Annotated in this window: 82 protein-coding genes and 3 pseudogenes; 65 read left to right on the top strand and 20 right to left on the bottom strand. The window is 65.8% G+C overall.

Going from position 1 to position 88,436, the window contains the following annotated elements; all coding sequences use genetic code 11:
- From FOZ70_RS04770 to FOZ70_RS04805, 8 genes and pseudogenes are all read left to right on the top strand, one after another.
- Positions 1 to 233, top strand: a pseudogene (locus FOZ70_RS04770) (type VI secretion system tube protein Hcp); the annotation flags it as partial.
- Positions 230 to 712 (top strand): GPW/gp25 family protein, encoded by a 483-nt coding sequence (locus tag FOZ70_RS04775; RefSeq protein ID WP_346656387.1) that lies wholly within the window; start codon positions 230 to 232, stop codon positions 710 to 712. The pseudogene FOZ70_RS04770 and the gene FOZ70_RS04775, both read left to right, overlap by 4 nt.
- 4 nt (positions 713 to 716) lie before the next feature.
- Positions 717 to 2,588, top strand: a complete 1,872-nt coding sequence (gene tssF / locus FOZ70_RS04780) for a type VI secretion system baseplate subunit TssF (RefSeq protein ID WP_219705025.1) — start codon at positions 717 to 719, stop codon at positions 2,586 to 2,588.
- Positions 2,585 to 3,679, top strand: a complete 1,095-nt coding sequence (tssG, locus tag FOZ70_RS04785) for a type VI secretion system baseplate subunit TssG (RefSeq protein WP_060052970.1) — start codon at positions 2,585 to 2,587, stop codon at positions 3,677 to 3,679. Before tssF ends, tssG begins: the two co-directional genes overlap by 4 nt.
- Positions 3,680 to 3,691: 12 nt before the next feature.
- On the top strand, positions 3,692 to 6,352 hold the full coding sequence (tssH, locus tag FOZ70_RS04790) for a type VI secretion system ATPase TssH (RefSeq protein WP_219705026.1): 2,661 nt from the start codon (positions 3,692 to 3,694) through the stop codon (positions 6,350 to 6,352).
- Positions 6,349 to 8,553 (top strand): type VI secretion system tip protein VgrG, encoded by a 2,205-nt coding sequence (tssI, locus tag FOZ70_RS04795; RefSeq protein WP_219705027.1) that lies wholly within the window; start codon positions 6,349 to 6,351, stop codon positions 8,551 to 8,553. The genes tssH and tssI overlap by 4 nt, the downstream gene beginning before the upstream one ends.
- Before the next feature lie 15 nt (positions 8,554 to 8,568).
- Positions 8,569 to 9,834, top strand: a complete 1,266-nt coding sequence (locus tag FOZ70_RS04800) for a hypothetical protein (protein WP_175888748.1) — start codon at positions 8,569 to 8,571, stop codon at positions 9,832 to 9,834.
- Between the two features lie 12 nt (positions 9,835 to 9,846).
- Positions 9,847 to 14,487 (top strand): RHS repeat-associated core domain-containing protein, encoded by a 4,641-nt coding sequence (locus FOZ70_RS04805; protein ID WP_219705028.1) that lies wholly within the window; start codon positions 9,847 to 9,849, stop codon positions 14,485 to 14,487.
- 107 nt (positions 14,488 to 14,594) lie between these two features.
- Here FOZ70_RS04805 and FOZ70_RS04810 read toward each other — a convergent pair whose 3' ends face one another.
- Entirely contained in the window at positions 14,595 to 14,933 is a 339-nt protein-coding gene (locus FOZ70_RS04810; protein WP_219705029.1) for a DUF3693 domain-containing protein, read from the bottom strand.
- Positions 14,934 to 15,173: 240 nt separating this feature from the next.
- Between FOZ70_RS04810 and FOZ70_RS04815 the strand changes: the two genes are divergently transcribed.
- The 13 genes from FOZ70_RS04815 to FOZ70_RS04875 all read left to right on the top strand — a co-directional run bounded on the left by FOZ70_RS04815 (position 15,174) and on the right by FOZ70_RS04875 (position 22,556).
- Positions 15,174 to 15,335 carry a hypothetical protein gene (locus FOZ70_RS04815; RefSeq protein ID WP_219705030.1) on the top strand — a complete coding sequence of 54 codons (162 nt, stop codon included), beginning with the start codon at positions 15,174 to 15,176 and terminating at the stop codon, positions 15,333 to 15,335.
- Positions 15,332 to 16,432 (top strand): hypothetical protein, encoded by a 1,101-nt coding sequence (locus FOZ70_RS04820; RefSeq protein WP_219705097.1) that lies wholly within the window; start codon positions 15,332 to 15,334, stop codon positions 16,430 to 16,432. Before FOZ70_RS04815 ends, FOZ70_RS04820 begins: the two co-directional genes overlap by 4 nt.
- A gap of 207 nt (positions 16,433 to 16,639) precedes the next feature.
- A complete protein-coding gene (locus tag FOZ70_RS04825; RefSeq protein ID WP_219705031.1) occupies positions 16,640 to 16,891 on the top strand; it encodes a hypothetical protein in 252 nt (83 codons plus the stop codon).
- The gene (locus FOZ70_RS04830; protein WP_059454201.1) at positions 16,888 to 17,106 is read left to right on the top strand and encodes a hypothetical protein; all 219 of its coding nucleotides are present in this window, start codon (positions 16,888 to 16,890) and stop codon (positions 17,104 to 17,106) included. The genes FOZ70_RS04825 and FOZ70_RS04830 overlap by 4 nt, the downstream gene beginning before the upstream one ends.
- Positions 17,107 to 17,117: 11 nt before the next feature.
- Entirely contained in the window at positions 17,118 to 17,264 is a 147-nt protein-coding gene (locus FOZ70_RS04835) for a hypothetical protein (protein ID WP_219705032.1), read from the top strand.
- Positions 17,265 to 17,285: 21 nt separating this feature from the next.
- On the top strand, positions 17,286 to 19,088 hold the full coding sequence (locus FOZ70_RS04840) for a replication endonuclease (protein WP_219705033.1): 1,803 nt from the start codon (positions 17,286 to 17,288) through the stop codon (positions 19,086 to 19,088).
- Positions 19,089 to 19,101: 13 nt separating this feature from the next.
- Positions 19,102 to 19,368, top strand: a complete 267-nt coding sequence (locus FOZ70_RS04845) for an ogr/Delta-like zinc finger family protein (protein WP_219705034.1) — start codon at positions 19,102 to 19,104, stop codon at positions 19,366 to 19,368.
- Positions 19,365 to 19,571, top strand: a complete 207-nt coding sequence (locus FOZ70_RS04850) for an ogr/Delta-like zinc finger family protein (RefSeq protein ID WP_219705035.1) — start codon at positions 19,365 to 19,367, stop codon at positions 19,569 to 19,571. The genes FOZ70_RS04845 and FOZ70_RS04850 overlap by 4 nt, the downstream gene beginning before the upstream one ends.
- Positions 19,572 to 19,659: 88 nt before the next feature.
- Complete coding sequence (locus FOZ70_RS04855; protein WP_219705036.1) at positions 19,660 to 20,313, top strand: AAA family ATPase; 654 nt, start codon at positions 19,660 to 19,662, stop codon at positions 20,311 to 20,313.
- Positions 20,314 to 20,383: 70 nt separating this feature from the next.
- Positions 20,384 to 20,665, top strand: coding sequence for a ribbon-helix-helix protein, CopG family (locus tag FOZ70_RS37965; RefSeq protein WP_241011482.1), 282 nt, complete (start codon positions 20,384 to 20,386; stop codon positions 20,663 to 20,665).
- Between the two features lie 419 nt (positions 20,666 to 21,084).
- On the top strand, positions 21,085 to 21,339 hold the full coding sequence (locus tag FOZ70_RS04865; RefSeq protein WP_219705037.1) for a type II toxin-antitoxin system HicA family toxin: 255 nt from the start codon (positions 21,085 to 21,087) through the stop codon (positions 21,337 to 21,339).
- Positions 21,336 to 21,695, top strand: a complete 360-nt coding sequence (locus tag FOZ70_RS04870) for a type II toxin-antitoxin system HicB family antitoxin (protein WP_219705038.1) — start codon at positions 21,336 to 21,338, stop codon at positions 21,693 to 21,695. Before FOZ70_RS04865 ends, FOZ70_RS04870 begins: the two co-directional genes overlap by 4 nt.
- An 18-nt stretch (positions 21,696 to 21,713) precedes the next feature.
- The gene (locus FOZ70_RS04875; RefSeq protein WP_219705040.1) at positions 21,714 to 22,556 is read left to right on the top strand and encodes a hypothetical protein; all 843 of its coding nucleotides are present in this window, start codon (positions 21,714 to 21,716) and stop codon (positions 22,554 to 22,556) included.
- Between the two features lie 13 nt (positions 22,557 to 22,569).
- Here FOZ70_RS04875 and FOZ70_RS04880 read toward each other — a convergent pair whose 3' ends face one another.
- Entirely contained in the window at positions 22,570 to 23,607 is a 1,038-nt protein-coding gene (locus FOZ70_RS04880; RefSeq protein WP_219705042.1) for a phage portal protein, read from the bottom strand.
- Positions 23,604 to 25,376: a terminase ATPase subunit family protein gene (locus tag FOZ70_RS04885; protein ID WP_219705044.1), complete on the bottom strand. Its 1,773-nt coding sequence runs from the start codon at positions 25,374 to 25,376 to the stop codon at positions 23,604 to 23,606. The genes FOZ70_RS04880 and FOZ70_RS04885 overlap by 4 nt, the downstream gene beginning before the upstream one ends.
- Before the next feature lie 151 nt (positions 25,377 to 25,527).
- On the opposite strand from FOZ70_RS04885, the gene FOZ70_RS04890 reads away from it, so the two are divergent.
- The 26 genes and pseudogenes from FOZ70_RS04890 to FOZ70_RS05010 all read left to right on the top strand — a co-directional run bounded on the left by FOZ70_RS04890 (position 25,528) and on the right by FOZ70_RS05010 (position 45,733).
- Entirely contained in the window at positions 25,528 to 26,574 is a 1,047-nt protein-coding gene (locus FOZ70_RS04890) for a GPO family capsid scaffolding protein (protein WP_258025548.1), read from the top strand.
- A 55-nt stretch (positions 26,575 to 26,629) separates the two neighbouring features.
- Positions 26,630 to 27,649, top strand: a complete 1,020-nt coding sequence (locus tag FOZ70_RS04895) for a phage major capsid protein, P2 family (protein WP_091919560.1) — start codon at positions 26,630 to 26,632, stop codon at positions 27,647 to 27,649.
- The gene (gene gpM / locus FOZ70_RS04900; RefSeq protein ID WP_219705092.1) at positions 27,646 to 28,371 is read left to right on the top strand and encodes a phage terminase small subunit; all 726 of its coding nucleotides are present in this window, start codon (positions 27,646 to 27,648) and stop codon (positions 28,369 to 28,371) included. The genes FOZ70_RS04895 and gpM overlap by 4 nt, the downstream gene beginning before the upstream one ends.
- Before the next feature lie 102 nt (positions 28,372 to 28,473).
- On the top strand, positions 28,474 to 28,956 hold the full coding sequence (locus FOZ70_RS04905) for a head completion/stabilization protein (protein ID WP_219705046.1): 483 nt from the start codon (positions 28,474 to 28,476) through the stop codon (positions 28,954 to 28,956).
- Between the two features lie 17 nt (positions 28,957 to 28,973).
- Entirely contained in the window at positions 28,974 to 29,297 is a 324-nt protein-coding gene (locus tag FOZ70_RS04910) for a hypothetical protein (RefSeq protein WP_206121825.1), read from the top strand.
- Entirely contained in the window at positions 29,294 to 29,500 is a 207-nt protein-coding gene (locus FOZ70_RS04915; protein ID WP_206121826.1) for a tail protein X, read from the top strand. The genes FOZ70_RS04910 and FOZ70_RS04915 overlap by 4 nt, the downstream gene beginning before the upstream one ends.
- 19 nt (positions 29,501 to 29,519) lie before the next feature.
- Positions 29,520 to 29,864 carry a putative holin gene (locus FOZ70_RS04920; RefSeq protein WP_206121827.1) on the top strand — a complete coding sequence of 115 codons (345 nt, stop codon included), beginning with the start codon at positions 29,520 to 29,522 and terminating at the stop codon, positions 29,862 to 29,864.
- Positions 29,865 to 29,869: 5 nt separating this feature from the next.
- A complete protein-coding gene (locus FOZ70_RS04925; protein ID WP_206121849.1) occupies positions 29,870 to 30,142 on the top strand; it encodes a phage holin family protein in 273 nt (90 codons plus the stop codon).
- The gene (locus tag FOZ70_RS04930; protein ID WP_219705048.1) at positions 30,139 to 30,945 is read left to right on the top strand and encodes an N-acetylmuramidase family protein; all 807 of its coding nucleotides are present in this window, start codon (positions 30,139 to 30,141) and stop codon (positions 30,943 to 30,945) included. The genes FOZ70_RS04925 and FOZ70_RS04930 overlap by 4 nt, the downstream gene beginning before the upstream one ends.
- A complete protein-coding gene (locus FOZ70_RS37970) occupies positions 30,942 to 31,376 on the top strand; it encodes a protein lysB (protein ID WP_346656388.1) in 435 nt (144 codons plus the stop codon). Before FOZ70_RS04930 ends, FOZ70_RS37970 begins: the two co-directional genes overlap by 4 nt.
- On the top strand, positions 31,270 to 31,515 hold the full coding sequence (gene lysC, locus FOZ70_RS04935) for an Rz1-like lysis system protein LysC (protein ID WP_258025549.1): 246 nt from the start codon (positions 31,270 to 31,272) through the stop codon (positions 31,513 to 31,515). Before FOZ70_RS37970 ends, lysC begins: the two co-directional genes overlap by 107 nt.
- A complete protein-coding gene (locus FOZ70_RS04940) occupies positions 31,508 to 31,951 on the top strand; it encodes a phage tail protein (protein ID WP_219705052.1) in 444 nt (147 codons plus the stop codon). The genes lysC and FOZ70_RS04940 overlap by 8 nt, the downstream gene beginning before the upstream one ends.
- Complete coding sequence (locus FOZ70_RS04945; protein WP_219705054.1) at positions 31,939 to 32,406, top strand: phage virion morphogenesis protein; 468 nt, start codon at positions 31,939 to 31,941, stop codon at positions 32,404 to 32,406. Before FOZ70_RS04940 ends, FOZ70_RS04945 begins: the two co-directional genes overlap by 13 nt.
- Before the next feature lie 87 nt (positions 32,407 to 32,493).
- Entirely contained in the window at positions 32,494 to 33,177 is a 684-nt protein-coding gene (locus FOZ70_RS04950; protein ID WP_219705094.1) for a phage baseplate assembly protein V, read from the top strand.
- Entirely contained in the window at positions 33,174 to 33,545 is a 372-nt protein-coding gene (locus tag FOZ70_RS04955; RefSeq protein WP_091919536.1) for a GPW/gp25 family protein, read from the top strand. The genes FOZ70_RS04950 and FOZ70_RS04955 overlap by 4 nt, the downstream gene beginning before the upstream one ends.
- On the top strand, positions 33,542 to 34,453 hold the full coding sequence (locus tag FOZ70_RS04960; RefSeq protein ID WP_219705056.1) for a baseplate J/gp47 family protein: 912 nt from the start codon (positions 33,542 to 33,544) through the stop codon (positions 34,451 to 34,453). The genes FOZ70_RS04955 and FOZ70_RS04960 overlap by 4 nt, the downstream gene beginning before the upstream one ends.
- Positions 34,446 to 35,009 carry a phage tail protein I gene (locus FOZ70_RS04965; protein ID WP_219705058.1) on the top strand — a complete coding sequence of 188 codons (564 nt, stop codon included), beginning with the start codon at positions 34,446 to 34,448 and terminating at the stop codon, positions 35,007 to 35,009. Before FOZ70_RS04960 ends, FOZ70_RS04965 begins: the two co-directional genes overlap by 8 nt.
- Positions 35,009 to 37,948, top strand: coding sequence for a hypothetical protein (locus FOZ70_RS04970; protein ID WP_219705099.1), 2,940 nt, complete (start codon positions 35,009 to 35,011; stop codon positions 37,946 to 37,948). The genes FOZ70_RS04965 and FOZ70_RS04970 overlap by 1 nt, the downstream gene beginning before the upstream one ends.
- Positions 37,949 to 37,972: 24 nt before the next feature.
- A complete protein-coding gene (locus tag FOZ70_RS04975; protein ID WP_219705060.1) occupies positions 37,973 to 38,416 on the top strand; it encodes a phage tail assembly chaperone in 444 nt (147 codons plus the stop codon).
- A gap of 37 nt (positions 38,417 to 38,453) precedes the next feature.
- A complete protein-coding gene (locus FOZ70_RS04980; RefSeq protein ID WP_219705062.1) occupies positions 38,454 to 39,629 on the top strand; it encodes a phage tail sheath protein in 1,176 nt (391 codons plus the stop codon).
- 37 nt (positions 39,630 to 39,666) lie between these two features.
- Positions 39,667 to 40,176, top strand: coding sequence for a phage major tail tube protein (locus FOZ70_RS04985; protein WP_091919524.1), 510 nt, complete (start codon positions 39,667 to 39,669; stop codon positions 40,174 to 40,176).
- Positions 40,177 to 40,239: 63 nt separating this feature from the next.
- Positions 40,240 to 40,593 carry a phage tail assembly protein gene (locus FOZ70_RS04990; RefSeq protein ID WP_219705063.1) on the top strand — a complete coding sequence of 118 codons (354 nt, stop codon included), beginning with the start codon at positions 40,240 to 40,242 and terminating at the stop codon, positions 40,591 to 40,593.
- Positions 40,594 to 40,601: 8 nt separating this feature from the next.
- Positions 40,602 to 40,718 carry a GpE family phage tail protein gene (locus tag FOZ70_RS04995; protein WP_219705065.1) on the top strand — a complete coding sequence of 39 codons (117 nt, stop codon included), beginning with the start codon at positions 40,602 to 40,604 and terminating at the stop codon, positions 40,716 to 40,718.
- A 2-nt stretch (positions 40,719 to 40,720) separates the two neighbouring features.
- The gene (locus FOZ70_RS05000) at positions 40,721 to 43,942 is read left to right on the top strand and encodes a hypothetical protein (RefSeq protein ID WP_219705067.1); all 3,222 of its coding nucleotides are present in this window, start codon (positions 40,721 to 40,723) and stop codon (positions 43,940 to 43,942) included.
- Positions 43,943 to 43,958: 16 nt separating this feature from the next.
- Positions 43,959 to 44,345 (top strand): annotated as a pseudogene (locus FOZ70_RS38500) (phage tail protein); the annotation flags it as partial.
- 320 nt (positions 44,346 to 44,665) lie between these two features.
- Complete coding sequence (locus FOZ70_RS05010) at positions 44,666 to 45,733, top strand: phage late control D family protein (RefSeq protein WP_219705070.1); 1,068 nt, start codon at positions 44,666 to 44,668, stop codon at positions 45,731 to 45,733.
- Here the strand turns inward: FOZ70_RS05010 and FOZ70_RS05015 are convergent, their stop codons facing one another.
- From FOZ70_RS05015 to FOZ70_RS05065, 11 genes are all read right to left on the bottom strand, one after another.
- Positions 45,734 to 46,069: a hypothetical protein gene (locus tag FOZ70_RS05015; protein ID WP_219705072.1), complete on the bottom strand. Its 336-nt coding sequence runs from the start codon at positions 46,067 to 46,069 to the stop codon at positions 45,734 to 45,736. It lies immediately after the preceding gene.
- A 132-nt stretch (positions 46,070 to 46,201) separates the two neighbouring features.
- Entirely contained in the window at positions 46,202 to 46,552 is a 351-nt protein-coding gene (locus tag FOZ70_RS05020) for a hypothetical protein (protein WP_206121842.1), read from the bottom strand.
- Positions 46,553 to 46,602: 50 nt separating this feature from the next.
- Positions 46,603 to 47,136 carry an IS21 family transposase gene (locus tag FOZ70_RS05025; RefSeq protein ID WP_219705074.1) on the bottom strand — a complete coding sequence of 178 codons (534 nt, stop codon included), beginning with the start codon at positions 47,134 to 47,136 and terminating at the stop codon, positions 46,603 to 46,605.
- Positions 47,137 to 47,490: 354 nt separating this feature from the next.
- Positions 47,491 to 48,549, bottom strand: coding sequence for a hypothetical protein (locus FOZ70_RS05030; RefSeq protein ID WP_258025550.1), 1,059 nt, complete (start codon positions 48,547 to 48,549; stop codon positions 47,491 to 47,493).
- A gap of 77 nt (positions 48,550 to 48,626) precedes the next feature.
- Positions 48,627 to 49,373 carry a lysozyme inhibitor LprI family protein gene (locus FOZ70_RS37975; protein ID WP_226165410.1) on the bottom strand — a complete coding sequence of 249 codons (747 nt, stop codon included), beginning with the start codon at positions 49,371 to 49,373 and terminating at the stop codon, positions 48,627 to 48,629.
- Between the two features lie 42 nt (positions 49,374 to 49,415).
- Complete coding sequence (locus tag FOZ70_RS05040) at positions 49,416 to 53,690, bottom strand: DUF4132 domain-containing protein (RefSeq protein ID WP_219705076.1); 4,275 nt, start codon at positions 53,688 to 53,690, stop codon at positions 49,416 to 49,418.
- Positions 53,691 to 53,858: 168 nt separating this feature from the next.
- The gene (locus FOZ70_RS05045) at positions 53,859 to 56,096 is read right to left on the bottom strand and encodes a hypothetical protein (RefSeq protein ID WP_219705078.1); all 2,238 of its coding nucleotides are present in this window, start codon (positions 56,094 to 56,096) and stop codon (positions 53,859 to 53,861) included.
- Positions 56,093 to 57,217 carry a VWA domain-containing protein gene (locus tag FOZ70_RS05050; protein WP_059650649.1) on the bottom strand — a complete coding sequence of 375 codons (1,125 nt, stop codon included), beginning with the start codon at positions 57,215 to 57,217 and terminating at the stop codon, positions 56,093 to 56,095. Before FOZ70_RS05050 ends, FOZ70_RS05045 begins: the two co-directional genes overlap by 4 nt.
- A 100-nt stretch (positions 57,218 to 57,317) precedes the next feature.
- Positions 57,318 to 59,804 carry a DUF5682 family protein gene (locus tag FOZ70_RS05055; RefSeq protein WP_219705080.1) on the bottom strand — a complete coding sequence of 829 codons (2,487 nt, stop codon included), beginning with the start codon at positions 59,802 to 59,804 and terminating at the stop codon, positions 57,318 to 57,320.
- 186 nt (positions 59,805 to 59,990) lie between these two features.
- Complete coding sequence (locus FOZ70_RS05060; RefSeq protein ID WP_021158777.1) at positions 59,991 to 61,097, bottom strand: AAA family ATPase; 1,107 nt, start codon at positions 61,095 to 61,097, stop codon at positions 59,991 to 59,993.
- Positions 61,098 to 61,658: 561 nt separating this feature from the next.
- Positions 61,659 to 62,633, bottom strand: a complete 975-nt coding sequence (locus FOZ70_RS05065; protein ID WP_059484897.1) for a nitronate monooxygenase family protein — start codon at positions 62,631 to 62,633, stop codon at positions 61,659 to 61,661.
- 334 nt (positions 62,634 to 62,967) lie between these two features.
- On the opposite strand from FOZ70_RS05065, the gene FOZ70_RS05070 reads away from it, so the two are divergent.
- From FOZ70_RS05070 to pal, 4 genes are all read left to right on the top strand, one after another.
- A complete protein-coding gene (locus FOZ70_RS05070; RefSeq protein WP_048024642.1) occupies positions 62,968 to 63,960 on the top strand; it encodes a helix-turn-helix domain-containing protein in 993 nt (330 codons plus the stop codon).
- Positions 63,961 to 64,146: 186 nt separating this feature from the next.
- Complete coding sequence (locus tag FOZ70_RS05075; protein WP_059651062.1) at positions 64,147 to 64,725, top strand: hypothetical protein; 579 nt, start codon at positions 64,147 to 64,149, stop codon at positions 64,723 to 64,725.
- Positions 64,726 to 65,004: 279 nt separating this feature from the next.
- Positions 65,005 to 66,201 (top strand): porin, encoded by a 1,197-nt coding sequence (locus FOZ70_RS05080; RefSeq protein WP_042974289.1) that lies wholly within the window; start codon positions 65,005 to 65,007, stop codon positions 66,199 to 66,201.
- Positions 66,202 to 66,585: 384 nt separating this feature from the next.
- A complete protein-coding gene (gene pal, locus FOZ70_RS05085) occupies positions 66,586 to 67,077 on the top strand; it encodes a peptidoglycan-associated lipoprotein Pal (RefSeq protein ID WP_042974287.1) in 492 nt (163 codons plus the stop codon).
- A gap of 150 nt (positions 67,078 to 67,227) precedes the next feature.
- Here the strand turns inward: pal and FOZ70_RS05090 are convergent, their stop codons facing one another.
- Positions 67,228 to 67,692, bottom strand: coding sequence for a hypothetical protein (locus tag FOZ70_RS05090; protein ID WP_059588809.1), 465 nt, complete (start codon positions 67,690 to 67,692; stop codon positions 67,228 to 67,230).
- A gap of 203 nt (positions 67,693 to 67,895) precedes the next feature.
- Here FOZ70_RS05090 and FOZ70_RS05095 point away from each other — a divergent pair, with 203 nt between their 5' ends.
- Positions 67,896 to 68,060 (top strand): hypothetical protein, encoded by a 165-nt coding sequence (locus FOZ70_RS05095; protein ID WP_165580347.1) that lies wholly within the window; start codon positions 67,896 to 67,898, stop codon positions 68,058 to 68,060.
- 89 nt (positions 68,061 to 68,149) lie between these two features.
- Here FOZ70_RS05095 and FOZ70_RS05100 read toward each other — a convergent pair whose 3' ends face one another.
- The 3 genes from FOZ70_RS05100 to FOZ70_RS05110 are packed head-to-tail and all read right to left on the bottom strand — an operon-like array spanning position 68,150 to position 72,953.
- Entirely contained in the window at positions 68,150 to 69,409 is a 1,260-nt protein-coding gene (locus FOZ70_RS05100; RefSeq protein WP_059492212.1) for a cytochrome c, read from the bottom strand.
- Positions 69,406 to 70,080, bottom strand: a complete 675-nt coding sequence (locus FOZ70_RS05105; RefSeq protein WP_059650643.1) for a (2Fe-2S)-binding protein — start codon at positions 70,078 to 70,080, stop codon at positions 69,406 to 69,408. The genes FOZ70_RS05100 and FOZ70_RS05105 overlap by 4 nt, the downstream gene beginning before the upstream one ends.
- Positions 70,077 to 72,953 (bottom strand): molybdopterin cofactor-binding domain-containing protein, encoded by a 2,877-nt coding sequence (locus tag FOZ70_RS05110; protein ID WP_059650640.1) that lies wholly within the window; start codon positions 72,951 to 72,953, stop codon positions 70,077 to 70,079. The genes FOZ70_RS05105 and FOZ70_RS05110 overlap by 4 nt, the downstream gene beginning before the upstream one ends.
- A gap of 512 nt (positions 72,954 to 73,465) precedes the next feature.
- Between FOZ70_RS05110 and FOZ70_RS05115 the strand changes: the two genes are divergently transcribed.
- The 11 genes from FOZ70_RS05115 to FOZ70_RS05165 all read left to right on the top strand — a co-directional run bounded on the left by FOZ70_RS05115 (position 73,466) and on the right by FOZ70_RS05165 (position 84,804).
- Positions 73,466 to 75,016 (top strand): sensor domain-containing diguanylate cyclase, encoded by a 1,551-nt coding sequence (locus FOZ70_RS05115; protein ID WP_219705081.1) that lies wholly within the window; start codon positions 73,466 to 73,468, stop codon positions 75,014 to 75,016.
- A gap of 243 nt (positions 75,017 to 75,259) precedes the next feature.
- Positions 75,260 to 75,535 carry a hypothetical protein gene (locus tag FOZ70_RS05120; RefSeq protein WP_060071890.1) on the top strand — a complete coding sequence of 92 codons (276 nt, stop codon included), beginning with the start codon at positions 75,260 to 75,262 and terminating at the stop codon, positions 75,533 to 75,535.
- A gap of 242 nt (positions 75,536 to 75,777) precedes the next feature.
- A complete protein-coding gene (locus FOZ70_RS05125) occupies positions 75,778 to 76,818 on the top strand; it encodes a succinylglutamate desuccinylase/aspartoacylase family protein (protein ID WP_027791639.1) in 1,041 nt (346 codons plus the stop codon).
- A 103-nt stretch (positions 76,819 to 76,921) separates the two neighbouring features.
- A complete protein-coding gene (locus FOZ70_RS05130; protein WP_021158759.1) occupies positions 76,922 to 77,218 on the top strand; it encodes a type II toxin-antitoxin system MqsR family toxin in 297 nt (98 codons plus the stop codon).
- Between the two features lie 2 nt (positions 77,219 to 77,220).
- Entirely contained in the window at positions 77,221 to 77,622 is a 402-nt protein-coding gene (locus FOZ70_RS05135; protein ID WP_042974280.1) for a type II toxin-antitoxin system MqsA family antitoxin, read from the top strand.
- A 317-nt stretch (positions 77,623 to 77,939) separates the two neighbouring features.
- Entirely contained in the window at positions 77,940 to 78,500 is a 561-nt protein-coding gene (locus tag FOZ70_RS05140; RefSeq protein ID WP_059552208.1) for a GNAT family N-acetyltransferase, read from the top strand.
- A 53-nt stretch (positions 78,501 to 78,553) separates the two neighbouring features.
- The gene (locus FOZ70_RS05145; RefSeq protein WP_021158756.1) at positions 78,554 to 79,501 is read left to right on the top strand and encodes an ABC transporter substrate-binding protein; all 948 of its coding nucleotides are present in this window, start codon (positions 78,554 to 78,556) and stop codon (positions 79,499 to 79,501) included.
- A gap of 68 nt (positions 79,502 to 79,569) precedes the next feature.
- Positions 79,570 to 80,619: an LLM class flavin-dependent oxidoreductase gene (locus FOZ70_RS05150; RefSeq protein ID WP_048024625.1), complete on the top strand. Its 1,050-nt coding sequence runs from the start codon at positions 79,570 to 79,572 to the stop codon at positions 80,617 to 80,619.
- Positions 80,620 to 80,626: 7 nt separating this feature from the next.
- Positions 80,627 to 81,979, top strand: a complete 1,353-nt coding sequence (locus FOZ70_RS05155) for an LLM class flavin-dependent oxidoreductase (RefSeq protein WP_219705083.1) — start codon at positions 80,627 to 80,629, stop codon at positions 81,977 to 81,979.
- A 70-nt stretch (positions 81,980 to 82,049) separates the two neighbouring features.
- Positions 82,050 to 83,837, top strand: coding sequence for an amino acid ABC transporter permease/ATP-binding protein (locus FOZ70_RS05160; protein WP_219705085.1), 1,788 nt, complete (start codon positions 82,050 to 82,052; stop codon positions 83,835 to 83,837).
- A gap of 34 nt (positions 83,838 to 83,871) precedes the next feature.
- Entirely contained in the window at positions 83,872 to 84,804 is a 933-nt protein-coding gene (locus tag FOZ70_RS05165; protein WP_048024621.1) for an ABC transporter substrate-binding protein, read from the top strand.
- A gap of 105 nt (positions 84,805 to 84,909) precedes the next feature.
- Here FOZ70_RS05165 and FOZ70_RS05170 read toward each other — a convergent pair whose 3' ends face one another.
- Both FOZ70_RS05170 and FOZ70_RS05175 read right to left on the bottom strand, forming a co-directional pair.
- Positions 84,910 to 86,004: an LLM class flavin-dependent oxidoreductase gene (locus tag FOZ70_RS05170; protein ID WP_219705087.1), complete on the bottom strand. Its 1,095-nt coding sequence runs from the start codon at positions 86,002 to 86,004 to the stop codon at positions 84,910 to 84,912.
- Positions 86,005 to 86,056: 52 nt separating this feature from the next.
- Positions 86,057 to 86,968 carry an ABC transporter substrate-binding protein gene (locus FOZ70_RS05175; protein WP_258025551.1) on the bottom strand — a complete coding sequence of 304 codons (912 nt, stop codon included), beginning with the start codon at positions 86,966 to 86,968 and terminating at the stop codon, positions 86,057 to 86,059.
- A gap of 354 nt (positions 86,969 to 87,322) precedes the next feature.
- Between FOZ70_RS05175 and FOZ70_RS05180 the strand changes: the two genes are divergently transcribed.
- Complete coding sequence (locus FOZ70_RS05180) at positions 87,323 to 88,240, top strand: alpha/beta hydrolase (protein ID WP_059853936.1); 918 nt, start codon at positions 87,323 to 87,325, stop codon at positions 88,238 to 88,240.
- A pseudogene (locus FOZ70_RS37980) lies at positions 88,237 to 88,436 on the top strand (hypothetical protein); the annotation flags it as partial. The gene FOZ70_RS05180 and the pseudogene FOZ70_RS37980, both read left to right, overlap by 4 nt.

Raw genomic sequence — 88,436 nt, forward strand, 5'->3', positions numbered from 1 at the left:
GCAAGACCGGTGGCACGCAGGTCGAGTTCATGCGCGTGACGCTGCAGGAGGTGCTCGTCACGTCCGCGCAGGTCGCGGGGATCGATCCGGGCGACGTCGCCGACCGGCTGATGATGCACTACGGCTTCCAGGCCGCGAAGGTGAAGAAGCAGTACTGGCAGCAGAACGACAACGGCGGCAAGGGCGCGGAGGTGACCGTCGGCTGGAACATCAAGGAAAACACCGAGATGTGACGGCGCGGAGACGACCATGGACGACCCGCGAACCCGCGACGGCCGGGAGGGCAACCTGCGCGACCGGCTACAGCCCGCGCTGCNNACTGCGCGATCTCGCGTGGCTGCTCAACACGCGCAACGCCGAGGACGGTTTCGTCGACTGGCCGGCGTTCGCGCACGCGCAGGCGTCGGTGCTCAACTACGGGATGCGGCCGCTCGTCGGCAAGCCGATGTCGGGCGTCGAGCGGATGTCGGTCGAGGCGTCGATCCGCGACGCGATCGTCCGCTTCGAGCCGCGCATCGCGCCCGACAGCGTCGAAGTCCGCAGCGTGATCGACGCAGCCGGCGGCCACGCCGGCGAGCGGCGCCACAACGTGTTGCTGTTCGAGATTCGCGGCACGCTGTGGTCGATCCCGCATCCGCTCGAATTCGTGCTGCGCTCCGACCTCGATCTCGAGACGGGCGCGATGTCGCTGCAATCCGTGGCGGGGGCCTGACGCGATGGATACGCGCCTGCTCGACTACTACAACCGCGAACTCGCGTACCTGCGCGAGCTCGGCGGCGAATTCGCGCAGCAGTTCCCGAAAGTGGCCGCGCGGCTGCGGCTCAACGAATCGGGGCCGCCCGACCCGTACGTCGAGCGGCTGCTCGAAGGCTTCAGCTTTCTCACCGCGCGCGTGCAGCTCAAGATGGATGCCGAGTTTCCGCGCTTCACGCAGGCGCTGCTCGATGCCGTGTATCCCGGCTATATCGCGCCGCTGCCTTCGATGGCGATCGTGCGGTTCGCGCCGATGCTGAACGAAGGCAGCCTTGCGCAAGGCTGGCGGCTGCCGGCCGGCACCGCGTTGCGCGCGCGTCCTGCCGCGTCCGAGCAGACCGCATGCGAATTCCGCACCGCGCACGACCTGACGCTGTGGCCGCTCGAACTGACCGATGCGACCGTCACCGGTGCGCCGTCGTGGCTGCCGCGTGGCGCCTTCGCCGCGCGACAGGACGTGCGCGGCGCGCTGCGCATCCGGCTGAAGGCGCGCGGCGGAGCCAGACTCTCCCAGTTGCCGCTCGACCGGTTGACGTTCCATCTCGCGGGCCCCGAGCGCGACGCGCTGCACCTGCTCGAACTGATCGCCGCCCATGCGCTCGGCGTCGTGTGCCACGACCCGGCGCAGCCGCCGCGCTGGCTGCATACGCTCGATGCCGACGCGATCGTCCACGAGGGTTTCGATCCCGCGCAGGCGATCCTGCCCGACGACGGCCGCAGCTTCCACGGCTACCGGCTGCTGCGCGAGTATTTTGCGTTTCCGGCGCGTTTCCTGTTCTTCAGCATCGGCGGGCTGCGTGCCGCGCTCGCACGCGCGACCGGCGACGAGTTCGAACTGACCGTGCTGTTCGACCGCCACGATGCGGCGCTCGAAGCGGCCGTCAGCGCGCGCCATCTCGCGCTGAACTGCACGCCGGCCGTGAACCTGTTCGCGCGCCGCGCCGATCGCATCCAGTTGCAGCCGGGAGCGCGCGAACACCATGTCGTCGTCGATCGCAGCCGGCCGCTCGACTACGAGGTCTATGCGGTGCAGCGCCTCGCGAGCGAGCAGCGCGACGACGGCCAGTCGCGCGAATTCCGGCCGTTTCACGCGTCGTTCGCCAGCGACGACGGCAACCACGGTGCGTACTACACGGTGCGGCGCGAACCGCGGCTCGTCTCCGCCCAGGCGCGCGCGAACGGCACGCGCACCGGCTACGTCGGCAGCGAGACCTACGTGTCGCTCGTCGACAGCCAGTGCGCGCCATACGACGAGACGATGCGCTACCTGGCGGCCGACACGCTGTGCACCAACCGCGACCTCGTGCTGCTGCAGCCGCCCGGCGACGCGAACACGTTCACGCTGCGCGTGTCGGCCCCGGTCGACAGCATCGTCGCGATCCGCGGCCCGTCGCGGCCGCGCCCGCCGATCGCCGATGCGCAAACCGCGTGGCGGCTGATCCGCCATCTCGGGCTGGCGCGCCACACGCTGACCGATCTCGACGACGACGAGGGCGCGCATGCGCTGCGCGAACTGCTCGGCCTGCATGCCGACCCGGCCGATGCCGCGATGCGCCGGCAGATCGACGGCGTGCTGCGCGTGGCGTTCTCGCCGGTGTTCCGCCGGCTGCCGGCGTCCGGCCCCCTGATGTTCGGGCGTGGCGTGCAGGTCGACGTGACCGTCGACGACCATGCGTTCTCCGGCGAGAGCCCGTTCCTGCTCGGCGCGGTGCTCGAACAGTTCTTCGCGCGCCACGTGTCGATCAACGCGTTCGCCGAATGCGTGCTGACCAGCGCGCAGCGCGGCACGCTCGCGCACTGGCCGGCGCGTGTCGGCAGGCGGCCCGCGATATGAAGCGCGACATGTCTCCGCGTGCCGGAACGGCCACCGAAGCCGCACGCCGCGACGCGTGGTGGGCGCGCCTGCGTGCCGCGCCGCACGGTTACGACCTGTTCCAGGCGCTGCGCTGGCTCGATGCGCTGTCGCCCGGCCGCGCGCCGCTCGGCCATGCCGTGCGGCCGCGCGACGAGCCGGTGCGGCTCGGGCAGCGACCGTCGCTCGCGTTCGCGGCGTCGATGCTCGCCGGCGTGTCCGACGACGGCACCGTGCCGCCGCGCATTGCGATTCACGGATTCGGGCTGTTCGGCCCGAACGGGCCGCTGCCGACGCACCTGACCGAATACGCGCACGAACGCGCCGCGCAGCACGACGACCCGACGTTTGCTGCGTTCGCCGACCTGTTTCATCACCGGCTGATCCTGCTGTTCTACCGCGCGTGGGCCGACGCGCAGCCGACGGTGAGCCTCGATCGCCCGGAACGCGCACGCTTCGACGGTTATGTCGCGAGCCTGATCGGGCGCGCGGCACAGGGCGACAAACCGGCCGCGCAAGCCAACGCCGATACCGACACGCTCGCGCCGCATGCGCGTTATTTCCATGCCGGCCATCTCGTCCGGCACACGCGCAACCCGGAAGGGCTCGTGCAGATCCTGCGCCGGCATTTCGGTGTCGAGGCCCGCATCGTCGAGCACGTGCCGCAGTGGGTTGCGATCGAGCGGTCGCAGCGCTGCACGATCCGCGCGACGCGGCCGACGTTGCGGCTGGGCGCCGTCGCGCTCGGCATCGCGGTGCGCGACGCGCAGTCGCGCTTCCGGATCGTGCTCGGCCCGCTGTCGCTCGACGCGTACCGCCGCTTCCTGCCGGGCGGCCCGCATGCCCGGCAGCTTGCGCACTGGGTGCGCGAATACGTCGGCATCGAGTTCGACTGGGACGTGCAGCTCGAACTGGCTGCCGACGCGGTGCCGGCGATCGCGCTCGGCGCGCCGCAGGGCATCGGCCGCACCGCTTGGCTCGGGCAGCGGCTCGAACCGGGCCCCGCGCGTGACCTCGTCGTCCGCTACGACGTGCGGCGCGGCGGCGTACCCCTTCATCGCGAAACCGCCTAAACGGGAACCGTCATGTCCGATATCGGCCGCGCCAACCTGTTCGGAAAACTGAATCCGTTCCTCTACGAGACGCTCGAGCAGGCGACCGGCTTCTGCCGGTTGCGCGGCAACCCGTACGTCGAGCTCGCGCACTGGTTCAAGCAGATGCTGCAGCGGCTCGACGGCGACCTGCAGCGCGTGCTGCGCCACTTCGCGATCGACGACGCCGCGATCGATCGCGGGCTCGTCGCCGCACTCGACAAGCTGCCGCGCGGCGCGGGCTCGGTGTCGGATCTGTCCGTGCATATCGACGACGCCGTCGAACGCGCGTGGGTGTACGCGACGCTGAAGTACGACGCGACGCGCATTCGCGGCGCGGTGCTGCTGCTCGCGATCCTGAAGACGCCGCAGTTGCGCAACGTGCTGCTGGCGATCACGCGCGAATTCGAACGCGTCGTGCCGGACGTGCTCGCCGATGCGCTCGAATCGATCGTCGAAGGCTCGCCCGAGGCGCCGCCGGCCGGGCAAGCGGCGCCGGGCGACGGCACGGCGTTGCGCGGCGCGGCCGGCGCCGCGGATGGCCCGGCACTCGCGCGCTTCGCCGTCGACCTGACCGCCCGCGCGCGGGCCGGCGAGATCGACCCGGTCGTCGGGCGCGACGCCGAGATCCGCCAGATCGTCGACATCCTGCTGCGGCGCCGGCAGAACAACCCGCTGCTGGTCGGCGAGGCCGGCGTCGGCAAGACGGCCGTTGCGGAAGGTTTCGCGCTGCGGATCGCCGCCGGCGACGTACCGCCGTCGCTGCGCGACGTCGCGCTGTACCTGCTCGACATCGGGCTGCTGCAGGCCGGCGCGAGCGTGAAGGGCGAGTTCGAGAGCCGGCTGCGCGGCGTGATCGACGAGGCGATGTCGTCCGAGCGTCCGGCGATCCTGTTCATCGATGAAGTCCACACGCTCGTCGGCGCGGGCGGGGCGGCCGGCACCGGCGACGCCGCAAACCTGCTGAAACCCGCGCTCGCGCGCGGCCTGCTGCGCACGATCGGCGCGACCACGTGGTCCGAGTACAAGCAGTACATCGAGAAGGACCCGGCGCTGACGCGACGCTTCCAGCTCGTGCACGTTCACGAACCGGAAGAGGCCGCCGCGCTGACGATGCTGCGCGGCCTGGCCGGGAAGCTCGAGGCGCATCACCGCGTGCTCGTGCTCGACGACGCGCTGCAGGCCGCCGTCACGCTGTCGCACCGTTACATTCCCGCCCGCCAGTTGCCGGACAAGGCGATCAGCCTGCTCGACACGGCCTGCGCGCGCGTCGCCGTCAGCCAGCACGCGGTGCCCGCGCCGATCGAGGATGCGCGCCGCCGCATCGACAGCCTGCGCGTCGAACAGGAGCGGATCGGGCGCGAATGCGCGCTCGGCACCGGCGATACCGCGCGGCGCGATGCGATCGATCACGACATTGCCGCCGCCCGGACCGAACTCAACCGGCTCGACACGCGCTGGCAGACCGAACGCGACGCATTGACGGCGATCGTCGATGCCCGCGCGTTGCTGCTCGACGACGACCCGTCGCACGTGCTCGACGCCGACGCGCGCGTCGCCGCTCAAACCCGTCTGTCGGCCGCCCAGCAGGCGCTGGCCGAGCTGCAGGGCGATGCGCCGCTCGTGCTGCCCGCCGTCGACACGCACGCCGTGGCCGCCGTCGTCGCCGACTGGACCGGCATTCCGCTCGGCCGGATGGTGCGCGACGAAACGCAGGCCGTGCTGAAGCTCGCCGATACGCTCGGCGAACGCGTCGTCGGCCAGAAGCACGCGGTCGAACTGATCGCCGAGCGCATCCAGACCGCGCGCGCCAGGCTGGACGACCCGAAGAAGCCGCATGGCGTGTTCCTGCTGTGCGGGCCGTCCGGCGTCGGCAAGACCGAGACCGCGCTCGCGCTGGCCGACACGCTGTACGGCGGCGAACACAATGCGATCACCATCAACATGAGCGAGTTCCAGGAGGCGCATACCGTGTCGACGCTGAAGGGCGCGCCACCCGGCTATGTCGGCTACGGGCAGGGTGGCGTGCTCACCGAGGCCGTGCGACGGCGCCCGTACAGCGTCGTGCTGCTCGACGAGATCGAGAAAGCGCATCGCGACGTGCACGAGATTTTCTTCCAGGTGTTCGACAAGGGCTGGATGGAGGACGGCGAAGGGCGCGACATCGATTTCCGGCATACGGTGATCCTGCTGACGTCGAATGTCGGCGCCGAGCGCGTGATGCAGCTGTGCCGCGATCCCGAGCGCCTGCCCGATGTGCAGACGCTCGCCGATGCACTGCGCGCGCCGCTGCTCGACGTGTTTCCCGCCGCGCTGCTCGGCCGGCTGACCGTCGTGCCGTACTACCCGCTCACCGACGCGACGCTTGCGCGGATCGTCGCTCTGCAGTTGCGGCGGATCGAGCAACGGATCGACGCGCATCACGGCATCCGGCTGCGCTGCACCGACGCGGCGACCGCGCTGGTCGTCGAGCGCTGCCGGACGATCGAGTCCGGCGGCCGGATGGTCGACGCGATCCTCACGCATACCGTGATGCCGCGCATCGGCCGCGCGATCCTGCAGGCGACGCTCGAAGGCCGCACGCTGTCGTCGATCGAACTGAGCGCGGCCGACGGCGAATTCGCCTACCGGTTCGACGAGGAGGAAACGACTTGAATCGCGTATTCACACTCGACAGCCCGCACGGCGACGACCTCAAGTTCCATACGCTCGACGGCAGCGACGAACTCGGCCGGCTGTTCGAATTCCGGATCGAGGCGCTCGCCGACAGTCACAGCCTGTCGCTGAAGGACATGCTCGGGAAACCCGTGACGGTCCGGATCGAACAGCAGGACCTGTCGACGCGCTACCTGAACGGTATCGTTGCGCGCGCATCGCTCGCCGGGCGACGCGCCGAGCGGTACTACGGCTACGAGCTGATCGTGCGGCCCTGGTTGTGGCTCGCGACGCGCCGCTCCGATTGCCGGATCTTCCAGAACAAGACGGTGCCGGAGATCGTGCAGGAGGTCCTGTCGACGTACGGCTTTCCGATCGAGAATCACCTCGCGGAAACGTACGTGCCGCGCGAGTACTGCGTGCAATACAACGAGACCGACGCCGCGTTCGTGTCGCGGCTGATGGAGTTCGAGGGGATCTACTTCTGGTTTCGGCATGCCGAGGACACGCATACACTGATGCTCGGCGACGCGATGTCGTCGCACACCGGGCTACCCGGCTACGAAACGATTCCGTACATCGCGCGCGACCGCACCGCGATCGCCGACGAGGAGCACATCGACGGCTGGCTGCCCGCGCAGGAAGTGAGCGTCGGCCGGCACCAGACCACCGACTACGACTATACGAAGCCACGGGCCGATCTTTCGTCGCAGAAGGTCGATCCGCGTGGGCACGATCACGACAGCTTCGCGTCGTTCGAGTGGCCGGGCGGTTATCGCGACGATGCGCCAGGCGCGCATTACAGCCGCGTGCGGCTCGAGGAGCAGCAGGCTGAGCATGAGCGGGCGAGTGCCGATACCGATGTGCGCGGTGCTGCGCCGGGTTACCTGTTCACGTTGGCGCATTGTCCGCGTGCGGACCAGAACCGCGAATACCTGATCGTGCGGTGCCAGTACCGCTTCCAGGAGAACGCGTATGCGAGCGACCAGGGCGCGGAGGCTGTCGTGCATCAGACGATGATGCTCGTGCAACCGTCGAGCCTGCCTTACCGATCGCCGCGCGATACGCCGCGGCCACGAACCAACGGGCCGCAGACGGCCACCGTGGTCGGGCCGCCGGGGGAGGAAATCTGGACCGATCAGTACGGGCGCGTGAAGCTGCAATTCCGCTGGGATCGGTATGGGCAAAGCAATCAGGATTCGTCGTGCTGGGTGCGGGTGTCGAGTCCTTGGGCGGGTGGTGGATTCGGGGGTGTGCAGATTCCGCGGGTGGGCGACGAGGTCGTCGTGGATTTCCTGAACGGCGATCCGGATGAGCCGATCGTGACCGGGCGGGTTTACAACGGCGAAAAGATGCCGCCGTGGGGGCTGCCCGGGAGCGCGACGCAGAGCGGGTTGCTGTCGCGCTCGTCACCGGGCGGGACGACCGAGCATGCGAATGCGTTCCGGTTCGAGGACAAGAAGGGCGCCGAGCAGCTGTGGATGCACGCGGAACGGAATTTCGATGCGGAGACGGAGCTCGATCATTCGCTTTCCGTCGGGAACAACCATACGCATACGGTCGGAAACGACGAGACGATGCAGGTGAAGAACAACCGGCAACGGAGCGTGGGGCAGAACGAGACGGTGAACATCGGGCAGAACCGGGTCGCGCAGATCGGGGCGAATGAGACGCATGGGGTCGTCGGCAACCGGACGCGGACGGTCGGACAGAACGAAACCGTGACGATTGCCGCGAATCGGGACGCGACCATCGGAGGCGTGCATACCGAGACGGTCGCGAAGGGCAAGACCGAAACGATCGGCGAAGCCAAGACGCTGAACGTCGGGCAGATGTATCAGACGACGTCGCAGGACATGAAGACGCTGGTTGCGTCGGCGCATACAGAAGAGATCGGCACGCGCACTTCGACGATTGCGAAGGCGCATACGCACACGGTCGGCGGTGAGCACACCGTCAACGTCGGTGCGAACCACACGACGAACGTGCAACATCAGGTGCTCGTCAACGCAGGCGATCAGCTTGCGCTCGTCTGCGGGATGTCGAGCATCGTGATGAAAAGCGACGGCACCATCACGATCCAGGGCGTCAACGTCGCATCGACCGGTACGAACACCCACAGCGTGAACGGCAAGACGGTGACATCGTCAGCGACTGCGGAGCACACGGTCGAAGGTGCCGTCCTGAAACTGAATCCGTGACGGAGGCCCGCACGAATGCAGAACTGGCAGCCGACCAATCCGGTGGAGCGCAGGTTCATGGATGCGCATGCGGACTGGATGAGTTTCGCGAACGACAAAGCCGCGAGGTTGATGGTCTGGCATACGGATGAAGCGGACGCACCGCTGGTACAGCTGTATTTTCAGGCGCAGGAAGACACGTCGTGCGCGGTGCGAACGATGCGTACTGCATTCTCGAACGAGTCCGACTACGCACAGGCGCTGACCGACGAACTGATTGCCTTCTACGACAGCCGCCGCGACGCGTCCGGTGCTCAGGGGATACGCGCCGACTGGCAGCCTCCATTCTTCGACGGCACCGATCCGGTGCGATATCTGCTAACGGTAGCCGACAGTCTCATCGAGCATCATCCGGATGTGTTCCCCGCGCTGATTTTCGTCTTCGAACCGTCGCGCATGCGTGACGAAGGAGGGTGGGTGCGTTGGATCGATCGTCTGATTTCGACTGTCGCGGCATCTCCTTCGCTCGGCGAGCGTCTGCGCTTTGTCGTGCTCCGAATCAATATCGAGCCGTTTGCGTCACTGGTTAAACATCATCAGACGCTCGTCAGTATCGTGCACGGCCGATATTCAATGGCCCGCGTGCCGCGCGAGTTGCTTGCCGAATCGGGCGAACGCGGCGCAAGCGGCGAGTTCCGACGGCTGTTCATCACGATGAGCGAGACCATCGAAAACGGTGATCCCGCCCGCCTCGAGGAACTCCGCGCAGCGGCGCTGAAGGTAGCCGAGCGCGAGAAGTGGTTCGACCAGTGCGTCGTCGTGCACCTGATCGCCGGCGCGGCCTATTTGAAATGGCACGATCGCGAGCATGCAATCGCTGCGTACCGGAATGCCATCGGTAGCGGCATGCAGGCGATCGAGGCAGGCCACCCTGCAGGGCACAAACTCGTCGCGAACGGCCTGTTCGGCGAGGCGAGCGTCCATCTTGCGCACCGGGATCACGCGCGGGCCGCCTACTGCTACGAGCGGGCGGCGACTTCGACGATCGCCGCGCACGATGCACTGATGACCGTCGAGGCGTGGCGCATGAGTGCCGTGTGCTGGGAGCGGGCAGGGGAGCGCGAACACGCACTGGAATCCGGCTTCAACGCCCTCGATGCCGGATTGATGCTCGACGATGCGATGCGCGTCAACAGCAACCTGCAACTCGTCGTCGACTGGATGGTGTCGCAGGTCGGCGCATTCGACCGGCGCAGGGCCGAACTCAGAGAAAAAGTCGCTGCGTTACGCAGCGACCGGTGACCGGAGACGTCAATGGGATTGCCCGCGGTCAAACATCTCGACCCGGTCGTCGGCGTCGACTTGCATTCGGTGCTGGTCGCGCCGAGTCCGACGCCCGTGTTCCTGCCGCATCCCCATATCGGCTTCATGCTGGACCTGCGCGAGTATGTGAACGCCGCGCTGGGTGTCATCGGTGCAATCGCCTTCACGGTTATCGAGGAAAAGGCGATCGAGTACCTCGAAGACCATCCGGATGACGCGAAGAAAGTCGACGAAGCGGTCACCTCAGCTTCCAGTGAAGCCAAAAAGCTGGCAAGCGACCCGCTTATCGCACAAGCCCTGAAGGGCGCATCAATGGCCGCCGACATCGCGAACGCGGCGGGTGCCGGTATCGGGATGGGGAGCATCGCCGGCCGACCGATCTTTGTGAACGGGATGCTGCGAGCGACAGCGGGCACGCACGCGTTTCATCTGCCGTCGCTGCATTTTCCACTCGGTGATTCGTTCGCACCGCCCGACCCGGATCCGTCGAACGACGCGGAAGCGTACATGGGCAGTAAAACCGTGCTCGCGAACAACGACCCGTTCGCGTTCCTCGCGCTGCCGGCGATGAGTTGCTGGGCGGTCGGGCTGGAGCCGCCGGCGCACAACGGCGCGCATACGAAGCGCGAGCACCTGTCTCTACCGACGTCGTTCATGCTACCGATTCCGACCGGCCGTCCCGTGCTAGTAGGCGGGCCGCCGATCATCAACATGGCGGCGCTGGCAAAGGGGCTATTCAAGGCGTTTCGGGGATCGAAATACGCAAAGTCGCTGGCAGACAAGTTGCATCTGAAGCCGGGTTTTCTCAAGTGCAAGGTGCTGCATGCAGAGCCTGTCGATGCAACGACAGGCGAGGTAGTTGTCCGACACGAAGATTTCACGGTCGCCGGACGATTGCCTTTAACCTGGGTTCGCCGCTATGTCAGCGGCAGTACCTATCTCGGCGTGGCCGGCGTCGGCTGGCAAACGCCGGCCGATATTCGTGTCGAATGGATCGTACATGACGGTGTGATCGGGATCATCGCCTGCTTCCCTGACCACACCACGGCCTTCGACTCGATACCGGACGATGCTGGATGGCCCGCACGCGTTCGAGACTGGCAGTACGGTCATGCGCTGTATCGTTGCGGTGAGTTTCTGACGCTCAGGACCCGCGCCGGCATTGAATATGCCTATCGGATTCCCAGCGGCGCGCCATGGCCCACAAGCGAACGCGCAGGGACATTACTTATACAGCGCATTTCGGATCCATCCGGCAACGCGTGGGCGTTCGTGCGAAACCCCGAAGGGCAGCCGATACGGATAGTCGAGTGGCAAGGCGACGTATTGACGGGGCGCAGGATCGAGTGCCACATGAATGAAAATAGCGAGGTAAATCGCGAATGCCGCGTGAACCGGTTTTCGGCGATGACATTGATCGACATCGACGGATGTCCCCATCCGCTGGTGAGTTACGAATACGATCGCGTCGGGAATCTCGTCGTTGCGCTCGACGCAATGGGGCATGCACGTCGTTTTGAGTATATCGACGAGCACATGATGACGTGTCACACGAACGCACTCGGAGCCTCGTTCCACTACAGCTACCGTCGACATCATGACGGCAAATGGCGGGTCGATCACGCGTGGGGAAGAAGCGGTTTGTTCGATTATCGGTTTGACTACGACGTCCGGCGGGGCGAAACACGCATCACCAATTCGCTCGGACACGTATCGATCATGCAGATCAACTCTCGCGGCATGCCGATCTCCATCATTGATCCGCTTGGTGGCGTATCGACGTATCGATACGATGAGCGCGGGCGAACATGTGCCGAAATCGATCCAGCGGGACGTACATACAGATGGGAATATGACGAGGAGGCGAACCTGATTGCCGAATATCGGCCGGATGGCAGCGTTACCCGGGTCTCGCTTGATGACCAGCGACGACCGTCAATCGTTACGCTGCCCGACGGTCGCGAGTGGCATTTTGAATGGGACGCACGCGGCAACCTGATCACTCAACAAACACCTGCGCGAGCGATATACAGATTCGAATACGATCGCAACGGTCAACTCATATCGAGCGTCGGGCCCGGCAATGCCATTTCGACGTTCGCCTACGACCGCGACGGGAACCTGGCCGAGATTGTCGACGCGGGTGGATCGCGCGTCAGGTACGACTACGATGCCCGTGGAAACACGATACGTGTCGATGATGCAACGGGACGTAGCCACCGCTACGAGTATGATCGCGCCGGTAATCTGAAACATGCGTTTGCCCCGGACGGTCGAGAAATTCACTGCGACTACGATGCCGATGACAATCTGATCGGATACCGCGATCAAACTGGCAGCCTGTTTTCGGCTCGCTATTCGGATATCGGTCAGATCATCGCTCGTACCGCGCCGGATGGATCGATCGTCGAGTATCGCTACGACACCGAAGGGCAGGTGATCGGGATCGTCAACGAGAAAGGCGAGTGCTATGCACTGGTACGAGACGCGAATGGCCGGATAGTCAGGGCCACCGACTACCACGGCAACGTGCGGACCTACGAGTACGATCCTGCTGGCCGATTGCTGGCCACGACGAATGGCACGGGCCAGTCGATCGTCTACGAGGCGGATATCCTGGGACGGATCGTTCGGCGTCGTGTTTCAGATCCACGACAGCCCGGCGGCGTTCGCATCGAGACATTCGAATACGATCGCGGTGACAACCTGGTTTCAGCGAGCAATCCTGATGGCCGTGTCGAGCGACGATATGACGATTCAGGGCGGCTCGTGGAAGAGCGGCAGGGCGACAACTTCACGATTGCGTGGTCGTACGACGCAACTCGCGCGCCGATCGAGCGTGTCACCAAAATGACGGTCGGTGGCGAGACGCTGGTCCGCACGGTCCGCTACGCCTATCGTTCTCCGGAATTACTCGAATCGATTCAAGTTGACGACGGCTCCCCGATCATGCTGGAGCGCGACGCTAACGGCAACGTTTTCCGCGAGCGACTGAATGCCCATCTCGCGCGTGAATTCAGTTGGACACCAAACGGGCGGTTGACCGCACAAAAGATGATGCGCGGGAGTCGCATGCTGTTTGGCAGTGAATACCTGTATGACGACCACGGTGAGCCATCCGCAAAGCACGACTCCTGGTCAGAGGCCGAGCACTACGAATACGATTCCTTCGGGCGTTTGATCGGGCATGGCAACACTGCAGGTGTACGGCGCCAGTTCAAGTACGATCCGACCGGCAACCTCACAATGGCATCAGGACAGGCCAGGCAGCATCATGAAGAATCTTCGATTATGCAAAGTATCCTCCATTCCATGCGAGTCATACGGGAGGGGAATGGATGGCGCGCATTCGATCACGCCGGACATGTATGTGCCAAAAGGTACGATCACAACGAACTGACTCTGAGATGGGATGCGACGAGTCAGTTAGTCGATACGTCTACCAAACGTCACCGGACGGGCAAATACGGTTCGACGGATTTCACTGTCGACGTCGATACGCGCTATGGCTATGACGTCTTCGGCCGCCGAGTGAGGAAAATAACGACGACTCGATCGGCCAGCCCGCCGTACGCGGTCGCATCGACCGAGAGCACGACGACTACGACAACGCATTTCTTCTGGGACGGCGACGTGCTTGTGGGCGAGCACGTGGTGACCGGTGAACGAAATGGCGGACCATCGACGCGTACGCTCGCCTTGCTTCGAGGTAGGGTGCAAGAGTGGATTCATTATCCCGGGACATTCAGGCCATTGACTTGCATTTCACGCTCGTTCGAGATCGAAGAGAATGCCGGCTCGGAGGCAGCCGGTACGGTTCGTCTGGGCGATGCGACCGTCGGATGGTTCTATCTGGATCCCAACGGTTTGCCCGCACGGATGATCGACAACGATGGCGCCGTGACGTGGGAAGGACGATTCGATCCGTGGGGTGCTGAAAAAACGCCAGAGGAAACAACACGTTCGCACCAGCCCTTGCGATTGCAGGGGCAATACCATGACGATGAAACCGGGCTTCACTACAACCGGCATCGATACTATGACCCAACGTCCGGGGCGTTCATGTGTGCGGATCCAATCGGCTTGCGCGGTGGCAACAATCTATATGCGTATGCACTCAACCCGTTGGCATGGATCGATCCCACCGGGCTGATACGGTACATCGGTATCACATCGTTCGGTCAGGGTGCGACTGACTGGCTGCATGACGTATGGAACAGCGGCGAGGATGGACGCAAGGCAATTCTGAATCCCAACAGGAACTTCGGCGGATTTATCCCGGACAGCGGTCACCCGGAGCAATACGCCTTCAATATTCCGAAGGCCAAGAACAAGGTCGGCATCGATATACATACGGAAGAAGTAATTGCGGGAGGAGATGGCGTCACGGCCTTGCCGTCCGGATTACTCATAACGGAAAGAATGCCGTGTGACGAGCGATGCCGGCCGAATGTCGAGCAATCTGCGGTTCATACGGTCCATCATTTGCAGCATCGAGGTTTCTTTCCGGCAGACAAGAATCTTGAACGCGTATCGATCCGCCTCATGGCGGTCTTCAACATGGATCTTCCGAGCGTGCTCAAGGCATTCAGACACAAGAATGGCTGGAGTTGTCCGGAAATCGCTCCATGAAGCGACGGGTCTGCAGATCTCAAGTACGAAATGGCTGATGACATGCCGGTGCGTTCGGATAATTGATTTTACATAACGTGAAGAAGGGTCGCTAACTAAAGCTGGCGTTACACCTGCGGGACCAAAGCCCCACAAGCGTTAGCGGGTAGCGCCAGCCACCGAAAACCCTGTAGACCCTTGGAAAAAACTTCCAAGGCATGAACCCAAATTGCCTTCGTGCGATCGTCTCGCGAGCTTTCAGCATGCGCGGCGGCGATCACTTCGAACGGATCAATACCGATGATTTCGGCGACGCGGATCGCCGTCTTTTCATCGAAAACGGAACGGCCGGTACGGTAGCCGCTGATGGTAGAGCGGGTGACGCCAAGCGCCTTGGCGGCCGCATAGTCGGACGGAAGGTCTAGCCGCGCCTTCACGGCGTCGAGCCATTCGACAGTCGTTTTCATAGAAAACCCCTTTGAAATCAATTCAACCCGGTGTCAAGGTTAGTTGAACGCTCGACCTTCTGCAACGTTCGTGAATCTCGAACGTACGAGCATCGTTGACTAGTACGAGTTACTTGAACTATTCTCCGGCTGTCGCCCCGGCACCGGTTCACAACCCCGCCGGTGCTGGAATAGCTACCCAGCCGCCGGGGCGATGTTTCTCGCAGTACACCGTTCAGGGGTTGAACAAGGGGAAGTCAAATGCAGCACATTTCGTTGCAATTTTCACAGTCGCGTTACAGCCCGCTCGTGCTGGCCCGCCAAACCGCCGACGCCGCATGGCGTGCATTAATGGACTCGATGCAATGCATCGTCCGAATCTGGACGATTCGTCCGTCGCTCGCTGGTGGGGTGATGGCATGACGATCGCTCAACAACTTCGCGACGAACTGCGCGCAGCCGACACCGTTATCCGCAATGCGCTTGCGGTCATGACGATGGAACAGAAAAGCGATTGGGGCTGCGCGAACCACCGCGACGACGTTGCAGGCGAGGGCGTCACTCGGTATCACGAGCGGGAGGTCGTAATGGCGGGCGGCTCACCGCTGGCCGTATTTCTTGAGCTGCGCCGCGCGGATCGGATCATCGGGAACGCGTGGGAAATTCAGTCGTTTCACCAGCACGCACTCTGGTCTATCGCCAATCAACAAGACGGCGTCGCCGTGACGCATCCGACGCGCGCCGACTCGCGGGCGGAAGTGATGGCCGCAGCAGTGGCAGCCGCGCACGAACTGGTCGGCGATGCGCGCGGATCAATCGCCGATGGAATCGTCGGATACGTAAAGGGTCTAGGCGACGTGGTGTCGGTTGAGTCTGTCGCGTGGTTTGGCGTTGACTTCGCCGCATCCGACGGCGATCAAAGCGTCGTGCTCAAACCGCCTCGAGACTGGTCGAATGCTGACGTCGCGCGCTTGCGCCGGGCGTTCACGAAGCGAAATTACGGCGGTACTTTGCATGTCGAGCAGCCCGTCAGCCGGCAAGTCGAGGAAACAATTCGATTCTGCCCTGAGTGCGGCTGTCTCGGCGATATTCCAGCCGGCTACGAGGCGTGCTGCCCCGACAGCGACCATGCGCGCATCGTGCCGAAGCGATTTGCGGAACTCTGCGCCGAGACGTTCAAGCTCTGCGCGCGCCGACCTTACGGCGCAACCACCTCGCCGACAGATGGCCGGGCCGCTGCCGCCGTGCGCACACTCGAAGCGAGGGCATACACGTACACGGATGGCGCCGAGCAGTGGAAGCCGCCGCTCGGGCCGGCATCGACTCCGGTAACGAGCCGCTTCATCCGGACGATAACGCACGCGAACGAGGTATGGCAGGGCGGAGCGAAGCTCGCCAGCGCATCCAGCTACACGATTGCGACAGAAATCGCAGACGCGCTCAATGCGAAGAACAGCGCCGCCGCCAACACGGACGCGCGGCCGCATATTCCGCAACCGCATCCGAGCCCGCGCGGCTAATTCGATCAACGACGTTCTAAGCGGAGTTCTTATAGTGACGATGAATCGGACTACTAATGTAGTGCGCGACGAATCCGAAGCGATTCGCCGCGAATTACACGCCCACAACGCGTTGCAGCGCGCGATGTATCGCAGCCGCGCAATCGCAGAGCGCGCGCGACGCGCTCGCGAGCAAGGTCGCCCGCACCTTTCCATCGCGAGGGCCGCATGACCGACGCAGATATCGAAATGGCACTGCCGCGCGTAGTCACTGCTGGCGTGATTGAGGTCGGCCCGTTCTTCGATCGGCTGGGAAGCGGCGGTTACTTCGTCGCCAAGGGCATCGAAGGGCGTCGCGAAATCCACTGGTACACGGAAGGCACGGGCGTGTCGTACCCGATGACGCGCGACGAGGCATTCGACAAGGCGCTCGACGCGGTCGACGCGGCGCACGCTGTCGACGAACGGCTCGCCGCATGACGCACGCGGCGAGCGAGGAACGTGCAGGCGAAGGCTCGCGCGACTTTCTGGCCGCTGACCTTGCCGAGTTTGGTATCGGAGCGGGGGTATTGGTGCCCCCGTTCGTCGTTTACAACCCGCCGCGCACGGCGCGCACCGATCAGGCCGCCGCTGCCGCGATGCGCGAGCTGCGGCCGCTGCTGTCGCAGATGGCGCGGCGCCGCCGGGTGATCTGATAGGGGGAGTGATGAAGCAACCGAGAAACGAAAAGCCGCTGCCGCTGTGGGCGATCTGGATCATCATCATCGTGGGCGTGATCGCTTGGTGCGGCGTGCATCCCGAAGACGGTACGAAACCGGCGTGGCCGATTTCGTCGAACACGCATCGCGCGTAATAGCATCGGGCGCAATAGAGCATGTGGGTCTACGCGCGCGACGCATCCAGCGTTCTAGCTGATATCCCCGAAGCCCAGGCGGCGGTGAAGCGGTTGCCCCCGAAGTGGCTGCGCCGCGCACTGCGACAGGCCGAGCGGGCCGGCCAAGCCAGCGCGGCAAGGCACCCGGTTCCGGGTCAACCGATCGCGGATCGCCTCTTTGATGTGAGCGCGGCCGCGTGCGCCATTCGCGAATTCCTCGACCAGCACGCACCCGAGCATTTGCCGGTGCGCCCCGATGCGAACGATCAGGAAATCTGCCTCAAGGCTCGGCGCATCGCGAACGATATCGGGATGCGATCACATGGCCTGACCGTAGCTGATGCGCTCGTCGTGGCGCGCACCGCGTGCGCGACATACGCGGTCGCGATGCCCGATTGTGACCTGCCGTCCGGTCAGATAGCGCGAGTTCGTTGCGAGCTGTGGTGGCGCCGGCAATTGCGCAAGAAGCATATCCGCACGCTCGAACATAGCAATATCCGCCTGCACTACGTCCACCGCCGGGCAGAGCCCTACGCAAGCGATGAAGCGGTTCGCCGGCGGATCGCGCAGAACCGCCGCAATACGCGCACGCTCGAATCCGTCACGGTCGAGAACGAGAACGGCCAACAGTTCACGTTGGCCGAACTGGCCGCGAAGGGCATGTCGAATAAGGCGCTCAAGCGCGGCGAGCTGTTCACGCGACTGCGCGGGCTCGAAGAACTGGCCGACGATGCGAAGCTGCGCGGCGTCATGTTCACGCTGACTTGCCCGAGCCGCTTTCATGCCGTTCGCACGACCGGCGGCGTTGTCGAACCGAATCCCGTCTATACCGAGCTGTCGCCGCGCGACGCTCAGGCGTATCTGCGCAAGGTGTGGCAACGCATCCGGGCCGAGCTGAAACGCGAGGGCGTCCTCTATTTCGGTATGCGCGTCGCCGAGCCGCATCACGACGGCTGCCCGCACTGGCACGGGCTCGTGTTCGCCGACAAGGTCGAGCGGTTTTGCGCGGTGATGCGCAAACACGGGCTGCGGGATTCTGGAAACGAACCCGGCGCGCAACTGCACCGCGTGCGCTTCGAAATGATCGACCGCACGAAAGGATCGGCCGTCGGCTACGTCGCGAAGTACATCAGCAAGAACATCGACGGGTATGCGGTCGGCGAGCACAAGACGCAGGACGGCTATGTGATCCAGACGGATATGTGGGATGGCGACGAAATCACGCCGTCGCAGCGCGTCGAGGCGTGGGCGGCGTTGTGGGGTATCCGGCAGTTCCAGCAGTTCGGCGGGGCGCCTGTCGGCGTGTGGCGCGAGCTGCGCCGGGTGAAAGAACAGGACTTGCCGAGCGAAGAGGAGGCGCCGTGCATTCGCGCTGCGTGGCTGGCCGCTCAGAAAACCGACGAGCATGCGGCCGATTGGGCGGAATACTCACGCGCGATGGGCGGCATCGCCGGCGAAGCGCGCATGGTCTACGTGCGCCATACCGTCGAGCATCGCGAAGGCCGCTACGGTATTGCGCCCGTGCGCGTGCCGCACGGCGTCGAGGCGATCGGCGTCGCACATATCGTCGACGGGCTTTGCGCGTACACGCGCGAGACGAAGATTTTCGTACCGTCGACGCGGTACGAATGGCGGGTAGTTCGGCGCGGCGGCGAAGCCGCCCGCCCTTGGACTGGTGTCAATAACTGTACGCGGTCGAATCGGTCAGGGGTGGCCGATCCGACCGCCCGCGCAGCGCGCGGAACTGGAAACAGCGTCAGCGGGGACGTGAGCGACGCGAAACGGGGTCAACGGAACCTGTAGAGCGAGGAAAACCATGTCACGAATGACCATCGATTGCCCGTGCTGCGGCGACGAGATCGAAGCACGCCATACGGAAGGCATGTCGGCAACGATGCGCCGCCTCTACTTCGTGTGCGACGCATGCGAATTCCGATCGCCGGCCGGGCTCGAGATTTTGTATTCGCTGTCACCGGCGTCATGCCCGCGCGACGACGTGACGCTCGACGTGCGGCCGTCGACACGGCTGCACGGCAACGTCGATTCGCGCACGTCGCTCGGCCTGATGGAGTGCGCGCGATGAGGTTCACGATCGCATGTCCGCATTGTGGCGCACGCGGCATCGCACGTTCGCTGGAACAGAAAGAACCGCTCGTGTGGGAAATCGACTACCAGTGCGACAACGTCGTGTGCGGGCATACCTACCGCGCGCGACTCGAAATGACGCCCGCCGAACCGCCGCAACCGCGGACACGGGCGGGCGGACAGATGCGGCTCGACGTATAGCGGCCGCGCAATGAGGCGGTATCGACGCGATACAGGGGTGATATCGCGTCGATATCGAGTAGATATCGTTTCTATATAGGGGTGAGCAATGATTGTTGTCGTGGGAAATCCGAAAGGCGGCGTCGGCAAATCGACGATCGCGGTACAGCTTGCGACCGGCATTTTGGCCGCCGGCGGGCGTGTGTGGCTCGTCGACGGCGATCGCCAGCAGTCTAGCGCGTCGGCAATGGCCGCTCGCTCGTATGGCCAATGGCCCGCGATCGTGGCCGCCGCTTACGATGACGGCGCAACGCTGCATGCGGAGCTGACGAAGCACGCCGGGCAGTTCGATCATGTTGTCGTCGACGCGGGCGGACGGGATTCGAGCGCGTTTCGCGCGGCCATGATGGCCGCCGATGTGGTGCTCGTGCCGGTCATGCCGCGCTCGTTTGACGTGTGGGCGCTCGACGACATGGCGAAGCTGCTCGACGAAGCGCGCAAGGTGCGCGCGCTGCGCGCATGCGCGTTCCTGAACTGCGCGGACGTGCAGGGCGCGGACAACCGCGACGCCGAATCGGTGATCGCCAGCTATGACAGCCTGGAATTGCTGCCGTACCGTATCCACCGCCGCAAGGCGTTCGCGAACGCGAGCGCGGCCGGCCTGCACGTCGAGGAAATGCCGCGTCGCGATCCGGTTGCATGCGCGGAAATTGAGCGTCTGCAAGATGCGGTGTTCGGCGTGCTGACGGCCGACGCCAGCTAAACGGGATCATGTCGATATCGAACAGATATCGACATGGTATCGACGCGATATCAATTAGATAGGGGTTCAAATGTCGATTTCGAGAAAGCCGGCCGCACGCGACGACGCGGCGATTGGTGCATTCATCGCCGGCGCGCCCGACGCGCGCGCCGAAACGCCGGCCGTGCCGAGCGAAAAGCCCGCCGCGCGGCGGTCGAAGGTAAAAATCAGCGTCGATATCGATCCTGACTTGCTCGCCCGCGTCGATCAGGTCGCGAAGGCGTCGGGCGTGTCACGGAATGCCGCGCTCGCGCTCGGCGCGGCGCGACTGATCGACGATTTCGAGAGCCGGACGGCACGCCGGGCCGGCTAAATCTGGCTGCGCCGGCCGGGGTCACAGGCCGGCGCGTTATTTCGTCAGGTTTACGCACCAAAGCGCATCAATTTCCCACCATGCGAAATCGCTGGAATCCCGCGCCGGCGGGCGGTTCCGCAGTTCCCGGCCGGCGCATCAAAAACGACCCATTTAGAGAGGCGGGCAGGCGGGGAGGGGACTGCGATTTTCCGGGAGCGGGGTCAGATGTTCGCACCGACGCCCGGTCGGTGCGGCGGGGGCGCCCGCTCGATTTCAGCCCCTTGGCCGGCCTCGCGCCCCATCGGCAGCGTCAGCAGCACCCCGCCACACCCGGCGGCGCCAGCAGCCCGCTATCGCGCTGATAAGGATCAGGCAGCGATAGCGATTTTTGCTATCATTTGATATCGGGAGATATCAAATTGTGATATCATGAATCCATGAAAACGAAACACGCCCGCACGCTAAGCGCGATCTACACGAAACCCACCTTGGGCGGCATCGTGTTCGCGGATGTCGAAGCTTTGGTTGTCGCGTTGGGCGGCAGCATTCACGAAGGCGCCGGGTCGCGCATCGCCTTCGAACTGAACGGGTCGCGCCGTTACCTGCATCGCCCCCATCCGGGCAAAGAGGCAAAGCGCTATCAGGTTGAGGATGTGCGCGACTGGTTCAACGAAATGGGGATAAAGCCATGACCAACGCAATGACGTACAAGGGTTATTACGCCCGCGTCGATTTCGACGGCCGCGACAATATTTTTGTCGGGCATGTGCTCGGTGTCGACGACAAAATCAGCTTTCACGGTGAGACGGTCGCCGAGCTGACGGAAGATTTTCATGCGGCCGTCGACCACTATCTCGCAGAGTGCGAACGCTTGGGGCGATCGCCGCAAAAGCCTGCGTCTGGAAAGCTGATGTTGCGCCTCAATCCGGAGACGCACGCGGCCGTCGGCGTTGCAGCGGCCGTTGCAGGCGAGAGCGTGAATCAGTGGTCAGAAGAGGTGTTGGGGCGTGCGGCTCGTGAGGTGCTAGAGCGGGCTGCACACGCATAGGACACGACGCGGCTCAACATGAAGGCGATCCTGACGACGCGAGACCACTACATTGCGGTAGTGCGCGAATATGATGCGATAGCGAACTATGCATGCGAAATGTCAACTCGCCTGAGTGGACGCCGCGTCGTAGACAAGCGCTTATCGTATGCCGAGACCATTTTTACAAAACTGGTTTGTCATTGCGTGAGCCTGCGTCGACTTGTTCCAACATTTCGTGCTGGGACAACGGAGCTTTGGGATATCGGTGCAGTTTGCGCGATCGCTCGGACATTGATCGAAGCATTCGACGCTTTGGCATATATCGGCCTTCATCAAATTCCGCCAGAAGAGCGCGAATTAAGAATGCTGGTGTGGGAACTTCACGGTCAGGAACGTCGGCTGACTATGTTGGGCGACACTGGTGCGATCGGGCAGGATGTTGATGCAGTTCGAAACAATGCAAAAGCCTTGCGCGACGCTACCATGGCTCACGCGTTGTTCGGCCAGCTATCTGCCAAGGCCCAGAAGGATATTTCGTTAGGGAAGGCACCTGCGTTCACCATCAGCCAGAGGGAACGTAATGCCGCCAGTGGCATTAATCACGACTTCTATAATGTAGTGACGATGTTCCTGTCACAGTACGTTCACACGCTTCCCTTTGCGCTGAGTCAGTTGACGTTGGCGCACGCGGGTGACCCAGAAGCATTGCAAATGATTTCGATGGCGTTGAAATACTCAATGCCGTTTATAGCCAAAGCTGCGACCGGCATCGGGGAGCTTTGGCCGGATGTCAAAATTGAACCGACTGAAGATCAGCGGCTCGCAATGGATGTATGGTCAGGACTCGCTGAGAATGGAGTGAAAGGGCTACGTGAGTAGCCCGACATACGGGTTAGGCCGCCGCGATGACGTATGGTTCGAAGCGCACAATCTCATCGCCCGCCCATTCGTTGAACGCTGTGAACTGCGCCTGTAGCGGCTCGATTTCGTTACGGCCGAACACGCGGGCTGCCGTGTCGGCCGCGCCGAACCCGCCCGTGTTGCTCGGCACGATGCCGAGCAATTGCGGCGGCACACGATGCGCAGCGAGCAAGTCGTCACGCGTGATGTTCTTGATGTTGAAGAACTCGTCTTTCGCCGCGACTTCCGAGACGGGAATTAACTGCATTCCGTCCTTGTTCCCGCCCGGCGCGTAGTAGAACAGGTTCCGGAAATTGCCCGGTCCCTTCGCACTCTTCAATGCGTCACGCAGCGCGTCGATATCGTCCTGCCCGGCCTTGTCGTCGGTCAGGTACAGGATGAAGCCGGCATGACTGCCGTTCTCGTAGTAGCGTCGCCGGAACAGCGTTGACGACTCGTTCAGCATCGCCGCGTGAAGCGATCCGAGGTATTCCGGCACGCCGTAAATCTCTTGATTCACATCGGCTTCGATCAGATGATGTACGGCGCCAGGATCGAATTCGTGCACGGCCTGCCAGCCGTTCGTTTGCACGTAGGTTTGCAGGTCGGTACGGCGTCGCATGTATTTCGCCGGCGGCGGCTCGTATCGCATGACGCCGCCGACACGGTTGCGCACGGGCGCCTGATAGCCGTTGCCGAAAATCAGCCAGTCGAGCGCCCATCGCCGGAACGATTCCCGGCTCATCAGCGGATGCGGGATGAACGTCGACGCGAGCACGTTCCGTTTGAAGTAGATCGCCGACGCGTGGTGAGTGCCGGATCGGAAAATCTTCGACAGGCCCGCGAAGCTCACGGGCGGCTCATACCATCCGTTGATCGTCACAAGCTCGGCATAGTCCAGCAGTTCGGCCCGGCTCATGATCGGCATAGGGTCGCCGAACGTGAACGCGGTCGACTGCGCCGGCCGCGACGCGTCGGCCGCGCTCGGGGTAGTGTTCGCGTGCTGCACGTGCGTCGTGTGTTTCTTCATGAGTAAATCTCCACCTTTCCTTTTTTGCGTGCCGCAGTGCCTTCCAACGGCTCATTCGAAATCGCATGCAGCACGGCCCATGCAAGATCGGCATGGCCGGTTTCCTCGCTGCGCGATGCCTCGTATGTGACGTTTCGCCCGCTCGGCGTGACGGTCTTTTTGATCGCCATGAATGCGGCGGCCATGTCCGTCCATCCGGCGTCAAATTGCAGCCGTGCATTGCCGACGACGGACAGCCCCTTGAGCACGAGCCGACCCTTTACCTCTGGCGAATAGTTGAACGCGACGGCGCGCGGATAGAACTGCTTCACGAGCTGATACACGCCCTGACCGATGCCGGTCGTATCGATCGCCATGTAGTCGACGCGGTATCGATCGGTGATTTTCTTGATGGACTCGGCTTGCGCCTCGAAATCCATGCCGCGCCATTGGTGCTTTTCGAGCACGCGGAACGGGCCGCCGTCGACGAGCGGCGGCGCAACGACGACGCAGCCGGCGCTATCGCCCGTGAGCGCAGGGTCATAGCCGACCCAGACAGGCTGATAGCCGTATGGGCGAGAAGGGGACGTAAGCGGCTTGAAGTCCTCCCACAACTCCCATGAATCAACCATGCAGCGCTGTAGGTTCGCGAGCGTGAAGATTGACGCCGTATCGTCGATGAACTGACACATCAACAGGTTTGCGTAATCCTCGGGGCTGTACTTTCGCCGCAGTTCTTCGATGTCGAAGAGATCGCATCCGGCACGCATGGCATCGTCGACCGTGACGATTTGCCGCCACTGTCCGTCCTCGCAAAGACGACCACGCGACAGCGCCTTGTGCGTAACTTCGAAGTGGACGTGATCGCCCTTGGCGCGGCCGCGATTGATGTGCTCGCCGCTCCAAAATGGGTATGCCTCGTGCGCGAGACTGGATGGCGTTGAGAAGTATGTTTCGCGCCATTTCTTTTGCATTGCCATCCCGGACGCGACCTTCTGTAGTTCCTTGAATCGGGGAATCCAGAAGTATTCGTCGAGGTACAGATTGCCGTGATAGCTCTGCGCGGTGCGTGCGTTCGTGCCGAGAAAGTACAGAATGGCCTCATTCGGCAACACGATCGGATCGCCGGTTAATTCAACGTCGGCGGCCTCGCGCGCGAACTGGGTGATGTACTGGCGAAACACGTGCGCCTGTGCGCGACTCGCCGACAGAAAAATCTGATTGCGGCCGGTATCGATCGCGTCGGCCAGCGCTTCGCGAGCGAAGTACCATGTTGCGCCGATCTGCCGCGATTTGAGAATGTTCCGCGTGCGCTGATGCCCGTTCCGGAACCAGACTTTCTGGTAGTCGAAAAGCGAGTCGCGGAACGCTTCGAGCAACCGGTCGCGCTGCTCGTCGCTGAACTCGTTTTTCGCGGGCTTGCGCTTGGGCGCTTCATTGCGTGCGGCGATGTTCGGGTTTAGGTCGCCTTCTTTTCCTGTCTCGCCGTATCGACGGATGCGCGCGCAGCGTTCGAGCTGGCGCCCTAACAGGTCAATCTCCTTGTAGTCGCCGCCGTCTTTCTTGTCCTTCGCGATCAGCGCGTTCATGCGCATTTCGATCGTCGACTCGACGGTATCGATCGGATTGGCCTTGGCCCATCCGTCACGCTGTTTCCACGCCTCTACCGTGGCGCGCTTGATTCCCATGTGACGCGCGATCGACGACACACGCCAACCCTGAAAAAACAGGGCGCGCGCTGACTTACGCGGGTCGATTTCGATAATCGGATTGTCGGCGGTATTGAGCATGCCGAAAGCGTAACGGTCGTTCGCGCGCGCGCGCATGGCCGGCATTTGTATACAGGGAGACGACAGGGGCTAGTCGTTGAGCGTCGGCGGGCAAACCGCGAACATGGCATCACACGAAACGCTCACCCAATCACCTGTCGGAGTACACACGATGTTCAAACGTAAGTTGTCGCTTCTCGCGATCGCTGTCGGCTCGATGGCATCGCTTTTCGCGATCGACGCGCATGCAGCAGCGACGGCGGTCGGCGCAGGCATTCAACATGCCGACGTGCTCGGCGGCATCGGTGCGGCTGGCGCCGCCGCGTTCGGCATCGGTTCGGTGGCAGGTGTCAGCGGCACGCATGCGACGACGAAATGGTTTCGCGTCGCAGTCGAAGGTGCGACGACCGACGGCCGTACCATCGAGCGCGAATGGATTCAGCAGATGGCGGCGCAGTACGACCCCGCACTGTACGGCGCACGCATGAATTGCGAGCACATTCGCGGCTACGCACCTATGTCGGCGAATCAGCCGTTCGGCGCGTATGGCGACGTTACCGGGCTCAAGTCGGAAGAAATCGCCGATGGTCCGCTGAAAGGCAAACTCGCGCTGTACGCGCAACTGAAACCGACGCAAGCGCTCATCGACATGGTGAACGCGAAGCAGAAGGTCTACACGTCGGTCGAGATCGATTTCTCGTTCGCTGACACGAAGCAGGCATATCTCGTCGGCCTCGCCGTGACCGACAGCCCGGCAAGCCTCGGCACCGAAATCCTGACGTTCGCGGCCGGTCGAGGCGCGGAAAACCCGTTCAACGCCCGGAAGCAACGCCCCGAAAACCTGTTTTCGGCGGCCGAAGAAACGGTGATCGAATTCGAAGCCGCGCAGGCTCCCGGCGTCGGCCTCGCAGTGTTCAAGCGCGTCGGCGAAATCCTCGGCCTCGTGAAAGAGAAGGGCGCGACCGACGACAAGCGCTTTTCCGACATGACGCAGGCCGTCGAAGCACTCGCGACGTTCTCGAAGGATCAGTCGACCCGTGTCGACGAACTCACGACGAAGGTTTCGTCGCTCGATACGGCGCTTACGGCCGAGAAGGCAGCACACGAAGAAACGGCCCGCGCGCTGGCCGAGCTGAACGCCAATCTGTCGACGCAGCCCGGCGGCAACCAACGACCGCCGGCAACCGGCACGAGCGCCGAGCACAAGACCGACTGTTAAGCGGTCGCGTCGAAACCTGAACGGCTTCACCCCTCATCGATTCGGAGAATCACCCATGCGCAACGAAACCCGGCTCGCGTACAACGCTTACGTGAAGGCGATCGCCGACCTGAACGGCGTTCCCGACGCGAACACCAAATTCACGGTCAGCCCGTCCGTACAGCAAAAGCTCGAGAGCCGCATTCAGCAGTCGAGCGCGTTCCTTCAACGGATCAACATGATCGGCGTCGACCCGCAAAGCGGCGAGAAAGTCGGCCTCGGCATCGGCCAGCCGATCGCGAGCACGACGGACACGAGCAAGCAGGATCGCGCGCCGATCGATCCGACCAGCCTCGACAGCAACGGTTACGTCTGCACGCAGACGAATTTCGATACGGCGATTCGTTATTCGCGCCTCGACGCGTGGGCGCACCTGCCGGATTTCCAGACCCGCATTCGTGACGCGATCGTGCAACGCACGGCGCTCGATCGCATCTGCGTCGGTTTCAATGGCGCTTCGCGGTCGGCCACGTCCGATCGTGCGGCAAACCCGCTGCTGCAAGACGTGAATGTCGGTTGGCTGCAGAAATATCGCCTCAATGCGCCCGATCGCGTGATGCACGAAGCGGTCAAAGACTCGAAAAAGGTCAAGGTCGGCAACGTCGCCGGCGCCGATTACAAGAACCTCGACGCGCTCGTGATCGACGCGCTTCAACTGCTCGACGAGTGGTATCGCGACGATCCGTCCGTCGTCGTCGTGATGGGTAGCGGCCTGCTGCATGACAAGTATTTCCCGCTCGTGAACGGCGCGAACGTCGCGACCGAACAGGCTGCGCTCGACCTCGTCATCAGCGGCAAGCGCGTGGGCGGAAAGCAGGCGGTTACCGCCCCGTTCGTGCCGCAAAACACGCTGATGGTCACGCGCCTGGACAACCTGTCGATCTATTTCCAGAACGGCGGCCGCCGCCGCTCGCTGATCGACAACCCTAAGCGCGATCAAATCGAAAACTACGAGTCGAGCAACGAAGCGTATGTCGTCGAGGACTACGGCTGTGGCGCGATCGTGGAAAACATCGAAATCGAGCCGGTAGCCTGACCATGACCAGCCCCGCACGCCGACACCAACAGCGCATTCGCGCAGCGCGGGCGGCCGCCTCGGTGGCGCCCGGCCAATCGCTCGCCGGCGCGAGCCAGTACGAGCTGATGCTCGTCAAGCTCGTGACCGACAAGCGCCGGTTGAAGTCGATTCAGTCCGTCGCTCGAAAGGTCGAAGTGAAGCGCGAAGTGCTGCCCGAGTACGACGCATACGTGTCGGGCGCGCTCGCCGGCGGGCGGGGCGGTCAAGACGATGTGCTGATGACGGTCATGATCTGGCGCATCGATGCTGGCGACTACGTCGGCGCACTCGATATCGCTCGCTATGCGCTGCATCACGGCTTGACGCTGCCGGATCAATACGAGCGCTCGGTCGGCGCAGCGGTTGCAGAAGAATTCGCGACGGCTGCATTGGTCGCGGCGAAGAACGGCGAGCCGTTCGTCATCGAGCACCTTGTCGAAATTCTCGACCTGACGGCCGACCTCGACATGCACGACCAGATTCGCGCGAAGCTGCTCAAGGCGATCGGCATGACGGCGATGAACCTCATCGGCGACGACAAGCTCGACGGCGCCGAAGATTGGGGGCGCGCGAGTCAAGCCGTACAGAACTTCAAAGCCGCGCTGTCGCTCGACGACCGCGCCGGCGTGAAACAGAACATTGCTCGACTGGAAGCCCTGTTGAGCGATGCGGACGGCCGCCGCAAGGCCGCCCGCACGTAAAGAGCCCACCCGGCAAGGCGGCGCCGGCGTTCCTGATCCCTACACCTGACGGCAACGGGACACGAACGCCGGCCCACCGCCTCCTATATTTGAGTCACGGTCATGAGTAGCTTTATCGCCCCCGCACGAACGACCACGGCAGGCGCACCGGGCGCCGGCGCGACGGTCGCGAACGATGGATGGTTTCCTGACATCGACATTGGCGATCTGCGCGAGTCGACGAAGCTCGACGGAACCGTGACGGCCGAGCGCCTACGACGCGCCGTGATCGAGGCGATATCGACCGTGAACGCCGACCTTGCGCAGTGGCGGTCTGTACAGGTTGCGGCCGGTCATGCCGGCCTCGCGTCGGTGCCGGCGCCGACGGTCGACGGCGTCAGCATCCAGGTATCCCGCTACGAGCGCGCGGTCTACAGCCTGACGCATGCGGATATCACGGAGAAATACAGCGGTTACGACTCGACGAAGTCGGGCGGCCAGAAGGCCGAAAACCTCGACGAAACGGTTTGCCAATCGCGACGAAACGCGCGATGGGCGATGAACGACATTCGCGGCATTCGCCGCAGCACGATCGATCTGATCTGAACGGCGGAGGACTCACGATGCTGACGCAACTTCTCGCATGGATTCAGGGCGCACGCTGGCGCCGCTCGCTGTCGCATTGCCTCGAAGGGCTCGCGATTCAGGTTCCGATGACGCTCGCGACCGGCAACGTATGGTTTGGCGCGGCGTCGGTCGTCGTCTGGTACTGGTCACGCAAAACCGCAGAAGTGCAGTTTGCTGCGAAGGGCGCGGCGTCGACGGTCACGGTGTGGAACGTCGGTCTGTTCCCGTGGCAGTGGGACGGATGGAAAGTGCTTGATGTGCTGATGCCGGCCGCCTCGTCGTTCTTGCTGGCCGCCGTCATCGCGATCCTTCAGCGATGAACGTCGCCGCGCAGCAGGGCGACACGGTCGATCTGATCTGCTGGCGCTACTACGGCCGAACGGATGGAACGGTCGAGGCAGTGCTCGAAGCAAATGCGGGCCTAGCCGATTACGGCGTCGTCATCCCAATGGGGACGATCGTCTACTTGCCCGAAATCGAAACCGTCGCGAGCACGGCGCCGCTCGTGCAATTGTTTGATTGACCTTGGGAGAGCTGGCGAAATGGCCGAACCGAATACCACTACCGCCGCAGCGCTTTCGGCCGCGATCGGGGTCGCGGGCCTCGCGCCGGGCATCGACGGTAACGCGCTGATCGGCGCATTCACTGGCGCGGCGCTCGTCGTCGTCACATCGAAGGAAATCGGCGTGTTCACCCGGATCGCGTACATGCTGATTTCGCTGGTGATGGGCTATATCGCGGCGCCGGAAATCGTCAACGTGACGCCGATCCACTCGACCGGCGTCGCAGGCTTCTTCGCGGCCGCACTCGTCATCACGGTCACGTTGCAGCTTATCGACCGGCTGAAATCGGCCGACCTGCTCGCGTTCCTCAAAAAAGGGGAGTGACAGTCATGCACATTTCATTTGCCGTCGTTGCGCTCGCTGCGCACTTCGCCTCGCTCGTGCGTGTGCTGACCTACCGGCGAAACGGTGCGCGCCATCGATATCACGTGTCTTGGGTTGCATGGGCGATCGTCGTCGTTTCCGGCGGTGCATCGATCAATCTGACCCTGCACGTCGAGCAAGTCGATTTCTTCGATGCGGCGACCGCCGCGCTGATCGCGCTGTTTGTGTTTGCGTCGCGTGGCAATGTCGCGCGGCTTTTGCGGAGTGAACAATCATGAAAACGCATCGCCTCGGCGATTACGGCGACGATGTCGGGCTGCTGCAACGGCGTCTTACCCGTGCGGGTTACCCGGTCGACGTGACGCACGTCTACGATGACGCGACCGAAGCGGCAGTCAGGGCCATCCAGAAGCAAACCGGCCTCGTCGACGATGGTATCGCCGGGCCGAAGACGCTCGCCGCGATTGCGACCGGCCGGCGCGATCCGAAGCACCTCGCCGACGCCGATATCGTGAGCGCGGCCGACCGGCTCGGCGTGCCGGTCGCATGCGTGCGAGCGGTGAACGAAGTCGAGTCGACCGGTTTGGGCTTCTTGTCCGGCGGACGACCGAAAATCCTGTTTGAACGCCATATTTTCTGGAAGCGCCTCGAAGCGCGCGGCATCGATCCGGCGCCCATCGCGGCGAAATACCCGAATATCTGCTCGCAGGCGGCCGGCGGCTATCAGGGCGGCGCAGCAGAATATACGCGGCTTGCGGCCGCCGAGCTGATCGACGCCGGCGCCGCATACGAATCGGCAAGCTGGGGCGCCTTTCAGGTGATGGGCTACCACTGGGAACGGCTCGGCTATTCCAGCGTCGACGACTTCGTCGCGCGGATGGAAAACGGCGAAGGCGATCAACTCGACGCGTTCGTGCGCTATGTCGCGGTCGATCCGGCGCTCGTCGCGGCGCTCAAGGGGCGCAAGTGGGCAGTGTTCGCGCGCGGCTACAACGGCCCCGGCTACGCGCGGAACCTGTACGACGTGAAGCTCGCGCGGGCATATGACAAGTACGCCGACGCGGCGAAGGCGGTCGCGTGAACCCGCTCGCCGTGAGGCTCGTCGCCGGCGCGACCGCGCTCGTGCTGCTCGTGGGCGGTGTGCTCTACGTTCGCGCGCTGCGCGCCGAGCTGGCGGTCGCGCAAGGGCAGGTCGCATGCGCCGGTCAGGCGGTGGCAGGGCGCGACAGCGTGATTGGCGCTCTACGGCGGGACGCGAGCGACAAGGCCCACCAACAGCAACAACTCGACGTGTCGACCGACAAGGTCGCAACGAAGCTCGCGGCCGCCCGCGAAGAAATCCGCAAGGTGATCCATGAAAACCCGTCCGTCCGCTCGTGGGCTGATACCCCTTTGCCTGCTGACGTTGTGCGCCTGTCAGCAAGCCCCGCTTACATCGGCGCCGACGCTTTCAGTGCTGCAATGCCAGCCGATCAGCCGATGCACGCTGCCGGCGATGGCGCCGCGCACTAACGGCGAGCTGCACGACGCATTCGAAGCGGCTAAGGGCGCGTGGGGCGCGTGCGCGGCCAAGGTCGACATGGTGGTCGACTGCCAGGCGAAGGCGCAGGCGAGAATCGACGCCGAAGTCGGGCCTGCAAAGCATGAATAAGCCGGCGAGCCTTCGCACCGCTATCGAGGCTGCGATTCCGCAGGTCGTGGAAAGCCCGGAACGGTTGACGGTGTTCATCGATAACGGCTCGCTCGCGGCAACCGGCGCGAAGGGCTTGTCGTTCGAATATCGGTACGTATGTCATGCACTGCTGCTCGACTTCTCGGGCGACGCCGATGAGCTGTTTCTCGCGATCATTGAATGGGTACGAGCGAACCAGCCCGATCTGGTGCTGAACCCCGACGAGCGCGCGCACGGCATCACATACGAGATCGACATTCTCGACAATGAAACGTCTGATGTGTCGATCAAGCTCCAACTTACCGAAAGCGTCGTCGTGAAGGTCAACGACAACGGCTCGCGCACAATCGAGCACGTCGACGATTCGCAGCATCCGGACGGAATCACGTGGACGGGGCAGCAGTGGACGAACTGAGCGTCGTCGAATCGCTCCTGTCCGGCCTGCTCACGCGCCTCGAACCCGCCGGCAGGGTCGCAGCCATGCGCGACATTGCGCGGACGCTGCGTCGCAGCCAGCAGCAGCGCATCGCCGGCCAGAAGAACCCGGACGGAACGGCATACGATGCCCGTAAGGCACGCGTGAAGCCCGGCGGCCGGCAACGCGACAAGCGCGGCCGCGTCAAGCGGTCGGCGATGTTCGTCAAGATGCGCACGGGACGATTCCTGAAAGTCGAGACGGATGCGACCGGGCTCGCGATCGGATTCGATGGCCGCGTGGCGCGGCTGGCACGTGTCCACCAGTTCGGCGAGCGCAGTCGCGTCGCGCCGGGCGGCCCGGAATACAAGTATCCGGCGCGCATGCTGCTCGGTATGACAGACGCCGAGCGCGAGCTAATACGCGACCTGCTGCTCAAGCACATCACGAAATAGCCCCGATCGTCGGGGCTTTTTTGTACCCGCGACGCTCACACGGGGCGAAGCTCGCCTCGCGCGCGTGCGGCCGGCAACATGGCCGGCATGGACGCTAACGAAATTCAGCGACAGGCGCGCAACGCCGTTCGCAAGGGCTCAATTCTCGACGTAGACCACGGCGCGGCGCTTTGCCGTGTGTCGGTCGGCGATCCGGACGACGAAAGCGGCTCGCTCCAAACGAACTGGATTCCTTGGTTCGCACTTGCGGCCGGCAACACGCGCGACTGGCGTGCGCCGACCAAGGGCGAACAGGTCATGCTCCTATGCCCGATGGGCGACCCCGCGCAGGGCGTTGCGCTCTGCGGGTTCTACTCCGACGCGTTTCCCGCACCCGACCATAGCCCGAATACTGACGTGCGCACATACCGCGATGGCGCCGTCGTCGCGTATGACGATGCCGCGCACGTGCTCGGCGTCGACCTGCCGGCAGGGGCAACCATCAACGTGACGGCGCCGGGAGCGGTCAACGTCAACACTCAAACCGCGACCGTCAAGGCCGACCGGGTCATGCTCGACGCCGACGTGACCGTAACGCGGTCAATGACGGTCGAAGGCCCGTTCACGTTTGAATCCGGCATGACCGGACGGGGCGGCGCTGACGGCGGCCAGACGATGCGAATCGACGGCGCGGCGGATTTCACGGGCGAAGTGAAGTCGCAGGGGATCAGCCTGCCGAATCACACGCACCGCGAACAAGGCGACGGAAACGACGTGAGCAAGCCGAAATGAAAGGGATGAATGCGACAACCGGCCGCGCGATCGCCGACCTCGACCACCTCTACCAATCGGTCGGAAAGATCATTTCGACGCCGCTCGCCGCGTGCGTGAAGCGCCGGACGTTCGGTTCCGATCTGTTCGGTCAGGTTGACGCGCCGAACAACGGCGCCGAGCGCACGCGCCTCTATGCGGCGATCGCAACCGCGCTGATGCGCTGGGAGCCGCGGCTCGTGCTGACCCGCGTGCAACTCACGATCGAGGATGACACCGTCGGCGAAGCCTATGCCGGAAAGCAGTTCGTCGATATCGAGGGGTACACGACCGTTTCCGGTGACGCCGTGCGCGCGCGTATTCCGCTGGACAGGGGGAATGTCGCATGACCACGTCAGCATTGATCGACCTCGGGAGCCTGCCGCTACCGGACGCGCTCGAAGTGCTCGACTTCGAAACGATCTACGCCACGCGTAAGGCGGCAATGGTTTCGCTCTGGCCGGCCGACGAACAGGCCGAGATTGCCGCGACCTTGGAACTGGAATCCGAACCGCTCGCGCGGCTCCTACAGGAAAACAGCTATCGCGAACTCGTATGGCGTCAGCGCGTCAATGACGCGGTGCGCGCGGTGATGCTCGCGTTCGCGATGGGGAACGATCTGGAACAGCGCGCGGCGCTGTTCGGCCTCATGCGCCTCGTAGTCAAGCCCGCCGATCCGGCGAACAACGTCGACGCGGTCATGGAAACCGACGACAGCTTGCGCGAGCGAATCCAGCTCGCGCCGCAGGGATTCAGCGTCGCAGGCCCGTCGGCAGCGTATGTCACGAAGGCGCGCGCGGTCGACGGTCGCATCATCGACGCACAGACCTCGCGGCCGCGACCGGGCGACGTGCTCGTGTCGCTGCTGTCGAGCGAGGGCGACGGGACGGCATCGGATGCCCTGTGTCAGGCGGTTCAAACCGCGCTGAGTGCGGAGGATCAACGGCCCTTGAACGATACGGTACTGGTGAAATCGGCCGAAATCGTGCGCTATCGCATTCGCGCGAAGTGCTACACCCGGACAGGGGTCGGTGCCGATGTTCTGATCGCGCAGGCAAGGAAAAACGCGCAGGCATACGCGGACAAGGTGCATCGAATCGGGATCGGCGTCGCAGAGTCGGCGATCAAGGGCGTGTGTCAGGCCGCCGGGCTTTCGCGAACCGAATTGATCGAACCCGTCGGCGATATTGCGATCGACCGAACGCAAGCGTCGTATTGCGTCGAGGTAGTCATCGAATACGGCGGACTGTATGCCTAAGCTCCTGCCGCCCAATGCGACGACGCTCGAAGTGCGTACCGCGAACGCGCTCGCGGCGGTCGACACGTTGCCGATACCGATTCGCGACTACTGGAACCCGGACAAATGCCCGGCATCGTTCCTGCCGTATCTGGCGGCCGAAGTGTCGGTCGACGGTTGGGAACTGGCTGAATCGGACGACGCGCGGCGTGCGCTGATCAAGTCCGCGATCCAGTTGCATCAGAAGCGCGGCACGCCGTGGGCGATTCGCGAAGTGATTCGCCGGCTCGGCTTCGGTGAAGTGACGCTAATCGAGGGGCGCAGGATTCGCCGGCGCGACGGGTCGGTACGGCGCAACGGCGACTACATCCACGGCGACCCGACGGCGTGGGCGCAATACATCGTCAAGCTGACGCAGCCGATTACCCGCGATCAAGCAGAAAACCTGAAAGCCGTCCTCGAGCGCTATGCACCGCAACGCTCGATGCTGGCCGCGCTCGACTACCGTGCGGCGCCTATTCGACACAACGGCATTGCGAAGCGCAACGGCCAGTACAACAGAGGGAGTGCGACGTAATGGCAAATCTTGCGGAAAATTCGAAGTGGGAAGAGGGGATTTACCAGCTCGAAACGTCCGACCCGGTCGTTGGCGGCCCCGATGGTATCGACAACGTACAGCCGCGCCAGCTCGCGAACCGCACGCGTTACCTGAAGGATCAGCAAGAGGCGCACGCAGCGGCGACGAATCCGCATCCGCAATATGCAAAGAGCGATTCGCCGGCCTTCACGGGTTCGCCTCAGACACCGCAGGCCCCGCAGTTCGACAACACGACGAAGGTCGCGTCGACCTCGTTCGTGCAGCGCGCGCTCGGCAACTTTGCGAACGTACAGGTCGTGAACGGCGTTGACACCGTGCTCAACGCGAGCGCGTTCGGTTGTGCGGTCCAGTTTGTCGGCACGTCGTGCACCGCGACGTTGCCATCGGGTAACGGGGCCAATGCGGGCAGCGCGATCCATTTCTACGCGCAAGGCGGGGTCGGACAGACGTTCACGATCAAGGCACCCGCCGGCGGATTCATCTATGCGCCCGGCGCGGGATTCGGCACATCGAACACTTCAATCACGCTCGGGCCGAATGACACCGTCATCCTCGTGAACCGTAGCGGGGCCGAATGGGACGTTATGGGCGGAACATGGGTGCTCACGAACGAAGCGATCGCTTTCAACGGGAAGCAATCCAGCGTGACACAGCCGCAGTTTGACAGCGGAGACAAGCTCGCGACGACAGCGTTTGTGCAGCGCGCACTCGGCAACTTCCAAGCGTTCAGCGCCTACACGTCAAGCCAGACGCTGAAAGCGGAGCAATCCGGGACGGTGGTCAACTTCTGGGGTGGCGCGGCGTCTACCTTCACGCTGCCGGCGTGTTCCGCCATGCCTCCAGGTGGGGCATTTCTGTTCAACAATTCCGGCAGTGCGCCGGTAACGGTGGCGCGCGCGGGCTCGGATACGATTCTGTGCAACGGCAACAATAGTAACGTCGTCGTCAGCCCGAACGACAATTTGCTGTTGGTCGCCATTCCGTCGAATCAGTGGATTGCGACTGGCGGCAGTGCTCAATTGAAGTACTCGACGGCACTGTCGGGTGCGAATTTCACGACGGCACCGCAGTTTGACAACAGCACAAAGCTCGCGACGACAGCCTTTGTGCAACGCCAAGGCTTGAAGGCGACCGGCTTCGAGGTGTACACGGCGACCGCGACATTACCGAGTTCCGTCTGTGGCGCCGTGATCTATACCGGCGGCCCGGCGGCATTCACGCTGACGCTACCCCCGGCCGGGGGCGTACCGGGCGGTGCTCGCATCGAAGCCTATAGCATGTGCGTCGGAGCCGTTACGTTTGCCGCGCAAGGTACGGACACGATCCCGGCGGCCGGTTCGAAGATTGTGATGAACAGCGGCGACACGATGGCGCTGCAATCGAACGGAATCGACCATTGGGAACTGGTCGGCGGTTCGGTATCGCTGCCGTATTCCTCTGTAATGTCCGGTGCAAACTGGAGAACCGCACCACAATTCGACAGCTCGAATAAGCTCGCGACGACGGCCTTTGTTCAGCAGGCGTCGGGGAATTTCCAGACTCGCAAATACATCAACGGCTCGGCCACACTCGCGAATTCCGACTCTGGATCGTGGGTTGAAGCGGGCGGCACCGGGCCGTCTGCGATCACGCTGCCCGCTCCGACGACGAACAATATTTCGTTCACGATTACAAATGTGACCTCAAACGGCACTGCCGTGACAATATTGACGCCTTCCGCGAGCATCTATAACCAAGCGTCGGCGGCATCGACGTTCTTGCTCGATGTCGGCGCAACTGTCGAACTTACGTCGGATGCATCCAATTGGACGGTTATCAGCCACTACACGCGTAGCCCGGTAGCCCAGACGCCAGTACAGTTCGACAACTCGTCGAAGCTCGCTACGACGCAGTTCGTTCAACGCGCGCTCGGGAATATCTCCGGATTTGCGGCGCTGAACGCCAACACGACACTTACGGCCGCACAGGCCGGGCAGGCTATCCAGTGGTATGGGGCCGGTGGCGGAGTGCTTACGCTTCCTGCGGGTTCATCCATGCCGAATGGCGGCGTACTGACGTTCATGAATTTCGGAACGGGGCCGATCACGGTCACAACGCAGGGCGACGACTTCATCTGGTCCGCTGGGAAGGTTCAGCCGGTGACGTTGCAGGTCGGTGACTCGCTCGTGCTCGTTTCTCGGGGCGTTGCCGAATGGGATGTCACTGGCGGTAGCGCGGCAATTCAGTTTGCGCAGAGTCGGGGCGTCACGGCATCGCAGTTCGACAACTCGACGAAGCTTGCGACGACGCAGTTCGTCCAGCGCGCGTTGGGCAACTTCTCGGGTGTTGTTAACCTTTCGCCAGTTCGAGCCTTGACCGTTGCCGACCTCGGCAAGCAGGTGAATTACTTCGGAACGGCGGACGGAACCGTCTCCCTGCCGCCTGTGGCCTCCATCCCGGCCGGGCAGGGGTTTTGGATCACCAACACGGGCGCCGCGCTGCTCACCGTGGCTTCGAACGGCTCAGACACGTTCGCCGGCACGTCCGGCACGTCGTCTCTGCCGGTAGGCATCAACGACAATATCTACATCGTGTCGTCGGGGTCGGGCAGCACATGGCTGGTGTACGGAGGTTCGGCGCAGTTGAAATTCACCGGATCGTTCAACGCATCGCTCGGCGGCAACGGCTACCAAAAGCTGCCGAGCGGGCTGATTATCCAGTGGGGAAATGTCTCCGTGCCCGCAAATTCGAACCCGATGATTGCGTTTCCGGTGGCGTTCCCCAATGCATGCCTGTCGCTCGCATGCGCTTCCGACGACGCCGTCGCGAATGGCACGCTTTACCGATGGACGGTCGGCGGTAAGTCGAAAACCACGTTCGTGGCGGCCAATAACTGGAACGGGACTATCTCCGGTTCGTGGATCGCAATCGGATTCTGACAAGGTTGAATTGAGGCTAGTGCTATGGGACAGAAGCAAGCTGAAATGGACGCGAATCGCCAAATCGTCGCGTTCTACGACACGGTTGACAGCCCCGCGCCGGCGGGCGCCGTCGTGATTGATGTCACGGACGAGCAATGGCTCGCACTCGTCAATGCGCAGGGCGCCGGAAAGCGCCTGTGCGTCGACGCGGAAGGCGCGGCCGTCGCGCTGGACCCTCTGCCGCCAACGCGCGAGCAATCGGCCGAAACGAAACGCATGCAACGAGACGCGGCGCTGACCGCGACGGACTGGCTTGTCGCGCGACACCAAGACGAGTTGGTGATCGGCGAAGGGACGACGCTGACAGCGGCGCAGTACGCCGCCGTCATCAAATACCGTCAGGCATTGCGTGATATCAGCGATGCCAAACAGTGGCCTGATATTGACCTGCCGGCGGCGCCGGATTTCCTGACTGCGATCGCCTGATCGCGTCATTTCCACCTTTTCAATTGGAGTCTGCAATATGGCGCTCGACAGCTATCACCACGGCGTTACCCTCGTCGAAATCAATCAGGGATCGCGGCCGATCCGTTCCATTTCGACGGCAATCCTCGGCCTCGTGTGTACGGCGAAGGATGCCGACCCGGCGACGTTCCCGCTCGATACGCCCGTGCTCATCACCAACGTTATCGCCGCGCTCGGGAAGGCCGGAAAGCAGGGAACACTTCGTAAGGTGCTGACGGCCATCGGCGCGCAAACCAAGCCGATGACCGTTATCGTCCGCGTCGCCGAAGGCGCCGACGATGCGGCGACCACGTCGAACGTTGTCGGCACGGTGACGGCCGAAGGCAAATACACGGGCCTGAAAGCGCTGTTGACGGCGCAAGCAAAGCTCGGCGTTAAGCCGCGGATTCTCGGCGCGCCGTTTCTCGACACGCAGCCCGTCGCGAATGCGCTCGTGACCACTGCCAAAGCGTTGAAGGGATTCGCGTATGCGTTTGCCGCTGGCGCGAAGACGAAGGAAGAGGCGACCGCGTACCGGAAGCAATTCGCCGCCCGCGAACTGATGGTGCTGTGGCCGAACTGGCTCGGCTGGGACGACGTCGAGAATGCAACCGGCGAGGTGTCAGCCGTCGCCGTGGCGATGGGCCTGCGCGCGAAGATCGACAACGATATCGGTTGGCACAAGACGCTGTCCAACGTCGCCGTCAACGGCGTGACCGGCATCAGCGCTGACGTGTCGTGGGATTTGCAAGACCCGTCGACCGATGCCGGCTACCTGAACGAACAGGACGTGACGACGCTGATCAATCAGAACGGCTTTCGATTCTGGGGCTCGCGCACGTGCTCGGACGATCCGCTGTTCGCGTTCGAGAACTACACGCGCACGGCGCAGGTCGTCGGCGATTCGATCGCGCTCGCGCAGATGGTGAACGTCGACGGGCCGCTGAATCCGTCGTTGCCGCGCGACATTATCGAGAGCATCAACGGCAAGTTCCGTCAGTGGGTTTCGCTCGGCTACCTGATCGGTGGCTCGTCGTGGTTCGATCCGGAGCCGAACACGACGGATGTGCTCAAGGCCGGGCAGGCGTATATCGATTACGACTACACGCCGGTTCCGCCCCTCGAAAACCTCACGCTGCGTCAGCGCATTACCGATCGCTATCTCGCCGACTTCGCGTCGAAGGTCAACGCCTAACCGGCGCGCGAAACCACACATACAGGAGTAAACGAACATGGCATTGCCGCGAAAACTCAAGGGGTTCAACCTGTTCCAGAACGGCGAGAACTTCGTCGGACAGGTTGCGGAAGTCACGCTACCGAAGCTGACGCGCAAGATGGAAGACTGGCAGGGCGGCGGCATGGGCGGCCCGATCAAGGTCGATTTCGGCAACGAAGGCATTCAGATGGAATGGACTGCCGGCGGCTTCATGAAGAGCGTGTTGCAGCAGTACGGCATCACGCAGCACGACGGCGTGCTGCTGCGTTTTGCCGGCGGCTATCAGGCCGAAGACTCGGCGAGCGTCGATTCGATCGAGATCGTTATCAAGGGCCGGCATAGCGAAATCGATCCGGGATCGGCGAAGGCGAAGGAAGACACCTCGTTCAAGGTGACGACGGTCGCGAGCTACTACAAGCTGTCGATCAACGGCGAGGAAATCATCGAAATCGACTTCGTCAACATGATCGAGCGGATCAACGGTAGCGACCTGCTCGCGACGCTGCGCACGGCAATCGGGCTGTAATTTTTCGCCTCGGCCGGAGATACCGGCGAGGCAGTCATCTATCGATCATTCGAGAGGAACACCATGAAAACGAACCAAGCCGCAAACGCGGAAACCGTACTGCCGGAAACGCAGAGCCAGGATGACCCGAACACGCTCACGCTCGACACGCCGCTCGTGCGCGGAAGCCAGACGATCGACCGCATCACACTGCGCAAGCCGAAGTCAGGCGAGCTGCGCGGCGTGTCGCTGTCCGACCTCGTGAACCTCGACGTTGTCGCGCTTTCGAAGGTGCTGCCGCGCATCAGCGCACCGACGCTGACGGAAGCCGATGTGGCCAATATCGACCCGGCCGACCTCGTTCAATTGGGAGGTATCTTCGCTGGTTTTTTGATGCCGAAGGCCGTGAAATCGAAACTGGGCTACCAGACCGAATAGAAGACGCGATGGCGGATATCGCGATCGTGTTCAGCGGTTGGACACCGCCGATGATGGACGCCTTCACGCTGACTGAACTGATGGACTGGCGCGAGCGCGCGCGTGTTCGCAACGGAAGCGAGTAACGATGGACAACGCCCTGAAACTTCGCGTCGTGTTCGACATGATCGACAACATGACGAAGCCCCTTAAAAATATGCTGGCCGGTAACAAGGGGCTTGCCAGTTCGCTGAAAGAGACGCGCCGCGAGCTGGCCGAAATGGGGAAGACGCAAAAGAGCGTCGGCGAGTTTCGGCAGATGCGCACGGGGCTCGCCGCGACCGCGTCGCAGCTAGGCGCGGCGCGTGGTCGAGTCTCGGAGCTGGCCGGGTCGCTGCGTGCGTTCGGCCCGCCGTCGCGGCAGATGATCGCGGACTTCGACAAGGCGAAGCAAGCCGCCGCGCGGCTGTCGGCCGAACACGAGAAGCAATCCGCACGCGTGAAGGCGTTGCGCGATCAGCTTGCCGGCGCCGGCATCAACACCAGAAACCTATCGCAGCACGAGCGCGATTTGCGCGCGAGCATGGCGTCGGCAAACGCGACGATCAGCGACCAAATGCGCAGACTCGGCGAGCTGGCTGACCGCGAAAGACGCGTAGGCGCAGCACGGTCGAGAATGCAAGCCATGCAGGGCGTCGCGGCCGGGATGGCCGTCGGCGGCTACGCGGCGAAGTCAGCCGGCGGGCATATCCTCGGCGATCTGGCCGGCACCCTCGACGAAGCGAAGAAAATGCAGAACGAGCGCGCGCGCATCACGGCGTTCGGGCTTGGCGATCAAGCGACGAAGGATGCTGAAAAATACGTTCGCGCTATGAAAACAATGGGCGTCAGCACGTCCGACAACATGACGTTGATGCGTGACGCGCTTTCCATCTTCGCCGACGAGCATCACGCGCAAATGGTGATGCCGACGCTGTCGAAAATGAAGTTTGCGAACGACACATTGTTCGGTGCGGAGGACGCGCATGCGAACGAAGAGAAGTTCATGAACATGCTGAAAGTGATCGAGCTGCGCGGCGGCACGAAAGACGAAGCGACGTTCAAGAACGAAGCGAACATGGTGCAAAAAGTCCTATCGGCGACCGGCGGCCGCGTCGGCGGCGACGAGTGGCGCAACTTCATCCAGACCGGCGGCGTTGCAGCGAAGCAGATGCGGCAGGACGCGTTCTATTACCAGATGGAACCGCTCATTCAGGAAATGGGCGGCCATGGCGTCGGCACGGGCCTTATGTCGGCCTACAGTAACGCGTACCAAGGTAAGACGACGAAGCGGGCAGCGAACCAGATGATCGCGCTCGGGTTGCTCGATCGGAAAAAGGTCGTCGATACGAAAATCGGCACGATCAAGGAAATCAAGCCGGGAGCGCTGACCGGCGGCGATCTGTTCAAGGCATCGCCGCTCGAATGGCTCGAAAAAGTGTTCCTGCCGAAGCTGGCCGCGAAGGGGATCACTGATCCGGACAAGGTGAAAGACATGATTTCGACGATCTTCACCAACCGGACGGCGTCGAATCTGTTCACGACCATGTACATGCAACGTGACCAGATTCATAAAAACGAGCGCCTGAACAAGGGCGCATACGGCATCGACGACGCGCATCGGCTAGCAAAGGAGCAAATTCCCGGCAAGGAAATCGACGTGCTGTCGAAGTTGAAAGACGTGAGACGCGAAATCGGCGAGAGCATCGCGCCGATGTACAACGCGGCGTTGGACAAGACGCGCGACATTCTCGAGCGGCTGCTCGGCGCGATCAAGCGGCATCAGACCGCCGCGAAAATCATCCTGTCGGTTGCGGCCGCATTCGGTGCGCTGCTCGTCGTGGCCGGGTCGCTCGTGATCGTGCTCGCCGGCGTGCTTGGGCCGTTGGCCGTGCTGCGTTTCAGCATGACGACGCTCGGCATGCGCGGCGGCATCCTGTCGCGCGTGCTCGACAACAGTGCCGGCGCGTTCCGTCGCATGTCGGGCGCCGCGTCGGGCGCCGGGAAATCGGCGCAAGCCGGCGCGACGCGCATTCGCGGTGCACTATCGACGGCGTGGCAGGCATCGTCACCGCGCGGCGCCTGGACAACCGTTCGCGACTACGTGAAATCCGTCGGTCAGCGCGTGCCGGCCGCGTGCCAAGCGGCGAAGGAATCTGTAAAAAGGTGGGGCGTGTCCGCCGGGACGGCGCTCAAGGATGGCATCGGCGCCGCGCGACTGTACACGGTTCAACTCTGGCGCGCAGTAGCAGCGCAAATGGCCGCCACGCGTGCGGCGGCCGCGTCACGTTGGACGATGGCGCGGCAGTACGTCGCGCGGCGTGGCGCGTCAGGCGTCGCGGCCGATGCTGCAAAGGGCGGCGTCAGTCTCATCAAGGGCGGCGCCGCCAGCGCGATCAGCGGCGTAGCAGCCGCATTCGCGGGGCTCGGGCAAACGCTGATGTTTGTCGGTCGGCTCGCGCTGATGAACCCGATCGGGCTCGTCATTACCGCGATCGCGGTCGCCGCGCTGCTGATAGTCCGATATTGGGAGCCGATCAAGGCGTTTTTCTCTGGCTTCTGGCAAGGGCTCACGGAAGGACTTAGGCCGCTCGCGCCGCTGTTCGGACGGGTGTTCGGTGTCCTCGGTAGCATGTTCGCACCATTGAAACCCGTGTTCGATTGGCTCGTGGATGCAATCGGGAACGTGTGGGGCTGGATCAAACGTCTGTTGGGGCCGGTCGATACCAGTAAGGAAAGCCTTGACGCCGCGACCAACGCCGGCAAGGGCTTTGGCGCATGGCTCGCGAACATCGTCGTCGTTGCGGCCGAAGCTGCCGGCCGCTTCGTCGAATTCGGCGCAAACATTATGTCGGGCCTCGTCAACGGCATCAAAAACGGGCTCGGCTCGGTGAAAGACGCCATTACCGGCGTCGCGGATTCGACAGTGTCGTGGTTCAAAGAAAAGCTCGGCATTCATAGCCCGAGCCGCGTTTTCGGCGAGCTGGGCGGTTTCGTAAGCGAAGGCGCGGCGATCGGCATGGAAGGCGGGCAGGGTAAGGTAGCACGCGCGGCTGTTGCGCTCGCGACCGTTGCGACGACGTCGTTCGGGATGCCGGCACTTGCGGCCGACACGACGCTCGTGCGCCCGGCCGTGCCGATCGATCGGCGCCCGCCGCTGGCCGCAGCGTCGTCGACCGCGGATAGTGCAGTCGCGTCGGGGCCGATCACCATCAACATTTATCCGCAGCCGGGTATGGACGCGGCGGAAATCGGCCGCATGGTGCGCGCAGAGCTGGAACGACATGAACGGGCGAAGCAGTCGCGCATCGGCGCGCGGCTGTCTGACTGAGAGGGGAACATAGGCCATGATGCTGTCACTCGATCAGTTCGTTTTCAGCTTGCAGACCGCACCGTATAAGGAACTGCAACGACAACGGAACTGGAAGCACCGCACAAGCTCGCGGGTCGGAACACGCGACGCCAGTCAGTACACCGGCGCCGGCGACGACACGATTACGCTCAACGGTATGGTTGCGGCCGAGAATGGCGTCGGCGCGATCGCATCGCTCGACGAGCTGGCCCGTATGGGCGATGTCGGCGACGCGTATGCGCTCGTCGACGGATCGGGAACGATCTACGGCGCGTATGTCATCGAAAGCCTGAACGAAACGGCGACGTACCACACGCCTTCCGGCATCGCCAAGAAAATCGAATTCAACCTGACGTTGAAGCGCGTAACCGACGAGACGCTCGCGGCCACACAAGGCGACGGCAGCGAGTCGGGGAATTCGGCTAAGGAACTGTTGAACGATGTGCGCCAGGTCGTGAAGGTTGCGACGACCGTCGTCGACAACGTCAAGAACCTGTCTATCAATTCGATCAAGTCGGCCGCGATCGGTGTCATCGGCAGCATGGCGCCGCAAGCGGCCGCCGCCGCCGTCAAAGGCTTGTCGACAGCAACCGGGCTTGAACTCGACGAGGCAATCAAGGCAGCGCGGCAGATTTCGACGATGAACGGGGATTCGATCGGCAGCGTCGTGCAGTTCGTGCTTGGCAAGGTGTCGGGGGACGCATGACGGAAGCAACGACGCAGCCCGCGCGCAAGCAGCCGCAGGCAGACTATCGCATCACGCTCGACGGGCGCGATATCTCGCGCCTGTTCGCGCCGAACCTCATCAGTCTGACGCTGTCGGAGTCCCGAGCGGAAGAACCCGATATGCTCGATCTCGTCTTGGACGATACGAAAGGCACGTTCGCCATTCCGAAGCGTGGCGCCGATATCAAACTGTCGATTGGGTGGGTTGGCGAGTCGCTTATCGACAAAGGGGCGTTCACTGTCGACGAAGTCGAGCATAGCGGGGCGCCGGACATTCTGACGATCCGTGCGAAGTCAGCGTCGATGACGAACAAGATGCACGAGCGCCGCGAGAAAAGTTGGCATGGCGTGACGATCGCGGGCATCGTCGCTGCAATCGCCGGCCGCCATGCATTGAAAGCGAAGGTCGAGACGAAGATCGGGCAAATTCGGATCGCACATATCGACCAGACGCACGAGAGCGATATGTCCTTTCTCACGCGACTGGCGAAGCGTTACGACGCGGTCATGACGGTCAAGGATTCGAATTTGCTGTTCATGCCGATCGGATCGGGAAAGACCGTGAGCGGAAAGGCGCTTGCCGTGCTCAACCTGACTCGCGCGTCGGGCGATCAGCATCGGTATCACATCGCCGAGCGCGAGAGCTATCAAGCCGTGCGCGCGCACTACCATTCGAACACGAAGGGCAAGCGAAAATCTGTCGTGGTCGGCGGAGAGAACAACAAGAATGTGAAGGTGCTACCCGAAGACTATGCGACCGAAACGGAGGCGCGCGCGGCGGCACAGGCGGAGCTAGCGCGCGTGAAGCGCAGTCAGGCGACTATGTCGTACACGCTCGCGCTCGGCCGTGCCGACCTGTTTCCCGAAATGCCCGTGACCGTGGCTGGGTTCAAACCGGATATCGACGAGACGCCGTGGCTCGTGAAGCAGGTCACGCACACGATTACCGGCGACGCTGGCTTCACGTCTACGCTCGAACTGGAAGTGCGCGACGATCCGACGACGGATCGGCATCGCACACATTTCCGCAAGCGTAGCGCGTAACTACCCGCCGAGACGCGACCGCCACGCGTGCAATATCGAATGCGGCCGACCGACGCGGCGGGCCTCGTCGAAAGCCGCGACGGCCATTCCCGCGAGCACTGCCGCATGCGGAAACACAACGGGCTTTGTGTCTGCGTCGCTCCATCCAAAATCAGTATTCCAAAATGGCGCGAATAGGCCGATACGCGGCATGTTCACGCCGCGCGGATCAAAGTACATACGTGTGCGGGCGAGGGCGTGAAATTCGGCATCGTGGCGCCGCTTGCCGGCGTCAAACTCCATGATCGCCGCACGCTCGACGAAGAACTCCCATACGTTGTCATCGTCGCGGTTCACGGTCGGCGCCAATACTGTATAAATATACAGTATTGGCGTGCGGCCGCGTTGTGTCAACGACCGGCGCCGGGCGGGCGCGCAGAAATGAAAAAGCCCGCTGGTGCGGGCTTCGTGGTGTGTCTTCGCTGCGGCTTACTTGCTGCTGATCGCTTCTCGGTTCGTCCAGTATTCCTCTGTCTCGCCTTCGCGGCGAAGCTGGATCACACCGCCAAGGATCGGCACATCGCCGAGATAGACCGTCTGCCCGGTGCGGAACAGGGTGCAATTCCCGGCCTCGATCGCGCTGACGGCGGCCTTCCTGAACGCGGCTTTGTCGAAAGACATGATCTTGTAGAAACGGTCCTTGGTATCGCAACCGAACCACGTCCCGTCCTTGATGTGATACGCGGTCGGCGCAGCCACTGACGCGGATTGAGTCACGAACGCCGAAATGCAGACGACAGCAAACACGCCGCATGTGCGACGTACCCCGGAAAAGGTCATGGATTGTCCTTTTTGTGTTGTGGAAATGAAAGCAGCAGCGTAACACAATGTTACAGTTGGCTTTCTCTACGGTGGTAAGCAGGCGGGCCGACACCCGTCCATAAAGGCCCGCTGCGCCACATGCGCGGAAGCTCGACCGCCAGGACGCGCCATTGAGCGAGGACGGCCGCGAACGTGCCTTCGCGCTTGGCTCGCCGAATCTTGTCGACGATATTCCAGCCTCGCACGTAGTGCGTGAAGCTGCGTTGGCTTGAGAGAAAATGCGACGCGTGGACGCCGACCCATGCGAGCAATTCGTCGGGAAGAACGTCGGGGGACGCCGGGTCGGGCTCGATGTTCGCTATGACGGCGGGTTGTTCGACCGTCGACGCGGCGCCAGCACCGGCGGCCGGCGCGCTGGCTTCGGACGCGAGCAAGCGAAGAAGCTCGATACGGTGCCACGGGATCGGCGAACGACCGGCGACGTAGTTTCGGACGGTGCGAGTGCAGCAGCGGAGCGACTGAGCGATTCGAGCGATGGACAGACCGTCAGTGAGCGCGAGGAAATCGGACAGCGCGCCGTGACGGTGGTCGGCGGCATTCATAAGCGTTGCGGGATGCGAAACTGTGTAAGAGATTGTAAGTATGTTTACAAACAGTTTCATTCAACCTGACAGAACTGCCGGTTTTGCTAGCGACTCAACTTGACATAACGTGAATTATCAGTGATTTTTGTTGTAGTGGCTAGATTGAAATGTCCGCTTTGGGGGTGCGGCTGAACGGCTGGAATTGACGACCCGGCAGGTCTGCCGGCTGGTCGCCCGGTTACGTGAGCACGGGCCGGCGGGACTGGTGTCGGGACACCGGTCGAAGCCCGGCAACCGCAGCCTGGATTCAGGAGCCGCCGACCGGGCGCCGTCGATCATCCGCGATCGCTACGCCGATTTCGCCCGGCCGCATCAAACCAGATACGCGGCCACTTCCTCCGGCGTCAGGAACCGCACCAGCGTCACGGACGGGTTCTGCGCCGGATGGCAGACACCATTGAAGCCGTTCCAGCTCCTCTTGATACCCTCTTCCGTCTCCAGCGCGATCAGCACGCATTTACCGTGCTTGCGGTGGCTGCGCAACGGCGCTTCGCCCCATGCGAGCGCCAGATTGTCGACCAGCACGCCGTTCGCGTACGCATGCGCCTGCAGCCAGTGAAACTCCGACGAATCCTGATCTTCGTCGCCGCTCCTCGGCGCGATCGGCTTGCCGACGCGCAGCGTCCGCGCATGTTCGCCGATCAGGCGCTGTAGCAGCGTGAACGCATGGAACGTGTTGTTGACCGCATGCGCGCTGGCGACGAAGCCCGTGCCGGAAGCCGGCAGCACGACGACGCACTCCGGTTCGTAGCTCAACGCCGACGCTGCACACAGAAAGTGCAACTGATCGAACGGCAAACTGTCGTTGTCGGCCATCCGCTCCAGCAACGCCTGCAGCGCGGTGTCGGCCACGAGATCGCCGTGATTGTCGCGATCGCGCATCAGCATCGCCATCAGCGGCAGGACGAGCGTATCGACAGCGCCCCGCAACGCATCGAGTTCCCGGCCCTGTCGCCCGTCGAGCGCATCGAGCCGTTGCCGGGCGGCGTGCCAGTCGCGCCGTTCGTCGTCGGTGGCGCCGTCGTCGTCATCCTCGACTGCCCTTGCGCAAAACGGCGCGAGTTCAGGCAGCCACGCCCCAAGCCTCGCCAGCGCGGCCGGAAACAGGATGCGCGGATCGGCCCCACCCTCGACGATCGCGCCACCGAGCAACGCCAGCAACGCCGCGCGATTCGGATGCAGCGCCGGCAGCTCGGCCGCACACGCGTGCAGGATCGCGTCGGCGCGGCGACGGTCCTGCGCCTGCGCACGCAGTTCGTCGACTTCGGCCAGTTCGAAGAAGTCGTCCAGCGTGAAGAGATCGGTTTCGTCGAGGACGGGCCGGTGCAGGACGGCAAGGAGTTCAGGTGTCAGCTGCGTCATGGTTGGCATGGCAGGAACGGGCGAATGGGCGACAGGCGTGACCGAGGCGGTCGGCGTGTCGGTTTGCAGACGTGCGGTTCAGACGGTCATTCAAATTGGAAACCTTTGTTCGGCGCGTGCTCCTCGTCGATATACGTGCCCTGAAAATCCACGTCGCTACCGTGGCCGAGCACGGTCCCGCATTGACCGCGCTGTTCGACTTCCATCTGCGCACCGTGAATGGCGAAATCGAGCTGGCAGCCGTCGGCGCCCACGTGGAATGCCTTGCCGTCGGCCCGCACGACGGCGTCTGCCTTGTATTCCCGTCCACTGTTTTCACCGTTCCACGACGACGCGTCGAACGTCAGCCGTGCCGCATCGGCATACGGGTTGAGGTGAATCATGATGATTCCGCCGCGATTGCGCGGCAACGGCCTGGACGAAATCTCCAGGAGCGTCCACGTTTGCGACCAGTGGAAGTCGTTGATGTCGAGCACGATTTCGGGGTTGGGCTGGGAAAGCTGCTGCAGCCGCCGGAGATAGCTGGTACGCAGGCAGTCGACGTCTCGTCCGCAGGCATCCCGTTGGCTTCGCCAGCCGCGCTGATCGCGCTTCAGTCCATTGAGGCCGGAGTCGCCGTGCGACCGGTCAACGCGTTGCGGCGCAAGCGACCACGCGATCGCGAGCTGATCGTCGAGTTTCGACAGCTCGGGGACGGCGCATATCGTTTGCTCCGCCGGTTGTCTGGCCAGATGGCAATTGAAGGACGCGGCGCATACGGTGCCGGCGAACCAGAAGGACGCCGGCAGCAGTGCGATGCGGGCCAGCGTCCGGAGGGCAATCGTTGTCTTCATGTCGAATGGGATGAAGGTGAATGGTCATGCAAGGGTCACGTGTTACTCCCGCATCCCCTCCAGATCGCGGATCAACTCGCTCGCCGAGATCTCGTCGAGCGTCGACAGCGCATCGGGTTCGCGAATGCTGCCCCAGTTCGACGGCGAACCGGCCTGCAACGCGCCGAGTTGCTGATCCGGATTCATGTCGACCGCCCCGACGAAGATCCCCGGGTCCAGCGACAGTTCGATCACCTTGCCCGCGCCGAGCGGCTTCGTGAAATACCAGATGCAGCCGGCATCCTCGACCTGGCCGCGCCGCCAGCCCTTGTTGACGAGCCCGAGCACGCGGCCGGTCGGCACCTTGACGCCCTTCCAGCGTTCGAGTTGCCGCCCGTTGCGCTCGTCGTCGGTCAGCCGGTACACGTCGCGACCGAGCTGCGCGAACGGCTGCAGCAGCTCGTAGTCGGCGAACACCTGCCCGAATGCGGCGGCATCGGCCGGCGCGATCTCCAGCGCATGCGGCACCCCGATGCGGATCGTCGCGCCCTCCGGCAGCGTAAATGCATCGTCGTCGGCAGTCGCCGCCGTGCCGTCTTCCGCCACGCGGAAGCAGGCCTTCAGCGTGCCGCCGAAGTTGCCGCCGTCGTCGACTTCGTACACACCCCAGACAAGGCGCTGGACAAGGTGGCGCACGAGCGGATGCTCGGCGAGAAACGTGCGAAACACCTCGGGTGTCCAGCGGCGGCGCCCGCACATCGCGACCTCGAGCCGCGCGACCTGCTGGCTCGCGATGGTGCGCGCATCCTTCTTCAGCACCTTGAAGCGCTCGACCGCTTCCTTGCCCTTCACGGGATCGTCGGTCTTCTTCGGCTTCGGCAGGTCCGCGAGCCGCGCGCCGGCCACGCCGTCGGCGCCGGTCTCGCGCACATACGGCTTGAGCGTCTCGTCGAAGCCGACCCGGAATGCACGCGGACCGAAGTCGAGCAGCATCGTCCCCTGTTCGTCGAGCCCGAGATCCGGCGCGAGACGGTCCTCCAGCTCCTCGGACGACAGCCCGCGCGCTTCCGCGATCGCATCGATCTTCTCTCGTGCGCGGTCCTGCAGCGCGCGGAACTTGACCTTCTGCGCGATGCCGTTGAGCAGCATCAGCGCGACGTCGCTGCCGATCGAGGCCAGCACGTCGAGGCCGGTCGCCGCGCGTGCATGCGCCGATTCGCCGGGCCACGTGCGGATCAGCGGCGTCAGCTTGCGTGCGGTGTCGTCGTTGCCGAACAGGCCCAGCGCGGTGAGCGCCCAACCCTCCTTGCCCGGCGCGCCAGCATCGAGCCATGCGTTGAAGCAGTCCCACGCGAAATCGGCCAGCGACTCCGCCGTGCACGCGTCCTTCACGACATCGATGCCGCCGTAGACGCCTTCACCGGTCGGGAACGTCAGCATCTGGCCGAGATGGTCGAGCGCGTCGTCCGGCAGCGCCTTGCCGTTTTTCAGCACCGGCCGGCGCCAGCCGCGCGGCTGCCAGAATTCGGGCAGCTTGCTGCGCTTGGTCGGAAAACGGTCGAGCGGGCTCTCGTCGAGCACGGCGCGCACCGCTTGCGGCACCGCGTCGTCGGCATAGCGCGAGGCGACGTCGATCAGCAGCGCCTCGTGGCCGTTCGCCTGCAGCAAACGCAGCGCCGCGCCGGCGCAGTCGCGCGCTTCGCCCGGCTTGCCGAGCGACGGTGCGATCAGGCCGCAGGCCGCATGCTCCGGAAACTTGAGCAGCCACGCACGGCCGTCGTCGCGCAAGGTCTTCAGCTTCGCGAACGCGCGGGCCGCGATCGGCGCGCATTCGACGGCGCCGTAATTCAGCGCGTAGCCGAAATTCTCGGTCGGCTTGTTGCGCACGGTCGCGATGAGGCCGGGCAACGCGGGCAGGCCGAAGGTCGCCATCACCAGGGTCACGCCCGCCGTGCTGTGTTCGCCTGCCACCGCGTTCCAGATGTCGACGGCCACCGCGGCCGGCAACAGCGTCAGGTATTCGGCGCGCAGCCAGTACCAGAAGTAACGCTCGCGCTTGCGCGCGTCGATCATCGCGCGCCACGCGGCGACGAACGCCGGCGCGTCACCGTGCCGGATCGCCTTCGCCGCCGCCTCGCCGAGCGGCCCGTAGTATTTTTTGCTCGCGTCGAAACCGAGGCCGTCGATCAGCGTCATCGTGTCCTTCGACGCCGCGGCGAGCCGCTTCACTTCCCACTGGTCCGGCGTTTTCGCCTGCTTGCGCTTCGCTTCGTCCCAGCATTCGACCGCTGCCAGTTCGAGCGGCTCCAGCGTGAGCGCAGCCGCCCGCTTCTGCCGCGCGGCAAGCCAGGGGGGCGCGGCCAGCACACCCGGCAATTCCTCGGCCGATGCGACCTCGGCCGGGCCGGCCAGCAGCGCGAGGAGCTTGTCGATCACGGCCTGCGCCGGTGCGTCGAGCCACGGCCGCAGCCCGTCGACGTGCGCCGTATGCGCGCGCAACAGGCGCGTGAGGCTCGGCGTCAGCAGCCCGGCATCCTTGCCGCCCGCGGCCACGAGCCGCGACAGCGCGACCATGCCCGCCACCGGCCAGCGATCGAGCGACAGCGACAGGCGCGCGAGCGCGCCCTTCGAACCGCTGGCAACCTTCGCCAGCGCAGCCACCGCGTCGGGCGTGCCGATCGCGGCGAGCGCGTCGCCCGCCTCGTCGGCGGCAGCGCCGCGTTCGAGCACGTCGAACGCGGCGCTGCCGCGCTCGCGCAGCACGGTCGCGACCATCCGCGACATTCCCCAGAACTCGCGGCCATAGCTGTTCGGCCGGATTCTCCCGGCCACCGCGATCGCATCGGGATCGGTCGCGGTCAGCAGCATCCAGTGCAGTGTCTCGGGCACGTCGGGTTCAGCGCTCAGCCTGCGCACCAGCGCATTCGACAGCTGCGGCACATCGGGCAACAACAGTGCGGGTATCGGCTGGCGGGTCGGGTGCAGCGCCGGCAACGCGGCCTCGATCCTGTCGACGCAGGCCTGCCAGTCCGCCTCGCTCGCCGCGGCAAGATGCTCGCGCAGCGCCGCCTCGCCGCCGACGATCGGCCCGCGCCAGCTCCCGCGCACCGGGCCTTCGACATTCGTCGAGAAACGATGGAGGCGGCGCTGCGCCTGACGGTCGTAATCGGCGTGCACGTGGATTTTCAACGCGTCGAGCAGCACGTCGATCGCGCCCGTCAATCCGTATTGCGCAACCAGGTAGTCGGCGACCGGGCGGCCGATCGTGGTTTCGCCGTGATAGTCGCCCACGGTCATCGCCAGTGCGAACAGCACGGCGTCGGCTTGCGCGTCCGCCACCGGCCCGGCGATCGGCGTACGCGCGGCCAGCCGGTCGAGCATCCGCTGGGCGGCCGGCCGCAGCGCCGCGTCGGTCGCGCCGATGTCGATCGAGTACCCGTCCTTGCCTTCGATCTTCAGCCACGCAGCGCGCACGTCGAGCACGGTCACCGGGACGGGAAAACGGCGGGACGCATAGGCTTCGCGCAGGTTCTGCGGCGACAGCCGCACGGGATCGCCGTGCATCAGCCACGGCGGAGCGCCGGTGTCGGCGACGGCGGGTGCGGCAGGCGCCGGTGCGGCGGCCGCCTCGGACGCCAACCACTCGCCGAGCGCCACGGCAGTCGCCTGCCCGTGCTCGTGCACGCTGGCCGACGCGCCCCAGCCATGCAGCAGACGGCGCGACTTGAGCAGGTCGAGCGCCATCGCGGCGCCCTGGTCGCCGACGTCGTAGCGGCGCTTGATCACGGCGACCGTCAACGTCTCGCCGGGCTTCAGGTCGCCGTTCGCGATCTGCGCGCGCACGGTCTCGAAGACACGCTCGCACTGGGCGTCGAAACCTTCGGCGGCGGCGGGCGGCAAGGGCGCGGCGGCGGCGGCGGTGGTGGCACTGGAAACCGTTGAACGCGGCGTCGATGCCGCCGGCTGGGCCGACGGTGTGGGCGGCACACCCTTCGCGGCTTTCGCCGCTGCGGGTTGCGCGTTCGCGGCCGGTTCCGCGTCTGTCGGCGCCTGCGGCACCGCGGCCGGAGTTGCCGGCGACGCGACGGCCGGCGGCTTGGCGGCAGTCGCGCCGATGCTGGCGCCGGCCGCCACCGCGACTTCGGCATAACCCTTGCCGGTCTTCTCCTTGACGAGCTTGTCGAGCGCGGCGCGCGCCTTCGCGTCGTCCGCGAACGACTTCGTCTGGCTCTGGCCCGCGGTGCCGATGCGGCCCCAGCGGATATTGAGCCCGGAGCCTTCCTGCTCCACTTCCCAGAACTTGCTGGAGTTGCCTTCGATCAGTTCAAAACGACGCATCCGTTCCCTCTCACTCGGATCGACGACGCGGCACGATGCCGCGCCCGCATGCCATGGCCGCAACGCAGCCATGACGCCCTCTCGTTCATTCATCCCGCGAGCCGTGCAGCCTGCCCGACGGCTCGCGGTGTCGGGCGCCGACTGCTCGCCCGTTCGACGGTCATGCCGTCATTGCTCGACGATGCCCAGCAGCAGCAACGTCAGCGAACCCAGTTGCGTCAGGATCGACGCCGATTGCGCACCGCGCAGGCCGTCGGCCAGCGTGCGCAGCAGCCGCCCGGCGTGCGCGAGGCCGGCGCGCTCCAGTCGCGTGGCCTGCGCCAGCGCACGCTCGATCGCGCCGCCGCCCTGATGGCGCATGCCCTGGCGCAGCCATTCGGCCAGCAGCGCCAGCGTGTCCTCCGCGAGCGCGACCAGCGCGGGCAACGACCCGCGCCCGCCGGCCAGCGGCAGCGGTTGCGGCGCCGTCGTTTCGGTCTGCAGCACGACGGCGCGCTGCGCGGTCAACACGGCCAGCGGCCGCATCACGGCCGTGCCCGCATGCAGCCGGACGGTACCTGCCAGCGCGCGCAACGCGCCCCATTCGCCGGCCAGCGCGCGTGCCAGCGCATCGACCGCGCCGGGTGCCACGGCGCGATGCGGCAGCGCGAGGTGCAGCACATCGTCGCCGTCCACATCGGCCGTCCCTGCTTCCCCCTGCTCGAGCCGCGCGTGCAGCACCTGGGCAGCCGCATCCCAATGGACCGACCGCACGACCATCGGCTCGAACGCGACCACGTGCAGCGACCCGGCCGCGCCGGCCGCCGCGCCGTTCGCCGCCTGTCTCGGCCGCACGAAGTCGGGCAGCGCGTCACGCAGGTGCGCGACGAGCGCCGCGATGCCCGGCTGGCGGATCGGCGCGACGAGATCGTCCCAGGAGGTCGGCGACAGCGGCAGCACGCCTGTCTGCCGCACGCCGGCGGAGATGTCGACCGCACCGTTCGCGCGCCGCTTCGCGGTCTTCGTGACGACCTGCCCGGCGGCGATCTGCCGCAACGGAAAACCCGCGACGCGGCGGCCGGCCAGATCCGGCGCACGGCCGCCGGCCGCGACGTCGGCGGCACGCGGCCAGTTGCGCGTCAGCACCATCACGGTCTGCGTATCGGGATCGGCGAACAGCACGCTCGCCCCCTCTTCCGCGTCGTCGGCCCACAGCTCGACGCCGAGCGACACCAGCCGCAAATGATCGAGTTCCACCTCGCCCTTCACGCCGATGCCGAGCATCTGGCGGGCCGGCACCGCGGCACCCTCAAGCTGCGTCGCGGCGGACAACGCCGCGCGCAAGCGTGCCCACAGTTCGGCCAGCACGCGCACGAGCCGCAGCGGCTCGAAGCGGCTGCTGCGCGCATGCTGTGCGTGCACGAGCTGCCAGGCTTCGTCGAGCGCGTCGTCGACCCACTGCCAGCCGCGCTCGCGCAAGCGGCCGCGCAGCGACTCCACGCGCGCGGCCAGCGCGATCGGCGGCTGGCTCGAGCCGTCCAGCCACAGCGCGTGCACCAGCCTGTCGAGGTCGGCGATCAGCACGTGCGCCGCTTCGTCACGCAACGGCGACCGGTCGTCGCCACACTCGTCTTCTGCGCCGGCCGGCGGGCGCACCTCGACGATCGTCTCCGGTACGCCGTCGGCCGGTGCCCCGGCCTGCCGGAATGCCCAGACGGCCAGCACGACGTGCGCGCAACCGCTGCCCTGCCGGCAGTCACAACGCGCATGCGCGAGCGAGCGTCGCGAGAAGAACCGCACGGTACACATCGGCAGGCGTGCAACCGGCGACGACTGTGCGCCGGACCACGGCTGCACGGTCACGGCGGGCCGCGCGGCCGCCATGCGCGCGGCCTGTTCGAGCACCGACGGCGCAAAACTCGCCGCCAGCGCGGCATCGTCGAAATCGGCGGGGCTCCATGCGCGATCCGCGGACGACGTGCCGTTCGTGTCGTCGCCCGGCGGCGCATCGTCCGCACCGGTACCTGTTGCGCCGCGTGCGACATCGTCCGGATTGCAGATCGATTCATCGCGCGTATCGGCCTGCCCCGTCTCGTCGTCTCCGCCTGCACGCGCCTCGCCCGGGGCCGCCGCTTCGTTCCCCCGCATGCTCGCCTGATAAGCGAATACCAGCATCACGCGATGCCGGCACATGCCGCTCGCGGTGCAGTTGCACGCCGCGTCGCGCAAGGTCCGGCCCGGCGGCAGGCTGGTACGCACGCCGTCGGCGAACGACGCGTGCACCGTACCGTCGCCGTCGACGGCCACCGCCGGCACCGCGCCGGCGGCGACATCCTTCTGGGCGCGCTTGACGAACCCGGCGTTGGCGAGCGCCGTCAGCGCTTCGGGCGTCAGTTCGAGGAGGTCGTCGCGGATCGGTGCGCTCATCCCCGCACCTTCTCGGCGAGCCACGCGGCCAGTTGGCCGGGCGTCATCGCGCCGACTTGCGCACCGGCGTTCACGAGCCGCGCGGCCATCTCGCGGTCGTAGGCGGGCTCGGCAGCCGAATCGAGCGCGGCCAGCCCGAGCACGCGCGCGCCGCTCTCGGCCAGCGCCTTCACGCGGCGCACGAGTTCGTAGCCGCTGCCGCCTTCATAGAAATCGCTGACCAGCACGATGATCGTGCGGGCGGGATTCGCGACGCAGGATTGCGCATACGCGACGGCCTTCGCGATGTCCGTGCCACCGCCGAGCTGGACCTTCATCAGCAGCTCGACCGGGTCGGACACGTCGGCGGTCAGGTCGACCACCGACGTGTCGAAGGCCACGAGCCGCGTGCGCATGCCCGGCAATTGCCACAGGCACGCGGCCATCACCGCGCTGTGAATCACCGAGTTGACCATTGACCCGCTCTGGTCGACGAGCAGCACGATGTCCCACGGCTCGGCGTGGCGACGCGTGCGACTGTTGAAGACCGGCGTGTCGAGATACAGCTTGCGCCGCTCGGGATGCCAGTGACGCAGGTTCGCGGCCAGCGTGCGCGTGTAGTCGAAATTGCGCGCGATCTTCATCCGCGAGCGCCGGCGCCGGTCGCGGGTGCCGCTGAAGGCCTGCCGCACGTCGGTCGCCAGCCGCTCCATGATTCGCCGGACCACCTCGGCCACCAGCCGCCGCGCGGCCGCCAGCACCTCGGGATTCATCAGGTGCTTCGTGTGCAGCACGGCGCGCAGCAACGATTCGGACGGCTCGATCCGCTCCAGCACCTCGAGGTTCGTGACGACTTCGTCGATGCCGAAACGCTCGACCGCGTCGCGTTCGAGGCGGTCGATCACCTCCTTCGGAAACAGCGTGTGGATCGTGTTGATCCAGTCCGGCGTGGTCAGCGCGGACGGCCCGAGGCCGGCCCCGCGCTCGCCGCGCTGCGCGCGGTCGTCGTCGCGGCCGTACAGCCAGTCGAGCGCCGCATCGGCGGCCCGCGCGTCCGCACCCGGCGTGCCGCATGCGGCTTCGGCCGGTTCGCCGAGCAGCAGGCGCCAGCGTTCGAGCGGACCGGGAATGTTCAGCGGCATGGCAGGACTCGCGGAAAACGCGCCGCACCGTGCCGTGACGGCGCGACATCGTGGTAAGGGAAGCGGAAGCCGGATGCGCGGCGGCCTGTCGGTCGGCACTTCATGACGCCTCCGGATCGGGCGTGAGCCCCCAGCGGCGCAAACGGCCGAGCACCTGCGCCTCGATGCGCGCGGCGTGCGCGGCCTCTTCGGGCGACGCATCGTCCGCGTGCCGCTCCGTCAGCACGCGGCGTGACAGGTGTGTCGCGTCGTGCAGCGCGAGCACCTGATCCGCGAGCTGCCCGCGCTCCCGCGGCGGCAACCACGCGAACGCGCTGCGCAAGCCCGGCAACGCGAGCACGAAATCGGCGTCGTCGAGCGCGCGTATGGTCGCATCCATGCCCGCGACGAAAGCCGGTGCGCTCGCCAGTGTCTCGCGCGCCAGCGCAAGCAAACCGCCGAGCGCATCGCCGAGCGCGGCGGCCGGCATCGCCCGCAGCAGCGCCATCGCATCGTCGATGCCGGCGACGGGTTGACCGTCGTCGACGCCGGCCTGCCCCGCCAGGCCGAGCAGCGCGCCGAGCGCCGCGCCGCGACTCGCGGGCGCCGCTGTCTTATCGGCCGCCTTGCGCCGCCAGACGGCCAGCGCGCGCGACGGCTCGATCGCGAGCGGCGTGTGGCCGGCACCGTCGGCACCGGCCAGTACGTCGGCCACGATCCGGCGCAATGCGGCGTGCCCCTGCACGTGGGCGTCGAGATCGGCCGGCGGCAGCGCGGCGGCCGGCTCCAGCAACCATAGCGCGCGATCGAACCCGGCCTCGACGACGATCCGCAGCACCGGTGCATCGTTCATGCCGAGCAGATGGCCGTGACGCAGCAGCGTATGCAGGTTGCCGAGCGCCGGGGCGAGCGACTCGAAGCGCTGCTCGCGCGCGACCGCATCGTGCAGCGTGTCCAGCAGCGCGGTGCTCAGCGCTGCCAGCCCGGCCCACGCGGCGCGGTTCAGGCCATCCGCGAGCGGCGCGATGCGGCCGCCCGCCTCACGCAATTCATCCTCGAGCCGCGCGCGTGCCGCGTCGGACAGCGTCGCGCCCAATGCGCCGGCTTCGATCAGCGCCGCCTGCTGCTCGAGCGGCTCGCCGAGCTGCCAGACTTCGTCGCGCTCGCCCGACATCGCAAGCTGTGCGCCCTGGCGGCGCACGATGCCCGGTACGCGCAGCAGCGCCAGCCGGTGCAGCGCGCGGCTGCGCGCACGCCCCTGGTCGGTCAGCAGGTCGAGCGTCAGCGTGCCGTGCAGCACGATGCCGAGCGCGGCCAGCTCGTCGCGCACCGCGGCGACGAGCGGCGGTTGCGGCGTGCCGGGCGCGAGCTCGCCGGCGGCGTCGCCCGCCAGCGCATCCATCGCCTCGACCAGCACCGGATCGGTGCCGGCCCGCAGCGGCCCGCGATAGGTCCACGGCAGCGGCGCGTCGAGCGCCTCCTTCACCAGCGCGCCGGCCAGCGCGTCGAGCCAGTCGCAACGCAACGGCCGCGCGTGGCCGCGCAGGCGTGCCAGCCCTTCGGCCCGCACGTGCACGGCAATCAGGTCGGCCGTCGATACCGGCAGCTTGCGCGCGCGCAGCCGCTGCGTCACGTTCTCGAGCACGCGCCGCGCCGCCGCTTCCGCGCCGTCAGCCCAGACCCACTGGTAATAAGCCGGCGAAGGCATCCCCGATGCGTAGCCCGCGAACGCGTCGAAACGCTTGAACGTGTAAGGCACGAGATAGGAACCGTAGCGGACGCTGCGCGCAGCCCCGTCGGCGGTCGTCGAATCCGTGTCGCACGCGCTGGCGTCGTCTTCCCGTTCGTCGGGCACGGCACCGGCATCGCCGTCGATCGCGCCGGGTTCGGGCGTATCGGGCAACGCGGCCGGCCGCGTGCGCCAGAGTGTCGCCAGCGCCGGCGCGTGATAACCGCCGCAGACGACCAGCACGTCGTCCGCCTGCCCGTCGGCTTCGGCGACGGCCCACGCGATCCAGCGCGCCATCATCCGTTCGCGTGCCTGGTTGCCGAGCGAGCCCGGATCGTCGGCGCGCAGATGCGAGAAGTAGGTCGACAGGCGCGCCTCGAGTTCGTCCAGCGCGCCCGGCGTATCGCCGACGTCCTCGAACAGGTGATCCCACAGCGCATCGCGGCCTTGCACCGAGAGCGTGTCCGCCAGCGCGCGCTCGTATGCGGCAGCGCGGGCCTCGTGTTCGGCGTCCGCGACATCGGCATAGCGGTTCTCGAGCCGCGAGAACGCCGCGTGCCACGCGGGCAGGTCGATGAACCGGACCGTCGCGCCGACTTCGCGCCCCGCCTGCAATGCCTGCCATTCCGGCGAATGCTCGGCGAACGGGGTCCACGAGCCGTAATGCGCGGTATCGCCGGACAGATAGCTGTAGATCGCGATCGGCAGGCGGTGCGGACGATACAGTTCGTCTAGCCGCCCGTTGAAGTCGGCCGGCCCCTCGATCAGCACGTAGCGCGGCCGCCGTGCGCGGATGCGCTCGGCCACCAGCCGCGCGCACGCGGGGCTGTGATGGCGGATGCCGACGATGTGCGGCTGGCCGGGCGTCACGGTCTGCATGCGGCGCCTGTCAGTCGAAGTCGATGCATACGGAGGCGCCGGACGCGACGCAGCCCGACCTGCCCTTGTCGATCTCTACGCCCTTTACGCCCTTTACGCCCTTTTTGCCGTGCACGCGGCACGCATCGGGCACACGACGTTCCGGCCCGCGCATGCCGCGGCGATCGGTCGTACTCATGTCGCGCATCACGGCAGACGGTGGCGTGCCGCGTAATACGCGCGCCAATGCGCCCCTTCGCGCCGGGCGGCCTTCTGTTCGAAATAGCGGCGCAGCTTCGCGCGATCGTCGGCGTTGTCCTTGACCACGGTGCCGGCGATGCAGTCGACGAGATCCTGCGGCGACCCTTCGCGCTGCTCGAGAAACCATGCGCGCACGCCGACCGCATGGGCGACGTTCACCGCTTCGGCCGTCGACATCACCGCCGTCAGCCGGTCCATCGCGCCGTCGCTGCCCGCCGCATCGCCGGCCCCGCCGCGCAAATCGCGAAACGTGGTGACCAGCAGTTCCAGCACCGGCTGCGGCACGGCCGCCGGAATGCCGCTGCCGGCCAGCAGGCGCGCGCTGGCTTCGCGCACGAGCGCGAGTTCGCTGTCGAAGTCGAGAATCGGAAACACGGTTTCGAAATCGAAGCGCCGCTTGAGCGCCGCGCTCATCTCGTTCACGCCACGGTCGCGCGTGTTCGCGGTCGCGATAATGTTGAAGCCCTCGCGCGCGTACAGCATCCCGTGTTCGCCGTGCAGTTCGGGCACGGCCATCACGCGATCCGAGAGCATGCCGAGCAGGCAGTCCTGCACTTCCAGCGGCGCACGCGTGATTTCCTCGAAGCGCACGATCCGGCCGTCGTGCATGCCCTGGTACAGCGGCGCAGGCACGAGCGCGCGCGGGCTCGGCCCTTCGTTGATCAGCAACGCGTAGTTCCAGCCGTACTTGATCTGGTCTTCGGTGATCGATGCGCCGCCCTGGATCGTCAGCGTCGACGTGCCGCTGATCGCGGCCGCCAGCAGCTCGGACAGCATCGATTTCGCGGTGCCCGGCTCGCCGACCAGCATCAGCCCGCGCCCGGTGGCGAGCGTGACGAGCATGCGCTCGATGCTCGCGATCGGCGCGACCACCTTCGGCGCGATGCCGAGCGAGCGATCGCCGGCAATGAATGCGCGGGCGGCAGTCAGACTCAGTTGCCAGCCCGGCGGGCGTGGTTGGGCGCCATCCTGCGCCTTCAGCTGCGCGAGCTGATCGGCATACAGGACTTCAGCGGGCGGACGCTGCAATGCATGCGGTTGAGACGGAGCCATGTCTGCTTCTTCTTGTCTTGTATTCGCGGTCGGGCTCGAAGCCCTCGGAGCGCGAATTATATCGCCGCGCGCAAGATCGCGATCCGTCGATGACGGTATTTGTCATCTCATGGGCCGATCGCCGGAGCGGGCGCCGGCTTGCGATGCGTCGAGCCGGGGAGAAACCGCATCGGGCTCGCGTGGCGCAACGCGGCGGCGTCGGCCGGGCCGGAATCCGGATGACGTCCGGGGGCGGTGCCCGAAGGGAAAGCGGAATCGGGCAACCCGGGTTACCCGATCGTTAAACGGGGAAGTCATTGAATTCACGAGCACCCGGCCGTCGTGAAGCGATTCAGTTCACGACGGACAGGGTGCTCGAGTCCGGTCGCGCCGCGAGGCGACTGGAACCGACGACGCGACAGTCTCTACATCGACAAAGCGGCCGCCAACCGACGCTTTCGATCATCGCCGCGGTCGCCCGGTTGGCCCTCGTCGACCACATCCCGCACGAATCCTCGCCGGCATCGCGCCGGCGAAGATTCGTCGGCGACGGCGGGCGGCATCCCGCGTCGCCAATCCGGATCAAACCGCGATACGTGCCAGGCGGCTGCGGATGATCTCCGTCGCCTCGCTCACGATGCGCTCGACGAGTTCCTTCACGGTCGGGATATCGCGGATCAGGCCGACGACCAGGCCGCACGACCACGCGCCCGCGTCGAGCGCGCCCTCCTTCATGATGCGCGGATACACGCCGGCGACTTCTTCGGCGATATCGTCGAACCGGATGCCGGCGCCGAGCCTGCTTTCCTTTTCGAGAATGCGATCGACCGCGGCATTGCGCAGCACGCGCTCGGTATTGCGCAACGGGCGCATGACCAGGCGCGTATCCAGCTCGGAGGCCGCGACCAGCGCCTGCTTCACGTTCTCGTGCACCGGCGCCTCGCGGGTGGCGACGAAGCGCGTTCCCATGTTGACGCCGTCCGCGCCGAGCGAAAGTGCCGCAACCAGCGACCGGCCGTCAGCCATGCCGCCGGAGGCCACGAACGGAATCCTGAGTTCTTCGGCGGCGCGTGGCAGCAGAATGAAGTTCGGAATGTCGTCCTCGCCAGGGTGGCCGCCGCATTCGAATCCGTCGACGCTGACCGCATCGCAGCCAATGGACTCGGCCTTCAGCGCGTGGCGAATCGACGTGCACTTGTGGATCACCTTGATGTGCGCTTCCTTGAGCGCAGCCAGGTAGGGCTGCGGGTTGTTGCCGGCCGTTTCGACGACCTTGACCCCGCCTTCGACGATGGCCCGGATATAGCCGGGATAGTCGGGGGACGTGACGGTCGGCAGGAACGTGAGGTTCACGCCGAACGGCTTGTCGGTCATTTCGCGGCAACGCCGGATTTCAGCGGCCAGATCGGCCGGCGATCGCTGGGTCAGGCCGGTGATGATGCCGAGTCCGCCGGCGTTGGAGACTGCTGCGGCCAGCTCCGCGTACCCGACATGGTGCATGCCGCCCTGGATGATCGGATAGTCGATGCCGAAGAGTTCGGTGATCCTGGTTTTCATGATGTTTGCGGTTCAGGTTGAGACGAAAGCGCCTTCGCATGCAGGGCACGCTGCGGCCCCGACGCGCGTCACTGCGCGGCTGAATCGGCGGTGCGAAGCCGACGGAAATCCACGCTGCCGGGCAACGGAGGCGCCTGCCGCTACCCTGGGGCGGCCACATTGGCCTTCTCGTGGCCCGGACGGCACACGATACTGCGTCCCCCGCGCTGCCGGCCGCATGGCGATCCTGTCGCTGCCCGCCAACGGGCGTCAGGTTGACACGACCAGTTTCCTCTCGGGCCGAACTGCCGTACATTGGCGAAACTGACACATCGAATGCGATATCCGACACCTCATGCCTCGCGCCGCCATTCTTGCGTATGACGATTGCTACGCGTCCAGCCTGGGCGGGTTCGCCGACATCCTGCAGATCGCGAACGCGCACTGGCGACGACAAAGGGGCGATGGCAATGCGCAGTTCGAATGGCGGTTCGTTTCTCCGACGGGGAAGCCGGTCATGGCGAGCAACGGCTTGCAACTGAACACGGAGCCGATCCGGCCGCGCGAGAAGTTCGACCTGGTTTTCATTCCCAGTGCGCATTACGCGAGCGGCAAGGCCTTCGACCGGTTGCTGGCACGACAGTCGGCCGCATGCGACTGGCTGGTTTCGCAATGGAACGCGGGAGCCTACCTTGCGGCGAACTGCACCGGCACGTTCGTCCTGGCCAGAACCGGCCTCCTGGACGAGCGGCCCGCGACGACCACATGGTGGCTGGCCGATCAGTTCCGCAGCCGGTTTCCCCGCGTCGACCTTCAACTGGAACCCGTCGTCACCGAAGCCGATCGCCTGATCTGTGCCGGAGCATCGGCGTCCTACCTGCTGCAGACCATCCATGTCATCGAGCGCTTCTGCGGGGCGGCCATCGCCGCGCAGTGCGCGAAGACGATGCTGATCGACGTCAGCCAGACGAAGCAATTGCCGTATCTCCCGTTGCTGGCAGACAAGGAACACGCCGACTCGCTGGTTCACCGCGCGCAGTATTGGCTGCAGAAGAACATGACGAAGGACGTGAAGATGTCGGAGATGGCGCATGAGCTCGGCGTGAGCGAGCGCACGATCATCCGCCGGTTCCGCGCAGCGCTGAATCAGCCGCCGTTACGGTATTTGCAGAACCTGCGCATCGAAGCCGCGCGCGGCTTGCTGGAGGCCGGCGATCTCAGCCTCGAGCGGATTACGGCCCAGGTGGGATACAGCGATACCAGCTCGTTCTGCCGACTGTTCAAGGACAAGGTCGGCCTCAGCCCCGGCGCCTACCGCGATCGCTTTCGCCCCGCGGGGGAATCGTAGACAACCCGACGTGCGCGCGCCGGCACGATTCACGACCCGTTCGGTTACGATTGCCCGATCGCGCCCACGATCGAAGCGGTCGAGCCCGATGAAATGCAGCGGCGTCATACGGCGCTGCTGTCTGGCTGTCAGCAGACAACCCGAACGGCGCGCCGCGCGCGCCGTTCGATCACCCCGACCTTCGCGATGCACTATCACCCCGACGACATCTACCGGCTCTACCGGAGCGTGCCGACGCTGCTGCTGAACCGCCCGGCGCCGGCCGAACGGTTCCTGGCCGCTGCTGTCGAGACCGGCGCCGAACTCGGCCATGTGCTGCGCGACTACCCGCAGGTCCGTTACCAGCCGCTCGACTTCCACTACCTGTGCCAGCAAAGCCTGTCCGTGCTGGACGACACGCTGCTCGCCGACCTCACGGACGACATGAACGTGGGATGGCGCGGCGCGCACTGGGCCGCGCTGTTGATCGCGTTATCGGGCGATGCGCGCCATCTGCCGCACCTCGACGAAGTCAGGCGCCACCGCGGCGTCGAGTGGGCGGCCGAACTTGCGGAAGCCGCGTCCGGCCCCGATGCCGGGTCGTCGACATTCCGTGGCTGCCGGTCGATCGTGCGCCTGCGCGATCAGCTTGCCGCGTTGCCGCGCGTCGCGGTCCGCTTGCGGCCCTGGCTCTCGCCGGAAGCACTCGAAGCCAGGGCGATCGCCGTTCGTGCCGCGTATCGCGGCGGTGGCATCGAAGCCGCGCTGCCGGTTGCCCGCCGCTAGGCTCCCCGTCGGCCATCGCTCGACGGACGATCACGCGATGGTCAACTGAATCACCTGACCACGCCCTTGAGCCTTTGAGCCCATCGCAAACCCGGCGACGGTTTTCCCGCCGAACCGCCCCCTCCCCGCCTTCGTCCGCTGCGATTCCACGCGATTTCGCAGAGGACCTTTCCTGTGCAACGCCTTAATCGACCGGCGCGCGATCTCCAATAATGGCCGCTCGATCCGCCGGCCGCCGCGCCGGTCAAACGATAAAAAACTCCTTTGCATTCCTACAAGATGAACAAACACGCCAGCACTCGACTCGCGGGGACCGCCATTGCCACCTGCCTGACCGCCTTCGCGTCGGAGGGCGCACACGCGCAGAGCAGCGTGACGCTGTACGGCCTGATCGACACGTCGATCACCTACGCGACCAACCAGCGCACGCACGGCGCCGGCTCGCCGGGCAGCGGCGCCGTCGCGATGACGAGCGGCGCCCTGAACGCGTCGCGCTGGGGGTTGCGCGGCCGCGAGGATCTTGGCGGCGGGATGGCCGCGATCTTCGGGCTCGAGAACGGTTTCTCGGGCACCACCGGCGCGCTGTCGCAGAAAGGCGTCGACATGTTCGGCCGCCAGGCATGGGTCGGCGTGAGCTCGAAGACGGCCGGCGAACTCACGTTCGGCCGCCAGTACGACCTGATCCTCGATTTCGTCACGCCGCTCGGCGCATCCGGCCCCGGCTGGGGCGGCAATCTCGCGGTTCATCCGTACGACAACGACGATTCGAACCGCAACCTCCGCATCAACCAGGCGGTGAAGTACACGAGCCCGACGTATCGCGGGCTGAGGTTCGGCGCGATGTACGGGTTCTCGAACACGGCCGGCCAGTTCGCCAACAACGCGGCATGGAGCGCGGGCGTGTCGTACGCGAACGGGCCGCTGAAGCTCGGCGCCGGTTACCTGAAGATCAGCCGCGACCGCAATGCGCCGAACCCGAACGGTGCGCTCAGCACGGTCGACGGCTCGGCGACGATCACGGGCGGCAACCAGCAGATCTGGGCCGCGGCGGGCCGTTATGCGTTCGGGCCGCATTCGGTCGGCGCCGCGTGGTCGCACTCGACCACCGACGGCGTGACGGGCGTGCTCCAGGGCAGCGGCATCGCGCCGTTGAAGGGAGAATCGCTGGTGTTCGACAATTTCTCGGTCGACGGGCGCTTCGCCGTCACGCGTGCGTTGAGCCTCTCGGCCGCGTACACGTACACGATGGGCCGCTTCGACACGCGCACCGGCCAGACGCGGCCCAAATGGAACCAGGTCGTCGCGCAAGCCGACTATGCGCTGTCGAAGCGCACGGATGCGTATCTCGAGGGCGTCTACCAGAGCGTGAGCGGCGGCAACGGCAACCCCGCGTTCAACGCGACCGTCTGGACGCTGACGCCGTCGGCGAACAGCAACCAGGTCGTCGTCGCACTGGGGCTGCGGCACAAGTTCTGAAGACGAAGCACGGCGTCGCCACGCCGTCCGCGCAACGCATGCGTTTCGGCACGGCTCGATCGCATGCCCCGAGCCGCAAGGGCCGTGCCCGTGCGCGACCTTTGCGCAGTGGCATCGCGCCGCGTGACGGCACGAATGCCGCCCGGTCTGTGGCGTCGACGCAAAAAAATGCGGAGAAACTGGTCACGCTGTGACATTTTTCCTAATCTGTTTGCAGCGACGCCGAGATTTGGCGTTCCGGCCGCAACACTCTTTCATATGGCGCACCACCGGCTTACGAACATGATTCACGTCGCAGGTGCCGGATCTTTCGCGCCGTTCGGCCGGATACGGGCGTGTCGATCGCCCCACGCGTTCAATGCAGTCAACCGCTGGAGACGAACGATGAGCAAAACGAACCGATTTGCGGTCCTGACAACCGTCGTACTGCTGGCCGGTTGCCACCATGCGGCCAAGACACCCGAGAATGCCGGCATGGAGCCCGCGCCCTCGAGCGAAGCCGTCGCAACGGTGACGGCCGACGAGCTCAACAATCCGAACAGCCCGCTCGCGAAGCGCAGCATCTACTTCGATTTCGACCAGTACTCCGTCAAGCCCGAATACCAGTCGCTGCTGCAGGCACACGCCGACTACCTGCGCAGCCATCCGGCGCGGCACGTGCTGATCCAGGGCAACACCGACGAACGCGGCACGTCCGAATACAACCTGGCGCTCGGCCAACGCCGTTCGCAGGCCGTGATGAGCGCGCTCGAAACGCTCGGTGTGCAAGCCACGCAACTCGAGGCGGTCAGCCTCGGCAAGGAAAAGCCGGTCGCGCTCGGCCACGACGAGGATTCGTGGGCACAGAACCGCCGCGCGGATCTCGTCTATCGTTGATCCCGGGCCGCCGTGACGGCGGCATTCGCTTCAGGAACAGCATGGCAGCCCGCTGGTCGCGCAAGCGGCCGCGCGGTGCCGCCCCTGCCCGCATGCCCGCCCCATGCATGCGATCGGCGCGAAGGCGACCGATCGCGCAACGCTTCGCGCTCAACGCCGGCGATCGAGCCGGCGATGCAGCCAGTACGACATCACGGCCGACGTCACGATCGCATCGAGCGTGGCGATCGCGTCGATGTCGCTGAACTGGTCGATTTTCATCAGGTAACCCTCGAGTTCGACGAAACCGATCATCGCACCGGCGCCGACGACCATCCCCAGTAGCACGAACCAGCGCCGCCGGAGCCGCGTGCCGATTGCGCCCATGATGCCGCCGGTCACGGCCGCCGGCAGGAAGTAGCCGAACAGGAACGACGCGAAGAAGATCAGCGGAACCATGCCGGCACTGACTTTCAGTGCCTCCCACGACGGGCCGTCGATCAACGACCACCCGACCAGCATCACGGCCGGCCAGACGAGCGATGCGACCAGCGGGCCGCCGACCGCAAACGACAAGCAGCCGAGCACGGCGGGACGGAACGGACGCGACGACGGACGTTCAGCGGTGGCACTCATGTTTTTCGTGGTCGGAACCGGAATGGCGGCGTGCCGCAGTGTATCAACACGCCGTGCGACGACGCCGATCCGCCCCTCTCGCATTCGCCGATCCGCAAAACGCATGGAATAAACGGACCGCCCGAAACGTTTCTTCAGCGCGCAGACGCACGGTTCACGCGAACCGGCCTTTCCCGCGGCCTGCGCGTTGCAAGGAGGTGAAAATGAGATCTGCAACCTTGGCCGCGGCGCTGATCGCGGCGCTGGTGCTCGTGCTGTCGGCAGGATGTACGTCGGGCGGCGGCGCGCCGCAAGGGCCGGGCATGAGCCGGTACGGCGGCAGTGGCGCGGGAGGTGCGGGCGGTGGCGGAGGAGGCAGCGGCTACTGAAGAGCCGCCGCGAGCAGTCGGGCGACGCGTCGCGCACGAGCACCGGAAACCGGCTGAACCGCGCGCGACGCCCCGCCCGGCGGCACGACTTAACGCATGGCCTTCACGTCGGCCGGCGTGACACTCGCGGGCTGGCCGCCCCACGTCGCACGCAGGTAGTTCGCGAGCTGCGCGAGTTCGTCGTCGCTCAGCGTGTGCGCGAAACCGGGCATCGGCTGCAGGTTCTCGAACCCGGCGAACTTCTGCTCGCCGATGCCGTCGAGCATCGCGACCAGCAGGTTGCGCGGGTCGCCCTGGCGCACCGTCGAATTGCCGTTCATCGGCACCGCCACGTGCGGCTTGCCTTCGCCGTTGAAGCCGTGACACCCCGCGCAGACCGCGAGATACACCGAGCGGCCGGCCGCGAGCTGCGCGGCGTCGGCCGACACCGGCTTCACCGGTTGCGGCGCGGGCGGCGTGTCGCCCAGCAGGTACACGGACAGCGCACGCAGGTCGTCCTTCGTCATGTACTGCGTGCTCAGGTGCACGACCGGGTACATCTCGCCGAATGCCGAGCCTTGCGGCGCGATGCCGACGCCGAAGAACGTCTGCAGGTCGGCGCCCGTCCAGCCGCGCGCGGCTAGGCCGGCCGGCGTGATGTCGGGCGCGGCCACGCGGCCGAGCGCCGCGCCCGCGAACGGTTTCGCGCTGTCGAGCTGGCCCGTGAACGCGCGCGGCGTGTGGCATTCCGCGCAGTGGCCGAGCGCACCCGCCAGGTAGCGGCCGCGCTGCCAGTCGGCGGACTGGCCGGCCGAGGCATCGGGCAGGCTGTCCTTCAGGAACACCATGTCCCAGAAGACCATCCCGAAACGCAGGTTGTACGGGAACTTCAGCTCGTGCTCGCGGTTTTCCTGCGCGACCGGCCTGACGGTCTTCAGGTACGCGTACATCGCGTCGGAATCGGCACGCGTGAGCTGCCGGTACGACGTGTACGGCATCGACGGATACAGGCGCTTGCCCGGCGCCTTGCCGTCGTGCAGCGCGGCGTAGAAATCGTCCGCGCTCCAGTTGCCGATCCCGTGATCCTTGTCCGGCGTGATGTTCGAGCCGTAGAACGTGCCGAACGGCGATTCGAGGGGCGCGCCGCCGGCGAACGGCGCGCCGTCCTTCGCGGTGTGGCACGCGGCGCAATCGGCGGCCTTGACGAGATAGCGGCCGCGCGCGACCGGGTCGGCACCGGGCGCGCCGGAAGCGGCGTTCGAGGCCGGGGCGTCGTGGCCGCCGCATGCGGCGAGCAGCAGCGCGCAAGCCGCCGCGAGCACCGGGAGGCCCGCAGCCCGCGCGACACGATGAGCGAATGTGCGTTTCATGCGGCGTCCTTCACGAGTCCCGGCGTCGTCAGCACCACGTCCTTGACGGCTTCGTAGTAGCGGACATAGCCGGTGCAGCGGCAGAGGTGCGCATCGAGCGCCTCGGTGATCGTGCGCTCGACGTCGGCCTTCGCAACCGGTTCGCGCTTCAGGCGTTCGATCAGCACGGTCGCCGCGTTGACGAAACCCGGCGTGCAATAGCCGCACTGGAAGCTGAAGTGCTCGAGGAACTTCTGCTGGATCGGCGACAGCTCGACCACTTCGCCCGCTTCGTTGCGCTTCGCGTGGCCTTCGATCGTGCGGATCGTGCGGCCGTGGAAGAAATGCGCGCCGGTGATGCAGGTGCGCATTTCCTCGCTCGTGCCGTCCGGCTTGTCGACGATCACGACGCACGCGTGGCAGATGCCCTGCCCGCAGCCGAGCCGCGACCCGGTGAGGCCCGCGTATTCGTGCAGGAACTCGATCATCATCAGCCCTTCCGGCACCTGCATCGGGCCGACGGACTTGCCGTTGATGTTGATCGACAGCGGTTTCGACTGGAACCGGACGAGCGGACGCTCGACGGCGGCCGGTGCCGGGGCCAGTACGGCCGAAGCCTCGGCCGGTGCGGAAGCGCCGGTCGCAGCGGCGCTGGCGCTCGCGGCCGAAGCCGCGGTTTGGGCGGTCGTCATGCGAGCACCTCCTGAATCTTTTGCGGGGTCACCGGCAGGTCGGTGAAACGATGGCCGATCGCGTGCGCGATGCCGTTCACGATCGCGCCGACGACGGGGATCATCACCACTTCGGCGACGCCCTTCGGCGGATCGGTCTCGGACAGCGGCGGCAGCACGTCGCCCGTCTGCGTCCAGACGGCGACGTCGGATGCGCGCGGCAGCCGGTAACGGTTGAAGTTCCACGTGCCGTTGCCGGGGCCGTCTTCATACAGCGGCAGGTACTCGTGCAACGCGTGGCCGATACCCATCGCGAGACCACCCTGCAACTGGCCCGACACGAGCTGCGGCGAAATCTGGTTGCCGCATTCCATGATCGAGTGATGCGTGAGCAGCTCGACCTTGCCGGTCGCTTCGTGCACGGCCAGCTCGACCAGCGTGCCGACCGCCGTGTAGTACGTGACGGCCGCGTTGTTGCGGCTCGTCGGCGGGATGAACACGCGCTTGCGGTCCAGCACGCGGTAGCCGTTCGCGGTCGGCGCCAGCGTGCCGCGCATCGCGGTCGCGCCGGCAGGCGCGGCGGTGCCGGGCACCGGGCCGTTGTCGCCCGTCTTCGGTGCGCCGACGCGCAGCGACAGCCCGTCGATCGGCAAACGATCGACCACGCCGCCCACTTCGAACTCGGCGTCGGTCCACTGCCAGCGGTTGAACACGTGCACGACGGCGCCGGTCGGCAGGCCGAGCGCATGCGCCTGCTTCGCGAGCTGTTCGAACGACAGCGGCTCGAGACCGTCGGCGGTCAGCTTGCCGTCGACCCAGCGCGCGTCCTCGATGCGGATCGTGTACGGCGCGGCCTGGCCGCCGCCGAGGCCGCGCGTCCAGATCGACATCGCCGCCGGCCACAGGCCGTAGCGGAACACCGCGCGCGCGGCTTCGCGCGTGCTGTGCGTGAAGTAGTACGCGGAGTTCGTCGCGCTCGACGGCGACGCATAACTCGGCGACCAGCGCGGGTTCGCGCTCAGGCGATCCTGGTCGGCCTGCGACATGATGTACGGATCGCCGCTGGTCTCGACCGGCAGGTCCGGCCACTCGGTCACGGCGACCTGCACGTCCGTCGCCGGACGGCCGAGCCACTTCACGACGGCCACCGCCTGGGACGTCGACATCCCGGTGCCGATCTCGGCAGCCGTGTGGCGCAGCGACACCTTGCCGTTCTCGTCGAATTCGACCTTCGCGAACGACGCTTCCGCGCCCGTGCCGAAGTCCTTCTGCACGCACGCGAAGCCGACGCCGTAGCGCTTGCCCGGGTTCGCCGCCTCGTATTCGGCCTTGCGCGCGGCGCGGCGCGTCCACAGCGGATGCTGCCTCGAACGCTCGAGCACCTCGTCGACGCGCAGCGCGCCGGCGGGAATCGCCCCTTGCGTGTTCTTCATCCCCGAACGCAGCGCGTTGCGCAGGCGGAAATCGATCGGGTCGATGTTCAGCTGCGCGGCGATCTCGTCGACCGCCATCTCGGTCGCCGCCATGCTCTGCAGCGTGCCGTAGCCGCGCGCGGAGCCGGCATCGATCGCGCGCGATGCAATCGCCACGGCCGCGAGGTCGCTCTTCGGGAAGTAGTAGATCGATTGCGCGGCCGTCGCGCCGACCATCGCGACCGACGGCGAGAAGTTCGAGCGCCCGCCGCCGTTCGCCTCGAAGTCGCCCTTGAACGACTGCAGCAGGCCGGTGTTGCGGTCCACGGCGATCCGGTAATGCATCTTGAACGCGTGACGCTTCAGCGACGTCTGGAACTGTTCGTAGCGATCGTTCGCGAAACGCACCGGGCGGCCGTCCGCGTACAGCGCGCAGACGAGGCCGTAGAACGGCACGTTGAAGTGATCCTTCGAGCCGTAGCCGACCGTGTAGCACGGATGCACGAACAGCTTCTTCACCGGGAAGCGGCACTTCGCGACCATCGCGGCCGCGTTCTCCGCCACTTCGAGCGGCGACTGGGTCGGCACGACGAGGTGCAGCGACTGCGTCGCGGCGTCGTACCAGCAGTTCGCGTTGTCCGGTTCGAGCGCGGCGGTGTCGACCGACTGCGTGCTGTATTCGCGGTCGAACACGAGCCAGTCGGCCGACGGATGGTCGAGCTCGCTCGCGATCTGCCCGGCGAGGAACATGCCCTGCTCGTCGAGCTTGCCGTGTTCCTTGCCGTCCGGCCACACCGGCAGGTGCTTGCGCATCATGCTCGGAAAGATCGGCGCGTCCTTCAGGCTCGAATAGACATCGTCGTCGTAGGCCGTCTTGCCGCCCACGCGCACGTAGCGGAAGGTGCCCCACGGATCGCGCTCGAGCGGGCCCGTGACCGCGCCGTAGCGGATCACGTCGTCGCGGAACTTGAGCGCGTTCTTCGCGAAGCGGAAGCGCGCGAAGTCGTGATAGATGAGGATCGCGACCGCATGGCCGAGATACGCGGGCGTCTTGCCGGCGGGCAGCAGCATGTCGTCGCCGTAGAACGCCGGGAACGCGACGCCGTCGCGCACGAGATCGTCGGCCGTGACCACGCGGTCCGGTTTCAGCTCGTCGCCCAGCAGCGAAAGGTCGAAGCCTTCGTACGTGCGGTCGGCCTGCGTGACGCGCAGGATCAGCGCATGAGACTGCTGCTGCGGCCAGTGCGGCATGTCGGCTGCGCGCACGTCACGGGCGAACACTTTCGAGCCCGTGACCTTCGCGATGCCGTCGATGCGGAATTGGGGGATGCCGGTGACGCTATCCCATTTGACGGGGGTGAGGAGTTTTTCTTCGAAGAGCGCCGCGAACGCGCGGCTGCCCAGGGGCGCGACATATACTGCGACGCCCGCCAGCACGCTGGCTTTCAGAAAACCCCGCCGTGACAGGCCGTGGTTTTTCATTGGGGGGAACCTCCTGATACGGCTCGGACGGCGATCGGATGTCGCGACGTTCGGAGCGGCGCGCATTCTGGCATTGTTTTTGATATATCGCCTATAGTATTTCCCGCATGAAATACTTATTGAATTTCTTATAACGGTGTTCAGCCGGGCTGCGACAGCCGGTCGCGGGTAGAGATCAGGTCATCAGGTCGCATCGCCTGCCCGCTTGCGGCGGTTTCGTTCGTGTCGATCGCGCCTGGCGGATACGCGCCTGTCTCCTGTCGATCGCCGAGCCTTGTTCGGTTCGCAACGATGCTGCCCCGGCGCCGGCGAATGCGCAAGACTTTCGTGGGCGTGGTTACGACTGGTGGCCGACGCGGCACGCGGGTCCGCCGGGCGATCCGGGCAACCCGCGCCGCCCGTTTTTCATGGTAATGTCGTGCGCATCCGGCCTGGCCGGGCTTCCGCCACGTGCCGTGCGGGTGCCGCCAGCCATCGCGATATCGAGCGACATCGTGTCGAGGTCAAAAACCATGGCAGTCAGGGCATCTCTCCTGCACTCCGTTCTCGCCACTCCCCCCTCCGGCAATCACCGTGTGACGGCCGCGCTGCGCCCGTCGATGCTCGTTACCCTGTTCGAGGACGTCCGGCCGATGGCGCTCTCCGGGCTCGCGAGCGGCTTCGTCGCGGCCGTCGCGCTGATCCGGCTGCAGCAGCTCTGGTGCCTCGCGTGGCTGATCGTCGACGTCGGCCTGCTCATCGCGCGGCTCTCGATCGCACGTGCGTACGCGGTTCAACGCGACGGCGGCGACGACCGCGCCGAATACTGGGCGATGCGCTATGCGCCCGTGTCGCTCGTCGCGTGCTTCGTGCTCGGCCTCGGCGTGATGGGCTGCGTGCAGGCCGTCGACGTCGAGCTCGGCACGCTGTCGGTGATGGTCGCGGGCGGCGTGTTCGGCGGGATCGCGTCGCGCAATTCGGCGCTGCCCCGGCTCGCGATGACGCAGGTCACGGTCGGCGTGCTGCCGATCGGCATCGGCGCGTTGCTGGCCCAGCGACCGGGGGCGTGGCTGCTGCTGCCGCCGCTCGCGATCTACCTCGTCGCGATGCGCACCGTCGTCCAGCGTCACTATCGCGTGCTCGTCGCGCTGATTGCCGCGCGCCAGCGCAACGCCGAACTCGTCGCGCGCTTCGACGCCGCGCTCACCTACATGCCGCACGGCCTGTGCATGATCGACGGCGAGCGCCGCGTGGTCGTCGCGAACCGGCGCACCGCGCAATTGTTCGGCTCGCCGCGCCAGATCATGCTCGATACGCCGCTGCCCGACGTCGTCGCGGCGCTCGGCGCGAACGACGCGATCGATCCCGGCGGCGCCCGTCTCGCCGCGCAGTGCGAGATCTGGCTGGCCTGCGACGAACCCGCACCGCTCGACCTGGTGCTCGCCGACGGCCGCCAGCTCGAACTGACGCGCCATCTCGTGCCGGACGGCAACGCGGTGATCATCGTCGAGGACGTCACCGCGCGCCGCCAGACCGAACAGCACATCCGGCATCTCGCGCGGCACGATGCGCTGACGGGTTTGCCGAACCGCCACGAACTGCATGCGGAACTCAAGCGGATGCTCGCGAGTCGGCCGCGCACGCCGGAGTCCGGGCTCGCCGTCATGTATCTCGACCTCGACGGCTTCAAGGCGATCAACGACCGGTTCGGCCACCAGGCCGGCGACGACGTGCTGACGCAGGTTGCCGAGCGACTCGGCAAGACGCTGCCGCCCGGCGAGCTGGCCGCGCGCATCGGCGGCGACGAATTCGTCGTCGCGATCGACGACGCGACGATGCATGCGTGCTCGCTCCTCGCCGCGCGCATCATCCGGCAGATCTCGGCGCCGTACACGCTGTCGATCGGCGAGACCGTCATCCTGGGAATCAGCATAGGCATCGCACTCGACGACGGGCACGGCTCCCCCGACGAACTGATCCGGCAGGCCGACAGCGCGCTGTACGACGCGAAATCGGCCGGCAAGGGCATCTACCGCTTCTATTCGAGCGGCAGCAGCCGGGTCACGCCGGCCACCGCGAGCTGACCCGGCTGCGCAGCCCTCTTTCTCCCGCGTCAACGCCTCCCGACAAATCAATTCCGAAACGCTTTGCGTGACCACACGTGGCGTCGCGCGCGCGCGTGTCACGTGACGTGTTCCGTAACATCGGCGCCCACGGCCCGTCACGTTGGCTGCAGAAGCCTGCACGATCGATGCAGCGCGGGGCTTTTCGAACCTGGCACTCTTATTGCTCCCTGTCAGGGAAACAGGTGGTCAGGGAGACCCAACATGAATACCGTCGAAGTCCTCAGCCGCAGCGAAACCATCGACGAACTGGATGTGATCGACGGCGCATCGCTGATCCGCCGGCTCGTTTCCGAACGCCGCATGCCGGCCACACGCGAAGCCCGATGCGTCGACAATCCGCCGCTGACGCTGTACGGCGCGTTTCGCCAGGGCGTCGCCGATCACGCCGCGCGCCGCGCGAATCCGTATCGCGCCGGCAGCCGTTTCTGGGCACTGTGGGAAGAAGGACGTCTCGAAGCTGAAACATCGGGCCGGTGAGCCGGCCTGGCACGCCGGCCCCGTCGCGACAAGGGCCGGCGCGAAACGCCGGGCCCGAATGAGGCCGGCAGGCGTTCACCGCTGCAACATCGCACCGGGTTCCGCGCATCGGCTGTGCAACTCGCCCTGATGCCTCCATGCGCTTGCCGGCTGATGGCGTTCGGCGTCGCTCGCGCCCGGCGCGGCGCGCGGCGGTCGTTTCCCGATAAGATGGCGGATTCCGTTCATCGAACGATGCCGCCATGACCGCCTCCTCCTCACACCGCAATCCCATCCACTGCGAAATCGATCTCGACGCACAAGGCAAGCACGCGGGCTACCTGCGGCTGCCGCATTCCGTACACCGCTCGGCGTATGGCTGGCTGCCGATCCCGATCGCGTCGATTCGCAACGGCGACGGCCCGGTCGCGCTCGTGATGGCCGGCAACCACGGCGACGAGTACGAAGGCCAGATCATCGTGTCGCAACTGATGCGCGAGATCGAGCCCGGGATGGTCAGCGGGCAGCTGATCCTGCTGCCGATGGCGAATTTCCCGGCGGCGGACGCCGGCCTGCGCGTGTCGCCGCTCGACCAGGGCAACCTGAACCGCAGCTTCCCCGGCGACCCCGCCGGCACGCCGACGCAGATGATCGCCCACTACATCGAGCATGTCCTGCTGGCGCGCTCGCAGTATCTGGTCGACCTGCACTCGGGCGGCAGCTCGCTGCTGTACCAGGGCGGCAACATGCTCGCGATCGACCCGCTCGACGCCGACGAAGCCGCGAAGCTCAACGGGCTGCTGGTCGCGTTCGGGTTGCAGAACGCGCTGCTGCACGCGCCGAATCCCGTGCACTCGGCCTCGGCCGCGCGCCGCCAGGGCGCGATCTCGATCGTGACCGAACTCGGCGGTGCCGGCATGGCCGACCCGTCGCTGATCCGGCTCGGTCGCCACGGGCTGCTGCACTACCTCGGTTACATCGGCCTGCTGCGCGGCGCGCTCGTGCCCGACGCGCCGCCCACCGTCACGCGCTTCATGCGTGTCGACGGCGATCGCCACTTCGTCTACGCGTACGAGCGCGGGCTGTACGAGCCGCTCGTCGAACTCGGCGACCAGGTGAAGGCCGGGCAGCCGGCCGCATGGGTGCATTTCCCCGATACGCCGCTGCGCGAGCCGGTGCTGCACCGCTTCAAGGGCGACGGCGAAGTGGTGTGCAAGCGCGTGCCCGCGCAGGTGCAGCGCGGCGATTGCCTGTTCCAGCTCGCGGAGTTGTCGGCCCCGCCGAGCATCGGCCAGACGGCCTAAAACCGGATCCATCTCTTTTCCATGCGGTCTGCCAGTCATGGCGGACGGCATGCGCTCGCCATTAACCAACTTGACAAATTAACTTACTTGGTTATGATCGCCAATGGAAAAGAGAAGGCCTCATTGCAAGCTGTCGCTCGTCAAGGCGCTGGTCGAATCCGGCCAGGTCCGGTTGACCGCGAGCGCGGTACTCGGCGCGCGGCAACTCGGTTTCACGGAACGGGAGGCGCTCGATGTCGTGATGTCGCTGACCGACCTCGACTTCCACAAGAGCATGACGACGTACGCCGACCACACGATCTGGCAGGACGTCTACCGGCCGTTGACGGTGCGCGGCGACGTGTACCTGAAACTGACGGTGATCGACGATGTGCTGATCGTGTCTTTCAAGGAGCGATGAAAATGAAATGTCCTGCATGCGGTGCCGCGAAGCTCGTCCGCGACACGCGCGACATCCCTTATACCTACAAGGGCCGGTCGACCGTCGTCCGCGCCATCACCGGCGAGTTCTGCCCGGCCTGCGGGGAATCGGTACTGGATCTCGACGAAGCGACCCGTCTCGGCGAAGCGATCAGCGAGTTCAACAAGCAGGTGAACGCCACCATCGTCGACCCGAATTACATCGCGAAGGTACGCAAGAAGCTGAGGCTCGACCAGCGCGAGGCGGCCGAGCTTTTCGGCGGCGGCGTCAACGCGTTCTCCCGTTACGAAACAGGCAAGACGAATCCGCCGCTTGCCCTCGTGAAACTGCTGAAGATCCTCGATCGTCACCCCGATCTGCTCGCCGAAGTCCGGGCGGCATAGGCGCTCGCATGTCGGCATCGCGCACGCGCGTGCATCGGCTTCGATGCATGCGCATGCACCGCGTCGTCGCCACCCCACTCCCGCTGCGAGCCTTCTGACGTCCGCCGCGAAATCCTTATCGAAATTGCTTCGTTCGCCTTTGCCGGCCGCGCCGCTAACGTGTTCAAAACGGCGGCGGCCCGCCACCTGCATCCCGGCAGGACACGCACCGGCCGCCGCCATCACGACAACCGCGTCGCGATAACGGAACAGACCGGACGGGCCGCGTGCCCGCACCCCGCCAGGAACGTCCGCATCGCGCGCCCTTCGCGATGCCCATGGCCACGACCGACCGCATCATCGACACGACGCCGCTCGACGTCCGCGCGCAACCGCTGATCGACGCACTGATCGACGAGTATTCGACCCGTTACAACGCGTATCGCCCCGACAGCCATGCGTCCGCACGCGAGGAGCTCGCACGCTATCCGGCCGAACTGTTCGCGCCGCCCGAAGGCGCGTTCGTGCTGCTGCTGCGCGACGGCGAGACGATCGGCGGCGGCGCGTTCAAGCGCTACGACGCGCAGACCGCCGAGCTCAAACGCATCTGGACCCGCGCGGACCTGCGCCGTCAGGGCCTCGCACGCCTCATCGTGGAGGCACTCGAACTGCGCGCCGTGCAACAAAACTATCGCCGCATCTACCTGACTACCGGTTTTCGCCAGCCCGAAGCATGGGCGCTGTATGACCGCACCGGCTATACGCGGCTGTTCGATTCGTCGATCGCCCCCGAGGTGCATTACCACCTGCGGTTCGGCAAGGATCTCGCCGATCCGTCGCGCACGTCGACGCTGGCCGACCTGTGGGCGCCCGTGCCCGAACCGGCGCTGCCGCGCTGACCGCCGTGCTCCCGCCTTCCTCCGATTACCGCTTGCCACCACAGGACGCTTTCATGCAACGAGCCGTACCGTTTTCTTCCCGTGCCGCGCGCACGCTGGCCACCGCGTTGATTGGCCTGACCGCGTTCGCCGCAGCCGCGGCCGCCGCCACGTTCGACTTGAGCCCCGAACAGCGCGGGCGCCCGCGCGGCGTGGCCGATGCGGCAGTCGAGCGCGCGGTGCCCGCGTCGTTCAAGTTCGCCGAACCCGGCACGCTGACGATCGGCATCGCGCCGAGCCTGCCGCCGATCAGTTCGTATGCAACCGATGCTCGCACGGTGATCGGCTTCGACGCCGACGTCGGCCAGCTCGTGTCCGACAGCCTCGGCCGCAAGCTGAAGATCGTCGCGCTCGCGTGGGCCGACTGGCCGCTCGCGCTCGAATCCGGAAAAGTCGACGCGGTGATCTCGAACGTCACTGTCACCGAGGAACGCAAGCAGAAGTTCGATTTCTCGACCTACCGCAAGGACCAGGTCGGCTTCTACGTGCGCAACGACAGCAAGATCCAGGCGATCCGCGAGCCGAAGGACGTCGCGGGGCTGCGTGTCGTGACCGATGCGGGCACCAACCAGGAAAAGATCCTGCTCGCGTGGGATCGCGAGAACGTCGCGCACGGGCTGAAACCCGTGCAGATCCAGTACTACGACGACCAGGCGATGCGCATTGTCGCCGTGCAGTCGGGCCGTGCCGATGCCGTGTTCAGCGTGAACTCGGTGCTCGCATACCAGAGCGCGCAGCAAGGCAAGACGCGGCTCGTCGGCGCAATCAGCGGCGGCTGGCCGCGCACGGCCGACATCGCGATCGCGACGCGCCGCGGCAGCGGGCTCGCCGATCCGCTGACCGTCGCGCTGAACGGGTTGATCAGGAACGGCCGCTACCAGCAGGTGCTCGACCGCTGGAACCTCGCGTCCGAAGCGATCGACCAGTCGCGCACGAATCCGCCGGGGCTGCCGAAGAGCTGAGCGCCACGCCCGCCCTTCGTCCCGTCCCGTCACGCTTACTTCACGCTCAAGCAGGAACGCCGCCCACCATGTCTTATTCGCTTTCGTTGCTGGACAAGAGTCCGATCGCCGACGGCGCGAACGCCGCCGACGCGCTGCGCTTCACGACGACGCTCGCGCAGCGCGCCGAACAACTCGGCTACGAGCGCTTCTGGGTCGCCGAGCATCATGGCACGCAGGCCTTCGCGAGCTCCGCGCCGGAGATCGTCGTCGCGCACCTGCTCGCGCACACGTCGCGCATCCGCGTCGGCTCGGGCGGCGTGATGCTGCAGCACTACAGCCCGTTCAAGGTCGCCGAGACGTTCAAGGTACTGGCTGCGCTCGCGCCGGGCCGCGTCGACCTCGGCGTCGGCAAGGCGCCCGGCGGGTTGCCGCTGACCACGCGCGCGCTGCAGTGGTTCCACGACAAGGCGCGCAAGCCGGACTTCGCGGGCCAGCTCGCGGAACTCGACGCGTTTCTCGGCTGGGGCGTCGCAGAGGATCACCCGCTCGCCGGCGCGGTCGCGCTGCCCGTGCCGCCGCAGGCGCCCGAACGCATCCTGCTCGGCGGCTCGCCGGACAGCGGCACGCTCGCCGCGCGCAACGGCTGGCGCTTCTGCTACGCGGGGCATTTCAACGGCGACGACGCGAACATCGAACGCTCGCTCGACGCGTACCGCAGCGCGGGCGGCACACGGCCGCTGGTCGCGCTGTACGCGGTGGCCGCGCCGACGCGCGACGAGGCCGAGCAGCTGATCGGGCCGCTGAAGATCTTCAAGCTGCAACTCGCGGGCGGCCAGAGCTTCAACCTCCCCAGTGCGCAGGCGGCCGCCGAATTCGCGCGGCAGAGCGGCGCGTCCGACTACCGCATCGACGAGCTGCGCCCGACGGTGCTGGCCGACACTCCCGATCGCGTGCACCACGCGCTCGATGTGCTGAGCCGGCGGCTCGACGTCGACGCGTTCGTGATCGATTCGCCGGTGACCGACTACGCGGCGCGGCTCGCATCGGCCGAATGGCTCGGCGGCGCGCTGTCGGCCACGCCGTTGCAGGCGGCCCTCGCGGCCGACCGCTCCCTTTCCCCTGACCAGAACGCGTGACGCTCCCATGACGACCCGACGATCGATCCCTTTCGGCCTGATGCTGCAAGGCGCAGGCAGCCACATGAACGCATGGCGACACCCGAGCAACCCGCCGGACGCGAGCATCAACCTCGATTTCGCGATCGGCATCGCCCGCAAGGCGGAAGCCGCCGGCATCGCCTTCGCGTTCGTCGCGGACGGCCTCTACATCAACGAGAAGTCGATCCCGCACTTCCTGAACCGCTTCGAGCCGCTGACGGTGCTGTCGGCGCTCGCGGTCGCGACGAAGAAGATCGGGCTCGCGGGCACGATCTCGACGTCGTACAGCGAGCCGTTCACGGTCGCCCGCCAGCTGGCGTCGCTCGATGCGATCAGCGGCGGGCGCGCGGGCTGGAACGTCGTGACGACGCCGCTCGAGGGCACCGCGAAGAACTTCGGCAAGGCGCATCCCGATCACGAGTTGCGCTACGAGATCGCCGACGAATACCTCGACGTCGTGCAGGGCCTGTGGGACAGCTGGGACGACGACGCATTCGTGCGCGACCGCGCGACCGGCCGCTTCTTCGATCGCGACAAGCTCCACACGCTCGATCACCACGGCCGCTTCTTCCAGGTCGCGGGCCCGCTGAACATCCAGCGGTCCCCGCAGGGGCAGCCGGTGATCTTCCAGGCCGGCTCCTCCGACACCGGCATCGGGCTCGCCGGAAAGTACGCGGATGCCGTGTTCACGCATTCGCCGTCGCTCGACGAGACGGCCGCGTTCACGCGGCGCGTGAAGCAGAGCGCGATCGAACACGGCCGGCAAGGCAGCGACGTGAAGGTCTTCCCCGGCATCGGGCCGATCGTCGGCCGCACGGCCGCCGAGGCCGAGGACAAGTACCAGGCGATCCGCGACCTGCTGACGATCGACGAGGCGCTCGCCTATCTGGGCCGCTATTTCGATCACCACGATTTCACGCAGTACGCGCTCGACGCGCCGTTCCCGGAACTCGGCGAGCTCGGCCGCAACAGCTTCCGCTCGACCACCGACCGGATCAAGGCCGACGCGAAACAGAAAGGCCTGTCGCTGCGCGAGACGGCACTCGCGGTCGCCACCCCGCGCCCGAACTTCATCGGCACGGCCGAGCATGTCGCCGACGAGCTGATCCGCTGGCACGACGCGGGCGCCGGCGACGGCTTCATCCTCGGCTTCGCGGTGCAGGCGCAAGGCGTCGACGATTTCGTCGAACTCGTGATCCCGGCGCTCGAGGCGCGCGGCCGCTACAGCCGCGACCTGCCCGGCGGGACGCTGCGCGACCACCTCGGCCTGCCGCGCAAGGCAAGCCGTCACGCGGTGCCTGACGCGTCGCCCGAAACGGCGGCCGAAGCGCACGCCTGACACCCGCCGCCGCGCCGCCCGTGCGCGTGCGCGGCGCGTCCGCCCGACCGATTCGAGGATTTCCACCGACATGAGCGACACGACCCACCTCGGCGGCGCGCTGCCGCCGCTCTCTTCCCCCGGCGCGCGCGACGCCGGCACGCGTTTCCGGATCGTGCCCGCGCGCCACCGGTCGCGCACGGCCGGCACCGTGCTCGCCGTCGCGCTGATCGCGATCGTCCTGCATTCGATACTCGGCAACCCGCAATGGGGCTGGCCGGTGTTCGCCGAATGGTTCCTGTCGCCGCCGGTGCTGTCGGGGCTCGCGCGCACGCTGGTGCTGACGCTGCTCGGCGCGGTGTTCGGCTTCGTGCTCGGGGCGTTCGTCGCGCTGGCCCGGCTGTCGCGTTCGCGGCTGTTGTCGGCGAGCGCGTGGGCCTTCGTGTGGCTGTTCCGCTCGATTCCGCTGATCGTGCTGCTGCTGATCCTGAACAACCTCGGCTACCTGTACGAGCATGTGCGGCTCGGCGTGCCGTTCACCAGCATCGTATGGTTCGACACGCCGACCACCGACCTGATCAGCCCGTTCCTCGCGGCCGTGCTCGGTCTCACGCTGAACCACGCGGCGTTTTCCGCGGAAGTGATTCGCGGCGGCATTCTCGCGGTCGACCAGGGGCAGCTCGAAGCGGCGGCCGCGCTCGGCCTGCCGCGCGGCCGCCAGACCACGCGGATCGTACTGCCGCAGGCGATGCGCGCGATCCTGCCGACCGCGTTCAACGACCTGATCTCGCTCGCGAAAGGCACGTCGATGGTCTACGTGCTCGCGATGCCGGAGCTGTTCTACACGGTGCAGGTGATCTATCGCCGCAATCTCGAGGTGATTCCGCTGCTGATGGTCGCGACCGTCTGGTACCTGATCATCCTGACCGTGCTGTCGGCGATCCAGGTGCAGGTCGAGCGCCACTATGCGCGCGGCGCGCTGCGCAACCCGCCGCCATCCGTCGTCACGTTCGCGCTCGCGCGCCTCGGCGCGCTGTGGCGGCGTGTCAGGTCCCGCCGCGATGATTCGCACGTGCGCGCCGAAGGCGATGCCGATACGGTGGCCGTCGCGCCACGCGCCGGCGGCGAAGTGGCCGTGCATGGCGTATCGAAACAGTTCGGCATGCAGCGTGTGCTCGACAACGTCTCGTTCGTCGCGCCGCGCGGCAGCGTGACCGTGATCGTCGGGCCGTCGGGCTCGGGCAAGTCGACGCTGCTGCGCACGATCAACCATCTCGAACGCGTCGACGACGGCTTCATCGACATCGACGGCGAACTGATCGGCTATCGCCGCGACGGCGACGTGCTCTACGAGTTGAAGGAGCGCGACGTGCTGACACGGCGCACCGCCGTCGGGATGGTGTTCCAGAACTTCAACCTGTTCCCGCACCTGACGGTGCTCGAGAACCTGATCGAGGCACCGGTCGCCGTCGGCGGCGTCACGCGCGACGCGGCCGAGCGTGTCGCCCGCACGTTGCTCGCTCGCGTCGGTCTCGCGGACAAGGCCGATGCGTATCCGCGCCAGCTCTCCGGCGGCCAGCAGCAGCGCGTCGCGATCGCGCGGGCACTCGCGTTGCGCCCGAAGGTACTGCTGTTCGACGAACCGACTTCCGCGCTCGACCCGGAACTCGTGAACGAGGTGCTCGACGTGATCAAGGAACTCGCGCGCTCGGGCACGACGCTCGTCATCGTCACGCACGAGATCGGCTTCGCGCGCGAAGTCGCGGACAACGTGCTGTTCATGGAGCGCGGGCGCATCGTCGAATCCGGGCCGCCGGCCGTCGTGCTCGACGCGCCGACGCATGCGCGCACGCGCGCGTTCCTGTCGCGGGTGCTGTGATGCGCGCCGCTGTCGACTCCCGAGGGGCCGCACGATGACCGACCGACGCCAGTTCATGACCGCCGCGCTGGTCGCGGCAGCGGGCTTGCCGTGGCGCGCGGCGCATGCGGCCACCGCGACGGCCGACCTCGACCCGCGCCAGGCGGGCCGCGTGCGTGCCGGACGCGACGACGCGGCGATCCGCGCGGCAGCCGGCTACCGCTGGGTGCGCGACGACGCGTTCACGGTCGCGATTTCACCGCACGCGCCGCCCGTGTCGACCTACGCGACCGACGCGCGCACCGTGGTCGGCGCCGATCCGGATTACGCGCAGCTCGTCGCCGACGCGCTCGGCCGCACGCTCGTGCTGGTGCCGATCGCATGGGCCGACTGGCCGCTCGGGTTGACGTCCGGCAAGTACGACGCGGTGATCTCGAACGTCGGCGTGACCGAGAAGCGCAAGGAGAAATACGATTTCACGACCTACCGGCTCGGGCTGCACGGCTTCTACGTGCGCACCGGCAGCCCGATCGCGAGGATCGCCGAGCCGAAGGACATCGCCGGCCTGCGCATCATCACGGGCGCGGGGACGAGCCAGGAGCGCATCCTGCTCGAGTGGAACAAGCGCAACGTGGCGCAGGGGCTGAAGCCGGCCGAGCTGCAATATTTCGACGACGATGCGACGTCGCGCATCGCGCTGCTGTCGGGCCGCGCCGATGCGGAGCTGAACCCGAACGCGTCGCTCGCGTACGAGGCCGCGCGCACCGGCAAGATCCGCCGTGTCGGCGTCGTCAATGCGGGCTGGCCGGCCAACGCCGACGTGGCGATCGCGACCCGGCGCGGCAGCGGGCTCGCGCCCGCGCTGACGCTGGCGACGAACGCGCTGATCGGCAGCGGCCGCTACGGACAGGCGCTCGCGCGCTGGGGTCTGCAGAGCGAGGCGATCGCGCGGGCGGAAACCAATCCGCCGGGATTGCCGTCGTTCTGAAGGCTCTCGCTACTCGACCACCCGAATGACATCGCTCCGGCATCCCTCAACGGGAATGCCGGGGCGAACCGAAGCAGCCTCCTGCGTCGCAACGACGCGATGCGCCTACGCAGGCACCGCCGCGTGATGTCGGTCGAGCTCCGCGACCTGCGCATGAATCGCCGGAATCAGGTAGCGCCCGTAATCGAGCGCATCGTCGAGCGGGTCGAACCCGCGAATCAGGAACGTCGATACGCCGAGCCGGTAATACGCCCCGAGCGCACGCGCGACCTGCTCGGGCGTGCCGACCAGCGCGGTCGAATTCCAGCGCGCGCCGGTCAGGTTCGCGACGCCCATCCACAACCGCTCGTCGAGCACGTCGCCCTGCGCGGCGGCGGCCATCAGCCGTTGCGAGCCCGCGTTTTGCGGCGCGTGGCCGTCGATCGGCTGGCCGTTCGCGAGCCGCGCCGCGCGCACGCGCTCGCGGATCGCCTCGGCCTTCTCCCACGCGGCCGCCTCGGTATCGGCGACGATCGGCCGGAACGACACGCTGATGCGCGGCGCACGCCCGAACGGCGCGGCGGCCGCATGCACGCGCGCGATCTGCTCGCGCACCGACGCGAGCGGCTCGCCCCACGTCATGTAGACATCGGCATGCTCTCCCGCCACCGCCAGCGCGGCCGGCGACGAGCCGCCGAAATAGATCGGCACATGCGGCCGTTGCGCGCCCTTCACGAGCGGCGACGCGCCGCGCAACCGGTAGAACGCGCCATCGTGATCGACCGGCGCGTCGGCCTGCCAGATCCGTTTCAGCACGTCGAGATACTCGCCGGTACGGCGATAGCGCGCGTCGTGCGGCACGAAATCGCCGTCGCGCTGAAGATCGGCATCGTCGCCGCCCGACACGACGTTCAGCGCGAGCCGGCCGCCGCTGAACACGTCGAGCGTCGCGATCTGCCGCGCGGCGGCCGACGGCACGATCACGCCGGGCCGGTGCGCGAGCAGGATGCGGATGCGTTCGGTCGCGGCGGCCGCGAACGACGCGACGATGAAGCCGTCCGCCGCGTTGCTGAAATGGCCGACCAGGATCTGGTCGAAGCCGGCGGCCTCGTGCGCCTGCGCGAAGCGGCGCACGTAGTCGGGCTGGACGGCGGCGCCGCCCGGTACGTCGACCTCCGCGCCGGGCGTCGCGGTGATCATGCCGATGATGTCGACGGGCATGTCGAGGGTCCTTGTCGTTGTCGATCGGAAATGGCTGCGCGCTGCGGCACGCTCACTGCGCGACGGCCGTCTTCTGCGCGGGCGCGGCGAACGCGCCCGCATACGAGCGGTCGAGCAGCTTCGCCGTGTCGTACGCAGTCGGAATCACGCCGGCCTTGTGCAGGAAGTCGGCGGTGTTCTGCGCATCCTTGGCGGCCGTGTCGTCGACGGGACCCACGCGCTGGTGCGCATTGTTGAGCCAGCGGTATGCGACGTCCGGCTCGAGCTTCGCGCGCTTCGCCCACAGGTCGGCATACTCGCGCGGATGGCTGTCGACCCACTGGCGTGCGGCCACCACGCGCTTCAGGAAATCGGTGATCTCGGCGCGCTTGCCCGTTGCGGCCTGCTCGTTCGCGGCGACGAAGCTCAGCGCGGGCATCAGCCCCTGCGCGGTCGTCACGGGCCGTGCGCCCTGCCGCAGCGCGAGCGTGCTGACGAACGGCTCCCACAGCGACACGGCGTCGACCGAGCCGTTCGCGAGTGCGTTGGTCGCATCGATCGGCATCAGGTACGCGTACTTGACGGAATCCGCGCGCAGGCCGGCGTGTTCGAGCGCGCGCAGCACGAGCTGCTGGCTCCATGCGCCGCGCCAGACAGCAATGGTCTTGCCCTGCAGGTCGGCGACGGTGCGCACCGGCGAGTTCTTCGGCACGAGGATCGCAACGCCGTCGAGGCTCTGCCGCGACACCGCGACGACTTTCACCGGCGCGCCGCGCGCGGCCAGCGTGAGCAGCGCGGAATCGCCGAGGAAGCCGACGTCGATCGCGTTGCCGTTCAGGCTTTCGGCGACGGGCGCGGCGGCCTGGAAGTGCTTCCACTCGATCGTGTAAGGCAGGTCCTTCAGCACGCCGGATGCCTCCATCGACGCCTGGATGTTGAAGTAGTTCTGTTCACCGACGCGCAGCGTGACGGTGTCTTTGGCCATGCCTGGCTGCGCGGCAAGCGCCAGCAAGAGTGCCGTGACGATTCGGCTCAGCAACGTGATCTCCCGGAAGGTTGGCGGGCGCCGCGCGATCGCGGCGCCACGTGATCCGCCGTGCCCGGCGGCCGGCGGAACGGATGGAACCGGTGAAGATACGTCGATCCGCACCATGAAACAAACGCAATATTCTTCTATGCAAAGATGCAAATGTTTTATGACGTGACCGGTATCGCCGGATGCCGCCCGCCGCCCGTCCGGGAGCCCGGTTCGAATGAATCCTCGACAGATATTTCGTGCGCGAAATAAATCCCGGACTATATTTCGCATACGAAATAACCATCCGGAACGAGGACGGCCATGACCTCCCAACCCATCGAGTTTTCCGCCGCCGACGGCTACGCGTTGCACGGCACGCTGTGGTCGCCGGACGCGGCGCCGCGCGCGCTGGTGCTGATCCACCCGGCGACGGCCGTGCCGGAGCGGCTGTATGCGGGCTTCGCACGCTTCCTGACCGGGCGTGGTTTCGCTGCGCTCACCTACAACTATCGCGGCATCGGTGCATCGCGGCCCGCGCGCCTGGGTGCGCTGCAGGCCCGCATGCGCGACTGGATGGAGCTCGACGTGGGTGCCGCGACCGCGTGGGCACGGCAGGCCTATGAAGGGCTGCCGCTGCTGGCGGTCGGGCACAGCGTCGGCGGGCACGCGATCGGGCTGTCCGCCGCCACGCCGCACCTGCGCGCGGCCGTGCTCGTCGCCGCGCATGCGGGCAGCACGCGGCTGATCACGCAGGCGGCCGAACGCGTGAAGGTGCGGCTGATCCTGCGTGTGCTCGGCCCGCTGATGTCGGCGCTGCTCGGCTATGTGCCCGGCAAGCGGCTCGGGCTCGGCGAAGACATGCCGGCCGGCGTGTTCCGCGAATGGAGCCGCTGGACGACGCTGCCGCATTATTTCTTCGACGATCCGACGCTCGGTGCGGCCGAGCGCTTCGCGAAGCAACGGTTGCCGATTCTCGCGCTCGGCTTCGACGACGATCCGTGGGCGAACCCGGCCGCGATCGGCCTGCTGGTAAGCTATCTGACCCGCGCGCCGGTCGAACGCCGCCAGATCGATCCGCGCGCGGCGGGCAGCGGCCCGGTCGGACACATGGGCTTCTTTCGCAGTCGGCCCGGCGCCGTGCTGTGGCCCGACGTGGCCGACTGGCTCGCGCGGGCACTCGACGCACCACGCACCGCGGGCCGCCCCTCCCTTTCCATTGCAGCCGGGAACCCAGCTTGAGCGAAGACCGACGACTGTTTTTCATGTTGAACATCGGCCAGCGGCGCGTGCAGCGCTGGATCGACCGCAAGGCCGAAACCGAGACGCGCGCGAGCGCCGCGCAGGCCGGTGCACTGTTCTGTCTCGCGAAGCAGGACGGCGCGCCCACCGCCCCACTCCGCCCCCCCCCCCCGCCCTCCCCGCCCGCTATCTCGCG

The organism is Burkholderia sp. COPS, from assembly GCF_019425585.1.
Lineage (GTDB): Bacteria > Pseudomonadota > Gammaproteobacteria > Burkholderiales > Burkholderiaceae > Burkholderia > Burkholderia cepacia.

Coding starts and splice junctions, on each gene's coding strand:
- tssF (WP_219705025.1), top strand. CDS start 717: ATGGATACGCGCCTGCTCGACTACTACAACCGCGAACTCGCGTACCTG.
- tssG (WP_060052970.1), top strand. CDS start 2,585: ATGAAGCGCGACATGTCTCCGCGTGCCGGAACGGCCACCGAAGCCGCA.
- tssH (WP_219705026.1), top strand. CDS start 3,692: ATGTCCGATATCGGCCGCGCCAACCTGTTCGGAAAACTGAATCCGTTC.
- FOZ70_RS04800 (WP_175888748.1), top strand. CDS start 8,569: ATGCAGAACTGGCAGCCGACCAATCCGGTGGAGCGCAGGTTCATGGAT.
- FOZ70_RS04805 (WP_219705028.1), top strand. CDS start 9,847: ATGGGATTGCCCGCGGTCAAACATCTCGACCCGGTCGTCGGCGTCGAC.
- FOZ70_RS04810 (WP_219705029.1), bottom strand. CDS start 14,933: ATGAAAACGACTGTCGAATGGCTCGACGCCGTGAAGGCGCGGCTAGAC.
- FOZ70_RS04815 (WP_219705030.1), top strand. CDS start 15,174: ATGCAGCACATTTCGTTGCAATTTTCACAGTCGCGTTACAGCCCGCTC.
- FOZ70_RS04820 (WP_219705097.1), top strand. CDS start 15,332: ATGACGATCGCTCAACAACTTCGCGACGAACTGCGCGCAGCCGACACC.
- FOZ70_RS04825 (WP_219705031.1), top strand. CDS start 16,640: ATGACCGACGCAGATATCGAAATGGCACTGCCGCGCGTAGTCACTGCT.
- FOZ70_RS04830 (WP_059454201.1), top strand. CDS start 16,888: ATGACGCACGCGGCGAGCGAGGAACGTGCAGGCGAAGGCTCGCGCGAC.
- FOZ70_RS04835 (WP_219705032.1), top strand. CDS start 17,118: ATGAAGCAACCGAGAAACGAAAAGCCGCTGCCGCTGTGGGCGATCTGG.
- FOZ70_RS04840 (WP_219705033.1), top strand. CDS start 17,286: ATGTGGGTCTACGCGCGCGACGCATCCAGCGTTCTAGCTGATATCCCC.
- FOZ70_RS04845 (WP_219705034.1), top strand. CDS start 19,102: ATGTCACGAATGACCATCGATTGCCCGTGCTGCGGCGACGAGATCGAA.
- FOZ70_RS04850 (WP_219705035.1), top strand. CDS start 19,365: ATGAGGTTCACGATCGCATGTCCGCATTGTGGCGCACGCGGCATCGCA.
- FOZ70_RS04855 (WP_219705036.1), top strand. CDS start 19,660: ATGATTGTTGTCGTGGGAAATCCGAAAGGCGGCGTCGGCAAATCGACG.
- FOZ70_RS37965 (WP_241011482.1), top strand. CDS start 20,384: ATGTCGATTTCGAGAAAGCCGGCCGCACGCGACGACGCGGCGATTGGT.
- FOZ70_RS04865 (WP_219705037.1), top strand. CDS start 21,085: ATGAAAACGAAACACGCCCGCACGCTAAGCGCGATCTACACGAAACCC.
- FOZ70_RS04870 (WP_219705038.1), top strand. CDS start 21,336: ATGACCAACGCAATGACGTACAAGGGTTATTACGCCCGCGTCGATTTC.
- FOZ70_RS04875 (WP_219705040.1), top strand. CDS start 21,714: ATGAAGGCGATCCTGACGACGCGAGACCACTACATTGCGGTAGTGCGC.
- FOZ70_RS04880 (WP_219705042.1), bottom strand. CDS start 23,607: ATGAAGAAACACACGACGCACGTGCAGCACGCGAACACTACCCCGAGC.
- FOZ70_RS04885 (WP_219705044.1), bottom strand. CDS start 25,376: ATGCTCAATACCGCCGACAATCCGATTATCGAAATCGACCCGCGTAAG.
- FOZ70_RS04890 (WP_258025548.1), top strand. CDS start 25,528: ATGTTCAAACGTAAGTTGTCGCTTCTCGCGATCGCTGTCGGCTCGATG.
- FOZ70_RS04895 (WP_091919560.1), top strand. CDS start 26,630: ATGCGCAACGAAACCCGGCTCGCGTACAACGCTTACGTGAAGGCGATC.
- FOZ70_RS04905 (WP_219705046.1), top strand. CDS start 28,474: ATGAGTAGCTTTATCGCCCCCGCACGAACGACCACGGCAGGCGCACCG.
- FOZ70_RS04910 (WP_206121825.1), top strand. CDS start 28,974: ATGCTGACGCAACTTCTCGCATGGATTCAGGGCGCACGCTGGCGCCGC.
- FOZ70_RS04915 (WP_206121826.1), top strand. CDS start 29,294: ATGAACGTCGCCGCGCAGCAGGGCGACACGGTCGATCTGATCTGCTGG.
- FOZ70_RS04920 (WP_206121827.1), top strand. CDS start 29,520: ATGGCCGAACCGAATACCACTACCGCCGCAGCGCTTTCGGCCGCGATC.
- FOZ70_RS04925 (WP_206121849.1), top strand. CDS start 29,870: ATGCACATTTCATTTGCCGTCGTTGCGCTCGCTGCGCACTTCGCCTCG.
- FOZ70_RS04930 (WP_219705048.1), top strand. CDS start 30,139: ATGAAAACGCATCGCCTCGGCGATTACGGCGACGATGTCGGGCTGCTG.
- FOZ70_RS04940 (WP_219705052.1), top strand. CDS start 31,508: ATGAATAAGCCGGCGAGCCTTCGCACCGCTATCGAGGCTGCGATTCCG.
- FOZ70_RS04950 (WP_219705094.1), top strand. CDS start 32,494: ATGGACGCTAACGAAATTCAGCGACAGGCGCGCAACGCCGTTCGCAAG.
- FOZ70_RS04955 (WP_091919536.1), top strand. CDS start 33,174: ATGAAAGGGATGAATGCGACAACCGGCCGCGCGATCGCCGACCTCGAC.
- FOZ70_RS04960 (WP_219705056.1), top strand. CDS start 33,542: ATGACCACGTCAGCATTGATCGACCTCGGGAGCCTGCCGCTACCGGAC.
- FOZ70_RS04965 (WP_219705058.1), top strand. CDS start 34,446: ATGCCTAAGCTCCTGCCGCCCAATGCGACGACGCTCGAAGTGCGTACC.
- FOZ70_RS04970 (WP_219705099.1), top strand. CDS start 35,009: ATGGCAAATCTTGCGGAAAATTCGAAGTGGGAAGAGGGGATTTACCAG.
- FOZ70_RS04975 (WP_219705060.1), top strand. CDS start 37,973: ATGGGACAGAAGCAAGCTGAAATGGACGCGAATCGCCAAATCGTCGCG.
- FOZ70_RS04980 (WP_219705062.1), top strand. CDS start 38,454: ATGGCGCTCGACAGCTATCACCACGGCGTTACCCTCGTCGAAATCAAT.
- FOZ70_RS04985 (WP_091919524.1), top strand. CDS start 39,667: ATGGCATTGCCGCGAAAACTCAAGGGGTTCAACCTGTTCCAGAACGGC.
- FOZ70_RS04990 (WP_219705063.1), top strand. CDS start 40,240: ATGAAAACGAACCAAGCCGCAAACGCGGAAACCGTACTGCCGGAAACG.
- FOZ70_RS04995 (WP_219705065.1), top strand. CDS start 40,602: ATGGCGGATATCGCGATCGTGTTCAGCGGTTGGACACCGCCGATGATG.
- FOZ70_RS05000 (WP_219705067.1), top strand. CDS start 40,721: ATGGACAACGCCCTGAAACTTCGCGTCGTGTTCGACATGATCGACAAC.
- FOZ70_RS05010 (WP_219705070.1), top strand. CDS start 44,666: ATGACGGAAGCAACGACGCAGCCCGCGCGCAAGCAGCCGCAGGCAGAC.
- FOZ70_RS05020 (WP_206121842.1), bottom strand. CDS start 46,552: ATGACCTTTTCCGGGGTACGTCGCACATGCGGCGTGTTTGCTGTCGTC.
- FOZ70_RS05025 (WP_219705074.1), bottom strand. CDS start 47,136: ATGAATGCCGCCGACCACCGTCACGGCGCGCTGTCCGATTTCCTCGCG.
- FOZ70_RS05030 (WP_258025550.1), bottom strand. CDS start 48,549: ATGCCAACCATGACGCAGCTGACACCTGAACTCCTTGCCGTCCTGCAC.
- FOZ70_RS37975 (WP_226165410.1), bottom strand. CDS start 49,373: ATGAAGACAACGATTGCCCTCCGGACGCTGGCCCGCATCGCACTGCTG.
- FOZ70_RS05040 (WP_219705076.1), bottom strand. CDS start 53,690: ATGCGTCGTTTTGAACTGATCGAAGGCAACTCCAGCAAGTTCTGGGAA.
- FOZ70_RS05045 (WP_219705078.1), bottom strand. CDS start 56,096: ATGAGCGCACCGATCCGCGACGACCTCCTCGAACTGACGCCCGAAGCG.
- FOZ70_RS05050 (WP_059650649.1), bottom strand. CDS start 57,217: ATGCCGCTGAACATTCCCGGTCCGCTCGAACGCTGGCGCCTGCTGCTC.
- FOZ70_RS05055 (WP_219705080.1), bottom strand. CDS start 59,804: ATGCAGACCGTGACGCCCGGCCAGCCGCACATCGTCGGCATCCGCCAT.
- FOZ70_RS05060 (WP_021158777.1), bottom strand. CDS start 61,097: ATGGCTCCGTCTCAACCGCATGCATTGCAGCGTCCGCCCGCTGAAGTC.
- FOZ70_RS05065 (WP_059484897.1), bottom strand. CDS start 62,633: ATGAAAACCAGGATCACCGAACTCTTCGGCATCGACTATCCGATCATC.
- FOZ70_RS05070 (WP_048024642.1), top strand. CDS start 62,968: ATGCCTCGCGCCGCCATTCTTGCGTATGACGATTGCTACGCGTCCAGC.
- FOZ70_RS05075 (WP_059651062.1), top strand. CDS start 64,147: ATGCACTATCACCCCGACGACATCTACCGGCTCTACCGGAGCGTGCCG.
- FOZ70_RS05080 (WP_042974289.1), top strand. CDS start 65,005: ATGAACAAACACGCCAGCACTCGACTCGCGGGGACCGCCATTGCCACC.
- pal (WP_042974287.1), top strand. CDS start 66,586: ATGAGCAAAACGAACCGATTTGCGGTCCTGACAACCGTCGTACTGCTG.
- FOZ70_RS05090 (WP_059588809.1), bottom strand. CDS start 67,692: ATGAGTGCCACCGCTGAACGTCCGTCGTCGCGTCCGTTCCGTCCCGCC.
- FOZ70_RS05095 (WP_165580347.1), top strand. CDS start 67,896: ATGAGATCTGCAACCTTGGCCGCGGCGCTGATCGCGGCGCTGGTGCTC.
- FOZ70_RS05100 (WP_059492212.1), bottom strand. CDS start 69,409: ATGAAACGCACATTCGCTCATCGTGTCGCGCGGGCTGCGGGCCTCCCG.
- FOZ70_RS05105 (WP_059650643.1), bottom strand. CDS start 70,080: ATGACGACCGCCCAAACCGCGGCTTCGGCCGCGAGCGCCAGCGCCGCT.
- FOZ70_RS05110 (WP_059650640.1), bottom strand. CDS start 72,953: ATGAAAAACCACGGCCTGTCACGGCGGGGTTTTCTGAAAGCCAGCGTG.
- FOZ70_RS05115 (WP_219705081.1), top strand. CDS start 73,466: ATGGCAGTCAGGGCATCTCTCCTGCACTCCGTTCTCGCCACTCCCCCC.
- FOZ70_RS05120 (WP_060071890.1), top strand. CDS start 75,260: ATGAATACCGTCGAAGTCCTCAGCCGCAGCGAAACCATCGACGAACTG.
- FOZ70_RS05125 (WP_027791639.1), top strand. CDS start 75,778: ATGACCGCCTCCTCCTCACACCGCAATCCCATCCACTGCGAAATCGAT.
- FOZ70_RS05130 (WP_021158759.1), top strand. CDS start 76,922: ATGGAAAAGAGAAGGCCTCATTGCAAGCTGTCGCTCGTCAAGGCGCTG.
- FOZ70_RS05135 (WP_042974280.1), top strand. CDS start 77,221: ATGAAATGTCCTGCATGCGGTGCCGCGAAGCTCGTCCGCGACACGCGC.
- FOZ70_RS05140 (WP_059552208.1), top strand. CDS start 77,940: ATGGCCACGACCGACCGCATCATCGACACGACGCCGCTCGACGTCCGC.
- FOZ70_RS05145 (WP_021158756.1), top strand. CDS start 78,554: ATGCAACGAGCCGTACCGTTTTCTTCCCGTGCCGCGCGCACGCTGGCC.
- FOZ70_RS05150 (WP_048024625.1), top strand. CDS start 79,570: ATGTCTTATTCGCTTTCGTTGCTGGACAAGAGTCCGATCGCCGACGGC.
- FOZ70_RS05155 (WP_219705083.1), top strand. CDS start 80,627: ATGACGACCCGACGATCGATCCCTTTCGGCCTGATGCTGCAAGGCGCA.
- FOZ70_RS05160 (WP_219705085.1), top strand. CDS start 82,050: ATGAGCGACACGACCCACCTCGGCGGCGCGCTGCCGCCGCTCTCTTCC.
- FOZ70_RS05165 (WP_048024621.1), top strand. CDS start 83,872: ATGACCGACCGACGCCAGTTCATGACCGCCGCGCTGGTCGCGGCAGCG.
- FOZ70_RS05170 (WP_219705087.1), bottom strand. CDS start 86,004: ATGCCCGTCGACATCATCGGCATGATCACCGCGACGCCCGGCGCGGAG.
- FOZ70_RS05175 (WP_258025551.1), bottom strand. CDS start 86,968: ATGGCCAAAGACACCGTCACGCTGCGCGTCGGTGAACAGAACTACTTC.
- FOZ70_RS05180 (WP_059853936.1), top strand. CDS start 87,323: ATGACCTCCCAACCCATCGAGTTTTCCGCCGCCGACGGCTACGCGTTG.